Source organism: Lacrimispora xylanolytica, assembly GCF_026723765.1.
Taxonomy (GTDB): Bacteria; Bacillota; Clostridia; order Lachnospirales; family Lachnospiraceae; genus Lacrimispora; species Lacrimispora xylanolytica.
Genome location: NZ_CP113524.1, coordinates 3048841 through 3164183 on the forward strand (window position 1 = coordinate 3048841; position 115343 = coordinate 3164183).

Consider the following 115343-nt stretch of genomic DNA (forward strand, 5'->3'; position numbering starts at 1 on the left):
GTTTGGCCGGTTTAAGAACTGAAACACATTGGCCCGGCTTAAGTCACCAAGCCCACCCTTTATATAGGCCATAATGTTCTTACAGATCCAGTGGTCGTAAAGATTGGGAACGGAATCCCTCATGGAAAATGGTATATTGTATTCCATCAGCTTTTCTATCAGAAGTCCAGGTCCCATGTTGGTGCGGTAAAGGACAGCGATGTCAGACCAGGAAAAGCCTGCTTTTTTATAAGCCATGATTTCCTGGACAATTTCAGAGGTTTCCTCTTTTGGATCCTGCCACATTCTAGTGATGACTGGCTTTCCTGTCCCTTTTTTTGTCACAATATTCTTTGGAAACCGCATTTCGTTGTTGGAGATCAGTTTCCCTGCCGTGGTTACAATATCTTTGGTACTTCTGAAATTTATATTTAACAATACCTTTTTGGCATCCTTATAATCCTTCTCAAAGCCCAGCATAATTTCAGGCTTTGCTCCCCGAAACCGGTATATGGACTGGTCATCATCTCCTACGATAAAGAGATTATTTTCAGGAGCTGCTAACATCCGGATTATTTCATACTGTACCCGGTTGATATCCTGAAACTCATCGACTAATATGTACTGATATTTTTTCTGCCATGCCTCCAAAATATCCTTTCTCTGGGTAAATAATTCATAGCACATCACAAGCATATCATCAAAATCTATGAGTCCTGCCTTACGCAGCCGGTTCTCATACCCCAGATAGAGCTGCTTAAAATTTTCTTCCGAGCAGTTTTTGGAATAGTAATGATCAAGCCCGATCATCTCTCCCTTTACAGAGCTGATCTCTGTTAGGATGGAGGAGACAAATTCAGCTTCATCTTCTACCTCCATGCTGCACTGGTCCATTTCCTCTTTTATGTACTGAATTCTCTGCTCTTCCCTTACAATGCTTCTGGCATCGTAGCGGTAGGCGAATTTTAGAATCCGGAAGAAAATAGCATGAAAGGTTCCAAAGCTTACTGAGGTGGTTTCCCCTCCCATAAGGCTTTCAAAGCGATCCTTCATCTCTCCTGCTGCTGACTTGGTAAATGTGATTACCAGTATATTGGCTGGATTTACCCCCCGCTCTTTAATCAGATGGCAGATGCGGTGAGTGATGGTAAATGTTTTCCCTGACCCAGGCCCGGCAAGGACCAGCATAGGGCCGTTATAATGAAGGATGGCTTCTTTTTGTGCTCCTTCGTACATGACCTGTTCCTCCATGATATCCTCCCTTGTGATAAAAAAAGCAGGGGCCCGGACTTAACCGGAACCTCTGCTTCCCTTTATTATTTATAAAGCCTGATTGCTTAAAAGCTCTATTCCTTTGCGGATTCGGTTTAAGGATTCCTCTTTGCCAAGAACCTCCATAATCTCCGTCGCACCAGCAGGAGTCATCTGTTTTCCTGATACTGCGGTACGAATAGGCCACATAACAAAGCCGGTCTTATATTCCTTTTCTGCCACATGCTTAGAGAGAGCAGCATAAAGAGCGTCATTGCTGTAATCCTCCTGTGCTTCCAGGATTGGGAGCACCTCTTTCAGTAATGCAAGAGAATTTTCGCTGTTTGTCTTCATCTTTTTGTTGGTATACATGGAAAGGTCATATTCCGGTAAGGCTTCAAAGAAATCAATATGATCTGCAATGTCAGGGAATACTTCAATTCTTGTTTTCACCATAGAAGCAATCTTTTTTAAATTTAAATCCTTTTTAATCACTGCCTTTACATATGGCTCTGCCAGCTGATAGAACGCATCAAATTCCATGGATTTCATATATTCGCTGTTCATCCACTTAAGCTTTGTCATGTCGAACACAGCCGGAGATTTGCTTAAGTTATGGTAGTTGAATTCCTTAACAAGCTCTTCCAGAGAAAAGATCTCCTGATTGCTTTCCGGGGACCAGCCTAACAATGCCACGTAATTGACCACAGCCTCAGAGATAAAGCCCTGCTCAATTAAATCTTCGTAGGAAGAATGTCCGCTTCTCTTACTTAGCTTTTTATGCTCCTCATTGGTAATGAGAGGACAGTGAACGTATACTGGAACCTCCCAGCCAAAGGCTTCATAAAGGCGGTTATATTTCGGAGAAGAGGATAAGTATTCATTGCCTCTCACCACATGAGTGATACCCATCAAATGGTCATCTACTACATTCGCGAAATTATAAGTCGGATACCCATCAGATTTAATCAGTACCATATCGTCAAGCTCTGAGTTGTCTACGGAAATATCTCCGTAAATCTCATCGTGGAAGGTTGTTTTTCCTTCTGTTGGGTTATTCTGACGGATTACATAAGGAATTCCTGATGCAAGCTTTTCTTCTACCTCTTCCTTTGTGAGGTGTAGGCAGTGCTTGTCATAAGTCATGATTTCCTGTCCATCTACGGTTCGTTTTAAAGTCTCCAGTCTTTCCTGGTTACAGAAGCAGTAATACGCTTCCCCTTTTTCAATTAATTTTTTCGCATATTCCAGATAGATACCGGTTTCATGGCGTTCACTCTGGACATAGGGGCCCACGCCTCCGTCTTTATCCGGACCTTCATCATGAATCAAACCGGTCTCTTCCAGGGTTCTGTAAATGATCTCGACCGCGCCTTCTACAAAACGCTCCTGATCCGTATCTTCAATGCGGAGAAGGAAATCGCCGCCTTCGTGTTTTGCAATCAGGTAAGCATACATTGCAGTTCTTAAATTTCCTACGTGCATGCGGCCTGTAGGACTCGGTGCGTATCTTGTTCTTATTTTACTCATTGTGAACACACTCCTATATCTTCTTTCTTATGATGGCCGGTCCTGTTGACCGGCTATGAGGCAAACCTGGTTGCCGCATAGCCCATTATATACCCAACAACAGGAAAAAACAATGTTTTGAACCAATTATATTCGATTACATTCCAGGCTCCACCTGGATGGGACCGTAATCAGAGCCATCTGGACCCTGATCAGGTCCATCTCCTCCTCCCGGCTCCATATCTCCAGGAAATACAGGAGTTGTGGTTTCAGAAGGCCTTGTGACTCCAGGACCCACCTCCTGTGGCTTTGTCCCTGACTCTTCTTTTTTGGGCAGAGACATGACACGGTTAATGGCAGCCTCGAGCTGCGGGCTTAAACTATCGTAGTATTCTGTTCCTGCTAACTGGTCAAGGAGGCTGTGAGCCGTATTTATCTTTTCATCTGTTGTGCTGTCACGGTACTGGAGCCCATTAAATTCGTTAATAATGGTTTGAATGGCAGCCGCGGCCTGATCTGCAGCCATTTGTGATTGCTGAGCAGCTTCTGCGTTCTTTTGAGACTGAGATTCCAGCTTCTTACGTTCTTCTTCCTGCTGCCACCTTCCGGCATCCGCCCTTGCGGCTGCTTCTGCTACCGATGAAAACAGATCTTTTCTTCCTGTTTCTTTATCCGTTTTTTCTCCAATGGAGTCAACGTTTGAAAGTGAGACCGTTGCCGGCATATCCCAGTCAAGCGCAGGAAGGTCTTTGTTTATTTCAGCCATAAAATCATGCCAGATCCTTCCGGAATAAGTTTTTCCATAGACCCCAGGCATTGCTTTTGGAGTGTCATAGCCTACCCAAATGGCAGTGGTGTAATACTTGGTATATCCGCAGAACCAGGTATCTTTGTTGCTGTTGGTGGTTCCCGTCTTACCTGCGGCAGGAACAGTAAGGCCAAGGCCATATCCTGTTCCATAAGGCTTATCAAGAGTTCCCTTTAAAACATCGGTGATCATATATGCCGTATCTTCTGTAAAAATCCGTTCATCGGCCTGACTCTGGTTATAAATCTCACCATCATACTGGCTTTGAATGCTGGTGATACAGGATTTGCTGCTATACATTCCTTTGTTCGCTAAAACCGCGTAGCCTTTTGCCATATCAACGACTCTTGCGCCCTCTGTAAAACCACCGATACTCATACTGGTGTTGCCGTTATCCAGATAGCTTAAACCGTTAAAATGCATCTTTCCAAGATATCCGATTCCCTTATCCACACCGATGTCAGCAAGCACCTGCCAGGCTACCGTGTTTAAGCTTCGGTTCAGGGCTTCTCTTACAGAGATGGGACCAAAATACTTGCCCCCGCTGTTTTTAGGGCCTTTATCGAAAAGATTGTCATTGACCAGTCTGGAAGGGTAATAAAATCCGCTTTCAAAAGCCGGAGCATAATCAATTAACGGCTTAATGGTGGAACCAGGCTGGCGTCTGCTTAGAAAACCGCGGTTATATTCATCATCTGTTCCCCGGCCACCTACAATGGCTACCACGTAACCGGTTCTGTTATCCACACAAACAGCCGCGCCCTGAAGAGCAAGCTTCCCATTCTCCTGAACCTCTTTAAACTTCTTAAGCCTGTCATCAATCATGCCTTGAAGTAAATTCTGAATGTCCGTATTAAGGCTGGTATGTATTTCAAATCCGCCGTTTCTGATCATATCACTTTTCGTCTGGTAAACTTCCTGATATTGTTCCTTATAGGCATCATAGGATGCCTTATTATTAAATACGTACTTAAATACAAACCCATCATTCTTCATCAGCTCTAAGGTCGCCGCATGAATGGCGTAGCTGGTCTGATAATTCTCTTTCATTCCAGGTTCGTAGATCTTAGCAACAGTGATTGGCTGGGCCTTGGCATTTTCACTTTCCTCTTCTGTAATGAACTTACAGATAGCCATACTGTTGATAATCTGATTTCTCTTCTTCTGAGAAGCTTCAGGGTGAGCAACCGGATCATATTTTGACGGATTGTTGCTGATTCCTGCTAAGGTGGCTGCTTCCCAAATGGTTAAGTCTTTGGCTTCCTTATCAAAATAATAACGGCTTGCCTCTGATACACCGTAACACCGGTTGGCATAGAAGTTGGTGTTACAATAAAACTCCAGAATCTCCGGCTTTGTATACTTCTTCTCCATTTGAGGTGCCGCAAAGAACTCCGTAAGCTTTCTCTGGAAGGTCCTCTCCTGTGACAGGTATGTATTCTTAATTACCTGCTGGGTAATGGTACTGCCTCCCTGGGTAAAAACTCCCTTATTCTTTATAAACACCAGACCAGCTCTTAAAAGACCCTGGTAATCAATTCCGTGATGCTTATAGAACCGCCTGTCCTCCTGAGCGACATAAGCATTTTGAAGGTTCTCACTAATACCCGTAATCGGTACATACTCATAATGACCAGAGTTAATCGTTCCTATAAGAGTACCGGAAGAATCGTATACTCTCGTATCCGTTGGCTGAGAAAAATCCGTCTTGCTTGTCTTACTCATGATGGAATCTGCCTTCTCTTTGCAAGCCAGAATCTCATCCTGATATTTTAAAAATACGGCACCGCCGGCCAGGCACCCTAAGACCATAACCGCCAGAAACGTAAAAAGAATCACTTTTATGGGCTTTAAAAAGACGGACCATCTTGTTTTTTTCTTCTTACTTTGTTTCTTCATATCATGTGCCTCCTTCTTTTACTTTTTATATGACAAAAACGGGAAGTCTCTTAACTAAGACTTCCCGTTTGTTTTCAGAGCTGATGACGGGACTCGGACCCGTGACCTCCTCACTACCAATGAGGTGCGCTACCACCTGTGCCACATCAGCATCTTTATGGTTCTTACCTCGAACCTCGTATATCATAGCATGGGATAATATCTTTGTCAATAATATTTTTAATTTTTTACTTAAATACAAAAATATACAAAATTTTACATAGATAGGCAAGTGGAAAGAGGAGGGGAAAGGTAAGCCACTCCCTCCCTCTTTCTAAAAATGTCCCTATTTAAAAGATACCTTCAAAGCTTTCCCGAAGGGTATTACAGGAATTATCAAGCCGTTCCTTCTCATCCTCTGTAAGAGATAGAGTAAGAACCCGCTGAATTCCATTTTTATTGATGATACAGGGAACGCCTGCATATACCTCAGATTGTCCATATTCTCCGCGAAGCATGGCGGATACGGTAAACACGCTGTTCTCATCTCCTAAAATGGCTCTTGTGATTCTGGTAAGAGACATACCGATTCCATAATAGGTGGCCTGCTTTGCTTCTATAATCTTATATGCCGCTGTACGCACCTCTTCTTCAATGCGCTTTAATTCCTCTCGGTTTACCATATCTTCTTCTCCGCCAGATCCGCAAAGAGATAAAATTGGTTTTGTCGCAATCATAGCCTGGCTCCAGGGAACAAACTCACTGTCTCCATGCTCTCCGATTACATAAGCGTGTACATTTCGTGGGTCTACCCTTAAGGACTCCCCAAGAAGATACCGAAGTCTTGCGGTATCAAGCGTGGTTCCGCTTCCGATGACCCGCTTAGGATTAAAGCCGGATAAGGAATAGGTAATCCTCGTCATAATGTCCACTGGATTTGTGGCCACAAGGAAGATACCATTGAAGCCAGATTCTGTCACAGGCTCCACAATGGAACGGAATACCGCAGCATTGCGCTTTAAAAGATCAAGCCTTGTCTCTCCCGGCTTCTGAGCTACTCCCGCACAGATTACAACAATATCTGCATCGGAGCAGTCCCTGTATTCCCCTGCATAAATTTTCATATGAGAGGCAGAAAAAGCAAGTCCATGATTTAAATCCATGGCTTCACCCTCTGCACGTTTACGGTTAATATCAATTAATACCAATTCATCACAGACACCCTGGTTCAACATGGAATAAGCATAGCTCATTCCCACCATACCTGTGCCGACTAATGCAACTTTTCTTTTATCTGTTCTCATCATCTAACACGCTCCTGTCATTGTTATAGTTATTTTGTCGCTTGAACAGGAAAGTATACTCCTTACATTCCCCGATCAATCTTTTTCGCCATTAATTCACTGTTGCTGCTGTAAATAACTGCATGTTCCCTGGTGATCTTTCCTTCCCGGTACAAGTTTAAGAGACTGGCATCCATGGATACCATCCCTTCTGTCTGCCCGGTTGCTATGACAGAATCGATCTGATGGGTCTTTGACTCACGGATCATATTGCGAATTGCATTATTAAAAAACATGATTTCAAACGCCGGCTCAACACCTCCGTCTACAGTTGGAATTAGCTGCTGTGAGATAACGGCCTGAACCACCATGGAAAGCTGCATACGAATCTGCTGCTGCTGATTGGGCGGAAAGCTATCGATGATACGGTCAATGGTATTGGCGGCTCCCACCGTATGAAGGGTAGAAATCACCAAATGGCCCGTTTCCGCTGCCGTCATGGCAATTCGAATGGTCTCGTAATCTCTCATCTCTCCAACTAAAATGACGTCCGGTGCCTGCCTCAGTGCTGCCCGCAGGCCTGTCACATAACTGTCTGTATCCGTAGTGATTTCTCTCTGGGTCACCACACTCTGCTTATGACGGTGCAGATATTCAAGAGGATCTTCCAGGGTGATTACATGAGCGTTCCTGGTGTTGTTGATCTTATCAATGATACAGGCCAGAGTCGTGGTCTTACCACTTCCAGCCGGACCTGTCACCAGCACAAACCCCTTCGTCATTCTGGCAACATCCATAATGGTTTCAGGAATATGGAGTTCCTTATAATCCGGCAGATCAAAGGTGACAACACGGATTACAGCTGCCAGAGAACCCCTCTGGCGAAATACACTGGAGCGGAATCTGCAAATACCTGGCAGGGCAAAGGAAAAGTCATCATCTCCATGCTCCTTTACTTTATCCATGTTCCTGTTTCCAGCCAGCTGATACAGTTCCTCAATTAAAGTCTCCATCTGGGCCGGAAACAGTTTTTCTTCATTCTGATATACGATTCTGCTTCCTATCTTATAGGAAAAAGGCATACCTGGCACAAGAAAGATATCCGATGCATTCTTAGCCACAGCAGCATTCAATAAATCCACTACCTTCATTTTCCAGTCTCCTGATTATCTGATTCTCCCCCATGATAAACGGGCATGGATGTATCAACCGTATAATCCTCGGTCTGAATCACCTTCCATTTACGCACCCAAACCTGGCCTTCTCCCAAAAAGCTGGGTGAGAGTTCTATGGAGAGAGCCTGGGAATGAGCCATTGGAATCTGGGTCGTTACAATCCCTTCTTCCGGCAGATAATAATCTCCAAGCTCTTGTGCCAAAAGTTCCTCATAGTCCCCAGGCTCTGGAGCGCTTCGTTTTATCTCTTTCACTTCTTCCAAGACCATCTGGTAGAACTCTTCTCCCTCACTGTCTGTCAAATAATACTCTTTTACTGCTGAAGCATTACGCTCTGCAAGCTCACGTTGACTTTTGGCTGCACTTAAGGAGAGCATTCCAAACGTCACAAGGCACATCACAATAAAAATTAATATAAGGGAAGGGCCTCCGATGTTAGCTCTGTATCTGATTTCCTGTTTTGCCATGGTTCACCTCCATCAGCTGCCGTTTTCATGGCGATTCACAGTAAGGGTATATAGGATTTTCTCACCTTTTTTTATCGTCAGGACCATCTCATCTGTTTCCTGAAAATCTGCCTCAGCAGAAAATACAGCCTGACCACTGGTCATGGATTCTCCATTTTTATCAAATTCCATTCGGCTTGGTTCTTCATTGGAACCGCTTTCTTTCAGGGCAAATACTTCCTTTAGTCCCTCTTTCCCCTTTTCCTTAAACACCTCACAAGAGCTTTGGGCTATGATAACTGCCCGGTTTAAGTCAGAGGCTTCCCGGCTTATAAGATCAGCCTTTGTAAAGATCCGGGTACATATTCCGGCACAAAGGAGGAAGAAAAAAACGACGCCTATCATTTCCATAAGGAATACGCCAGAATGACTTTTTCTATTCATCTTGTGCTCCTTTGCTTCTTAAGGTAAACCAGAGGGAGCCGCCCTCTGTTCCCTCTGTTTTTATATGAAGAAGCCCGTCGTTCATCTCCATGGTGACCGGACTGCATGATAATATCTCGTTGCCGTCTCCAATGGAAAGGCCGCTTCCTTCCTGGGAAAACAGCTCCCACAGTTTTCCATCCTGATAGTAAATATCCGTCACATAGACAGAATCCTCAATGACCTGCTTGATTTCCAGAACTGTGGTGCCTGAAACCTCTTTCACAGACACACCGCCGGCTTCATCGCCTTGTCTTACCTTATTGGCAATGTAGCTTAACGCCACATCTTCCCGGTAAGCAGCTTCCATTCTGTGATTGATATTCTCATACACTTTTCCGCCCATAAGAACCAGAAACAGGGCGCTTAATACAAACACCAGAAACAGTATCAGAGTGAAAAGAGCGCCGGTCATCCGGCTTCTTTTATCCATGCTCCCGCTCATTTGCCACCTCCTGGTGCTGATTCATGAAGATTGACTGTAATATCTGGCATGAAGTTTGAGGCAAAGCCACTGTAAAAAACATCATATCTTTCTCTGTCAATCTGTATTCCGTAATGTTCTTCTAAATATTCCACACTAGGGGGGTATCTTCCTTCAATGGCATAGCATTGTACCGAGGCCCTCCGAATCGCGTCCCGGAGAGTATCTGCTCCCTCTGCATCTGCCCGTTTGGAGAAAAATAAAATCCCTATTATGAAGGCCCCGATCATACAAGGGAAAATCGCCAGGGTAAGAAGGCTGCCTGAAATTTCTTTCAGGGAATTTTTAAGCTTCAATAATCTCTCCTCCTAACCAATGGCAGATAATACACCCATAAGCGGCAGCATGACTGAAAGTAAAATGAGTCCCACGGATATGGCAAGCACAGCTACCACCGTTGGTTCAAAACGGTTAATCATCTGTTCCATGGCAGTATCTGCTTCTTCCTCGTACTTGTCCGAAATCTCCGCCATCACACTGTCAAGACGACCGCTTTTCGTTCCCACTTTAATCATCTGTACATAAAATCCTGTGAACAAACCTGTATTTTTCATGGCTGTATAGTATGTCGCCCCTGATTCCAGTTCAAAGGAACACTGATTGATTTTTTCTTCTACAATCTTATGATCCACCAATTGACCAGCCAGCTCCATGCCTTTTTCCAGATCCAGACCGCTTTTTAAGGTAAGGGATAACACAGAGGTAAAACGGCGCTTTGCCGTAGACAGAGCAATTTTATTATTCTTCTTGATCCACCAAATGAACTTTTCTGCTGCTGGGACTTTTTTTCCTTTTTTCCCAAGAAGCCATACGATGAAAACAGCCATTGCCAGCACACCGCCTAATAAAAGAGCCGCTCCGCTGAAGATTCCACCAAGCCTTGCAGCAGCAAGAGAAGCCGGCGGCATCTCTGCCCCCAGCTGCCGGTATACGCCTTCAAATATAGGCATGACCTTGGTAAATAAAACCAGCAATACAACAAGAAGCATGGTAATCATGATGATGGGATATGTAAGGGCATGTTTTATGTTTTTGTAGAGCACATCTTCTTTATCGTAATACTCGGCAAGGGATTCCATAATCTTATCCAGATTACCGGTTTCTTCGCCAACCCTGACCATACGGATTACATAAGGCGGATAGACTCCTGCCTGTTCCAGCACTTTTGAAAATGGAATGCCAAGCTCCGCTTCCTCTGCCATGGAAAGCAGGATCTTTTTCTCTTCTCCCCATACCGCATCCTCCGCCATAACAGACAATCCCTCGTCAAGAGGGATTGCAGCATGAAGAAGAAGGGATATTTGAAGGCAGAAAGCGGAAATTTCTCTGGAAGAATAAATGTTTCTCGCACTCTTTGCCATATACCGTTTCTCCTTTTTCTATATGGTTTCTTTAGTAAGTGTATTTTCCTTTATAATTGGAGCTATTGGTTATATATTGCTTTATCGCAGGATCGTTCCCGCCAGAGGAGGCAAAGGTAGGATCCATGAGCTTCCAGTCGTAACCGTCAAAGTAAATGACATTGTCCACCCAGCCCTGTCCCTCGATATAGACATTCACCCATGCATGGTAAAGACTTCCGGTATACCCTACGACTAGCTTGGTAGGAATATTCTGAGAGCGCAGCATGGAAGTCATAACAGCCGCATAATCAAAACAGATTCCCTTTTTCTTAGCCAAAGCCTGGTCAACATCAGGAAGGTATCCGGTCTGAACGGAATTAGCCAAGGCTGTATCGTAGGTAAAGCTTTTCACCACGTAGTTATAGACATTGGTCACAACTCCCAGAGAATCCGGTGCTGATGCTGCAAGTTCAGCTCCTTTTGATACCACTGCACTTCCAGCTGTAAAATTCACATACTGGTTTGGATATAGAAATGGTTCAAATTCATTGGAAAGACTGACCTGTAGCTGATTGCTGTATTTAATAGCGTACTGAGTCCCCTGTACCTGCTCCAGAACCCGCAGGGTATAGGTTCCATTACCCTCGGTTAAAGGAAATACCTCATAGGCGGATCTGGCATTTAGGTCATAGGTATAAGTCTCACCACCGCTTTTAATGACCTGTACCTTAATCTTTGCTGCACTGCCCGTATACTGGACCATAACATATCCATGGCTTGTATTGGATGCATCAACCGTTACCGAATTGCCGCTAAACGTAACCGTTCCAGATGCTGTAGGAACCTTCACGTTGCCACCAGCAGGCTTGGAAGCCAAAGGAACTGCTTCATCTTTAATACTGACAACTGTTTTCCATTCAATGCTTTCCTTTGTATTTTCTGATGCAGAGATAGACCCTTCCGGCCCAAAGCCAGCAATGTAGACCATAACGGCTGCAAATGCCGCTGCAAATACCGCACCACTTTTTTTCATCTTTATCATCTCCCCAGTGTTATCCCAGACGTTGTCTCACGATTTCATAGGCAAGGACCCCAGCCGCAACTGAGGCATTTAAAGAGTCAATATCCCCTTTCATGGGGATAGAAGCTATCATATCGCAGTTCTCTTTAACCAGCCTGCTGACACCGCTTCCTTCACTTCCTATCACAAGTCCGATCGGACCCTTTAAGTTCATACGGTACATGGTCTCTCCCTCCATATCGGCACAGACAAACCACATACCCTTTTCTTTTAATTCTTCCATGGTGGCTGTTAAGTTTGTAACCTTTGCCACTGGTGTATAGTTAAGTGCACCTGCTGAGGTCTTTGCAACCGTTGCTGTCAGACCTACCGCCCGGCGCTTTGGAATGATAACACCATGAGCTCCGGCTAAATTAGCAGTACGGATAATGGCACCCAGATTATGAGGATCTTCAATTCCGTCCAATAAGAATAAGAACGGCGGTTCTCCCTTTTCCTCTGCTGCCTTTAACATATCCTCCACTTCTGCATATTCATAAGCTGCTGCATGAGCGATTACGCCCTGGTGATGCCCTTCTTCTGACATCTGGTCCAGCCGTTCCCGCTCTACGAAATTAATGATGGTATCTTTCTTTTTTGCTTCCCGGATAATGGACTGGATGGGGCCATCCTGAACTCCCTTTTGCACGTACAGCTTATCAATTGTCTTCCCGGAGCGAAACGCCTCCAATACTGCGTTTCTTCCCTCTATGGTAAATTCCTCTATCATTCCAGTTCTCCTATTCGTTCAAGTCCTTTGCCCACTACGGCAATGAGCCGTTCTAAATCGCCGTTTAAATACAGATAGCCGCATAGCGCTTCAAATCCAGTCGCTGTCCGGTAGTCTGCCATGGTGGCATGCTTGGCCGTTGTGACTGACTTGGCATTACGCCCTCTTTTATAAACAGCAATCTCATCTTGTGTTAAATCTTCCGCCTCTATCAGCCGTCTTATGATCTCTGCCTGGGTCCCGGCATTGACCAGCTTGGCACTCTTTTTATGCATATTGTTAACCTGTGTGCTTCCATGATTCATTACCTTTGTTCGGATCATGACCTCATAGACAGCATCACCGATATATGCGAGAGCCAGAGGGGAATAGCTTTTGATATCTACTTTCTTTAGATGCAGTGATTCTTTAAAGAAATCAGAAAATCCGTTCAGGGTCATTATACTCTCTTCCATTTTACACCTTCCCTGGTGTCCTCCAGAACAATGCCCTGCTCCAGTAATTTTCCACGAATCTCATCTGCAAGAGCGAAGTCCTTGTCTTTTCTTGCCTGCTGCCTTGCTTCTATCATGGCTTCAATTTCTTCGTCAAGAATTTCTTCTTTCTTCTCTGCAATAATGCCGAGAACACCGCACAGCTTATCAATGGTTTCCTTTAAGTAGGTCACATATTCTCTTGAGCTGTTTTCATCGGTAGTGGAATTGCTTAGTTTCACCAGTTCGAAAATGGCTGAAATCGCATCTGCCGTGTTGAAATCATCATCCATGGCAGCTTCATATTTGACGATCAGCTCTTCTACCGGCTTTTTCTCTTCTCCCTCACGAAGGGAATCTGTCTTTGCTACAGCTTCCAGATCCTTAAGCTTATCTACAGCTGTCAGAATGCGGTCCAAACCGTTTTTGGATGATTCCATTAAATCAGCGCTGAAATTAAGAGGACTTCTGTAGTGAGCACTGAGCATAAAGAAACGAAGTACCTGTAAATCATACTTTTCACCAATTTCTCTTACGGTAAAGAAGTTTCCAAGAGACTTTGACATCTTCTTGTTATCAACATTTAAAAAGGCATTGTGCATCCAGTATTTTGCAAATTCTTTTCCGTTAGCCGCTTCACTCTGCGCAATCTCGTTCTCATGATGAGGGAAAATCAAATCTTCCCCACCTGCATGAATATCGATCTGGTCTCCAAGATACTTTTTAGACATCACAGAGCATTCAATATGCCAGCCAGGTCTTCCCTCGCTCCAGGGTGACTCCCAATAAGGCTCCCCTTCTTTTTTCGGCTTCCAGAGAACAAAGTCAGAGGATTCTTCTTTTCCGTCTTCTCCGGTCACTTTAATTTCACGGAATCCTGACTGTAAATCTTCCAGGTTCTTATGGGACAGCTTTCCGTACTCCTTAAAAGACTTTGTACGGAAATAAACAGTACCGTCTGCCGCCTGATATGCATGGCCTTTTTCAACCAGACCTTTTATCATGTCAAGCATTCCACAGATTTCTTCTGTTGCCAGAGGATTTTTAGTCGCCGGCTTCACATTCAAAGCTTCCATATCTTTTTTGCACTCTTCAATGTAACGCTTGGATATGACATCTGAATCCACACCTTCCTCGATTGCCTTTTTGATGATTTTATCATCTACATCGGTAAAGTTGGATACATAATTAACCTCATAACCTTTATATTCAAAATATCTTCGTACGGTGTCAAAGACTATGATAGGCCTTGCGTTACCAATGTGTATAAAATTGTATACGGTAGGACCGCACACATACATCTTGACCTTTAACGGCTCCAATGGTACGAATTCTTCTTTTTGTCTGGATAATGTATTAAAAACCTTCATAAATATCTCCCTCCTGTTAATTGGTCTCTATCTTCCGCAGCAGCCTCCGGAACAGCCTCCGCAGCCGGAACCCATGATTTTATCATCATAACAGTAATCTTCCACAGAAGTAAGAAGGGTAATGGCCTGAGCTGAAATTCCCTCGCCGTTTCCGGTAAATCCAAGTCCTTCTTCCGTAGTGGCTTTTACATTCACCTTTCCTACCGGCAGATTCAGCGCATCTGCAATGTTCTCCATCATCTGAGGGCGATAGGTAAGAAGCTTCGGTTTCTGTGCGATAATGGTGGCATCAATATTTTCAATAATATAGCCTCCCTCTTCCAAAAGCTTACCTGCCTGTTTTAAAAGCTCAATACTGGATACACCCTTATATGCAGGATCCTGATCCGGGAAATGCTCACCGATATCTCCCATGGCTGCCGCTCCAAAAAGAGCATCAATAACAGCATGAACCAGTACATCCGCGTCAGAATGACCTAAAAGTCCTTTCTCATATGGAATCGTTACTCCTCCAATGATAAGATCTCTTCCTTCTACTAATTTATGAACATCATATCCCTGTCCAATTCTCATAATATTTCCTTTCTTCTATATATATACATTCGCTGCTAAACAATCACCCGCAATTTTTTACTGATACACCGAATCTGCACATCCTTTTGACAAAAGCAGCTTTCCCCATCGGTATGAACTGCCATCGGCTGCTCCATGTGAATCGAGATTTCCTCACAAGTATAAAAACGGATCCCTGTATTTGGTATCTTTCTTCCTAATAAAGAGCAGGCCAGTACAGGAATAAGCTTACGCTTCTTTCTGTTATTCATAATACAGATCGTAAGCTTTCCATCCTCAAAACTTGCACCGGGGGCAAACTTGAATCCACCGCCCTCGTAAGGATGAATGTGGGCTGATATAAAATACACGTGATTAAATTCTACTTTTTGAACACCATTTATAAGAACATGACCCTTAGACGGCTTCGCCAGGGCAAGCTGCTTGATTCCGATTAAAAGATAAGCCAGCCTTCCTATATGAAGCTTGTGAAGCAGTCCTTTTGATTTTGAAAATAATATATTATGGCAAACAGCTGCATCCATACCGATTCCTGCACTTACAATGAATCGCCGGTGCGCCACTTCACCGTCCCCATAGGTTATAACCCCATAATCCATTAATTTGTAATATTTTGGATGAAGAATCCTGTCAAGACAACGGACCGGGTTCCTGGGCAGTTTTAAACTCCTTGCCAGATCATTACCCGATCCCGCAGGAATATACCCTAAGGTTATGGAACCACAAAAACAGAGTCCATCCAGAATCTCGTTCACTGTACCATCTCCGCCTACGGCAACAATCACATTGGATTCTTTACAGCCGTTTGTCAGTTTACTGGCATAAATCCTTGCATCTCCCGGCTTTTCCGTCAAATAAACTTCATACTCCACACCGGAAGCTTCTAAGGCTCCCTTCAGCTTATTCCAGGTATTTTGTCCACGTCCGCAGCGTGAGTTAGGGTTTACAATAAAATAGTACATGGGATCCCTCCACTTTTTGCTATTTGTTAGTATACCATAAAACAGAAGAATTGAATATAAAAAAAAGGAAAAAGGTCAGCGAACCTTGTCAAAGCAAGGAGATACGAATATTTTTCATTTTCTGTTTTTTCTTACTAACTTTATATTGCTCTTCTTTTTGACTTTTGATGAAAAAAATATAAATAATATGATACTACTTTTTTACAAAACAAAAAAACACATTGAACCCGACTTAACGTCAGACTTTCAATGTGTCGTTAATAGCGGAAGGGAGATTCGAACTCTCGACACCACGGGTATGAACCGTGTGCTCTGGCCAACTGAGCTATTCCGCCATATGAAATTGTTTGATAAACGCTTTGTTTATCAGTGGGACCTACAGGGCTCGAACCTGTGACCCTCTGCTTGTAAGGCAGATGCTCTCCCAGCTGAGCTAAGATCCCAGTGCTTGTCAGGAGCTTTGTTTTTCTCTCGTTCCCGACTGCTTCATTAGTATAATATGAATTGTATTAATTGTCAACACTTTTTTGTCAATTATTTTCTTTTTTTTCCATTTCTCTTAAAACCCTGATTCCTGCGAGGTTTTCTGCCCTTTTTCTTCTCCTGAAATAGACAAAGAACCACAAAAGCCGTCTTGGAGTACTCCTAAAACGGCTTTTATAATCCAATTATTCTTTTTTCAAAAATACCGCTTTGCTGTTGTTTTTATTCTCCCGCACTTCTAACATGGAAACGCTGTGGACAAATTTTGAAAATGTGGAATACCCGTAATCCTTTACCTTAAAGTCAGCAAACTTCCGGTGCATACCATTGCCCAAAGCCGCAAGCTCCATTCCGTTTTTACCAGAACCCTTTACAAGCTTCACTGCAAATTCTTCCAGCTCCTGGCGTTTGGTACGATTGTCCTTCATTCGAACCGTCACCACATTGTTGGATTTTCTCAGCTCAAAGGAATCCATCTCTTCCAAAAATTTAGACAGAGAACTGTAGCCATAATTTCTCACGTCGAAATCGGAATACTTCTTTACCAAACGGTTCCCAATTTCTCCAAGTCCGGTCGCCTTATTCTTATCATCATTTTCCAAAATGATGGAGGTAATATCCTGCTCAATAACTTCTTTTCCAATGGCTCCGCCGCCGGTTCCCTCTTCATCCTGATCCAAAAGAACTTCCAGATTCGTAAAAACCGTACAGGCAGCACGGAAGGATTTGGGTGTCTTTTCTTCTCCCATACCAATGACTTCTTTTCCTGATTCCCGAAGCCTGCTTGCCAGACGGGTAAAATCACTGTCACTGGAAACGATACAGAATCCATCCACATTGTCCGTATAAAGTAAGTCCATGGCATCAATAATAAGTGCGGAGTCTGTGGCATTCTTTCCAACGGTATTGGAAAACTGCTGAATCGGGGTAATAGAATTTTCCAAAAGCTCCAGCTTCCACTTTCCCATCTGGGCGCTTGTCCAATCTCCATAAATTCGTTTGTAGGTAATGACCCCGTATCGTGTCATCTCATCCAGAATGCATGTAATGTACTTTGCTGAAATATTATCTGAATCAATTAAAACTGCAAATTTTTTGTCACTCAAAACCCTGTTCTCCCGTCTTAATTTGTTTTCCCATATCCTGTCTTTGCTGTCATTTTTCTCTCGTCCTATTAATTATATTTCATTTTACCATTTATTACAATAACATGACAGTGGTTAAAATGGGAGAATTTTAGTCAAGTATTATCCTTTTATATGTTCATAATAAAAAAGAAGGTATTAAGACATCAATGAAAGGAGTGTTACTATGAATACGATTTCTTCTTCTGGATGTGACACATCAAAAAGACCCCCTGCAACACCATCGGAATCTGTTCACCTTGCAATTGCCACCGTTCCCATGCAGCCTTGGGAACAGCCTTATGACCCAGCAGCAGCTTTAAAACACGGAACTATTTTCCCTAGTCTTAATCTTCCATTTTACGTTACGGGAGGTGATTTGTAATGGCAGACCGAAACAATCTTCTGCAGCAGATCAACGAAATCAGTTTTACGGTCAATGATTTAAATTTATATCTGGACACTCATCCTCTGGATGAAAATGCGCTTGATGCTTTTAAAGAGGCCATGGAACAAAGAAAACAGCTTTTACAGACCTTTGCTGAAAACTTTGAACCTCTTACCATGAATTGCGTGTGCCCTGACACCAACAACAAAAGCCAGACAAAAACAAAATACCCGGATCAGAGACATTTTACCTGGTCGGATGGCCCGCTGCCGTGGGAAGGAGGAATGATATAATGTGGACCTATGAAAAAAGATTACAGTTTCCAGTAAACATCAAAAATACCTGCCCTAAAACAGCATCTCTTATCATCAGCCAGTTTGGCGGACCAGATGGAGAATTAGCTGCCTCTATGCGTTATCTTTCCCAAAGATATTCCATGCCATGCAAGGAAGTGGGAGGACTGTTAACCGATATCGGTACTGAGGAATTAGGACACTTGGAAATTATCTGTTCTATTATTTATCAGCTTACAAAGAATCTATCTGTGGAGCAGGCAAAGACAGCAGGCTTTGATGCCTACTATGTTGACCATACAACAGCTCTCTGGCCCACTGCCGCTGCCGGAGTGCCGTTTAATGCATGTGAATTCCAGTCTAAGGGCGATGCCATCACTGATTTGATCGAGGATCTGGCAGCCGAACAAAAAGCCAGAACCACTTATGATAACCTGATCCGTATCATCCCAGACCCTGATGTAAGAGAACCCCTTAAATTCTTAAGAGCAAGGGAAGTCGTTCATTTCCAGAGATTCGGAGAAGCACTGGAAAATATCAAAGGGGATCTTGATGCAAAGAACTTCTATTATTTTAACCCTGAATTTGATAAGCAGTTTGTAAAGAAACCAGTGGATTAAACCTAAGAAAAACCGGAAATGCAATGAGTGCAATTCCGGCTTTTCTTCTATATTAATGGTTTATTTATTTTTGTTCTTCGTAGCTGTACTTTAACAGCTCATATATTTCATCGGTAACCGGATCATCTTTATAATATCCGTCTAAAAGTGTTATGATCTTTTTAGCAAACTCCGACGGAACCGGAAGATCTTTTACCGCCGTATGAAAATCCTCTTTCATCTGACTTACCATCTCCCGCTTTTGTGGAATCGCAAGACCAAATATCTTATAGAGCATTCCCATGGCTGCACAGGCCTCATTTGGTGAGGTCAGTGGTGCATTTTCAAATCTGGTTTTAATTTCTACCGCCTGTTTGTTGATGTAAAATATCATAAAATCACAATTCCTTATACATTTTTTACCTGTGCAATATCAATGAGTGTCAATTCTTTAGCCTTGTTTTCCATACTGGTCACTAAGGCCTGTGCCGTATCCAATGAGGTCAGGACCGTAACGCCGGTCTCAATGGCATTTCTGCGGATAATGAAACCGTCCTTGCTTCTGTCAGCGCCCTGAGGCGGTGTATCAATGACAAGGTCAATTTCATGTCCCAGAATTAAATCCATGAGATTTGGAGATTCCTGTTCCAGCTTACGTACCATTAGTGCTTTTACCCCGTTGTCATTTAACACCTTAGCAGTGCCTGAGGTGGAGAAAATCTTATAGCCCTGAGCCTGAAATCTTCTGGCGATTTCGATGATTTCCTCTTTATCAGAATCTTTTACGGTAATGATCATGTTCTTGTACTTTGGAAGCTTAATGCCTGCACCTGCAAAGGCTTTGTATAGCGCTTCGTTAAAGGTCTTTGCAATTCCAAGACATTCACCTGTGGATTTCATCTCAGGTCCCAGGCTGATATCAGCGCCACGGATCTTTTCAAAGGAGAATACCGGCATTTTTACTGCGATGTAATCGGCTTCGGGCTGGAGACCTGGCTCATAGCCAAGTTCCTTAATGGAATGTCCGCAGATTACCTGAGTTGCAAGCGGTACAATTGGAATTCCAGTTACCTTACTGATGTACGGTACGGTACGGGAGGAACGTGGATTTACCTCAATGACGTAAACGTCGCTTCCGCAGACAATGAACTGAATGTTGATCATTCCTTTTACATGAAGGGCTCTTGCAAGCCTTCTGGTGTATTCTACCAGCTTTTCCTTTACTTCATGGTCAATGCTCTGGGCCGGATATACCGAGATACTGTCTCCGGAATGGACACCAGCACGCTCAATATGCTCCATGATTCCTGGTATCAGAATATCTTCCCCGTCGCAGACTGCGTCAACTTCAATCTCTTTTCCCATGATATATTTATCGACCAGAATCGGGTGTTCCTGAGCGATCTGGTTGATGATTCCGATAAATTCGTCTACATCCTGATCAGAGATTGCAATCTGCATTCCCTGGCCGCCTAATACATAGGAAGGTCTTACAAGGACCGGATAACCCAGCTTGTTCGCGGCTTCCTTTGCTTCTTCCGCTGTAAATACGGTATGTCCAGCTGGTCTTGGGATCTCACACTCTTCCAGTATCTTATCAAACAGCTCTCTGTCCTCTGCTGCGTCTACATCTTCTGCTGCCGTTCCAAGAATGGGAACGCCCATCTTCATAAGAGCTTCTGTCAGTTTAATGGCAGTCTGTCCGCCGAACTGTACCACTGCTCCGTCTGGCTTTTCCACATCAACAATGCTTTCCACGTCTTCCGGAGTCAGAGGCTCAAAATAAAGCTTATCTGCAATGTCAAAGTCCGTACTTACGGTTTCCGGATTGTTGTTTACGATGATTGTCTCATATCCTTCTTTGCTGAAGCTCCAGGTGCTGTGTACGGAACAGTAATCGAATTCAATTCCCTGGCCGATACGAATCGGGCCGGAACCAAGGACAAGAACCTTTTTTCTTCCGGAAGTCTGAATGGCTTCATTCTCACTTCCAAAGCAGGAGTAGTAATAAGGGGTTTCAGCCGCAAACTCAGCTGCACAGGTATCTACCATCTTAAAGGCCGCTGTGATTCCATTTTCTTTTCTTCTGTCATGAATTTCTTCCACAGAAACTCCTGTCAGTCTTGATATCACCGTATCCGGGAACTCCAGACGCTTTGCTTCTTTTAACAGCTCTGTGGTAAGAGGGCCTTTTTTCAGAGCCTCTTCCATCTCTATCAGAATGGCAAGCTTATCAATGAACCAGACATCAATTTTTGTAATGTCATGTATGCTCTCATAGGAGAAGCCTCTTCTCAGTGCTTCTGCAATGACCCAGATTCTTCTGTCATCTACAAGATGAAGGGTCTCTGTCAGTTCTTCATCGGTAAGACCTGTAAAATCATAAGACATAAGGCTGTCCACATGCTGCTCCAAGGAACGAATGGCCTTCATTAAGCCGCCTTCGAAGTTGGTACAGATACTCATGACCTCGCCGGTTGCCTTCATCTGAGTCCCCAGGGTTCTCTTTGCGCTTAAGAATTTGTCAAAAGGAAGTCTTGGCATCTTAACCACGCAGTAGTCAAGCATTGGCTCAAAGCTTGCGTAGGTTTTTTTCGTTACTGCATTCTTGATCTCGTCCAGAGTATAGCCTAATGCGATCTTTGCTGCTACCTTTGCAATGGGGTATCCAGTTGCCTTGGAAGCAAGAGCAGAGGAACGGCTCACACGAGGATTTACCTCAATCACGCAGTATTCAAAGCTGTCCGGGTGGAGGGCATACTGTACGTTACAGCCGCCTGTAATCCCCAGCTCGCTGATGATCTTTAAGGCAGAGGTACGAAGCATCTGGTATTCCTTATCTCCCAGGGTCTGGGAAGGAGCTACAACGATGCTGTCACCAGTATGAACGCCGACCGGATCAAGGTTTTCCATATTACATACGGTAATCACGTTTCCAGCGCCGTCACGCATTACTTCATATTCCACTTCTTTCCAGCCAGAGATACAGCGTTCTACAAGAACCTGACCAACTCGGCTCAAACGAAGTCCATTTTCTAAAATCTCACGGCACTGAGCCGGATTCTCGGCAATACCGCCGCCGGAACCGCCCAGAGTGTAGGCTGGTCGTAGTACGATGGGATATCCGATCTCTTTGGCAATTCTCAAACCGTCTTCTACGTTCTCAACGATATCAGAAGGAGCTACCGGTTCCCCGATCTTCTCCATGGTCTCTTTAAACATCTCACGATCTTCTGCCTTCTTAATGGTAAGGGCAGTCGTTCCAATGAGACGAACGTTGTGCTTTTTTAAAAATCCGCTGTCTTCTAACTCCATAGCAAGATTTAAACCAGCCTGTCCGCCAAGGGTTGGCAGAACGCTGTCTGGCTGTTCCTTTAAAATAAGCTGCTCCACCACTTCTACAGTAAGGGGTTCAATGTATACCTTGTCTGCAATGTCCTTATCCGTCATGATGGTTGCAGGGTTTGAGTTTAATAAAACTACTTCTACCCCTTCTTCTTTTAAGGAACGGCAGGCCTGTGTTCCTGCATAATCAAATTCTGCCGCCTGACCGATGATGATCGGACCGGATCCGAGAACGAGTACTTTTTTAATATCCTGAATCTTCGGCATTATTATCTCTCCTCCATCATCTTTAAGAACCGGTCAAATAAGTAGCTGGAATCCTGAGGTCCAGGACAGGCTTCCGGGTGATACTGAACTGTAAATATGTTTTTGTTGGTGTATTTCAGTCCTTCATTGGTTCCGTCATTGACATTGACAAAGGCTGGAACTGCTACCGATGGATCCATGGTATCCACATCTACCACATAGCCGTGGTTCTGGGAAGAAATATATACACGTCCTGTTTCCAGATCCTTGACCGGGTGGTTTCCGCCTCTGTGTCCGTACTTCAATTTATGTGTGTCCGCTCCAGTTGCAAGAGCCATAAGCTGATGTCCCAGGCAGATGGCAAAAATCGGAACATTGGAATCATAAAGCTTTTTGATCTCAGCAATGATTTCCGTACACTCTTTTGGATCGCCAGGGCCGTTAGACAGCATAATGCCGTCCGGGTTTGCGGCGAGTATCTCTTCTGCCTTTGTAAGGGCTGGATATACGGTTACTTCGCAGCCTCTCTCATGCAAGGAGTGAGCAATATTCTTTTTGGCACCAAGATCTAAAAGTGCAACTTTCTTTCCGTTTCCGGGAAGTACAAAGGTTTCCTTACAGGTAGCAGCTTTCACTACACCGGTAACCTCATAATTTTTCATACGCGAAATGACGTCATCGAGATTAAAACCTTCATTGGTTGTAATCATGCCGTTCATCGTACCTTTTTCTCTTAAGATTTTTGTTAGGGCTCTCGTATCGATACCACTGATACCTGGAATGTCGTTTTCTTTTAAGAAATGCTGAATGGTATCCTCGCTTCTAAAGTTGCTGGGGATTCTAGATAATTCTCTGACAATGTAGCCATCCGGCCACGGTTTTAATGATTCCATATCTTCCTGACAAATGCCGTAATTACCAATCAACGGATAAGTCATCACAACCGCTTGCCCCGCATAGGAAGGGTCGGTGAGGACTTCCAAATAACCTGTCATGGAAGTATTAAATACAATTTCGCTAATAATTTCCCGTGTTGAACCAATGCTCGTCCCTGTAAATACAGTACCGTCTTCCAGTATTAAAAAAGCTTTCATACGCAAAGTCCCAATCCTTTCTTAATGGTATGTTTTGAGCTTTCTGATATCAGCCCAAATTGAATAGATTATACATTATCTCGTGACATTTTTCAACTGTTTTTTTCGTATTTCTTTCATTAAATTTTATTCATATTTTTTGAATATTTGATGTTTTTCTATGTAACTAATGAATAATTATGCACTTCTAACCATGGAATATTATTCAAAAGTATACTTTAGGGCTTATTCGGGGAAAATAGTATTGAGGTGATAAATATGATAGATAACAGCGATCTGCCCATTGGTTTTACCATGGAATTGGCTCAGCACTCAGATATTTTAAACCGTTTTGCCGGACTTCCTGAAGCTCAGAGGAACTCGATAATTGACGGTGCAAGAAGCGTTGACAGCCGGGATGAGATGCGCAATTATGTGGAATCTATTTTTAAAGAGCCAAAAAATTCATTTTTCTAAAAAGCCACCCGCAGAATGGATTTTCCCCAATCTGCGGGGACTTTTGTAATGATTCCATTTCTACTGTAATATATTTATAACAATTATTGTTATAAGGGGCATTCTATGAATCCATATACGATTTACAGAGCGCAGGAAAACAATTCAACCGGTTCCCTTCAGGTGAATGTTGTCTCTGCAGAAAACAACTTTCCCATTCCAGATGCAGAAATTACCATTTCTTATACAGGAGATCCCACTAGTACTCTGGAGCAGGTAGTCACAGATGCTTCCGGTCAGACCGAACTCGTAAGTCTTGCTGCTCCTCCTGTGGACTTAAGCCTTTCTCCAAGCCTTGAACAGCCTTACTCCGAATACACGCTGATGATCCGTGCCCAAGGCTTTGAGCCGGTAGCCATCTCAGGTACCCAGATTCTTGCAGATACCATTGCTTTACAGCCTGCCCGGATGACTCCCATTCAAGATCAAGTATCTCCCGATGTCCCCATCGTTATCCCGGACCATACCCTGTACGGCGAATATCCTCCAAAAATTGCGGAATCAGAAGTGAAAAGTGTAGCGGAAACCGGTGAGATCGTTCTTAGCAGAGTGGTAGTTCCCCAGACAATCATTGTACATGACGGCGTTCCCACAGACCCCACCGCTCCTAACTATTATGTTCCTTACGGCGATTACATTAAAAATGTGGCTTCCAGTGAGATCTATGCAACATGGCCCAGAGAAACCATAATCGCTAATGTTCTGGCAATTATGAGTTTTACCCTAAACCGTGTGTACACGGAATGGTACCGGAACCAGGGATATGATTTTACCATAACCTCTTCCACCGCCTTTGATCATAAATGGATTCATGAGCGGAACATATATGAAAGCATCTCTCAGGTCGTTGATGAAATTTTCAACAGCTATCTGTCACGTCCTGGAATCAGGCAGCCTATCCTTACTCAGTACTGCGACGGGCAGCGGGTACGGTGTCCCAACTGGATGTCACAATGGGGCAGCTGTACGTTAGGAGAGCAGGGCTATACCGCGATTCAGATTCTTCGGAATTATTATGGAAGCGATATGTACATCAACACGGCAGAGCAGGTTTCCGGTGTTCCTTCTTCCTTCCCAGGTTTTAACTTAACCATAGGTGCCACCGGCGAAAAGGTTCAGCAGGTCCAGGATCAGCTTGCTGTCATAGCAGGTGTTTATACAGCAATTCCAAGAATTACGGCTGACGGGGTTTTTGGGGAACAGACGGCTGAGGCAGTTCGCCAGTTCCAGAGAATTTTTAATCTTCCTGTAACTGGAATCATAGATTTTGCCACCTGGTACCGGATTTCTCATATCTATGTAGGTATTACCAGGATTGCGGAATATTCTTAAAATTTTAAGGTCTGCATCAAAAGGGAAGGCATCTGAAATGCATTCGATTTATAATCAATGCATTTCAGACGCCTTCCCTTTCTATGTTGTAACGCTTTATAATCAGCCTTCTCCTCCTAAAAGATCTGCCGCTACATATCCAAGAAGTGCAAGGGAAATTCCGCCCATTAATTCATAGACCTTTACGCCCTGCCATGGGATATCCCATAAAATGACAAAGGGGGATGAAAACACAAGTCCGATGATAACCCGGTACATCTGGCATTCATGACGGATTAAGAGACCCTCCACGATTTTAGCAAAGAAGAACACCCCTAAAGCCATGCCGGTGAAATAAGGCAGTAATACCAGGATATAATAGAACAATCCCTGAAAATCCATGGCAGATAAAGCTCTGATACAGGCATTGTTCGTCTGTAAAATGGGTTCATAAAAACCCAGCATCATCATAATCATAGAACCACTGACACCTGGAACTATCATGGTGCCTGCCGCCAGAAGTCCCACAAGAAACAAGATCACCACCCAGTATTTACCGGAAGTAAGGTAAGAAGCCCCTGAAAGTGTGCTCATTCCCCCACTGTTTCTTCCAGATGCGATTACAGTCTCTGCAACAACAGTAATTAATATGACCACTCCGCAGGTTATTACTGCGGTCAAAATCCCCTTTTTCCTGTCCTTATGTTCCCTGGAAAAGGACTTTCGAAACAAGGTAGGAAGTCCACCTCCTATGAGCCCCAAAAATGCCAGCTTAGTCTGTAGGGGATATGTATGAAAAAGATATTCAAAAGCCAGAGATAGAAACACAATCCCCGCCACTGCCCCGATGCCGTATGGAAGCAACGTCCGTATACTCTTTACGGGCTCCTTAAACAGCTGGGTAACCGCATGAAGAATCGTGTCGTATACTCCCATGGTTATGGCAAGCATTCCGCCGCTGATTCCCGGAAGTATGTTAGCCACGCCTATGATAACGCCTTTTAACAGCTCACTGATATATTTCAAGCAATTCCTCCTGAAATTCTGTCGTTATCATATCCTATGCCTGTTTCACCACTTCTAATACATCTTTTACCCCGGAAAGCCTGTAATCTGCCAGACTCTGGTCAAAACCATACCTCTCGTCAATCATGGCTGCAATCTTCATTCCCGCTCTGTGAGCTGCTGTAATTCCAATGGTGGAATCCTCCACAGCCAGGCACTCTTCTGGCTTCACACCAAGACAGCTTGCCGTGTAGAGATAGATTTCCGGGTCCGGCTTGCTTTTTTTAAACTGATTGCCACTGACCACGGTTTCAAAAAGATTACGTATCCCATTTTCATTCAGCACCCGTTCCACCAGCTCTAAGTGAGTAGAGGATGCAAGGGCCAGCTTGAATCCCTCATCTTTTAGTGTGTTCAGGACTTCAGTGGCTTCCTTTCGATAAAGCTCTCTGTAATCGATTTCCTCATAAATGTCCTTTTTTCGAAACTCACTTCGAAGCTCTTCCCAGGTTTGTCCATTATTCACTGCCCGTTCCACCACTTCCCAGGAGTCCTTTTTTGTGGCACCCACCATGGGATAAAGCTGTTCCATTGTTACAGCAGGATTCTTTGCCCTTGCGAATGCAAGCTGGTAGTTTAAATACACGCCTTCGCTGTCAATCAAAACCCCATCCATATCAAATATAACTGCCTGAATCATGTTGTCTCTCCTTGTCTTTCTTTCTGATTCAGACAATACGGGAACCAGGAGGGTTTGTCAAGCTGAAATGCAAAAAAAGCCGCAGGGGCGGAGCCTTTCTTATAAAGCCTTCGTCCCGGCGACCCATTTTCATAATACAGCCGGCCTTTTAACCATAAATGTATTGTATCCGTACCGTCTTAAGGCCTGCTCCATTTGTACTGCGTTGTCAACATTATGGAATGCTCCCACCCGAACCTTATATAGTCCATCTTCTAAAACGATGAAAGCCGGAAATCCCTGGGCTTTTAAATCATTCATTTGCGTTTCCGCAAGAGAACGCACCCGGTACGCTCCAGTCTGAACCTGGTAATATTCTGTTTGAGATTCTGTCTGCTCCTGAATGGTCGCTACGATGCTGTTCCCAATGGACTGTGCGATCTCAGTAAAGTTCTGGTCAAACAGATAATTATCCGCCTCGTTGTCTATAAATCCAGCCTCTATCAGAACCGCCGGAATATTTGTTCTTCTAAGAACAACCAACCCCGGGCGTTCAATGACTCCTAAATCACTAAATCCGGTCTTACTTAAGGCTTCCATGATGTTGCTTGCCAGCATAGCCTGAGGGCCTTTATTTTCAAATAAAAGGACTTCAGCCCCGGAACCAGAACCAGGAACAGGCATTGCATTGCGGTGTAAGGAAACAAAAAAGTTTGCTTCTGCATCGTTTCCCATCATGGTTTTCTCAAGAGGTGTATTGTAGGTATCGTCAGTTCTTGTATATCTGACATCAAGTCCGCTGTCTGCAAGAACTTTACCTACTGCCAACGCAAGCTTTAAGTTATCATCCTTTTCCTGCCGTCCGTTATAGGTTGCACCCGGATCCGCACCGCCGTGGCCGGCATCTATCACTACGATCTGTCTCTCAGCCAAAAGAAAAACTCCTTTCACATACCTCTATTCTATAACGTATGTGAGAGAAGCTTCTCAAGTACCACATTTTTTATAAATTTTAATCTTTTTCTGCTAATTCCGCCATCACATCCACGCCTCTTGGTCCTACCGGAGTGGAAAATACGATCTGAGTGTTGGTTTTTCCGTATTTTTGAAGCTGGCCGATGAAAACATCCAGTTCCATGGTACTTTGGAATGCCACCTTTATCAGCATGGAATAATCTCCTGTCACGCAATTGCATTCAAGCACATTTGGTATGGACTCCATATAGGAATAAAACTGAAGCTTGTCAATTGGTGATACATCCAGGTTTACGAATGCAGTGATGTGGTAACCAAGCTTCATCGGATCTACGGAAGCATGGTACCCTGTAATAATTTTTTCCCGCTCCAGCTTCTCGATTCTGGAGGAAACTGCAGGTGAGGATAAAAAAGTATTTTCTGCTATGTTCTTTAAGGATGCCCGGGCATTCTTCTGCAGGGTCTGCACTATTTTCTTATCGATATCGTCCATATCTTCCTCCTTGAAATAAAAAAAGCGCCAGTACTTCCTGAGTACTGAACGCTTTTGTTCTTATAAATTAAGCCGTTATCTTATAAATCTTTCATACACTTAATAATATCTAATTATCAAATACTTGTCAACATTTATTTTCTTAAGGAGGGCATTTTTTTAAGCCGTTCCATGGCTTCTACTGTATTTTCATAAGTACCGAATGCAGTGAGACGGAAATATCCTTCGCCGCTTGGTCCAAACCCACTTCCCGGAGTTCCTACCACACTGGCTTCTTCTAAAAGCAGATCGAAAAATTCCCAGGAGGTCATTCCTTCCGGCACTCTCAGCCAGATGTAAGGAGCATTGACTCCGCCGTAGACTTCACAGCCAACTTCCTTTAACCCGTCATAGATGACTCTGGCATTTCTCATATAGTATGCCACCTGTTCCTTTAGCTGTGCCTTACCTGCTTCGGAATACACGGCTTCACCAGCCTTCTGGATGATGTAAGGAGCTCCGTTAAATTTGGTTCCATGACGTCTTGCCCAAAGAGCGTGAAGAGCCACTCCGCCACGGATCAATTCCTTTGGAATTACGGTAAATCCAAGACGCACTCCGGTAAATCCGGCGTTCTTAGAAAAAGAACGGAACTCAATGGCACAAGTTTTCGCACCCTCAATCTCATAAATGGAGTGAGGAACGTTATCTTCAGCAATGTACGCTTCATAAGCAGCGTCATAAAGAATCACTGCACCTGTTTCATTGGCATAGTCCACCCATACCTTTAACTGGTCTCTGGTTAAGGTAGTACCTGTTGGATTGTTTGGAACGCATAAGTATATAAGGTCTGCCGCCTCTTTTGGAAGCTCAGGAACGAAGCCGTTTTCTGCTGTACAAGGCATATAGACCACCTTGCTCCATTTTCCGGTTACCTCATCATAGGTTCCGGTTCTTCCTGCCATTACATTGGAGTCTACGTATACAGGATACACAGGATCACAGACTGCAATGATACAGCTTTCATCAAAGATTTCCTGAATATTGCCGCAGTCGCTTTTGGCACCGTCAGAAACAAAGATCTCGTCTGCCTCGATTTGACAGCCTCTTTTAATATAATCTTCTTTTGCAATGGTTTCCCTTAAAAAGCTATACCCAAGATCCGGTGCATAGCCGTGAAATGTCTCTGCATTCCCCATCTCCTCTACTGCCCCGTGAAGAGCGTCAACGATAGACGGAGCCAGAGGCATGGTCACATCGCCGATTCCAAGACGGATTACTTTTTTATCAGGATTTGCTTCGATGTAAGCTTTCACTTTTTTTGCAATTGTGGAAAACAGATAGCTTCCCGGAAACTTTAAATAATTTTCATTTACCTTAACCATAGGTTCCTCCTGCTTTATCTTATAGATTGTTAATGTCAAACTCTCCCTCAAACACTTCTATCGCAGGCCCTGTCATAAACACATGACCGCTGCCATCTCTGTCCCAGTGAATGGTCAGATTGCCGCCCTTTAATTCTACCTCAACCGTGTTTAAAGTCCGTCCGCTCAGTGCTGAAGCTACTGCACTGGCAGTTGCACCAGTTCCACAAGCCCAGGTCTCACCGCTGCCTCTTTCCCATACTCTCATACGGATATAGTCCTTGCTTATTACCTCAATGTACTCAGAATTGGTCCGCTCCGGGAAACGCTCATGGGTTTCAAAGGCTGGACCTATGGATTCAAGGTCCAGATCATCGATGCCTTCCATATAGTAGATTGCATGGGGATTTCCCACTGAAATACCGATAAATTCATACTCCTTACCGTCAATTACAATGGGCTCTGGCACTGTACTGGTCAGCTCCGGAATTCCCATATCAACAGTAATCTTAACTGCTTTGCCATTTTCTTCCGTGATCTTTAAATGCTTGATCCCTGCCTTTGTCTCTACATCAAATTCTGTTTTATCCACCAGCTTGTGATCAAAGACGTACTTACCCACACAGCGGATTCCATTCCCGCACATTTCGCTTTCTGAGCCATCTGCATTATACATCTGCATCCGGCAGTCTGCTGTCTTAGAGGGGCAGATAAGTATCAGTCCATCGGAGCCGATTCCAAAATGGCGGTCACTTACCTTTTTAGAAAGCTCAGCCGGATTTTCTACCGTTTCCTCAAAACAATTGATGTATACGTAATCATTACCAATTCCCTGCATTTTTGTAAATTTCATAACTGTTTCCTCAACTTCTATTGATTAATCAAACTCACGATCATCTGAGCCGTTTCAACCATATTGGTTCCGCTGTCCATACTGCACTTTTGAATGTAACGGTGGGCTTCTGATTCAGACATATGGTTTCGCTCCATTAATAGCTCTTTTGCCTGCTGAATCGTCTCGATCTCTTCTCTGCTTCGTTCCTTGGGTTGGCTCTTTAATTTCTTCCGCTTTCTTGCAATGGTCTCCATCATCATACCAAGAGTGCTTACAAGATCCTGAACCTTTAAAGGAAGCCCGAGGCAGACCACATCATCCGGCGCCCTTCCACTCCACTGGCTTGGGGATGCCACCAAAAGCATCTCAACTCCCGGAGGCAGGCATTCGTAAATTTCCTGATAAACCATATCTGCAAATCTGCTGCCGCATACCACGACTCCGCTTCCAAGTTCATCTGCGCTGTTGACTGCCTGCGCGCCAGAGGTGCAGACCGCGGAGACGAAAAAGCCGTTTTTCATTAGTATATTCTTTATATTTTTCGCATCCTCCGCCTTGGAAAATGCCACAATTACATTGGTCAAGCACTCTCACCTCCAGATAACCGTATCAGGGATACAATAGTTAATACTTATACAGGTATTCTTCTACTTCCCAGTCAGTTACCTGGGCACGGAACATGTGCCACTCAGCTTCCTTTGCTTCCAGATATTTGGTGAAAATATGCTCACCTAACACTTTTTTCATAAATTCATCTTTCCGGAACGCTTCAATGGCTTCTCCCAGAGTTTCCGGAAGCTGCTCAATACCCCTGCTTAAAATCTCTTCCTCGGGCATGGCAAATACATTGCTGTCCACGCTCTCCGGCGGTGTCATTCCTTTTTCAATGCCATCAAGTCCGGCTGCCAGGCAGGCTGCCAGTGCCAGATAAGGATTGACTGCAGAATCCGGGCAGCGAAGCTCAATTCTTGTGCTGGAACCTCTGGAGGAAGGTATGCGGATTAGTGGGCTTCTGTTTGCCTTTGCGGACCATGCAATGTAGACCGGTGCATCATAGCCCGGAACAAGGCGCTTATAGGAATTGACTAAAGGATTGGTCAAAATGGTCATTCCCTTCATGTGGTGGAGAATGCCTGCGATAAATGAATACGCTGTTTTGCTTAATCCCTGCTCATCTTCATCGTCCTTAAACATATTGTTGCCGTTTAAATCGGAAAGTGACATATTAATATGCATTCCGGAACCATTGACTCCTGCCTTTGGCTTTGGCATAAACGTAGCATGAAGACCATGACGCTTTGCGATGGACTTAACAGCCAGTCTGAATGTCATAATGTTATCGGCTGTTACAATGCCTTCTGCATATTGAAAATCAATCTCATGCTGACCCGGTGAGATTTCATGATGAGAAGCTTCAATCATAAAGCCCATCTCTTCCAGTGAAATCACCATATCACGGCGAACATTCTCCGCCTGGTCAATGGGTGCCACATCAAAATAGCTGGCAGTCTCGTGAGTATGGGTCGTCGGACGCCCCTCTTCATCGGTATGGAAAAGAAAGAATTCACACTCCGGGCCGGCCTGAAATACAAATCCCATATCATGTGCTTTCTTAAGCACCTTTTTTAACACGAATCTGGGATCGCCTTCAAATGGGGCCTGATCCGGGTTGTATACATCACAAATCAGCCTCGCTACCTTGCCCTGCTGCGGCCGCCATGGGAATATCTCAAAGGTATCCAGATCCGGATAGAGATACATATCAGACTCTTCGCTTCGGATAAAGCCCTCAATAGAAGAACCATCAAACATACAGCGGTTGTCTAAGGCTTTTGGAAGCATGTTCTTTGTAATTGCCACATTCTTCATCATACCGAAAATATCCGTAAACTGAAGGCGGATAAACTCCACATCCTCTTCTTCCACAATACGGAATATATCTTCCTTGCTATATTTGCTCATTATACATCTCCCTTTCTTAATCCTTGAATAGAGAGTCCTAAAAAGGGACTCTCTGTCACAGTGCGTTTCCATACCTGCATAATTGCCTTATGGGAAACGAAATATCCTAATAGGAAGTATTTCCAAAAAAAGGGTGGGCAAACACAGCCTTTTCATGGACCGTCTTCGCACCACCTCATATGTGTAAAATATAACAGCTGTCAAAAAATTTGTCAACGTGTTTTTAATCTTTGGTTTTATACTTTAAGGCACGGACTGCATTTAAAATAGCCAGTACAGAAACGCCTACATCACCAAATACAGCCGCCCACATGGTTGCAATTCCCATGGCTGACAGAATAAGAATTACAACCTTCACTCCGATGGCAAAGGCAATGTTCTGCTTCACAATTTTCATGGTTTTTCTGGCAATCAGTATGATATCTGTAAGCTTTGACGGCTCATCGGTCATGATGACAATATCAGCCGCTTCCACCGCAGCGTCAGAGCCGATTCCGCCCATGGCAATTCCAACGTCAGCTCTTGCAAGAACAGGAGCATCGTTGATTCCATCACCCACAAATGCCAGCATGGTTCCTTCCGGCTGATTCTTAAGGAGTTCTTCTACCTTATGAACTTTATCCCCTGGCAGCAGCCCTCCATGAACCTCGTCAAGCCCCAGGGCTTTTCCAACTGCCTGACCAACCTCTGGTTTGTCACCAGTCAGCATGACCAGCTTTTTCACACCTGCTCTTTTCAGACCCTTTAAGGCTATGGGCACATCTTCCCGGACTGTATCAGATATGGTAATGGAACCTAAGTATGTGGTTCCTTCAGAAACGTATAGAGTGGTTCCTATGACAGATTGATTCTCAGGAACAGAAATAGAAAGCTGTTCCATAAGCCTCATATTACCAACGGAAATTTCCCTTGTTTCTCCATCTAAAAACAGCTCAGACCGAATACCAAAGCCTGCCGTCTCTTCTACATGTCCAATCATGGTCTTGTCAAGAGACTCTCCATATGCCTCTTTTACAGAAAGGGCAATCGGATGATTGGAATGATATTCTCCGTAAGCTGCCAGCTTTAAAAGCTCCTCCTTAGAGCCCGTTACTACTTCTATGTCAGTCACCTTAAATTTTCCCGTGGTAAGGGTACCTGTCTTGTCAAAGACTACGGTACTTAAGGAAGCCATAGACTCCAGATAATTGCTTCCTTTTAAAAGAATCCCGTGACTGGAAGCCGCTCCCAAACCTCCAAAAAAGCTTAATGGAACTGAAATCACAAGAGCACAGGGACAGGAAACAACGAGAAAGCTTAAGGCACGGTAAATCCAGGTGCTCCAGTTTCCGTCAAATAACAACGGAGGGATTACGGCAAGAAGAAGGGCAAGAACCACGACCGCAGGCGTATAGACCCTTGCAAACCGGGTGATAAATGTCTCTGCCTTTGCTTTTCTGGAGCTTGCATTCTCCACTAATTCCAAAATTTTTGCTACCGTGGAATCATCAAACAGCTTAGTGACCTGAATCTCTAAAACGCCATTTAAGTTAATGGAACCGCTGATAATATCATTACCCTCTTTGACTTCAGCAGGCATGGATTCTCCTGTAAGGGCTTTGGTATCAAGCTCGCTGGCACCTTTTATCACCACTCCATCAAGAGGTACTTTTTCTCCAGGCTTTACAACAATGGTATCTCCTACTTCCACTTCATAAGGATCAACCTTTTCTTCCTTCCCGTCTCTTAAAAGATTGGCATATTCCGGGTTAATATCCATCAGTTCTGTAATGGATTTTCTCGATTTATTGACTGCATAGTCATTGAAAAGCTCCCCGATCTGGTAAAACAGCATGACCCCTACAGCTTCTTCCATGGCGCCGATGGCTATGGCTCCAAAGGTGGCTATGGACATAAGAAAATTTTCATCAAAAAGCTGGCCGTTTTTCATGCTGCGGACAGCTCTCAAAGGCACATCATAGCCTGCTGCAAGATAGGAAATAATAAATGGAACCAGATACCAGGATGTCCTACCTTCAAAAAGCATCCCAATTGCAAAGAACAGAGCGCTTATGAGAAGTCTGATTACCATCTTTTTTTGTTTTTTAGTCATAAAAGCTCCTTTAGTCCTACCGTACTACCTTAAATTCTGCTTCTGGCTCAATCTTGTTTGCAAGTTTTCTGGCAGCTTCCAAAACCTCATCGGTCTTATCTTCCTGAACTTCCATGGTCAGTCTCTGAGTCATAAAGCTTAAAGAAGCACTTTCCACTCCGGATAATTTCTTAACCCCTTCTTCAATCTTAGCTGCACAATTAGCACAGCATAACCCTTCTAATTTAACAATCTTTTTCATATTATCACTCTCTCCTTATTTTTTATTCTTTTTATTCCCTACTCGCTGATATGCTCCATTCCCTGAGCCAGAATGGTCTCGATATGACCGTCAGCCAGAGAATAAAATACAGTCTTTCCTTCTCTGCGGAACTTCACCAGACGCATCTGCTTTAATACTCTTAACTGATGGGAAATGGCTGACTGTCCCATCTGTAACAGATTTGCCAGGTCGCAGACGCACATCTCCGATTGGCTGAGTACATATAGAATCTTAATTCGTGTAGCATCACCAAATACTTTATAGAATTCAGCCAGATCAAGAAGCTCCTGTTCTTTCGGCATAACATTCAAAACCTGGTTCACTACACTCTCATGGACACAGATAAAATCACACTGATCGAATTCAGTTTCTGCTCTGCTTTTTTTAAGATCCAGCTCCATAACATACCTCCTTGTAGTTAATATTATTATATGAATAACTGTTCATATGTTTATATTATCACATCTCATCTATTTGTCAAGACATTACGTTCACTGACTTGACACTGGTTTTTAAGGGTGGTACACTAAAGTTCCTTTTCCATTCTATAATCACATCTAAACATCAGGAAAAGAGAATATTTATACCACGGTAGAGTCCCTGGAAATTTACAATTTCCAGAGAGAAGCGCTATGGTCCATGGACCGGCTGTGCTCACCGCTTGGCAAGATATTAGAACGCTCCCACCAGTTATGACAGCTTTCCACTGTCCGCTGCTGGAAGGATGATGTTCCCAAATATTACTACCAGGAGGAATTAACATGATTCAAGTGGAACACATGAACAAGACTTTTAAAGTCGCAAGAAGAAGCGCCGGCTTTTCCCAGGCCATAAAGGCACTTTTTCACCGAGAGACGGAAACCATCCGCGCTCTTTCTGACATCTCCTTTTCCATTGGAGACGGAGAAATGGTAGGCTATATCGGCCCGAACGGAGCCGGAAAAAGCTCTACCATCAAAATCTTAAGCGGAATCCTCACCCCGGATGACGGTACCTGTATCATAAATGGCCGCATTCCCTGGAAGGAACGAAAAGAGCATGTAAAGGATATTGGCGTGGTGTTTGGCCAGCGGACCCAGTTATGGTGGGACGTCCCAATCATTGACTCTTATGAGCTTCTGCGAGACATCTACGAAATCCCAACACAAACCTATGAAGAAAATTTAGAAGAACTGACGGAGCTTCTATCTCTTAAGGAGCTTTTAAAAACTCCTGCCAGACAGCTATCTCTGGGCCAAAGAATGCGCTGTGAAATTGCCGCATCTTTATTACATAGTCCAAAGACCTTGTTCTTAGATGAGCCTACCATCGGCCTTGATGCCGTTTCCAAGCTGGCGGTACGGGATTTTATTCGAAAACAGAACAAAAAGCACAACACCACCGTCCTAATTACCACCCATGATATGCAGGACATTGAAGCCCTGGCGGACCGGGTCTTATTAATTGGAAAAGGTACGCTTCTTTTTGATGGGTCCCTTCCAGATTTAATGACTCACCAGCCAAGAGAAGATGCAACTCTGGACGAAATCATCGCTGCCCTTTACCGGGACTATGATATTTAGGAGGCGGAACATGAAAAAATACGCTTCGTTTTTCCGTATCCGTTTCATCCATGGTCTTCAATACCGGACTGCGGCTGTTTCTGGTATGATCACTCAGTTCATCTGGGGCATCATGGAAATTTTATTATTCCGCGCCTTCTACCAGGCATCTCCGGAAAGCTTCCCCATGACCTTTCAGGCACTCTCCAATTATGTGTGGCTCCAGCAGGCGTTTTTGGCACTCTATTTGATCTGGTTCTGGGAATCCCAGCTGTTTGATTCCATTACAAACGGGGATGTGGCTTATGAGCTATGCCGGCCAGTCCGTCTCTATAATATGTGGTTTGTCCGGGGCATGGCTGTTCGTTTATCCAAGGCAGTGCTTCGATGTATTCCAGTCTTATTATTTGCCTGGCTTCTCCCAGCCCCCTATGGACTAACATTGCCACCGGACTTTAGAACATGGTTTTTTACCCTCCTCTCCATGACACTGGCATTTCTCCTTGTGATCGCCTTTGGAATGATCGTTTATATGTCCGTTTTTTATACCATCTCTTCCCAGGGTATTAAGCTCCTGGCCTCTTCCGTCTCAGAATTTCTGGGGGGAGCGGTGATTCCTTTGCCCTTTCTGCCAGATGGTATCCGGGAAATTGTAAATATCCTTCCCTTTGCTTCTGCACAAAATGTTCCTTTCCGTATCTTCGGGGGAGATTTGACTGGCAGGGAGATGTATATAAGCCTTCTCTTACAGTGTTTCTGGTTTATCACCTTTTTACTCATCGGACGAGCCATGGAGCAAAGGGCTTTGAAACGTGTTGTGATTCAGGGAGGCTGAAAGGAGGGATTATATGAAATCAATTGATTTGTACAAAAAATATTGTATCATCCACTTAAAGTGCATCATGCAGCATAAGGTCTCTTTTCTTTTAAACACCATGGGATTATTCCTGATGTCCTTTAACCTGTTTTTAGGAGTCTACTTCATGATGGACCGTTTTCAACAGGTAAAAGGCTTCTCTTATGAGGAAGTGCTGCTCTGCTTTTCCATCACACTTATGGCCTTTACCATTGCAGAGCTTTTCTTTCGGAGTCTGGATACCTTTGATTCCATTATAAGAAGCGGCGAGTTTGACCGGATTCTTCTTCGTCCGAGAAACTGCCTTTTCACTGTGTTATGCAGCAAGATTGAATTTACCCGTATCGGGCGGCTTTTACAGACCCTTCTTATGTTCGCATACGGAATTTCATTCAGTGATATAGACTGGAATCCCTTCCGCATCATGGTCATAGCGCTTATGATTCTGGGTGGAGTTGTGGTGTTTGCTTCTATTTACCTTATATTTGCCTCCATCTGCTTTTTTACTCTGGAAGGACTGGAATTTATGAATGTATTTACAGACGGTGCCAGAGAGTACGGAAAATATCCCATTGGAGTTTATGGAAAGACCGTTGTTACGATCTGTACTTACATCGTGCCCTTTTCCTTATTTCAGTACTATCCATTTCTTTATTTAACAGGTAAAGCAGAGCATGCATGGTATGGACTTCTTCCAATTGCCGGGTGTCTCTTTCTGATTCCTGCCATACTGCTTTGGAGATTTGGAGTATCCAGATATCAATCCTCCGGTTCTTGACAAGGAAATAACAAAAGGTATATAATGGGTGAAATATAGTTAGTTTAAACTAATCGTCTTGTTCACTCAAATAAGGAGGAGCATTATGTCTACAGAGCTTGGCGGAGTTATGGAAACACTTTTTATTACTCTTTACGTTAGGGCAAAGGATGCCACCAGCAATAATCCCGTCCTCAATGACAGGAAGGCAGTGGAAATCGTAAAGAAAATCGATTACGATTTCAGGAAATTCCAACATGGCATCATGTCCTATTACGGTGTACTGGCACGGGCAAAGATCATGGATGAAAGGGCAAAGGCATTTATTAAAAAGCATCCTGACTGTGTGGTCGTCTCCGTGGGCTGCGGCCTGGATACCAGATTTTCACGTGTGGATAATGGGAAAATACAGTGGTACAATCTGGACTTTCCAGAGGTCATTGCTAAACGGGAGCAATACGTTGTACCCAACGAACGAGAGACAAACATCCCTAAATCAGCTTTGGATTCCTCCTGGCCAGAGGATGTTAAAACGGATGGAAAAAAGCTTTTGATTCTTTCCGAAGGCATGATGATGTATCTAAAGGAAGAGGAAGTCAAAAAGCTTCTACATATTCTTACCAATGGATTTGACCAGTTTGAAGCCCAGTTTGATCTGCTGTATAAAGGTATGGCCAACAAAGGCAAATTCCATGACACTGTTAAAAAGACAAAGGCGGAGTTTAATTGGGGCGTGAAAGACGGCAGCGAGGTGGTGAAACTCTGCCCAGCTCTCAAGCAGACTGGACTTATTAATTTTACCGATGAGCTAAAGCACCTCCTCCCAGGCTTTATGAAGATATTCACTCCCATTCTATACCTAACAAATGACAGGCTTGGAATTTATCAATATAAAAAGGTACAATAACTGAATATGGATCGATTGCCAGATGCAAGGAACCATTTATAATTCAATGTAGTATTACAGCGGACAGAAAAAGCAAACTACAAAAAAACGTCTTGATCGGAAACTTCAATGAGATTTCCATTCAAGACGTTTTTTATAGATTAAAAATTAAGAAACATTCTTTTACGACTTGCCTTTCGTCGTTCCATCGGACTCAAAGTGATAGGAGGTTCCATCAACCACCATATCGGTATCGTGAACCATAACACCATTCTGGTCTAAGTAATACCACGCTCCGTCCAGAGAAAGCCAGCCAGTCTGCTTATTGAAATTCTTCATGTAATACCGGTTTCCGTCTATGATCTTCCAGCCGTCTGCCGGAATGAGGCCATGATAGTCCTTAAATGAAAACTCAATGGTCACATCTCCCTCAATTCCAGCCACTCTTCCCTGGTCGGTACACTGCCATATGGTTCGGTTCGTACAGTCATTGACGGTGCCATACCTTGCGTACCAGACATCGTATGGAATCCTGCTCATATCAATGTGGTAATTGAGCCATTTGTTATTGGCATATACAATGGGACGATATCCTGCATCCTCTATGATTTTACAGAAGGCATTGATGTTATCTGTAATCTGTTGTCTGGTCATGCGGTTGTCTAAAAGATACTGAGATTCCACGTCATAGGCCACCGGATAGGAAATGGGATAATCCTTAATTTCTCGGAGCACATATCTCGCTTCTTCCTCAGCGGTGGCAACATCAAGAGCCTGTGTGTAAAAGAAGATACCTGTCTTGATCCCGCTTTTTGCTGCATTCTTCATATTAACGGAATAGTAAGGATCTTTATCATTTAAATAGCCAAGGCGAATCATGGCAAAAGAAACACCGGACTCCTTCACCTTATCCCAGTTGATTCCACCGCCTTCTTCATTCTGGCGGTTCTGGTATTTAGAGACCGTGATTCCTTTTTCCAATGCCCCGGTAATTGGCTTTCCCGATGCATCTACATACTGACCATTTTCCTGGCTCCAGGCTTCCCCGGAAAAACCATTCATTGGCGTAGCTATTATGATAGAGGTAACTAAACCAGCAATAATGCCTGCTGTGACCCTCATTCTTATGTTCATGTTATCATTTCCCCCAAATATAACTTATTAATTCTATTAATCCGGCTCTTTCCGAAACACATTGATATCATGAATCAATGTTCTCACACTGTAAAAAAACAGATCAAAAGCCCCAAATTCATATAAGCTAAGAAACAGCATTCCAATCGGCACTGCTAAAATCATTCCTGCAATTCCGCTTATTTTAAATCCCAAGTATAAAAACAGCAGCGTCATAAGAGGGTCAAGTCCCATGGTATCTCCCACAATCTTTGGCTGTATAATCTGTCTCAACACAAGAGTCAGCACATAAATAGCTACCAGGCCAAGCCCAAAGGCATAATCACCGGATACGATCCGCACCAAAGCCCATGGGATTAAAATAGTACCCGTACCCAGAATAGGCAGAAAATCCAGAAATGCAATCAGCACTGCCAGTAAAAGCGCGTAGTCTACACCAAGCACTAGAAATCCCACGGCCAGTACTGCACCGATGATAAACATTATCTTAAACTGGGCGAGAAAATAACCGCTTACCAGATGCTTGACATCCTTTTTAAAATAGCTGTAATATCTGGTTCCTCCTCTTGGGACATAACGGTGGATGATATCCATAATTTTATCCCTGTCTACAATGAAGAGATAGGAAGAAAAAATGGTCACCACAGTATAAACAAGAGCCGCCGGTATACTTTTTACCAAGCTGCCGGCTACCATGACCGTAGGAGAAGCTATCTTTTGAACTGCAACATTCATATATTGTTCGATATGAGCAATAAACTGATTCACGGAATCCTGCATTCCCTGAGGCAGGAACTTTAAAATTCCCTGTACGTTAATCAGAATCTTCTGGATCTCTACCCACGCCGCCTCGTAATACTGGGGAATGTGCTCCACAAAACCAATGGTCTCATAAATAAGCTTGGAAATCAGGAAATAAAGGGCCACGATAATGAGTGTAAGCACACCTACCACAATCAAAACGGAGCTGTGCTTTCTAACGATCTTTAAACGCTTTTCCAAAAAGCGCACCAAAGGATTGGCTATCACCGCAATGACCCAGCCAATCACAAAAGGCAGAAAAAATTTCATCACCCTTGGTCCCCATACGCAGACCAGGTACAGGAACAGAATGGGGATGATAATATTAAGTATCAATTTCAAATATTTCTTCACAGAATCCATTTCCATCACCTGTCTCTATTATACTATCCCAGGGAACTTCTGGCAAATAAATTAATTCGAAAGAAAAGCCTCTAAAAAATCAAATAATTGCTTCATCTCCTCTTCTGTACCAATGGTAATACGCAGATAATTGTCAAGTCTTGGCAAATTAAAATAACGAACAAAGATGTGGGCTTCACGAAGAGCCTTATAGATATCTTCCGCCTTTATCTCCTTGTGAGCTGCAAAAATAAAATTTGCTTTGGAATCCGGGAAGGAAAATCCAAGGTCTTTTAACCGTTTCTTTGCTTCTTCTCTCGTTTTTATAATTTTATCAAGACATTCTTTAAAATAATTATCATCCTTTACTGCCTCTCGCCCGAGGATGAGGGAAGGCATGTTCATGGTATAGGAATTATAGGAATACTTCACATCATGGATCGAACGGATTAAGTCCGGATGTCCTATGGCATATCCAATTCTCATACCTGCTAAGGAGCGGGATTTGCTGAAGGTCTGTACCACCAGAAGATTTTCATACTTTCTGGTGAGCTTCACTGCGCTTTCACCACCAAAATCAATGTATGCTTCATCGATAATTACCACAGAATTCTGGTTATGTGCAATGATTGCCTCTACTTCATCAAGGGGCAGTAAAACACCGGTGGGCGCATTGGGATTCGAAAATATTATGCCTCCATTTGCTTTATAATAATCTTCTTTCCTTATAGTAAAATCCTCTTGAAGCACTGGGGTCTTATAAGGAATTCCAAAAAGCTCCGCCCAAACTTTATAAAAGGAGTAGCTTACATCAGGAAAAAGGATGGGAAGTTCTGAGTTAAAAAATGTCATAAATGCCATGGCAATTACATCATCAGAGCCTACGCCAACAAAAACCTCATCATTGCCCACTCCATAATATTCTGAAAGCACATGGACAAGGTCCGAAGCTTTGGGATCTGGATATTTCCGGAACTGGTCGTAATCCAACTCTTTTAATGCCTTCTCTACAGAGGGCGACGGAGGATATGGATTCTCATTGGTATTTAATTTGATCAGATCCGCTCCCTTTGGCTGTTCTCCCGGCACGTAAGGTTCCACATTTCTTATATTTGCTTCCCAGGTTCTCATGCATCTCCCTCCTTATTTCCTCCAAGTCCATACGCCTTTGCAATGGCCTCAAACGCCGGCAGGGAACGAAGAATCTGGTCATACGAGACACAGTATGCGATGCGGACGTATCCTGGGCAGGCAAAAGAGCTGCCTGGGACGAGAAGCACCAGGTGTTCTTTGCAAAACTGACAGAATTCCTTATCATCCACAGGCGCTTTCATAAATAAATAAAAGGCTCCCTGAGGCTTGATGCAGGTAAATCCATATTCTTTCAAACGGCCGTAGAGGAGTTCCCTGTTTTGATTGTATGCATCTACATTGACCTGTTCGTCCACACAGCGCATAATGACCCTCTGCATGAGTGAGGGAGCATTGACACAGCCAAGCACCCGGTTAGCTATGGCTGCCGCCGCTGCCACAGCTTGAAAGTCATCGACTTCATCCGGAATGACCAGGTAACCAATTCTCTCTCCCGGAAGGGACAGGGATTTACTGTAGGAGTAGCAGACCATTGTGTTATGGTAAAATGGAGTCACATATGGTACCTCTGCCCCATCATAAGCCAGTTCTCTGTATGGCTCGTCAGAAATAAGAACGATAGACTTCCCGTATTCCTTTTCCTTCCCCCTCATGATCTCTGATAACTTCTCTAACGTCTCGGAGGAATAAATCACACCCGTAGGATTATTGGGGGTATTGATAATGACCGCCTTTGTTTTCTCCGTGATCCGCCGTTCAAATTCAGTTAAATCTGGCTGAAAGGTCTCCGTATCAGGAGGCACCACAGACAGTACCCCATCGTAATTTCTTACATAGGAGCCATATTCCATGAAATACGGGGCAAATACAATCACCTCATCGCCTGGATTCAGTATGGTCTTTAATATCACGTTCATGCCGCTGGCTGCGCCAACGGTCATCAATATATTTTCCAATCGAAAATGAGTCCCAAACCGTCTGTTTAAAGACTGGGCAATGGCATCCCGCACATCCTCGTATCCCGCATTGCTCATATAGCCATGGACCATGGTCGTCTCTTCTTCGGTGACGATGTCAAGAATGGCTTTATTCACCGCTGAAGGTGCCGGTACATTGGGATTTCCCAGACTAAAATCGTATACGTTCTCCCGTCCGTATAAAGCTGCCAGTTTCTTTCCTTCCTCAAACATGGCACGGATTGCGGAATTGTTTTCTACAAGAGGTCTCATTTTCTCTGATATCATAATTGTTACCTTCCTTTATCCTGAAATGGTTATATGGAATTATATCACAAGTCCTTAAAAGGGTCTATGTATTTTAACACTTTAATTCACTAAATTATATGATCTTCCAGGGCGTTTCTTGCCTGCTTAAAGCTATTGGCAAACTCCTTTTCCCTTATTCCGATCATGGCGAAGGTTCCCCTTACCGGAAGAAAGTTCCGTCTTTCGTCTCCTGACATCTCGTGATTTAAGTTCTTAATGATTCCGCTCAGCTTCGCCTCCATATCACTTTCCCGGATGTTTTTACACAGTACAACAACCTCATATCCACCATTTAAGCAAAGAAGATCTTCCTGACGGAAAAAGCCTTTCAAACGACTGACCTGCTTTAAAAACAAGGTCTTTCCATCTTTTCCTGCCTGCCCGTTTATGACCTTTGGGCGGCTCATTTCAAAGACAGCCAGAGAGCACGTCTGAAATCTGTCACGTTCCAGATATATTTTTAGACTTTCCTGAAATCTCCTGCGGTCCAGAAATCCGCTTACCTCCGATGGCAGCCAGATTTCCTGAGAATTAAGCTTAAGAACATTTTCTTTGCTTTCGTTCCAGATCTGAGGGTTTGCCACCATTTCTTCCAAGTTCACCATGACGCCGTATAACGTGCTATTATCCCTGGCAGAGATTCTGAAATTGGATAGAGCCGTCATATAACCTGTCTTTATTTTAATCCGGTACTTAAAATCCCATAAGGTTTTTCCAGGGCTTAATTCCTCTGACATCTTAAGGAGCATTTCCCTGTCATTGGGATGAATCATCTCAAGTAAGCTTCCCTTAAAACAGGATGCCAGTTCTTCTCTTTCAAAGCCGGTTAATTCATGAAAACGGGAGCTTGTGTATTGAAACGTCATATCATTGTTCTTGATGCATCTGAAGTATCCGCCTGGTATACCAGAGCTTAGGAAATCAAGCTCGTCCTCCTTTTTTTCCAAAACTTCAACCGTATGCTTGATCTGCTGCTCTGCAAGCACTGTATTTGTTATATCCATACAAGCGCTTACCACTGCCAGACGCCCATCCTCTGCCTGAACCGTACGTCCCTTTGTCATGATCCACAGATAGCTTCCGTCCTGTTTTCTGATCCTGTGCCGGAGATCGTACTCCATGCCCGGGGTATCGCAGCAAAGAATCACTTCCCGAATAAGAATCCTGTCATCCGGGTGAATGATATCCACCATCATTCCTCCAATATCCCTTGTAAAGCGTTCATAGGAATCGTAACCCAGCATACTTAGCATCTCGTTATTGGCAAAATAAAGCGGCAGTTCCTTTTCGCAATAAATTCCAACCAGACCTCCCGGAGCCGCCTGAGCGAAGATAACGCTTGCCGCCCATTGATTTTCCTGAGCCATGTTATCAAAGGAGAGATTACGTCCGGCAAGCTTCATTACTTCACTGAGCATCTTTTGAGAATCCTCAAGTTTTTTTCTCTGTTCCATCTGCTCCGTGGCATCCTGCACGGTTCCATAATAAAGTCTCCGGTCATCCTGCTCTCGTAAGAAGAATACCCTAAGATGCACCCACATAAGCTCTCCGCTTAACCGGTAACGCCGGAAAATCCCTTCTGCCCCGTGTACCGGATTCTTATACGCATTCTCAAAAATCCTAAGGACCCAGTCAATGTCATCCTTATAAACCTTGTGAAGCATAAATCGTCTTCGTTCTCCCGCATCCACGGGATTATCTCCAGTGATACGGTAATACTCTTCATTAACCCTTAAAACCTCACAGCGGTCCTCATAAACCTCATACAGGGCAATGGCTCCCAGCATATTATTTAACATAGCCTCACTGGTGATATCTTCGTTAAACAGATCCTCCAGCTTTAATTCCTTCATCTGACGGGCCTGAATGCCTCTGTAATCCAGATTGTTGTCATTTCTTAAAAGCGCCTCCACCTCTGTTACGGTCATGGGCTTATAGTAATAATATCCTTGTCCATAAATGCAGCCAATGTTAATGAGGAAATCAGCCTGTTCCTTCTCCTCAATTCCTTCTGCAACCACCTTAAACTGCATGACCCTGGCCATTCTTACAATGGTCTCAAGAATACCCATTCCTCGCTTAATACTGCTTTCGTTCATATCCAGGAACTTGGTATCGATCTTGATTACGTCCACGTTCACATCTTTTAGCATGTTAAGGGAGGAATAACCGCTGCCAAAGTCATCCATGAATACAGGAAATCCTGCCCTCCTTAAGTCTTCAACTACCTTTCGGATCAAATCGTAATCCTCGGCGTAGGCACTTTCCGTTATCTCAATTTCAAGGTATTTGGGGTCAATTTCATATTCTTCTATCAGCCCCTTAAATGTCTCAACTACGTTAATGCCGTAAAGATCCATACGGGACATGTTAACGGAAATAGGAATCGGTTTAATTCCTGCCTTTATCCACTTACTAAGCTGTTTGCAGACCATCTCCCAGATATAGACATCAAGATGGGTGATAAAGCCGTTCTGCTCCAGTAAAGGAATGAATTCTCCGGGAGATATCATTCCTCGGGTAGGATGCTCCCACCGTACCAGAGATTCCATACCGATGATTTTTCCGGTCAGCATATTACACTGAGGCTGCGCATAAAAAATAAACTCTTTGTTCTCCAGGGCTCTTTGTATCTCGGACAGCAGGACCTGGTCATTTTCCATCTTACGTTTCATACCAGGATCATACCAGCCCACCCGTTTTGCATAATTGCCCTTAACGGAATTCAGAGCGATAATTGCCCGGTCGTACATGGTGCTTACCGTCAAATGACGATCCTCGATGCAGTATATTCCAAAAGCCGGCAGAAAACCGGCGTTTCCGCCGAATTGTCTGGCATAGCCGTTAATCTCCTGCTCCAGCTGATGCAAAAGCTCTGAATCCTGGGGCTGAATAATGACGAAATCATCGCCTCCCATATAGCCTGCGATGGTATCCCGGGTGGCCTCCATCATCCTTAAATACTCGCTGATCTTAATTAAGAATCGGTCCCCCTCATCTTCCCCATACCATTCATTATAGAGCTTGAAATGCTCAATATCGATGGCAATCATGAAAAAAGGTTCCTGGGGCCGCTGCTCCAAAAATAGTCTGGCTTTTTCAAAGAATGGACCATATCTTAAAAGTCCTGTCAGAGAATCTGTTTCATCTCTTCTCTCCTGCTGCTGTTTCTGCTCCTCTTCCTTCTTCTTTAAGCTGTCTATGTCCTTCACATAACACATGACCAGAGATTCATCCCGTAATTCGTCAAGAAATAATACAACGGTCAGGCTGACCCAATGGTAGCTTCCATCCAAAAGCTGTCTGCGAAACTCTGCTTTTATAATTCTTTCACTTTCATTCAGACGATCCAGTAAGGTGGGACGATCCCAGAATTTTAAAAACTCTTCCCTGTCACTGGGGTGAATCATGGTTCTTAGCACCTCTGTATACATAGGAACCAGCTGCCCCTCTTCGGCAGGGAGCTTAAATTTATTTTTCTCACAGAAGATGATCTTATATGAATTTGAATTCAGATTCAGTTCAAATAATTCTTCATATGCTGTGTTATTCGTAAGACTATAAAACAGGTTTCTATTCTGTTCCCCAACAGGGCGGAACATAACCAACCTGCTTCCCTCATATCCCGGCCAGTCAATCAGGCCAGAGGATAGATTCAGCCACAGCTTGGAGGCAGCATCATAAAATATCACTTGTCCGGTATCATTTACAGCTCCCGGACAGACCTTACAGGGAACAGAATTCTTTCCCAATTCTTCATAACAGTACATACCTGCTTTCAGATCGGGATAATACGATTTTGCCATATCATTCATGTAAATGATCCTGTATTCCTGGTCAATGATGTAGATACCGGCCTCTCCGTTATCAGCCGACATTTGATTCATACATTCCCGCCTCTCCTGCATCTCATTAACTACGCACCTACTAAATTATTGTATATTATAGTATGAAAATGATGGTTACGTCAACAGAATCCACAAGGGATTGATGAGTATTTTTATGCAATATTTTCGTGTTTTATACACCTTTATACACACTTATAAGAAAAATACAAATAAAACTATACGAAAATCTACTAAAGCATCCAGCAGATAATGTATATCATGCGAAGGAAAATAAAAAGATTTTTTCTGATTGGGAGCACACAAAAACCAGCCATGGGTTTTTACAGAGTTTTCTCCGATTTTCCCATGGCTGGTTTAATTTTTCCTATCCTATTAAATGAGCTGCTTTACTGGAGAGCCTTAAGCTGCTCTGCCATCTCATGGGATAGTGTAAATCTGCCCACATATCCCACTTCACCGGTCATTAATACATTTTCATCTTCCTCAATTTCCACTTCAAGAACACCGCCTGGCATATGAACATACATCTTCCTCTCCGTAAGTCCCATGCGGTACGCTGCTCCGGCGGCGGCGCAGCCACTGGTCCCGGAAGCAAGGGTATATCCAGCCCCGCGCTCATAAATTTCAATTTCTATATTGGTACGGTCTAAGACCTTTAACAGCTGGGTATTGATCTTTTCCGGGAAACACTCGGCGGATTCGGAATGCTTTCCAATCCGGCATACCAGTTCCTTGGAAATATCATTTAACCAGATCACACAATGTGGATTCCCTATGTTTACACAAGTGACGCGGTAGGGAATGCTGCCAAACATCATAGTCTCATTCAGAACTTCTCTTCTCGGTCCTGTAACAGGAATCTCATCGCTGTAAAAGCTTAATTTCCCCATGGAAACCTTTATCCTGGTTCCTTCTTCATTTAAGTACTGTATAGTCTGCTGTCCGCTTAATGTATTGATCGTAAAACGATTTTTTTGTACGTATCCAGCATCTTTTAAGTATTTACCAAAAATTCTGACTCCGTTTCCACTGATTTCTGCTTCGCTTCCATCGGGATTTAAAATCTTTACCTCCAGCTTGTCATTGCCAAGGATAGGACCCACCAAAAGACCGTCTGATCCAACTCCAAAATTTCGGTTGCAGATCAAGCGGATATTTTCCTCTGTCAACTCCAGCTCGTTTTTATTAGGATCAAAAATCAGATAATCGTTCCCCAGTCCATGGTATTTTTCTAACGTTATATTCATGATAAAACTCCTTTCCCGTGTTTCGCGATCTCGTTGCATAAATCAGCATATGTGATTCCGGCTGCCAAAGCTTCCTGAGGAAGGAGACTAAATGGCGTCATGCCAGGCAGAGTATTTGCTTCCAGACAATATAGACTTCCATCCTCTTTCATTAAAAAATCAACTCTGGAATAATAACCCAGGTAAAGAGTCTCATGAACCAAAAGCGCAAGCTGCTTCATCTCTTCTGCCTTTTCCTCCGTTATCTGGGCCGGGCAGATCTCTTCTGTCTTACCAGGCTGATATTTATTTTCATAATCATAAAACCCTTCGTTAGGAATGATCTCTATGACTGGCAATGCCTCTTTGCCCATAATTCCTACTGAAAATTCTCTTCCTGTTATCTTTGCTTCTGCCATGATCCGCTCCTCATACTGAAAAGCAACATGGAGCGCGTCTTCCCACTGGCTTAAATTCTCTACCATGACAACGCCCACACTGGATCCACAGCCACAAGGCTTTACCACACAGGGAAGTGTATATGGCTCTATTCTTTTTCCTTTTGTATACACCTTCCAATCGGGAGTAAGTATCCCAGCTTCCCGCATCATAAGCTTTGCTATATGCTTATCCATGGCATTTAAAGACCCTTCATATCCGGTACCTGTATAGGAAATACCATAGGCATCAAGAACTGCCTGTATCTGACCATTCTCTCCGGCTCCTCCATGAAGGGCCAGAAAAACAATATCTGCAAGACTGCAGGCTTCTATCACCCGGTTTCCCATAAAGCCACGTCTATGAAAAGCATCTGTCAATTGCTCCAGATCAGGGGCATCCTTCCCAATCTCATAATAATGGTTCCCGCCATCGTTCAGGCTTTGAAACCGTATCTCTTCTCCATCGGCAATTCCTAAGTAAGAATCTAGGAGACAAACATCATGGCCTTTCTCCATCAGGGCATTGGTTATCATGGCTCCTGAAGATAATGATACGTCCCGTTCCGGGCTGTAACCACCTGCCAGCACTACAATTTTCAATATAATCTACCTTCTTCTTGTTGTGATCATTGGTTTTATATTCTAATTATATACAGCACTATTCATCATTTCTACTAAAATAATGCTTTTTATATTGCAGATTGTGTTGTAAAATAAAAGAAACGAAGGGAGGCGGTTTTTATCCATGGACAATTACAAAAAACGGGGATATTTAAACAGTGACTTTAAGCTGTTCCATCTCATCGATACGAAGAAACAGGACTTTGAATACCACTACCATGATTTTGATAAAATCATTATCTTCATACAGGGAAATGTGACCTATCGAATTGAAGCCTGTACCTATAAGCTGGAGCCTTACGACGTTTTGCTGGTAAGCCACAACGACATTCACAAGCCGGATATTGACCCCACGGTTCCCTATGAGAGAATTATCGTATACTTATCTCCTGGTTTTTTACAGGCCTACAAATCAGAAAGCTATGATCTAAGTGCCTGCTTTCAGAAATCCAAAGAACTTCATTCTCATGTTTTACGGCTTCATTCCATGGATAAAAGCAGTTTATATCGTTCCGTGACAGAATTAGAGTACGCTTGTACCCATGATGGCTATGCCAGAGACCTATATTGTCAGGTGGTCTTTCTGGAGTTTATGATCCAGCTTAACAGAGCCTCCTTAACCAACCTGGTAAAGTACCTCCCTCCCGCTACGGCAGATAAGAGAATCTTAACCATAATGGATTACATTAACAGCCACTTAATAGATGATATGACCGTAGATTCCATTGCAGAATCCTGTTTTATCAGCCGATATCATTTGATGCACTTGTTTAAGGAGGAGACGGGATACACTCTGTTTGATTATATTGCAGAAAAGCGGCTTCTACTGGCCAGAGATCTGTTAAAAACAGGAGTTTCTGTAACAGAGGCCTGTTTTAACAGCGGCTTTAAGAATTACTCCACCTTTTCCAGAGCCTACAAAAAACAGTTTCACGCCTCGCCTTCTGAAACCATAAAAGAACAGTCCTTTTTTTGAGGAATTGTTACAGATAAAAATAGCCCCGAATGGCTTGACCACTCGAGGCTATTTTTATATTTATATTTTATTAACATATATTCTGCTTATCCATGTCTTCCATCGTTTCTCCAGGAGCAAAACACATACAATACGCCAGTAAATCCAAAGTAAAACCAGGTTGCCGGATTGCTGAACCAGGTGGTGAAAAAGGACAGTATCATATACATGGCAAACTGAGCATAAAACAGATAACCAATGGGATTGCGCACTCTTTTCGCCATACGCATAAGGAAAAATGCTGCGATTCCAAGAATACATCCAAGGAGCAGAACTCCAAAGATTCCAAAATCATAAAAGGAATCATAAAAAAGTGTCACGGTCGTCAATTCTTCCTTGGTCACATAGATGGGGAAATCCACAAGTGCGGGGACAAGGAACTTAAGTCCGGTGAGCGCCCATAAAGGAAACAGCATGCGAAGGCCGAAGGTGTGAGAAGGCAGCCATTCCACCATGCAGTTAAAGTTATCATAATTGTTTGCAATGTACATATAAGGCTGAGTAATAAAAATAGGCATTCCACTGTTCTTCATCTGGAATATCCCATTTAAATAAGATACATCATGCCCTCTTGCAATGGTCAGTACCACATAAATAGGAATCATTCCAAGCATCAGTCCGGCTGCATAAGCAATTTTCAGTCTGTGCTCCATAGCAATATAGGTGAGGACCGCAAGCCCCACTGCCAGGATCAGCTGAAACCGGGATACGCATAAAACAGGAATTGCACAGGCAATGATATCCATAATTACCGCGATCACAAGCCGGATTCCATTTCTCCCCTGTTCAATGCAGAAATAGAGCACGGACAAGGCCGGAGTGAGAACACATAGGACGGTAAAATAATGGATGCCAGTGATATGAAACGTGGAATAGGCATGAGGCACTCCCTTTACAAAGAACGGGATAAATCCCAGTAATACTGCTTCTGCAATGAATGCGAAAAGGGATAACACAGTAACCAGTACCATAGAATAAAACAATGGCTTTTCATAGCCTTTAAAACTAAACCAGCTGGGACGATGGCCACCTGATACGCCCTGCATTCGTGCAAAAAATTCAAAGGATACCCAGAAGCCCAGAAACGCTACCAAAAAGCAAAGCCAGGTAATAATACTCCAGTCGCTGGAAAGCTCAGAAAGCTTCAAACAAGCAATGCCCTGACCGCCGACCCAAAACAGGGAAAACAGTCCTCTCAGATGAACAATATTCTCGGTTCTCCGATAATCATACCAATACAGAAAAAGAGCAGTCAGTACTAAAACCAGGCCTGACAACCAATAAAATCCTGCCCTTGCAAACAAATAAGACGCTGCATAACCGATTAGATATACACTCATTACGTAATCCCCTTTGGTAAAAAATAACAAAGCTTTCTTTCTATGGAAAGGGCAGCCAACGCCCTGGCGACAGCTGCCCATCCATTTATAAATCTATTAAGAACGGCTGATAAATTCTTTCATAAAATCTTCTACTTCCTTTGCAGTCGCAAAGGACATCGCCTGATTCGCCACTTCCTGTAATTCCTTTGTGCTGTAACCGGTAATCAGTTTTCTCGCATTTAAAATAGCAGAAGCACTCATACTGAATTCATTTAGACCAAAGGCAAGAAGCAGAGGAATCATAGTGGGATCACTGGCTGCTTCTCCGCACATGCCTACCATGATGCCCTCTTTCCGGCCGCACTCAATGACATGGCGAATGCTTCTTAATACTGCCGGATTTAATGGAGAGTAGAGATAGGATACCTTATCATTCCCACGGTCTACGGACATGGTATACTGAGTAAGGTCATTGGTTCCTATACTGAAGAAATCAACCTCTTTTGCAAATACATCTGCCATGAGAGAAGCTGCCGCTGTTTCCACCATGATACCAATCTCGATATCTTTCTTGTAAGCAATCCCCTTCTCATCCAGTTCCTTTTTCATCTCTTCTACAAGCGCCTTTGCTTCCCGGATTTCTTCCAGGCAGGTAACCATCGGCACCATAATGCGGATATTTCCGAATGCGCTGGCTCTTAAGAGGGCACGGAGCTGAGGCTTATAAACATCTTCCTTCCGGTCCAGACAGAAACGAATGGCACGGTAGCCTAAAAATGGATTTTCATCCTTACTAAGGCCCATGTACGGAATCTCTTTGTCCCCACCGATATCCAGAGTACGAATAATAACCGGCTTACCGTTTAAGGCAGATGCCACTCTCTTATATGCCTCAAACTGTTCATCCTCTGTAGGCATAGCGGTACGATCCATGAATAAGAACTCAGTACGGAAAAGGCCCACGCCCTCTCCATCATACTGAAGCACCTTTTCCACGTCTTCCGGCTTTCCAATATTGGCAACCAGCTCTACGGTCACGCCGTCCTTTGTGATGGTAGGCTTTCCGATGTACTGCTCCAGCTCTTTCTTCTCTTTTAAGAAAGCTTCTCTTTTAGCCGCATATTCTGCCTTAACGGATTCATCCGGATTTATGAATACGGTTCCATCGGAACCATCTAATACCAGATCTGCGCCCTCAGTCACTTTCCCCAAAAAGCCTTCCAATGCCACAACAGCAGGAATCTCCAAAGCTCTTGCTAAAATGGCGCTGTGAGAAGTCTTACCTCCAAGCTCTGTTACAATACCAGTAACATTGGCCGGATTGATTCCAGCCGTCATAGAAGGTGTTAAATCCTTTGCAACAATAACACTTCCCATAGGAAGTGCAGCGATATCGACAGAGCTGACACCCAGAAGAATCTTCTGAATGCGTGTCTTAATGTCACGCATATCCGTTGCTCTCTGCTGCATAAGCTCGTCTCCCATAGATGCAAACATATCTGCATATGTGTTGCATACAGCCTCCACCGCATATTCACTTACAACATTCTCCCCAGATATTGTACTTTCAATCTCTCCTACCAGCATCGGATCGGAAAGGAGCAGAATATGTCCATTTAAAATTTCAGCTTCCTTTTCCCCTACTCTTGTTGCCAGATCCTTTGCCAAAGCTTCTGTCTGTTCCATAGCCAGCTTGACCGCTGACTGAAAACGGCTTTTTTCTGCTTCTGCATCCTCTACTGGAGTTTTACTAATAATAAGTTCTGTTTCTTCTACGATAACGGCTTTCCCAATGCCGATTCCCGCAGATGCGCTTGTTCCTTTCAACATTACACTTCCTCCTTATTAATTAATGTAGCTTGATCTATTCGCCAAGGCCCTCTAAAACGGCCTTGACCATGGCAGCCAGAGCTTCCTCTTCATCTTCCCCCTCGCAGACAAAGGTTATCTCATCCCCGCTTTTTACACAGGCGCCCAACACACTAAGCACGCTTTTTGCATTGGCAGTCGTATTCTTAAAACGAAAACTGACTGTTGAGTTAAAGTTCATGGCTTCCCTACAAAGAATTCCTGCCGGCCTCAAGTGCAGACCAGTAGGATTCTTAATAGCAACTTTAGCACTGACCATACTGAATTCCTCCCTTTAATTATCACACTGCTCCCTGGAAAGAGGAACAGCCTATCTATTGCGGCCCGGCCGCTTCTGTCGTTGCTGCTGTGGTAGTGGTAGTGGTGGTCGTTGTCGTAGGCGTTGTGGCTGCTGTGGTACTTTCAACAGTACTGTTTGCCGGCTCCTTATGAGTAAGCACTACAACAAACGGTGTATAACCAACCATCTCAAATCCACCTGGAATCTGGAATTTTAAAACTCCCTGATTCTGCCCAGAGTGGAAATTCGTCACATCAAGAATGGCATTAAGCTTCTTGATATCAAGAGAATCCAAATCCTCCTTAAGGCCCCTTAGAGTTACATCAGAGGTTTCCTTATCAAAGGTATAATTATAATCTGCATCCATTCCCTTTTTATCCAGTGTATCCAGATCCAGGCTGAATGCCCTGGTGATGAGCGGCTCCACTTTTAATTTCACTGTGACGTTCTTATATGCATTTCCAACCACAGAAGTATTGGGTGGAAGATATTGGCTTAAATCAAGTTCAATGACTTTATCCCCTGTAGCACCGTCAACATTCAGCTTATCTGAGGTGATAGACAGTGTGCTTAAGGAGGCAAGCACTGATTTTGTTCCTACGACCGGTACGCTCTTTATACTGCTCTCCACACCGGTATATCGGTATCCATTGGCTACATTTCCAGATACCTCAAAATTCAAGGCAATGTTCTTGGCCTTGAGCACAGATATATGACATTCAATCTCGTGAGGACTGACGGTAACTTTATTTCCCAAATCCAGTATGTTGCCGTTGGCATCATAAAAAACAGGAGCCGTGGTTACATTTAAATCCGCGTTGGCATTCTCCACGTTCACTTCCACTCCCATTCGGCTGATCTGCCCAATCAAAGATTCCGGTCCCTCTACAGTCACAAAGCTGGGTGTCGGATTGCTGATTCCAAGGGCATACCCTTCTTCCGGAGTTCCCTTTGTATTGACCTGAAGATCAAATTGCTTGCGCTGTAAGGCCTCTGTTTTAATCCGGATTACCATGGGCTTTGCAGTGATTGCATCACTTTTTACCAGGTTTTCCTTGTCTTTATTGATTTCTACCGTGATAGGAACGGCACCTGTAACATTGTAATCATTTAAATCCACATAAGCATGAAAGTCCGAAGCTTTCACAAGAGAACGATCCCTTGTTCTTACCTGGTAGCTGACGGTAACTACATCCTTACCTAAAATCTCATAGGTCAAGTCTCTGGATGCCAGAGTTTCAGCATTACGCACCTCCACGGTAACAAGCTGGGAATCGTCGATAATGGGATTTGAGATATTGACAATCGCCATCCATACGGCAAAAGCAAGTACCAGGGATGCGACTTTCAGTCCAAGATTATTTAGTAGCTTTTCCTTCATTCTTCCGCCTTCCCTTCAATAATCTGAATCTGCTTCCTTCCTCCTCTGACTGCTTTACACCTGCTAATACAGAACGCAGTCCATCTGCGTCAAGAATCCGCTTCAAGCCGCCCTCAAGGGCCACTGTCACACGACCGGTCTCCTCAGAAACTACGATGGTAACACTGTCACTGACCTCACTGACGCCAAGAGCTGCCCTGTGTCTTGTTCCCAGGTCCTTACTTATGGTCATGTTGTCAGATAAAGGAAGGTAACAGGTGGCAGCCGCTACCCGGTTCCCCCGGATTACCACCGCTCCATCGTGAAGGGGTGTATTATGCTCAAAGATATTAATGAGAAGCTGGCTGCTGACAATAGCGCCCACTTCAATTCCTGTCCGTTCGATCTCCTTTAAGGAATCCCCGCGTTCAATGACCATAAGAGCGCCTGTCTTAACCTTAGCCATCTCAAAGGTAGCCTTCACTACCTCATTGATGGTCTTTTCGGTAAATGCAGAATTGTCTCTTCCGTCATCAAAGGTCAGGATGCCTGTAAATGGATTCTTGCTGCCTAACTGCTCCAGAGCCTTACGAAGCTCCGGCTGAAAGATAACAATTGCCATCGTAACGGCAGGAGTTGCAATTTTATTTAAAATCCAAAAAATATTATCCAACCGGAACACATAGGCAAAGACATAGAAAAGAAGAATTACTACGATTCCCTTTAGCAGTGTCCATGCTCTCGTATTCATAATCCAGGTCAGGACCTCATACAGCAGCACAGCTATAATCACAATCTCAACCAGGTTTGTCTTTGAAATTCTGGGAATAAATGATACCCAGGAATACATCCCTTCTAGAAAATTTGCCATCCAAACCACCTCCCTTTTATTCCTTCACTACCTTTGCGGTCTTTGGAGTTTTGTGGCGTTTATTTTCTGAACTTTTACATCCGGCGTGCTGACAGTCAGCTTGGGAACCGCCTTGACGTAATAATAATAATCATCATCTTCAAATTGTACGTATTCTGTGCGGGAATAATCCACCGCAAATACAAAAAATGTATAAATAACTGAAATTAATATGGAGGCAAGCATTCCCAGCAGCAGACCGATAACAGAAACCGATACATCAAGTGCAATATCTCCAATAAATATAACACCAAGCTGAGTAATGGTTCCGGCGATGATCGCTATCATCCAGGAATAATCCACGGAAAGATTCTTTACAATCACTACAACCACCAGAGCAAGGGCAAAGGCCCCTACCATGAGAAGCATCTGCTTATTCCCCAAAAGACTGTTCATGATCTGCATGAACTTCTGAACCTCATCCACTGACATATCATTGGTCAAAACACCTGCATTCTGCTTCACATATAAAAGTGTATAGTAGATAAATACACCACAGCTCACAGGAATGACCGAAATCACACTACCGGAAAGCCCTACAATCAAGGGAATGGCATACGGAATCTTAAGCAGGAAAAATATCGGCGTTAAGACCAGAAGATAGCTGTCTCCCGGCTGAAATCCATAATAAAGAAGTCCCACTACTACAATAAAGATAGCCATTACCAAAGTGATTTCAATGGATATTCCCGACAGATGAATGAGCATAAAGCCCGATGCCAGAAATGAGATCGCTCCATAAGGCAAAAAAGAGCATAACAAAGCCAGAACCAGTGGTACAAAAGGCTCTGTAAGCTTTGATGAAAAACCGATATTACCGTTCATCAGAAAAAATGCCATGCAGCTGAATATAAATTTGATTAAAGGATTTACATAGATATCGAACCTGGCATAAAATCCTTTCAGCCGCTCTTTTAACACAAGAAGGCCCATCATGATGTCCGCCCTCCTTTAGTTCGTTTTAAAGGTCTGGTATTTCCTTCATATCGCTTGTCCAGCCGTTTTAACTTAGAAAGATACACTTTTCCTCCCCGGACGGCATATTCATACCGTTTCCTGTAAATAAGAAAGCTGATTCCCAAGTAGATGGCCAGGCCAATGCCATAAATAATACCAATCCTTATGCCGGCGCCGGTCAGCCGAGTCACATCCATGGTGCTGAGCCACCGCTCCATATAATACAGTCCCCATAAAAAAAGGCATAAAACAAAGCTCAGAGTGTAGTTAAAAAAGGACTGAAACAGCCTGCTTCCGATGTAATCACCTTTAAAATAGCGGTTCACAGGAAATATCCTCTTAGCTTCATGCTTTTCAAACATGGCAAGACTTGTCATTATTTTTATTTTCTCTTCACTAAGCATATGGTTTCCTCACTATACCATAAGATATCAACTTATTATAGCATAGAACTTTTGACATTGCGAGCCAAATAAGGAATTTTTATTTATTTTGTAATGAATCGGATATTTCCATACAGGGATAAAATCATTTGGGTAAAAACAAGCGCAGCGAGTCCGCTGCGCTGTTTTATTCATATCTTAATGCGTCGATTGGATCTGCATTTGCAGCCTTAGAAGCCGGATATATTCCAAAAAACACTCCTACCAGTGCGGAGAAACTTACCGCGACTAATATGACGGATGGCTTTACGACAACGTGCATCCCAAGAAGAGCTCCTCCTAAATATACCAGTCCTGCGCCCACTGCGATTCCAAGAATTCCTCCAAATGCGGAAAGAATGGCTGACTCCGTAAGAAACTGAATGAGAACGTCTTGTGTCTTTGCCCCCAGGGCTTTCCGAATGCCGATTTCTCTCGTTCTCTCTGTAACAGATACCAGCATGATGTTCATGATACCGATACCGCCAACTAACAGAGAGATGGCCGCAATGCCGCCTACCGCAGCTGATAATCCACCCATGATCGTATCCACGCTCTTCATCTCACTGGCGATGGAATTAAAGTATATGTCCTCTTTGTCCCGGTTTTTCGTCCTTGCCAGATAGGAGGTGATTTTATCAGAAAGGGCATCCATATCCACGCCTTCTTTTGCATACAGGCGAAGGGAATATAAATTATCATTGGGCCAGACAATTAGTGAGTACGGAAGATACCCTTCTTTTGTAGTACTGGCTCCCTTCAGCATTTTCTCTATCGTAGTCAGATCCAGCCGGTAAACTCCAACCACATTATAATAGCTGGTCTCACCGTTTATGGTAGTCCTGAAGGTCTTTCCCACTGCATTTTCAGTTCCAAATAAATCCTTGGCTCCGCTTGCCTCTAAAACAACATTGTTTTTTCTGGCCTTAATGTCACTTTCATTGATATTGCGTCCATAGATCATATTGATTTTCTTTACCGTGGAATAACTTTCTTTTATTCCTTCAAAATTATACTTGATTTTATTGCGTCCATGGACAGCTTCACCCGAAACAGTTGGTTCACTATCCAGATATATGATGTCGTCCTTAAAAGCCTCTTCGATTCGATCAAACTCATCCAGCTTAAAGTAATCCCCATCTCTCATATCGTCCCCATCCTTTGGCCATACATAAATATAAGCCATGTTGGTTCCTACATTCTTATAGAGATCTGATACCATATAGCGCATGGTATCTCCGATGGAGACAATGGCAATGACTGCGCCGATACCTATAATGATTCCAAGCATTGTCAGTAAGGAACGCATCTTGTTGGCCTTAATTGCATGAACGGCCATTGACATATTTTCAAACAACATGATGCTTCCTCCTTCTATTCAAATCGCAGTGCTTCAATGGGATCTGCTTTGGCTGCTTTGGATGCCGGATAAAGTCCAAAGAAAATACCCACCAGCGCGGAAAAGCCTACAGCAAGAATTACAACACCAGGATTCACCACGACTGTCATCTGCAAAAGGATTCCTCCCACTTTTACCAGGGATAATCCGAGAATGACTCCAATGATACCTCCGCAGGCAGACATGAGGGCTGATTCCGTTAAAAACTGGATCATAATATCCTTTGTTCTGGCTCCAAGAGCCTTTCGTATTCCAATCTCTCTGGTACGCTCTGTTACCGATACCATCATAATATTCATGATACCGATGCCGCCTACCAGCAGGGAAATGGCTGCAATTCCTCCAACCGCTGCTGACATGGCACCCAGCTGAGCATCCATGGTTCCCATCTGCTCCACTGCGGACTGAGCCATAATTTCAGATTCCGGACGGCCTTTCAGCTTAGCTACGTACTGTTTCATATCGATCATAAGCTGTCTCATGTTGGTACCGGGACGGGAATAGAGATTGACGGCCTGAAAGGTATCGTTGGATTTTGTCAAAACGGTATCCGGGATAAAACCAGACTGGGTCTGCCCCTTTCCCATCATCATGGCCACCATAGGAGACAGATCCTTGTGATAGACTCCAACCACTTTATATTCCTGTGTACTCTTTTTTATGGTCATTCGAAAGGTTCTTCCAACACAATCTGCTGTGCCAAATAATTTTATGGCTCCTTTGTCTTCCAGAACAACGTGATTGGCAGCCCCTTTTACATCCGCTTCATTTAGAAATCTGCCATAAATAATATTCGTAGGCTGCACATCGGTGTAATTGTAATCCACTCCCTGAAACTCGTAAGAGACTTTTCTGCGGCCATTGATCGCCTCGGTCCTCTCAGTCGCATTGGAATCAATATACTCAATCCGGTCACTGTAAATATCCTTGATCCGGTCCATCTCAGCTCTTGTAAACTGATCCGACATACGGAAAGTATCTACCTGCCAGGAAACCATAACAACAGCCCGGTTAAGGCCTACATCTTTATAAGCATCAGTAAACATATTTCTCATGCTGTCACCAACGGCTGCAATGGCAATGACTGCTCCAATTCCAATGATGATACCAAGCATGGTAAGAAAGGATCTCATCTTATTGGCCCGTATGGCGTGGAATGCCATACTCATATTTTCAATCAGCATGGCGCCCCTCTTTCTGCATTCTAACAGCTTCTTCCACGGTCAGGTTCTGAGGTTCATTTCGCGTATCGCTGACCATTTCCCCATCCCTGAATCGTATGACCCTCTCTGTAAATGCTGCAATATCCTCTTCATGAGTGACCACAACCACCGTTGCCCCTTCTTTGTGGAGCTGGGAAAACAGCTCCATGATTTCTATGGAAGAAGCCGTATCCAAGTTTCCCGTCGGCTCATCGGCAAGGATTAGGGGAGGCTCATTGGCAAGCGCTCTTGCAATTGCCACCCTCTGCCGCTGTCCGCCTGAAAGCTCATTAGGCATGTGCTCATGCCGGCTTCCAAGTCCTACCCTGTCTAAAAGCTCCATAGCCCTTTTCTCTCTCACCTTTTGAGAAACATGGGCATAGGTCATGGGAAGCTCCACATTCTTTAAGGATGAGGTACGTGATATTAAGTTAAACGACTGGAACACGAATCCAATCTTACGATTACGAACGGCTGATAGCTCGTCGGGGGAAAGATTGGCTGTATCAATGCCATCTAAATAGTAATGGCCCATGGTAGGACGGTCAAGGCAGCCTAATACATTCATAAGAGTAGACTTTCCAGATCCGGACTGTCCCATGATTGCTACGAACTCTCCCCGCTTAATCGTTAAATTTACCCTTTTTAGTCCTAATACTTTAATGGTTCCGGTATCATAAACCTTTACCATATCCACAAGCTTTATTAAGTCCTCTCCCATGTACTCTGTTCCATGAGGAGGAGTGTTCTTTTTCCATTTCCACATGCTGCCTCCCCCTTTACTGACCGGACGGAGCCACTACCACCGTCGTACCATCCTCTAAGAGTTCGGTTGGTGCATCAATTACCTGCATCCCTTCCTTAAGGGCACCTTCTTCTTCCGGAATGATCTCAGTCTGGATATCACTTTCCACTCCGTTCTTAACAGGTATCATCTTTACAACATTATTCTCCACGGTTGCAATTGCCATGGTTCCGTCCGGGTTCTGAATCACAGAAGCAAATGGAACGGTCCATACATTTTCCGCTTTATTCAGTTCAATCTTTGCCTTAGCGGTGATTCCGGCGATCAGACGGCTGTTCTGGTCAATGATTCGGATTGTGGTAGGAATCACTCGCTCTGTGGAACCATTGCCCTTTTCCTCTCCGGTTGGAGAGATAGAGCTTACTTCCCCTTTTACGGATTCAGTGCCTAAGATATCAGCGGTGATTTCTACCGGCTGTCCTATGGACACTTTACCAATGGAATACTCGCTGACATTGATCTTCATCTCCAGAACATCCAGATTGTTGATGATGAACATTGGCTTATCGTCGTCTGTTTTATCAGCGAACCGGCCTACCTTACAATTGACACGAACCACGGTTCCTGCAATAGGACTGGTGACCTTTGTATTGTTTAAGGCTTCCGTTTTCTGCTCCACCTCAAAGGCTGCTTTTTCTATTTGAAGTGTGTAAGATTCGTTGGCTATTGGCTTGCCGTTTTTTAAGGTGAATTTACTTAGCTGGCGTTTGGCGTCATTCATGGTATTAGAGGCTGTTTCCATCTCTACCTGGGACGCGCTTCCTGCCTGATACAGAGTCAGAGTTCTGTCATAATTGATTTTAGCGGTATCATAGTCCTGCTTTGCTTTCGCATAGCCATTCTCCGCCTCTGTCTGCTGATCCTGATATGTACTGACAGCCAGATCATACGCATTCTTTGCGATATCCAGCTCTTTTTTGGCATCCTTATCATCGAGAACCGCCAGTACCTGGCCTTTCTCAACCTTTTCCCCTTCCTTTACCGGAAGCTCCAGAATCTCAGCATGAAGATTAGACACAACTTCTACGCTGTCTGTTCCCTGAACAGGACCACTAATCGATAATTCCTCTACTACTTCCCCTTTTACCAAGGGAAACGTATGAACAATCATTGCCTGCTTTTTCCCACCAAAGATAGAAAACAGGAGAAACAGACCAAAAAATGCACCTGCTCCAATGGTGATGATCTTTCGTTTCTTACTCCATTTTTTTCTCACCTTTTTCTTTTTGTGGTTTCCCTCGCTGTCTTCCTTCAACAGGTTCTGCAGCTCATGTTCAAATACTTCATCTGGCATTGGCTCCTTTAAGGATTCCATTTCCAGAGTATCATCTTTATTTTCTTTGCCTTTTCGCTTAAAAACGTTCATTCTTTCTTCCCTCCTGCTTTATTCCATTTCCTTTGTTTCATTATAGCGGTTTAAGAGAGGTTTTTTAAGTATAAATTTCTTATAATTTTCTAAATTTTTATACTTTTTATGGATTAGCAAAAAAAACTGCTTTGATCCCCAGGTTTTTGGGACATCAAAACAGTCTTTTTTTCTTATATTTTAAATTTGTTTGCAAGTTCCTTCAAAAGTCCTGCCTGAGCGGAAAGCTCTTCACTGGCTGCTGAACTTTCCTGCGCTGTGGCAGAATTTGACTGAACCACTGAATTTACCTGCTCTAATCCCATAAGGGCATGGCTTAAGGACTCCGCCTGTTCCGAGGAAGCCTGGGATACCTCCTTGATTCTGGCTACGGTATCGCCAACTCCCAGAAGTACTTCTCCAAGAATTCGGCTTGTCTCTTCGGCTATTTTTGTACCATGATCCACAGATAGTATGGAGCTGTCAATTAATTGTGCTGTATTTTTAGCTGCCTGAGCTGATTTATTTGCCAGGTTCCGCACCTCATCTGCAACCACTGCAAAGCCTTTTCCTGCCTCTCCTGCCCTCGCTGCCTCTACCGCAGCATTCAGTGCAAGTATGTTCGTCTGGAAAGCAATGTCCTCAATGGTCTTTATTATTTTACCAATTTCAGACGACTTTTCATTGATATCTTCAATGGCAGTCAGAAGCATCTTCATATGTAGACTGCTTTCATCTGCCGCTTCCCCTGCTGCAATGGCCCGTGTTTCTGCCTGAGCGGAGTTTTCAGCCGTCTTTGTAATATTTACAGAAATCTTCTCCATGGTCAAGGACAATTCATCCATAACACCTGCCTGCTCCATGGTTCCCTGAGCCAGAGCCTGGGAGCCGTTAGCCACCTCACCGGAACCACTTGATACCTGCTGGGATACTAAAGCAATCTCTCCGATGGTGGATCTCAGTACATCTGAGGTTCTCATAAGAGACTCCTTTACCGCTGAAAATTCTCCCTCATAGCTATGAGCCAGGTTTAATACAAAATTTCCTCTTCCAAATTCATCAAGGGTATGGGATATCTCGTCAATGTATGCAATGTACGTCACCAGGCGTTTTGTCAGATTCTTTAACGACTCCGCAAGCTGCCCCACCTCGTCTTTGCTGTTTACGGATATTTCCACGGAAAGATTGCCTGCTGCAAGCTGGTCTGTAACCTTAGTCAGATTCTTTAAAGGTCTGGCGACGCTTCTTGCCACAATATACATGGTAACTATCAAAACAACACCAATAAGAAGAAAGAGAACTGTCATGCTTACGCCTGCCGCGGAAGCCACCCGGGTAAAATCCGCCTGGTCCACAGTAACGATTGCTTTCCAGTCCGCACTGTCGATCATTCGTGTAATGCCACAGGCCACATTCCCTTTATTATGATATGTAATGACACGTTTGCCCGGATTTTCATAGTCTGCCATCATTTCCCCAGGGAGTCCGATTTCTTTGATATTTTTTAAGACCTCATTCTCGTCAGGGCTTACCAGTATGATACCAGACGTACTGATGAGGCGTACCTGGCCGCTTTCATGAGATAACTTATAACTTTGTATCTGCTTGGTAAGGTTTGTGAGCTTTACATCAAGAGCCGCAACTCCTAACATTTTGTTACCAGAAGTATCATAAACAGGTGCCGAGAAGGTGATTACCTGTTCTCCGGTATCCAGATCCACATATGGCTCCGTAATTATGTATCCTTTTTTCAGCTGGTCATCTGTTTTAAATACATAATCCCTTTCATTTAAACGGAAGTCCGGATCTGCTACCCAGTCTCCTCCGTCAAAGGCGATATTGGTATCTGCATCTGCATAATATGCGGATAAAATCTCATCGTCAGACTCCATCGTCTTCTTCAGCATGCCATAGGTCGACGGCCAGTACTGAGAGCTTTTTAACTCTTCTCTGGAACTGGTGGTCATAAGAAGATTCATACCGCTGTAATCTTTTGCCATCTGCTGGGCTACGGAAATATACCTTTTAAAATAGCTGTCTGCCTCTACCGTCATCTTGTCTGCAGAAAGCGCTGCTATGCTGCTCTCCGAAGAAATAACTGTCTTTCTGGTAAAGGATATCATTAAAATACCCGTACATATCATGAAGAAGATAACAACCCCTCCAATGATTAATAGGATTCTTGTTTCAATTTTTTTCATACGACTTTCCTCTCTGCGATCATAGCATAAATCAATGTCTAGTATTATGTCATCTGAAAAAGAAAAAGTCAACTTGGTTATAGACAATTTTTTCCATTAAGATACAATTTATGACAATTCGTTGCACTTGTCCTAATTTTCTTAAAAGTTTGATTTGTTTTCAAAAGTTCTTATGGGGGTTAAAGATGAAAAATAGAGATAATATCCTGATTTAATTTTTTTGATTTGATTTGTATGAGCAATTCCTCTACAGCAGAAATGGTTGCTGTCATGCAAAGAAAGACCGCTGCCTTTTCCACTCCAAGGAACATAAATAGCAGAGGAAAGCAAAAAAGCAGAAATCCTGTTGCCTTATTTCCATAGGTGTGAAGAAACACAAAGGTTTTGTATTTAAGTAAAGAAACAATACCCGAGGCAATCCGGATGCCTCCGATTGCTCCTATCCACAGTATAATAGTTAAAGTTAGATCAAGGTACGGAAACATCATATAAAGTACGATAAGGATCATGATAAAATCACCCAGGCTGTCAAGGGCCGCACCAAACTTACTGGAAGCTCCAAATCTTCTGGCAAAATACCCGTCAAGCATATCACTCAGCCCGCACATAAAATAAATTGCAAAAAAACCGGTCGAGAGAGGCCGGGTCAAGAGAAGGAGGAGAGATAACAGGATTCTCATTGCAGATAAGGTATTCGGAATATATTTCATCTTTGTTTCCTTTTTGCCTCCTGCTGCCAGGAGGAATCTATACTTCCCTTTCTATTATACGTTCATATAACAGAAATAGGAAGTAAAGTTTCTCTCTGACTGGCACTTAAATCATCCAGTAATTATCGTTACATACCACACTTCTATAAGTCTCGAATTTAGACCATTTATTTACAAATGCTACTCTGTTATCCTTTTCCAGCAAATTATACTCCTTAAAGAAACGGTCCACATCTTTTTTGGAGGTCACTAAAAGGGCAAAACCTCTTTCATCCAGAACGGGAAGACCGGAATATTCATATTCCGTCAGGCTTATGATGTCCTTTATAAAAGCACCGCGGATGAGAATTGCTGCAGAACGCTCAACATCAATGATATCAAAGTATTCCGGATAGTGAAAGCTATCACCCTTTATTGGAACGGCATCCCCCACATGGTAGGTCGTATCTGCGGAATTTGGCTTTGAGAGGAATGCATGCTCCAGATTAAAGTAAAATTCTTCAAATATGTAGCCCTCTGCCCAGATCGAATCCTTTTCAAAATACGGCTTTTTCGTTTGGCATTCCACATGCTCAACCACTCCGCAGGCAGATGTCATGTGGCTTAAACGGTCAATGAGAATCAGCTCACCAAGAGTCTTATGATTTTTAAATAAATCTGCCACAACATTCTCGGAACATTCGATTTCACAAAACAGGATTTCATTTTTAACTCCTCTGTCCGTTTTTATATGTTCACCGGTGTTGACATCAACCTTATATTCAATCTTTTTAATAATGGCGGGAAGCCGCTTCGTCCCAAGCTTAATGAGATAATTCTTGGCCGCACTTAAAGGCTCATCATCCATCCAAAGCAGAGAAGCCTTTATATTCTTTCCAATCGGAAGGGACTCATTGTCCGTGAGAACACAGCCTCTGCTCACATCCACTTCCCGGTCCAGCTGAATGGTAACCGCCTGCCCGTAAAATGCCTCCGAAACCTCCTTATCCCCAACAAGAATCCGCTCTACTCTGGCGCTTTCACTGCCTGGCAGTGAGTAAAGCTTTTGACCGGTTTTCACCTTGCCCGACTCGATCTGTCCCTGAAATCCTCTGAATTCATGATTCGGGCGGCATACTCTTTGCACCGGCAGATAGAAATCATCAAGATTTTCGCTCTCAGATATATCCACGGTTTCTAAATGCTCCATCAGAGTCTCACCCTGGTACCAGTCCATACGGTCTGATCTTTTTGTTACATTATCTCCTTCCGTTGCACTGACCGGTATGATCTTGATGTTTTTCAGGGACAGCTCTTTAGAAAGCGCAAGGATTTCCTTCTTTATCTCGTTGAATCTTTCTTCCTGGTAATCAGCTAAATCCATCTTATTGACCGCAAAGACAAAATGATGGATTCCCATTAAGGCACAAATCCGTGAATGGCGCCTTGTCTGTACCAGGACGCCTTGCTTGGCATCTACTAAAATTACTGCCAGATTGGCAAAGGAAGCTCCTACTGCCATATTTCTCGTATATTCCTCATGGCCTGGAGTATCGGCTACGATAAAGCTCCTGCGTTCCGTCGTAAAATAACGATAAGCAACATCAATGGTAATTCCCTGCTCCCTTTCTGCCATCAAGCCATCTAATAAGAGGGAATAATCTATTTCTCCACCTCTGGAACCAACCTTACTATCAAGAAGCAGTGCCTTTTCCTGGTCTGCATAAAGCAGCTTGGAATCATATAAAATATGCCCGATCAGTGTTGATTTCCCATCATCTACACTGCCGCATGTAATAAATTTTAGCAATCCACTCATTTAGAAATACCCTTCTCTCTTCCTTTTTTCCATACTCGCCCCGCCACCGTCTTTGTCGATGACACGGCTGGTTCTTTCTGATTCTACGGAGCTTAATGTCTCTTCTATGATTTCATCTAAGGTAGAGGCCTGAGACAAGACGCCACCGGAAAGGGGATAACAGCCCAATGTCCGGAAACGGACCGGCTTTAACTGAGGAACCTCCCCCGGCTCTAACCGCATACGGTCATCATCTACCATGATAAGGTTTCCATCCCGTTCCACCACAGGCCTCTCGGCGGCAAAATAAAGGGGAACGATAGGGATTTCTTCCTGTTTTATGTACTGCCAGATGTCCGTTTCCGTCCAGTTGGATATAGGGAATACACGAATGCTTTCTCCCTTGTTTATTTCCGTATTATAAAGCTTCCACATCTCCGGCCTTTGATTTTTAGGATCCCAGGCGTGAGAGGCATTCCGAAAGGAGAAGATTCTCTCTTTGGCACGGCTTTTTTCCTCATCCCGTCTTCCGCCTCCAAAGGCGGCGGTGAATCCATATTTATTTAACGCCTGTTTAAGAGCCTGGGTTTTCATAATATCCGTATAGGAGGAACCATGATCAAAGGGATTTATGCCATTATTTACCCCTTCCTCGTTGATGTATTCAAGCATTTCAATTCCAAGCTCTTTGGCGGTCCTGTCCCTGAACTCTATCATTTCCTTAAACTTCCAGGTGGTATTTACATGCAGAAAGGGAAAGGGGGGCTTTTCGGGATAAAATGCTTTCATGGCAAGCCGAAGCATGACCGAACTGTCCTTACCTATGGAATAAAGCATTACCGGCTTCTCACATTCTGCCGCAACCTCCCTGATGATATAGATGGCCTCTGCTTCCAGCTCATCCAGATGTGATAATCTGCTCATTTTCATCTCTCCTAATATTTATTTGAATCCTTGCTGTTTACTTGGATTTCAGTTATAGTTCCGTCCTTTTTCCTGATGATCCAATGAAGGATATCTCCCTCTATGGATACATTCATGGTGCTTCCGTTTCCTCCGATATCTGCTCCCAGATAAAAATCAATGGCTGAAAATCTGCATTCCTTAACACAGGAGACACAGCCCCAGCAGTCTTTGGGGTATCTCATATGAGCCTTATGATCCTTTTCAACAATCAGACTTCCAGGGCAGACATCAATGCATTTCATACAGCCCACGCATTTGTTTTTATCAATCCTTATGCTCATACTCAGCCTCCTCTACGATATCTCTGTAAATCATCTGCAGATTCCCTTCTGTCAGTCTGGAGTTAACATACTTTTCATAAGCTTTGTCTGTTTCCTTATAGTCCAGATTTTCATTAAAGGAATGCCATCTCGTTTCTTTTCTGTGAAGCAGATGGGCAATGACCGACTTGCAGACAATGAGACGTTCTCTTAATTCATAAATCTCCATCAGTTCCCGCATATCGCAGGCGGTTAAGTCTTCCCAAAGTCCTAATATCCGATTGATTTTTTCCTCTGCAAGGCTTAAATTTGACTCGTTGTACTGGTAATAGGTAGAAATGCCTCCTGCATATTCATCCATTGCCTTTTGCATGGCCTCTTCCAGCTCCTGAACGGTAAATAATCCAGGCTTATCTTTAAGCTTCCCTTCATATTCTTCTATTTTAGAAGCAGCAAATGCCAAATCCCCGGACAGCTCTTTTTCCCCTTGTATCTTTTCAATGATATCAAGGGCTGCAATCTCTCCTTCTGCAAGAGCCCCGGTCACATATTTTTGAGGACAGCCACCGGAAACGTCTCCGGCTGCATACAGGCCCCTGATTGTTGTCTCCCGCTTTGTATTCACCCAGTAGCCGCTGGCCGTATGGCCTCCCACAATATAAGGTTCCGTTCCTGAAATCTCTACATCCTGTTCGCTGGGATTTTTGCCGCTCTCCAGCCACTTTAAGGTCTGACTGGGCGCCATATTAAGATACGCCTTTAACAGCTCCTCGTCCTTACCGGTGTCCATATTGCTGGTCTTAAGATAGCAGGGACCTCTGCCCTCTAAATTCTCCCTGATGGTACCGTATACCCGTTCGCTTGTGGTGATTCCATACTTATCCTCATAAACTTCCCCAGAGGAATTGATCTGTCTTGCACCAGCTCCCTGGGCAATGGTTCCTGTAGGCGCTATAGTGTCCTTGCACCGTAAGGCAATAAAACGCATTTCAAAGGAGGTCATCTCTGCCCCGGATAAAATTCCCATGGCGTATCCCGCTCCTGTATTAAAGGGGGGATACCACATTTTGTGACGGGAAAATCCAGGGTTATTCGGCCGGTAGAGGCCAGCCGCCCCTCCCGTTGCCATTAATACCTTACGGGCACGGATTTCATAAACAATATCCTCCAGAATATGAAAGCCAATGGCTCCCTTTACTTCATTCTCTTCCACAATCAGGTCTGTCACATTGACCCGGTTCAGCACGGTGACATTGGAAGCTTCCTTAACTGCCTTTGCCAGAAGAGGTTTAAAATTCTCTCCGTTAATTTTAATATTCCGATTGCCTCTTGCCGCATAATTGCCTTCCTCATCCTTTAAAATGACAAGACCAAGCTCTTCCATGGCAGCTGTCACGGAATTGAAGCGCTCTGCCGCAGTCAAAAGCAAATCCTTTCGTACAATGCCCTTGGCATCCTCTGTAGCATAATTTACGTAATCCTCGGGTGTTCTGCCCTTTACAATATAGGCATTGATGGCATTGACCCCTGCCGCAAGACACCCGCTTCGTTTTATATTAGCCTTTTCTGCAATGACTACGGAAAGGTTTGAATTTTGACTGATTGTAACTGCCCCATAACACCCGGCAGTTCCTCCGCCTATAATCAGTACATCCGTATGAATTACTTTATGGTCCAGCTTCTTACTCATGTTATCTCCTATCTTTACCTGATCCGGGAACTTAAAAGGTGACCATTTCCTTTCCGATCAGTTCTTTATTTTCCAGTAAATAAGACTTTTCATCGTCATAGGCATACATGCGGTATACGATAACGTGCATCCGCTCTCCGATGGCTACAGGCCTTCGTTCCAGGGAACGGTGCGTGGTCAGCAAAATATCCCCCACTCTCAGCTTAACCTCAAGGCAATTCCCCCGAAAGGAGATATCTTCAATGGTTCCTTCCTCTGAATGATTGATGATATCCTTAAATTTCGTGTTGTCACTTTTAAAGCTCTCTACGAATTCAGGCCTGATAATCGCCCCTTTATAACTTCCCTTTTCAAAGCCCTTTAACTGATGATACCCATCTATTTTAGAGGACTCACCGATGAATTCCGCCACAAATGGTGTTTCAGGGTTTTTATAAATATCAAGGGGAGAACCCGCCTGTTCGATCCGGCCTTTGTTGGTAATGATGATTTCATCCGCCGCCTCAACTGCCTCATCCTGGTCATGGGTAACAAAGATACTGGTGATGCCCACCTTATGTATCATGTCTCGAAGCCAGCTTCTAAGCTCTCCTCTGATTTTGGCATCGATGGCTGCAAATGGCTCATCAAGGAGGAGAAGGCTGGGGTTTGGTGCAAGAGCTCTTGCGAAAGCCACACGCTGTCTCTGGCCTCCGGAAAGCTGATTGGGATATCTTTTTTCCAGCCCCTGAAGCCCCGTAAGCTCCATAAGCTCTGAAATCCGTTCCTTTATTTCTTTCTTTGGAAGCTTTTTAATCTCCAGGCCAAAAGCCAGATTTTCATAAACTGTCATATAGCGGAATAAGGCGTAGTTCTGAAAAACAAAGCCGATTCCTCTCTCCGCAGGAGAAATGTCATTGACTCTTCTCCCATCAATGATGATATCACCCGAATCAGGAGTCTCCAGTCCTGCGATCATGCGCAGTATGGTGGTCTTTCCGCTTCCGCTTGGGCCTAACAGTGCAGCCAGCCTTCCCTTTTGAATCCCGATATTAATATCCTCTGACGCTTTGTAGCTTCCATAGGTTTTATGTATATGTTTCAGTTCAACGTACATCTCTTCCTCCTTTCCTGTTCTAAACTCTTTTTTCCTTCTTTCCTGCCTGATACTCCAAAACGTTTCTCACTGCGATTACAGCTACCGCCATAATGACAAGCAGGGAAGAAACTGCAAATGCCGCCGTAATGGAATCACTGGAACCTGACAGGTATAAAGCATCTATTTCAAGAGGCAGAGTAAAGGTCTTTCCTCTTGCCTTTGAAAGCGCGTTGACCGCACCAAACTCTCCAAGTGCTCTTGCCGTACATAAAATCACGCCATAGACCAAAGCCCATTTGATATGGGGAAATGTGATCTTTCGGAAGATATAAAATCCGCTGGCTCCCATAAGGGCAGCCGCTTCCTCCTCATCCGTTCCCTGTGCATGAAGGACTGGTATGATTTCTCTTGATACAAAGGGGAACGTAACAAATATGGTGGCAAGAATGACTCCCGGCAGAGCAAAGACAATCTTGATATCCGTCCCCAGCCATTCGTTTAGCTGTGTAATAGGGGAATTGGCCCAACCAAGACGTCCAAAGGTCATTAGAAACGCCAGACCTGCAATCACAGGAGAAATGGAAAACGGGATATCAATGAGAGCCGCCAGTACCTGCTTTCCTTTAAAGGAAAATTTAGTGATTACCCAGGCGGCTCCTATGCCAAAAAAGGTATTTACCGAAACGGCTATTACGGCAGCCAAAAGAGTGACTTTAAGAGCCGATCTGGTAAACTCTGCCTGCAAAGAACGTACATAGAACGGAATCCCAAGACTGAAAGAATTGACAATAACAGAAACTAAGGGTAATACCAGCATAACTGCCATAAAAAGAACACTGATTCCAATCAAAAGCCATTTGACTCCCTGACTCTCTCTTCTCTTATCCTTTTTCATTCTATACCTCCTAAATGAAATTCGTACGCCTTGACTGGCAAATCTGAATCATATTGATGACAAGCAATATGAGGAAGGAAATAATAAGCATAACCAGCGCAATTGCAGTAGCTCCCGCATAATCCACATAATTAAGCTTCTGCATGATTACATATGAAATCACCTGGGTTTTTTCTCTGGCGCTGTTTCCAGAGATATAAATGACGCTTCCATACTCTCCCATGCCTCTTGCAAATGCCAGGCCAAAGCCGGTCCAAAGGGCAGGACGAAGCTCCGGCAATATTACCTTTAGAAATGTTTTTATCTTTCCTGCTCCCAGTATGTAGGCCGCCTCCTCATATTGCGGATCCAGCTTCTCAAGCACCGGCTGAATGGCACGGACGACAAAAGGCAGGCCAATAAATACAAGGGCAATTAAAAGTCCGGCTTTTGTATAGGAAACCTTGAATCCCAGCTGGGCAAGGGGCTTTCCAAGAATTCCTGTATCCGAGTAAAGTTTGGAAAGGGTAATGCCTGCCACTGCGGTTGGAAGGGCAAAGGGCAGCTCAATAAGACCATCCATGATTCGCTTTCCGGGGAAGTCATACCTTACCAGAACCCAGGCAAGGATGATTCCAAAGAAGCAATTCACTACTGCAGCAAGGAACGAACAAAGGATACTTGTTTGAAATGAATTTATTACGTTATCTTTGGTAATCAACGTTATAAATTCATAAGGGGTAAGCTTTAAGGAAAAGACCATAACTGATAAAAGGGGAAGTAATATAAGGAAAGAAAGCATGAACAGCGTAATCCCCATGGTCAGACCGAATCCGGGGATCACCCGGTCTTTCTTTATGTACTTTTTCACCATATTAAACTCCTGTCAGAATTTCTAATTTTCATAGATTTCATCAAAAATACCACCATCAGCAAAAAATTTCTCATATGCTGCATCCCAGCCTCCAAAATCATCAATGGTACATAATTTCATATTCAAATCGAATTTACTGGAAAATTCTTTTAATACCGACTGATTGGATGGTCTGTAGCCATATTCACCGATGATTTTCTGGGCTTCATCGGTATAAAGATAATCCAGATATTCCTTGGCTGCTTCCTGAGTATTATTTTTATTCGCATTTTCGTCTACAATGGCTACATTGGGCTGAGCCAAGATGCTCATACTTGGTGATACGATTTCAAATTCATTTGGATATTCTTCTGTTGCCATGATTGCTTCATTTTCCCAGGCAATCAGCACATCTCCCTGGCCGTTTTCCACAAAGGTGGTAGTGGCTCCTCTTGCCCCCGGGTCCATAACAGTAACATTGGAATAAAGCTTAGACATAAAATTCTTCATTTCAGACTCATCGCCGTTAAACTGTTTTCCGGCATAATACCAGGCACCTAGAAAGTTCCAGCATGCCCCTCCACTGCTTTTGGGATCCGGAGTGATAACAGATACTCCTTCCCGAATGAGATCATCCCAGTCTTTGATTCCTTTTTCATTTCCTTTTCTCACCAGAAAGACAATGGTTGAAGTATAGGGAGCAGAATTATCCTTAAACTCCTTGATCCAGCCAGGTTCAATCAGTCCTGCTTTTTCAATCAGGGTAATATCATGGGCCAGGGCCAGGGTCACCACATCGGCTCCGGCTCCCTCAATGACGGATCTGGCCTGACTGCCTGAACCTCCATGAGATTGTATTACCTCAATCTCCTTACCTGTTTTGTTTTTATAATAGGCCTCAAATTTTTCATTGTAGGCCATATAAAATTCTCTGGTGGGGTCGTAGGAAGCGTTGGTGATAGTCAATTTGCCATCGGCTGCTGCAGTCGTTGTCTTAGCGCACCCTGACAGCAATAGAGCCGTGCCATAGAGCAGAAATGTAAGCCTTACGTTTTTTGTCTTTTTCATAATCCCTCCTTATTCATATAAAAATGTGGTTTTCAAATCAGCTTCATGAATCAACCAGAATGATGATGATTGGCTCATAGAAAAGATATATGATTAGCCCTAAACATATATACATATTAATTATATATGTTTATTGGGTATAAAAATATGCCTCATAAGGCATTTTTTCATTACTCTATTCATTATTTATGATTATTATGTATTTCTATAAGCAATTATAGAATCTGATTGTTACTATTATGCGGATTCTATGCATATAAGTCAAGACATTTAACAAAAAAAATAATATTTTTTTATCTAATATCTTATTTTTACTCCATTTTTATTATTTTTCTTTATTTTATGTTGTGCATTCCACACATCCCCATGTTCCTGGAATATGATATAGCAAAAATAATAACAGGTTTTTTTATGAACGAGCATTATCCTTTTGTAAATCCTCCGCTTCCCTACGCCTATGATGCGCTGGAGCCATTTATCGATACAAAAACCATGTGCCTGCATCATGACAGACATTTACAGACCTATGTGAACAATTTAAACGAGACGTTAAAGGGCTGGTGTGACCTTCATGACTGGTCACTGGAAAAGCTGATTTGTAACGCAGACTGCCTGCCGGAAGTGATTCGGCAATCCATTAAAAATAATGGAGGCGGCGTTTACAACCACATATTTTACTTTAATGGAATGTCAGATCTGGAATCACGGAGCAATGCCGGGATGCTTTTTTCTGCAATCCTGGAAGACTTTGGTTCTATTGACTCCTTTTTTCAGGAATTTAAGAACAAAGCTCTGTCAGTATTCGGCTCCGGTTATGCCTGGCTTGTCTTAGAACGGGGCAGCGGACTTAAGCTTGTAACTTCTGCCAACCAGGATACCCCTATTGTTAAAAATCTCTGCCCTATTGCGACCATTGATGTATGGGAGCATGCCTATTATCTGAAACATTATAACCAGAGAGCCGCCTATATTGATGACTGGTTTCAGGTGGTGGACTGGTGCTATGCCAATGAGCTGTATATGAAATACAAATCCAGTTCCTCATAGGATATTAGTAATAGTATATCTTGGCTTATCCCATTAAAAAAGAGGAGCCTTACAAGGAATGGCTCCTCTTATCCATGCAGCCAGGCTTACTCTTCGCTGTCTACATCCATAAGTATCTCTAAAATTTTAATTGCTTTCTCATAGCTGATCTGTTTTACATTATGCATCTTATTCATGACCATCTGAGTGACATTATCTTTAGACCCGGTGATATCATTTTGGGTCGACATTACATGAACTGATTTATCATTCAAATCAATGGTCTCATTGATAAAGTAGCATGCATCATTGGTCAGCTTTACATAGTCTTCTGTTGCTTCTGCAACATGATAGCACTTTTCTTTATTTTCTTCATATATCATAATTTTATCTCCAGAACACAATATCATATCGACCTCCGTAAATATTATACAAGTAATAATTACTATTATTAATATATCACAAATTTTTTAAAAATCAAAGTTTTTTTTCAAAAAATGATGTTTTTTAGATACATAATTCTGCCATAGAAGTAATGTTTTTCCCCAAATATATCCATAAATATATTAGCAATAAAATAGAAATAACACAATAAAAACATATATATATTTGTAAAAAAACAGGTCTCTATTGTTTTCATCCTGGAATTGATTATCGGTCAGAAAATCCAGAAACAAGTGTATCATTCACTCATTTCTGGATTTTATCTATTATCCATATGGAATATCTTGCATCACTTAATTGTTACGTTCTCTAAGCCGGTTCATGGTATTGAGGGTGAACTGAATGATGGGACCATAAAGCAGCATGGAGATTAAAGTGCCCAGTCCTATACTTCCACCTAACAATGCCCCGATGACGATCAAAAAGCCATCCATGGCGATTCTCACAAACCGGACCTCTTTTTTTAGCTTATCCGAAACAAACATCATCCAGGCGTCTACTCCGCCCTCTCCCAGACCTGCAGAAACGTAGACTCCGATTCCAACACTTACCAGAAGTATACCTATGATCAATGCCAATACCTTTAGCAGGGTGTTATCATCTAGCTGGCTCACCAAGGGCATAAAAAAATTGGCGGAAGCCCCAACTAAAACTCCATTGACAACAGAACCAATACCAACTCTTTTTCTATCAATAAAAAACAGTATCACGATGATAGTTACAACGAAAATCTGGGATGCCGTCCCCAAGGGAACGCCAAAAAGCTTCCCCATCCCTTCATTAAACAATGATAGTGCATCTAGTCCAAAATTTGACTTTGCTTCAAAGGCGATTCCACAGCCCATAATGATTGATCCCGCAACAACCAGCAGGAAATCCCACATTCGTTTTGTCATCTTGCTCTCCTCTTTACGTATTCTTTCCAGCAATCCTAATATGATTCAATGACGTATTTTATATCATACTATAAAGAGGAAAGAAAGAAAAGAAGAATTAACGCAAATAAGAAGCGGCTTTAGAATGATAAATTATTCTTTAGCATGATACTTAATTCATCATTATTATTTAATAACTCCTCATACCTTCCGCTATCGGTGACAGTTCCATGTTTTAATATAATGACCTGATCTACTTTACTGAGTATTTCTTGCCTGTGAGTAATGATAACTACTGTTTTGTCTTTTAACCTGGTATGCAGTAACCCGTTGATCTGGTGTTCTGAATAAACATCAGTATTGGAAGTGACTTCATCAAATAAAATAATAGGTCTGTCATGAATAAGGGCTCTGGCAAGGGCTATCTTCTGCTTCTGCCCGCCAGAAAGCATTGAGCCATTTTGTCCCACCATATAATCGAGAGATACCTCTTTTAGAAAATCATCTAACCCGCTGTCTCTACACGCAATTTCCACTTCTTCATCGCTGACTGTTTTATAAAGGCATATATTATTTTTGATGGTATCGTTAAAAAGATAAATCTGCTGGCTTACTATGGATACCATGCTTCTATATTCCTGCAATGATATTTTAAAAATATCTGTTCCATTCAATAGGATTTTGCCGTCCGCCGGATCGTATAGCCTGGTAAGCAGATTTATAATGGTTGATTTTCCTGAACCATTTCTGCCGATTAAGGCAGTTTTACTTCCCTTTGGAAATTTCATATTAACGTCTTTTAGAAGAGGCTTTTCTGTTTCATAGGAAAATGTTATATTTTCTAATTCCAAATCCCCATATGCTGCTTCTGCCAATGACCCATGATCACTCTCTTCCTTCAAATCCATAAACTCATAGAACCTTTTTGTAGACGGTATAATTCCTGAAAGTAAATACCCGATGTTTAATATAGCCGTTATAGGCCCTGTTACGTAAGAGCTGTATGTAATAAAGGCGAAAACACTTCCAACCGTCAACTGCAGATCAAACACCAGGTTAGCCCCTACGACATAGATTACCGTCGATAACAAATGAACCATGATAGAATCCGTTATGATATTCCATCGGCTGAGCATATTCAATTGTCTTTGTTTCTCTATAATGCGTCTCTGGCGAACGGAAAATTCATCATACTTTTCATTGTAAATGTTAAATAACTTAACTTCATTAATCCCGCCTACGGTATCACCAAACCAATTCGCATAAATCTGGTTGCTTATTATAAATTCCTCCACAATCGATTTTTGCTTTTTAGCAAAATTCTTCATAACAATAAATTTAACAGGTATAAATATAAGTACCAGAATGGTCATTCTATCATCTATGATGAAAAGACCAACGATACCTCCCAACATATTAAATGCTTGTGTAACAACAAAAAAGACACTTTCATCTGCAATCATGACCATTTTATTGATATCTGCATAAATATTATTTAATAACTCCGCGTAGTTGGTCCGATTAAAACAGCCTGCTTCCATTTTCATCAAATGAGAAAATGACTGTTCCGAAAGGGAATACTGTAATTTAGCGGATATATGAATCCTTTTTCTTTCTTTTATGATATCAATCACAGAAATTACTCCGTAGATTGCCATTAACATAATAGATAATTGAATCAATAAACTTTTATTTCCACCAATAAAACCAGCATCCATAATCTGCCTGTTGATTAATGGGATGCATAAACTGAGTCCGGTAGAAATCAACAGGCAGCCGATAATCACTGCTATGGTTTTATTATACTTCTTTAAAAGATGAAGCAATTTTCTTACTGCCTCGCGGTTACTCATTGTTTTTAACCAATCAACCTTTCTTCTATTTCCTTTACAAATCCATTGAATGTACAAAAATCCGGATTCATCAATGTCTTTTCGTCAAAAACAATATTCTTTTCTCCTTCAATCTCATAGATCAAATCGATAAAATTCCTTGCAAATAAACCTACACCAGGGCTGAAAAAGTTTGTATCGTATTGGCTTTCTGTTAAGTGCACTGAAAATTTTTCAGCTAGTTTGTTTAACACACTCTCTTTAATCCCGTTCATATAATAGACCTCCATCTAATTTGACAAATAGTTGATTATTTCATCAATTGCACTCGTAAAAGCTTCCTCATTATTCAGATTAAATACATCCTTTTTATCTAAGCTTTGTATTTTTTCCTCTACCTTGTTATGATTGATATAAACTAATCGTTCTTTATCAAATGTTTCACCTCCATATATATCATGAAAAATATTTGATAAATGAAAGCTTTGTACAGGATACTCATATCTGAATTTCAGATAATTTTTAGTAAAATCCCAGAATGATTCATCATAATCATTATAGGATAAGGAAAGCAGTGTAACATCCACAATGATAGAATTTGATACCAAATAATTGATAATACCAAATCCATTGGGATGATCCGCATCATATTGCATGGCTCCTCCCGGGACACCAATGATGATTATTTCCGGCTCCTCTGTGTTTTCAATTTGTTTTATATAGGAATTGAAACGGTATATTTTTTCAATATCCGGTATATTATCAAACATAAACTCTGGAAAATTATGCATACCAAAAAAGCTGCTGTATTCCTTACTTCCTATTTGAGAAACACAATACCCTCTATTTAAAAATTCCTTCCTCGCCTTAAGCTGTAATTCAAACTTATTTGTATATTCTGCTATTCCACAAACAAGAAGTATGGGCGCATTAATTTTATGTAAACGATTTTCCTTTAATTCAGGATATATTTCATGAGAAATGCAGTAGTTTTTATAAGTAGTCCCCTTTTCCTTACATTTTTGAATCAATGGTTCCTCCACTTCACTTTCCATTTCACATAAACAAATGATGTTTTTCGCTTGTTCTATGGAGTATATCATTTTCTCATACACAGCTTCAGAAAATTCTGTAAAAATAATATCAGTTGCCGATTTTATACTCTCATTAATATTTGCCGTTACCTCAATCCCCAGTGGATTCTCCTTTATTAATTCCCCAACATCCCTGTCTTCGATTCCTTGTCCTGCCAATGCCACCGGAATAATCGTTTCATAATCGTTTAACATATCTCTATATTTTATTATTTCCACATACTCCTTTTTTATTGGATAAATAACAGCTATTTTACCATTCTCTTTCATTAAATGTCCTCCTCGAAATGATAGCCACTTTTTGCTAATACGCAAATATTCTTAAAGGTATCTATAATCGTATCTTGTAAATTACCGCAATGGTCTAACCTGTTCTTTGCACAAAGCTCTCCTCCATTATCCGCTTGAACAAAACATAACTTGCAATGAGCAATCGCCCAACAGCTCTTACATTTTTCTTCCGTTATCTTTCCAACATTTAAAAGCTTTTTGCATTGATCTAATGATAAGCCTTCCTCTATATTACCAATCACAGAACATGGAGAGGTCTCATCAATCCTCTCACAAGGATAAAAATTCCCGTCTATATTCATAAACAGTTTTTTCCTGCCAGGAACGCAAGGACCTGATGGGTGAAAAACCTTAGGTATCCCCGTAAAATCTTGCAGCTGCTTTGCGGTCCTAATCACTTCATTAAAACTATTTAACTGTATCCTTGTTGGAAGAGCTTTTACTCTCTTCATCTTATGTAAAAAGCACTTATATTTTTCAAATTCCATATGCTGCCTGAACTTGTCAGCCTGTTTATCAAACGCTTTTTCATCACTTAAATAATTTGTACTGTAAAAGGTAGTATTTACTTTGCTGAACTCAAACAGAGGGTCTTCTGTAAAAAACAAATCGATATCGATTACCCCATCATCTTGGGCACTTACGGAATTAAACGAGACATTTTGATTAAAATACTCTAGATACTTTTCTTTAAAATAACACAGTTTTTCGTATATGAGTTCAAAACTACCTGTACCATTGGCAGTAACACGGGATTTATCATGAATATTTTTAGGTCCATCTAAACTTATTGTTAACAAAATCTCATTATCTGAAAAGAATTTCATTATTTCATCTGTGAGCAACACACCATTTGTTGTCAAATTAAATACTACTTTTTTTGATATAAATTTTTCCCTTGCATATTTAACACATCTTTTTATTAATTCAAACTCCAATAATGGCTCACCTCCATAAAAAGCAACATTTACTACATCACAATTCATGGAATGATTGTAAAGGAAGTCTATTCCCTTTTTTGCCAATTCAAAACTCATTCTTTTATTAGAGTGCTTCCTGTTATTATAGTAATTTCCTGTATAGGGGCAATAATCACATCTTAGATTACAATTTTGAGTCACTTGTAAGTTAATACTCTCTATGTTCGCATCCAGTACATCTTCCAAAAGTTCAGTCATAGGATGTTGAAGCTTTTCAATACTGAACTTTTTAAAAAGACCTTGTTTCAAACTCTCTTTATAAAATTCTTTGAATTCAATATCATCTACGCTTTCTGCTTTTTCAAAAAAATTTGTCGTTTCTTTGCTGAATTTATATAAATATTCAAAGCAATTTTTACTTATTCTTTTAATCTTATTTGCATATGTATCAAACATAAAAAAATCTTGGTTGCTTATTTGGAACAGTTGATACATAGGTTTTATCTGCTCATTCATGATTCTGCCCCCTCTTATAATCGATCATAATATATCCACATTTATTTTATAGAATCCTCGGAAGTTTCAAATTGCATACTATTTTAGATTTATACGTTCACTTTTTACCTATTAGGGGTAAATAGATAACATACTCATATGATAAGCAGGGAGCTAACCTTATGATCAGCCCCCACTTTTTTGGTGATAATGAAAACATCTTTAATTTTCTCATAAGCCAAAGCCTAGAGGATAAAGATATAATGTACTACCTGGTATGATGTACCGTATTCGTAAGCAACGCTACAGCTACATGGGCATGAACAATTTCCCATTACATAACCTCTGGTTCCGGTTGAAGCTTTTTTCATAAGCGGTTTTTTCATATTTACACCTCCTATCTTCATTTATATTTATAAGTAATACTAATACTTTGAACACTCTATATGTATTAGCTGCTTATACGCATTCACCTATTTCCTTTTTGGTCTTTTCGGTTGATGATAGATGCCCATACAATGGGGCGGCCAGCTATAGAGATTTTCAGTAATCTCTTTTCGGGCGATCTTCTCCACTACGTTTAAAACCTTCTTTTCCAATGTTTCCTTTTTCTTCATATTGTTCTTACCTCCTGTTTTATCATTTTTGCCAGGCATAATAAAAATGCACATAAGATAATAGCTATTGACATATAACCTATATACACACTTTCAATCCTTAGGAATATAAATGATACAATGACCATGGCTTCTAACAAGACCACTAATCTGGCTGCTTTTTTAGACTCCTGCAGCTCATGAACATCCATATCCATATTAGGATGATTCACCGTTCCAATTACCTCAATTAAAATAACAGAGCAGAGCAATAGTCCATACATTATGATTGGTTTTTCAGAAAGCATTTTTGTAATTTCTATCACAGCAATGAACGTTACAGCCGTGCCAAGGTAGCACTTCCAGAACTTATCTGCATGATATCCTCCTGTCCGTTTTCTCAGCGACAAGAAGAAACATAAAAAACAAACGGTAGGAAGAATTTGACCATAAGCCATACCTAAAAGCAACAATGTAATAACAGTTATGTAACGCTCTATTATGGTGATGACTGCATACTCATAATATTCTTCGTCAGTAGCATTTATAAGACATTCTTCTTTCAATCGTCCAACGATCCTGATTGCTATTTTTTCAACCATATCAAATGTACCTCCTAATTCTGCATTATAAAATAATTCATAGTTTAAACAAGTAGGTTTGCAGATACCGGACACTGGAAAGCAGAAAATGGACAAAAAGAGGGGCATCCTATTATACGACTTATAGAATGCCCCTCTTTTGCCCTAATGGTATTACAATGGAAAAGAGAAACTCTCTTTCCAATTCTTGTATCACATAAGAACCTCCATATTTTTCTATGGTCCTTACAATATTTATAATTCCTACCCCATGTTCCCCTTCCTCTGATATTTTTGTGGATTTTATTTCACCATCTTTATAATGAATGATATGATTAAATGTATTCTTTACTGCAATAATAATGTGATCACTCTCTTTTATAAATTTAAGTCTAATAATTCTCTTCCCACTACATTTATTGCATGCTTCAATTGCATTATTTAAAAGATTGGATAAAATAATCACGATATCTTCATCTCTGATGCCTACTTCTGCAAGGTTGTTTACCCGGAACACAAAAACAATTTTCTTTTCAGTCATTTCCTGATATTTGGTATTTAATACAGCGTTTATAATGACATGATTGGTGTTAATCAGATCAAGCTCTTTATTCAGATCACCATTAATATTTTTCACATACTTTTTCAATTCATCGTATTGCTTTTTCGCTAACAGCGATTCAATACACATAATTTGATTCTTAAATTCATGTGTTTTCCTTTTTTGACTTTCAAATTTTTCGGAGATAGAGCGATACATATTAACCTGGTTTTTCACCTGCATTTGATTGATCCTGTTATCATTGATCTTGATTTCCCTGTCAACAATATCATTGATCAAATAAAAAACAACCATATTCATGCCAGCTGTACCAACCGCATGAACAAATAAAACATTTGCCTGCCTTTTTGTCTCCACATAATTAAAAGAGGATAACAGGGATGAAATTATTATAATAGTAAATACTGGAAAAAATAAAAATCTTAGCCATTCTGTATCTTTCAGCATATCTGTATCCTTATGGCTGAATTTCTTTCTAATAATTAGAATACATAAAAATAGTATTACTTTTCCAAGCAAAGTTACCAGATAACCTTCTAATCCATGATATTCCATTATCTCATGATTACTGGAAAAAAATCGGCTATTTACAGAAAATGCAATAAAATCTGACATTAACATGAGCCCATCATATAAAATTGCCAATACGAAAGACTTATTATAACTTATGTTTGTATGCCAATACATGACTCCTGAAATTACAATGATATTTATGAGTTGCCTGACGATAAAATGATTGGCTAGCAGCTCTGCAAAGCAAAATCCACATAGACATAAAAAAAGCAATTGTATGCAGTTTAGACATTTTTTATCCTTGTACCTTTTCCTTCCAAAGGATTCATAAAAAACATTGCAGCAAAATACCTCGAAAATAATGATTAGTAAATTATCAAGATAAGAATTCATCTATATCTCTCCCTGATACGCAATAAATGAATCTTTCACTTGTTTATAACGTGCCTTTGGTATGATTAACTCAATCCCATTGCTCAATATGGTCTTATATCGAAATACTTCATTCATGTATTTTAAATTCACAAGAAAGCTTTGATGAATTCTTAAAAAATTGTACCCCCTTAGCTCCCGTTCCAAATCATTCAATGTTTCATACATCGTGTAAATTTTCAATTTTTGTTCCATAATGTGAAATTCCAGCTTATGTAATTTACTTTCTATGTATAAAAGCCGGTCTAAGGAAATTTCCCTTTTCGACTCATTAAAATCAAAAACCTTTTTTATAACTGTATAGTTCATCTTATCGATAACAGCTTCCATGCATTCACTTATGGTGCTTTTAAAATTATTACTATCCTTTAATAAATAACGTATGGCATCTACTTTATATCCTTCCAGCGTGTAGTCTACATAGGCTGTCACAAAAACAATAAATATCTCTTTACTTATGGTTCGTATTGCCTTAGCTGCTGTAACGCCATCCATCTTATTCATATTAACATCAAGGAATACAATGGTATACTTGACCATTTCAATTCCAAGCGCGATAAAATCTTCGCCAGAAGCAAAGGTATCTATTTGAAAAATCAATCCTTTGTTCCTCATATAATCTGATATAATCTCTTTTAATTCCTGTCTGAAATAATATTCATCATCACATATAGCAATTCGAAACATACGTTTACCCCCCTAAAGTTCACATATTTTTCTTTTGACCGACTAATCTTTATATATTCGAGCCTTCTTAATTGCAATATAAAGGCCCTAATTTCATAGATCCAAATCAGAGCCTTTTGATATAATATTATCATAACATTATTTAATTAGCAAACATTACCTATGACTATCTAACCATTAAAACGGGGGCTGGAAAACACCTCTTCTTAGTTCTTCTTTCTCAGCTTTAGTCCATCGCGGTAAGCATCACCTACCTTCTCACCAACGGACAAGTATGACTTATTCATCCAATCGAAAGTGATCGGATGGAATTTTTCAAATGATACCTTGCCATCGTCTCCAAGAATTCGTTCATCCAGACTTACATTGACGATTTCGCCAACCAGTCTCCAGGTATCCTCATCATAGCTCTTCACTCTGCATTCAACGGCAAAAGGAAGCTCATCGATAATCGGTGCATCTACGAATTCGGACTTTGTTGTATGAAATCCGGACTTTTCAAATTTATCTCCCACTTTATTCCCTGGTGTTATACCAAGGTAATCACAGGCAGCTTCATTTTCCACATCCGCCATACTTACAACAAAGGAACCTCTGGAAAGAATTCCCTTTAACGTATTTCTCTGGGAGGCTACGGTAATCGTAATTTCTGTCTCATTGGTGATTCCGCCCCATACCGCTAACATGGCGGTGGGCTTTTCAACCCCATCATAAGATGAAATTATTAAAACCGGCATCGGTGTGATGTATGGCTTTGCTCCGATATTTATTCTAGACATATTTATTCTCCTTAAATTTTGTAATAAATCACAGTTATCCAATGCATTATGCTCTTACTTCCTTATTGCTTCCAATTTAAACTTTCTTGTTACTAACCCATCATATAGATTTTCACCCTCCAAATCAGCGCTAAATATTAACTTGAATTATGGCTTATTTTAACCTATAATCGGATTTAAGCATGTCTATTTGAAGAAAGGAACGTTGTTATGTCTTGGAATTGCGATACCGAAATCGATCAAGCGTTAGAAAAATTAGGTCAGGACTTTCCGCACCTCAATTGGGACTTTAGCCCTGATCCGTCCTCAGGAAATAACGAACTGATTTCTCATTGGTTGGGAGAGAAATCCGAGGAAGTTATGGTGTGTGCATTTAAAGGAAAGAAAATTAAGGAGCGTTTTCATCGCCAGGACTTCTTTTTCATTCATTTTGCTTACCACGGAGATTATGATGCATTAAGCGCCAACTGTAACAATCGGATCACGGTAAAAGAAGGAGACTGCTACATCGGTCAGCCCTACAGCGGCTATGCGGCCCAACGGGATTCTGATCACGAATGTATTATTCTCGGAGTACTGATTCGTAAAGAAACCTTTTTCAGGGAATACTTAAGTGCGCTCGCAGCAGATAGCTCCATGCTCGATTTTTTTCTGAAACCACAGAAAAACAAATATGCAGAAGAGTTCATTCATCTGGAAATTCCAGATTCTTCGCCAATCTGGCTGCTGCTGAATGTCATGATTCTTGAATATGCTCATAAAACAGAGGACACACAGAAAATATTAAAGCCTATGGTCATGTCCCTTGCAATGTATCTTTCCTATGAGTACAAGCGCCAGCATCTACCTACTGGCACGACATTAATTGACCGTATCATGGAATATATCGAATTACACTCTGACTCTGTAACATTGAAAGAGATTGCATCCCATTTCGGATATCATCCCGTCTATATTTCCCGTCTTTTGCCGGAAAAGACAGGGAAGACCTTTTCTGCTCTGGTAACTGAATCACTTATGCGAAGAGCCAAGCTATTATTGGATCATACGGATCTTTCCATTGAAAAAATTGCTGATATGCTGGGATACAGCAATAGCAGCAATTTCTATAAGACCTTTAAACAGTATTATGGTACTTCTCCTCGCCAGCTTTAATGGTCAATGTTACGGCCTTTGTAGTTAAACACGTTCTTTCCTTCTGTTCTCTATAACATCAAAAAGAGCACTTTTCTATATTTCTTTAGAAAAGTGCCTTTAATAGTGCATTCTTATTAAATTTGATGTACTTTTGATGTACTTTAGTTCTCAAAATGTCTGTGAATCCCATAAACTCTGGATTTATTTATCCAAGCTCTTCATCGTCGGGAACAGTAACACATCCCTGATAGCATAAGAATCTGTAAGCAGCATAACAAAACGGTCGATACCAATACCAATACCGCCAGTTGGTGGCATACCAATCATCAGCGCATTAATAAAGTCATCATCCATAGAGTTCGCCTCATCATCACCAGCAGCAAGAAGTGCTTCCTGTGCCTTGAAACGCTCGATCTGATCCAAAGGATCGTTTAACTCGGAATAAGCATTAGCCATCTCACGCTTTGTGATGAACAGCTCGAAACGCTCGGTGTACTCTGGGTCTTCTGGCTTTTTCTTGGTCAGCGGGGAGATTTCCACCGGATGATCAATGATAAAGGTAGGCTGAACCAGGTGCTCTTCTACGAACTCTTCAAATAGAAGGCTTAAGATATCACCTTTCTTATGACGTGCTTCGTAGGATACGTGGTATTTGTCAGCCAGCGCCTTCGCTTCCTCGTCTGTATGAACCTCTGTAAAATCAATGTCCTTATACTTCTTAAGAGCATCAACCATGGAGATTCTTTCAAAAGGCTTCGATAAGTCGATTTCCACACCATCGTAAGTAACAACAGCAGTACCAAGTACCTTTAAGGCAACGGAACGGAAGAGATTCTCAACCAGATCCATCATGCCGTGGTAATCAGTATAGGCCTGATATAATTCCATCAGGGTAAATTCCGGATTGTGTCGGGTATCAACTCCCTCATTACGGAAAACACGTCCGATTTCATAGACACGCTCTAAACCGCCTACGATCAGACGCTTTAAATAAAGTTCAAGAGAAATACGGAGCTTTACATCCTCATCAAGTGCATTATAGTGGGTTTCAAATGGTCTTGCAGCAGCACCGCCGGCATTGGCTACCAGCATAGGTGTTTCCACTTCCATAAAGCCCTGGCCATCCAAATGGTCACGAATTGCTTTGATGATCTGGGATCTCTTTACAAAGGTATCTCTTACCTCCGGATTCATGATCAGATCCACATATCTCTGTCTGTAACGGATATCTGTATTGGTAAGTCCATGGAACTTTTCAGGAAGAATCTGAAGGCTCTTAGTCAGCAGATCTACGCTTTCTGCGTGGATAGAGACCTCGCCTGTTTTCGTGGTAAATGCAGTACCCTTAATTCCAACGATATCACCGATATCCAGCTTTTTGAATTCTTTATACTCTTCTTCTCCAATGCTGTCTCTGGCTACATAGGACTGGATATTGCCCTTTAAATCCTGAACATTACAAAAGGCAGCCTTTCCCATAACTCTCTTGGACATCAAACGCCCTGCAATCGTTACTTCCTTGCCTTCCCACTGATCGTAATGCTCCTTAATGTCGCTGCTGTGTACAGTGACATCATATTTTGTTACCTGAAACGGATCCTTTCCCGCTTCCTGAAGCTCTGCCAGCTTCTCACGGCGAACCTTTAATAAATGGTTTAAATCCTCTTCCACAACCTGATTCTGGTTTTGATTCTGCTGTTCTGCCACCTGTTTGCACTCCTTTGTGAACTATAAAATAAGGAAGTTCGATTCGCCTTGCAGCTCCTCGAACAGTTAATTTCCAAAGCTCAGCCTGCCTCTGATTTAAGTTCGCTAAGCATATATTACTTATGATACTCTCTGGATCTCCAGTACCTTATACTGAATCACACCAGACTGGGTTTCCACCTCTACAACGTCTCCCACCTTTTTGCCCATTAACGCCTGGCCAACCGGGGATTCGTTGGAAATCTTATTCTGAAGGCTGTTCGCTTCTGTTGAGCCTACAATCTTGAATTCCATCTCTTCGTCTTCATCAACATCGTAAACTTTTACCTTACAGCCAATGTTAATCTTATCAAGGTCTATTTCATCTTCCACAACGACTTCTGCATTTTTGAGTAATTTTTCCAGTTCTTCTATACGCAGCTCGATGTCTCTTTGTTCATCCTTAGCGGCATCATACTCAGCATTCTCGGATAAGTCGCCTTGTTCTCTGGCTTCCTTGATCTTCTGGGCAACTTCTTTTCTTTTAACTACCTTTAAGTTCTGAAGCTCATCTTCGTATCTTTTAAGACCTTCGTAGGTTAAAATATTTTTCTTATCTACCATGGTTTTCGATTCCTCCTGGTTTCTTACTCGCTCATTCGCATTCCAGATATTATAGCGTAAACATCTGAAAATGTCAAGATTCTGCTTGGTTTTACTGGTTACAATACTAAGATTCTTTCTTCCACAAATCGCCTTAATTCGTCCATGGTTTCTACCTGATTGATATCATTTCTCAATTTGGCAGAATGAGGAAGTCCTGCGGTATACCATGCCATATGCTTTCGCATCTCACGCATGGCTACATTTTCTCCTTTTTGCTCCATCTGCATACTGCCATGACGCAGGATCATTTGGCTGATCTCTCCTGCATTCGGCTCCGGGAGCAAGGTTCCTGTTTCCAGATAGTGAAGGGTTCTGGAAAAGATCCAGGGATTTCCTTTTGCGCCTCTGGCAATCATGATGCCGTCACATCCAGTCTCCTCTAAAAGTGCCTTGGCATCTTCCGGCTTAAAGACATCGCCGTTGCCAATGACCGGAAGGGAGATGGCTTCCTTTACTTTACGGATGATATCCCAGTCCGCGGTTCCGGAATAATACTGTTCCCTGGTCCGTCCATGAACAGCTACTGCCGCCACTCCGGAGCTCTCTGCCATTTTTGCAAACTCAACCGCATTAATATCATCCTCGGCAAAGCCTTTTCTAAACTTAACCGTTACAGGCTTTTTTACTGCTTTTACCATGGAAGATAAAATGCGCTCCGCCAGCTTTATGTCCTTCATAAGTGCAGAACCTTCTCCATTGTTGACGATTTTGGGAACCGGACAGCCCATATTTACATCTATAAAGGCAAAAGGACCAGATTCAATCTGGGCCGCCATATCTGCCATAATGGAAGGATCTGACCCAAAAAGCTGAACGCTCACCGGGCCTTCGCCGTCTGCAACTTCCATTAATTCTTTTGTGTTTCTGTTTTTATATAAAATCGCTTTGGCGCTGACCATCTCCGTTACTGCCATACCGCAGCCCTGCTCCCTGCATAAAAATCGAAATGGCAGGTCTGTAACTCCTGCCATCGGCGCAAGTATCAGGTTATTATCAAGCGTCACATTTCCAATTCTAAGTTTCACTTGTCCATTGCTCCATTTTCTAATTCTTCTCCAAGATAAAACACCCGGTAATACATCTCTAAGGCTTCCAGGAGTTCCCTTTTTTCCTTCCGGTACTGCTTTATCTTTAACACGCTTCCAATTTCATCAAACAGATAATCGCTCTCTTCTGCCGTCACTTTAAACTCCAGTGTGCCATCCTCCGTAAATTCCAGAAGGAGAATACCGCCTACGTCTTCCGTATAAAGCACGCACATCACTTTTAAATCCTGTTTGATGCTCTCCGGAAGGCTTTGGAATTGCTGGTTAAAATAGAATCTCTGCTCATAGGAATTGGCACCACACAGCACCACATTGTCTCCATCATGTTCCATCTTTATTCCTGCCACCGCACTTTCTATCTAAAATTCCCTGCATTTTTTCATAAAAAAAGCCAGCAGGGCGTTTCATTTGCTTTACTGGCTTTATATTGTAGCATAACGGATATAAAAAGACAAGGTTAAAAATCAGTGGTACAGCGTTTAATCAGCTTACAGGGAATCTTGCTGTCACGGGGGACTTCCTCAACATTTCCGTGTAGGATTTTCATCATATTGCTGATGGTAAGATTGCACAGCTCTTCTACCTTATTATCAACAGAGGATAGCTCAGGATCGCTGCAGATGGAAAGGGCGGAATTATTAAATCCGGTTATACAAAGATCCTCTGGTATCTTTAGCAGCTTTGAATTTGCATATTTAATCGCCCCGACTGCCAGACCATCGTCAGTCGCCACCACACTGTCAAAGTTTAAATCTCTCCGTTCCAGAAGAATATCCCGCACGGAATGGATCTTGTTCTTTACATAAAGCTTTAAATCGCCAAGCACGGGAAGTCCATGGCTTTTTAAAGCCGCCTCATATCCTTCCAGCTTCTGGGTCGCACTGTAGGAATGAGAATCGCAGAGAAATAGAATCCGTTTTCTTCCTCTTTCAATCATCTGACTGGTTACATCAAAAGTAGCTTTATAGTCATCTCCGTAGGCGCAGTAAACATTTTCATTATCCAGATAACCATTGATGAGAAAAACAGGAACCGTCTTAGCAGCGTCACGAACATACTGAATCAGGCTGTCACTGTCACCGGAACCTGCATAGACAGAGCCTACCATTATAAGTGCATCTATTCTTTTGGCTAAAAGAAGGCTTACATACTTTTCTTTTACAGATTGTTCATATCCAGTACAGCATAAGATGCAGTCATATCCATGCTCATGCATGCGGCTTTCTAAATGAGCCACTGCCGTGGCCATATAAGCATCTGAAACATCAGGACACATAATTCCAATGGTCTTCATGGAATCCAGTCCAAGACCTCTGGCAAACACATTGGGAGTATAGCCATTTTCATCCATTATAGCTCTTACTTTATTCTTCGTTTTCTCGCTTACTCGGGGGCTGTCATTCACCACCCGGGATACCGTAGCAATGGAAACTCCTGCAAGCTGTGCGATATCATAAATATTCATTGTAGTCCCTCTTAGTATCATAAATTTCAATGCGGGTAAGACAGCTTTTGCCGTTTTTGAAAGCCAGCGTAAGCGCTTACACTATTCTCGGTCAATTATACAGGATTATTTCATAGAAAGCAACTGTTATTCGGCATTAATATAGGAAATAATTGATATTTTATTTTAAAAAATCGGCTTATCTAAAAGAAAAAATCTTTCTTTCACTCTTTCCCTATTGACTATAAGATTAAAATGGTGTATGTTTTATGTAAGTACTTACATTGCATGTATTTATTATAAAACCCGTACTAAGAAAGGAAAGGAAGCTTATGCAGGATTTTATCAAAATTCATTCCGAAGATAACGTAGCCGTTGCCTTAAAGCCGCTTGCAGCTGGTACTTTCATTGAGACAGGCGATACGGCGGTGACCCTTCTGGAAGATATCCCTCAGGGTCACAAATTTGCCCTTACCGATATACCTGCCGGCTCATCCGTCATGAAATACGGCTGTGCCATCGGCGCAGCAAAGGAGAATATTGCGGCAGGGGCCTGGATTCACACACACAATTTAAAAACAGGGTTAGGGGATTTACTTACTTACAGTTACGACAAACAGGATATCAGTCTTGCAAAGACAGAGGACCGCACCTTTATGGGATACAGACGGCCTGACGGAAAAGTAGGCGTGCGAAACGAAATCTGGATTATCCCAACGGTTGGTTGTGTCAATAAGATTGCATCTGCCATTGAACGTGCATCTCAAAAATATATTACCGGATCCATTGACGAAGTAGCGGCATTCCCACACCCATACGGCTGTTCCCAGATGGGCGATGATCAGGAATACACCAGAACCATTTTAGCAGATTTAATCAACCATCCCAATGCAGGAGGCGTTCTTGTCCTTGGACTTGGCTGTGAAAACAGCAATGTTCAGGAGTTAAAGCGCTACATCGGGGAATATGATGAGCGCAGGGTCAAATTCCTGGTGGCTCAGGAATCTGAGGATGAGATGGAGGATTCCATGGCTCTCATCGAAGAATTAGCAGAGTATGCAGGTACGTTCCACAGAGAACCAATCAGCTGCAGCGAGCTGATCATCGGCATGAAGTGCGGCGGCTCTGACGGTTTATCTGGCATTACTGCCAATCCAACGGTAGGCGCTTTCTCAGATATGCTGGTATCCAAGGGCGGCACCACCATTCTTACTGAGGTTCCCGAGATGTTCGGAGCGGAAACACTCTTGATGAACCGTTGTAAAGATGAGGAAACCTTTGAAAAAACAGTAGAGCTCATCAACGACTTTAAAAACTACTTTACCAGCCACAACCAGACCATTTACGAAAATCCGTCACCTGGTAATAAAAAAGGCGGTATTTCTACCCTGGAGGACAAATCCTTAGGATGTGTCCAGAAATCAGGCAGTGCTCAAGTGGTGGATGTATTAAAATACGGAGAACCAGTACAGACAAAGGGCTTAAACTTATTAAGCGCTCCTGGCAATGACCTGGTTGCTTCTACGGCTCTTGCTGCTTCCGGAGCTCATATCGTTCTCTTTACCACAGGCCGTGGAACTCCATTTGCATGTCCGGTACCTACGATGAAGATTGCCACCAACACAGCCCTGAGCGAGAAGAAGAATAACTGGATCGATTTCAACTGCGGTGTTTTAGTAGAAGGCACCGATATGGATACCCTTAAGAACCAGTTTTTTGATTTTGTAATTGAAGTTGCTTCCGGCAAGAAGGTAAAATCCGAGGAAGCAGGCTTCCACGATATGGCCATCTTCAAACGGGGCGTGACTTTATAATACTTCATGGATACAGGAAAAGGAGATTAATTCAAATGGAAAAGTTATGTTATGCAACACTGGAAAAGCAGGGTTATGACGGTTATCTGTTAAAGGATGCGCCAGAGCGTGTTCTGCAGTTTGGCGAAGGAAACTTTTTAAGAGCTTTCGTGGACTATTTTATTGATATGCTCAACGAGAGAACTGGCTTTAATTCCAAAGTCGTTTTATGTCAGCCTATCGCCCCAGGTCTTGCAGATATGATTAACGAGCAGGAGGGACTTTATACCCTCTTCCTCCGTGGATTTGAAAACGGAAAGAAAGTAAATGACAAAAGAGTCATTTCCTGCGTCAGCAGATGTTTAAACCCTTATAAGGAATATGATGAGGTTCTTGCCTGTGCAGAAAACCCGGATCTTCGTTACATTGCCTGCAACACAACAGAAGCAGGAATCGCATACGATCCTTCCTGCCAGTTTACCGATGTACCTGCTGACAGCTATCCTGGAAAACTGACTCAGTTCTTATATAAAAGATTTGAGAAGTTTGGTAAGGAAGCCGGCAAAGGTTTCGTTATTCTCTCCTGTGAGCTGATTGACAACAACGGAAAAGAGCTGGAAAAATGCGTATTGCAGTATGCAAAGCAGTGGAACCTGGGAGAAGAATTTATCAGCTGGATCAAGGCTGAAAACATCTTCTGCTCTACTCTGGTTGACCGTATCGTAACCGGATATCCAAGAAATGAAGCTGCCTCCATCTGTGAGGAATTAGGCTATCAGGATAATCTGATCAATACAGGGGAAGTCTTTGGCTTCTGGGTCATTGAAGGACCTGAGTCTTTAAAGAAAGAGCTTCCTTTTGAAGAAGCCGGCCTTCCGGTTATTATCTGCGATGACCACAAGCCATACAAACAGAGAAAGGTACGTATCTTAAACGGTGCTCATACTTCCTTTGTATTAGGTGCTTACCTGGCTGGTCAGGATATTGTCCGTGACTGTATGGATGACGAAGTGATCTGCGGATTTATGAACAAGACCATCTATGATGAAATCATTCCTACTCTCACACTGCCGAAGGAAGAATTATTAAGCTTTGCTGCTTCCGTCACAGAGCGTTTTAAGAATCCATTCATCGATCATGCTCTGCTTGCCATTTCCTTAAACTCCACTTCCAAGTGGAAAGCAAGAGTTATGCCTTCCTTTAAAGGATATGTAGAGAAAACAGGAGAACTGCCAAAATGTATCACAGCTTCCTTTGCATTCTACATCGCCTTCTATCACGGCATGAACTTAACCGAGGATGGCCTGGTCGCTTCCCGTCCGGCAGGGGACGAATATACAGTAAAAGACGATAAGCCGGTCCTTCAGTTCTTCTATGATCACAAAGATGATGATGCAGAAACTCTGGCTCATGCCGTTTGCAGCAATACTGATTTCTGGGATGAGGATTTAAGCAAGATCCCTGGCTTTGAATCAGCTGTAACAGGTTACTTAAAAGCCATTGAAGAAAAAGGTGCTTATGCAGTCATGAAAGACTGTCAGTAAATAAACCTTAAAGGCCTGTGTATGTTTCATACATGGGCCTTATTTTTCTATCTTAAATCAATTTTTCATATAGTTTAAACCAATCAAGTCCAGATTCTTCTAATCCCAGGCTTACCGTATCAATATACTCAAAACCACACTTTTCATAAAGATGAATGGCTGGAACATTCTCTGTGTAAACATCAAGCCGTAAGGATTCAGTTCCCTCTTCTATTCCCAGTTCTTCTGCATACTTTAACAGTTTAAATCCAATTCCCTGATTGAAATAACCTGGATGAACGGTAAACGTATAAACAACTAAAACTTTATCATAGGATAAATCTTTTTTCCACCTGACGCTTAAATAAGCTTCTTCCGGTTTGTGTCTTAAGATCATGGAGCCAACGATAACGTCTTCTTTTATGGCAACGTATAGATTGCCCTCTTCGATTCCCCGTATGGCATCATTACGCGTGGGATAGACTCCTTTTTTCCAACCGCAATAATTAATCCCCTTTTCCATATGGTCATTGATTGTATCATATAGAATTTCCAGATCATCCGCATCACTCTTTATTCCTTTTCGAATGCTTATGCTCATTGTTTCCTCCTGTTGTACTTGATTTGCCTTATTATACCAAAGGATTCTATATGAGACAATATTTCTTAACAGGTATCTTGTATATTCCTTCCCATGCTAATATACTGTTTATAAAATAACTTAACGGCTCATAAAGGAGAATACGAAATGAATTTCTTTAAAAATGCCCCTGAGAAAGGGAAAGGTATCCAGGATCATTATTCTGCCATGGCTCCATTTCTAATCCGTATGAGCATCCTGTTTTCATTTTTACTGGGAGCCTCTTTAATCGGATATAGTTTTAAAGCGCTCCAATTACAGGAAACTAATATAGCCATTGTTTATCTGCTGGCTGTACTTTTAACGGCACGGTATACGGGAGGATACCTTTTTGGCTTCTGGGTCTCTCTCTTTGCAGCCTTTATCTTTAATTTTTTATTTATGGAGCCTTATTACACGTTTTCCGTTAATACACCAAATTATATTATAACCTTTACCATTATGGCAATCACTGCCTTTATTACCAGTACCTTAACGACCCATGCCAAGCAAAATGCCATTCAGGCCAGAGAACGGGAAGAGGAAGCGAAGGCTCTCTATTCCCTTACCAACCGTTTGACCGATGCAGCGGACATTCCTGAAATCGCAGACATTGCAGCAAGTGCAGTCTGTGAGATGTTAAACTGCAGGGTCGGCTGTGTCTGCTTTGATGAGTCCGGGAAACCGGATGAGGCCTTTACCCGGCAGTTTTCTCCAAAGAATGGGACGACGAAAGAGGTAACCTCACAGAAATCCTTTTTTGACTGGCTCATATCCGGAAGGGATTCCACCTTAGGCGTCATAAGAATTCCCATGGATGATGCAAAGCGCATGACTTCTACCCAGACACGGCTGCTTCAGGGTATGATTGAAAATACAGCACTTGCCATGGACCGTTTTCATGCCGCCGAGCAGCGGCGTAAAACAAATGAGGCCATCGTCCAGGAGCGTTACCGGGGCAATCTGCTTCAGGCTATCTCTCACGATCTTCGGACTCCTCTTACAGGCATTATGGGAACAGCAGAAATGCTTCTTACCATGACAGGGAAGGACGACAACCGGTATGAACTGATTAAGGAAATATACGGAGACGCGGACTGGCTCCATTCTCTGGTGGAAAACATCCTAAGTCTCACCCGCCTGCAGGAAGGAAAATTAGTTCTTCATAAGCAGGAGGAAGCCGGGGAGGAAGTCATAGGTGCTGCGGTACACCATGTCCTGCACCTTCATCCGGAGCACGACATATGGGTTACTGCCCCTGAGGAACTGCTTCTCATTCCCATGGACGCCAAATTAATCCGACAGGTTCTGATCAATCTTTTGGACAATGCCATCAAGCATACAAAGCCGGAACAGGAAATCCAGGTCTCCTTAAAAAAGGAGAACAGCGGTAATTATGCTGTTTTCTCTGTCTGTGACCATGGGGAAGGCATTGATGCATCAGACATTTCTAATATCTTTCAAATGTTTTATACCTCTGCTTCCAGGCGAAACGACGTTAAGCTGGGGGTTGGACTGGGGCTGACCTTATGCGAAGCCATTGTGAAAGCTCACGGTGGGGAAATTAAAGCAAGGAACAGGGAGAATGGACCGGGCGCAGAATTTATTTTCACCCTTCCTTTCAAGGAGAATTTTCATGAATCTAAATAACAGAAAAATCCTGATTGTTGAAGACGACAAGCAAATAAGAAATTTCATCAGCTATTCCCTTGATCAGGAAGGGTTTGCCTATGTCACATCAGGCACCGGTCAGGGGGCTCTCTCTATCCTTTTGTCGGATCAGATTGATATTATGCTCCTGGATCTTGGACTGCCGGATCTTGACGGCATGGAGGTGATTAAGAAGGTGAGGGAATGGTCAGAGCTCCCCATCATCGTGGTTTCTGCCAGAGATCAGGACAAGGAAAAGGCAGCGGCACTTGACTTAGGGGCAGACGATTATCTCACAAAGCCATTTTCCGCCACAGAGCTTCTTGCCCGAATCCGGGTGGCACTGCGGCACTTAAATCAGCACAATGGACCGGAAAGGGCCCAGAACCACCTTCAGGCAGGTGACCTACAAATTGATTTTGAAAAAAGGCTGGTCTATCTGGAAAATCAGGAAGTACATGTAACTCCTATGGAATACAGCCTCTTGACCCTGTTCTTTAAAAACATGGGAAAGGTACTGACCACAAAGCAGATACTGACTGAGATCTGGGGGATTCACTACGGCAATGACACCCAGGCCCTCCGGGCTCTTATGGCCGGCCTCAGGCGGAAAATCGAAAAAAATCCAGCCAAACCTCGTTATATTATAACGGAAATAGGGGTTGGGTACCGGCTGGTTGACGAGTAGACAGGCAGCAACAATCTAACCATCATCGATAAAAGAAAAACCGGGATAAGAAGTTCTTTATGACTTCTTATCCCGGTTTTTCTTTCTCACATCGTTCCAATACCGTTCTCACACCATTCTCACACCCCCTCTTCCATTCTCACACCCCACTCACAAAATAAGAGCTATGATAGAAATTACCAAATCGATCTGGCAAAGCAATGAAAAAGCAGACGGCTTTTTCCCAGGCTGTCAATCTACGAAAAAGGATAGGAAGATAGATCGCTATGAGTAAAACATTAAAGCAAGCATTTTCTCCCGATGTGTTATCCGATTTACAAAAACTGCCCGTAAAAGAGGTGTATTCTGCTTTAAACACCGGAGAAAAAGGGCTGTCAAAATCAGAGGTCGCCACGCGCATCCACCAGTTTGGAAAAAATGCGCTCCAGGAGAAGAAGGACCAGCCCCTTATCTTTAAATTTCTCTCTAACTTTACCCACTTTATGGCCATTCTCCTCTGGTGCGCAGGCTTAGTGGGCTTCATTGCCCAGCTGCCTGAACTTGGAATTGCAATCTGGATGGTAAATATCATAAACGGTGCGTTCAGTTTTTGGCAGGAATTCCGGGCTGGCAAAGCAACTGAGGCTTTAAAGAAGCTCCTTCCAGATTATGCCCGTGTGGTCCGGGACGGGGAAGAGCAAAAAATACTGGCAGAGGATCTGGTCCCTGGTGATCTCATCCTCCTTGGAGAAGGGGACCGCATTTCAGCCGATGCCCGTCTGGTGGAGGACAATGATTTAAGCGTGAATCAATCCACCCTGACCGGAGAATCCCATCCAGTCCACAAATCTAAGGATGAGGTAATACGAGATGACCTCTCACGTTCCGAACAGCCTGATATGATTTTCGCCGGAACCAACGTAGCGGCAGGAACCTGTAAGGCAATTGTCTATGCGACCGGTATGAATACGGAGTTTGGAAAAATTGCAGGCCTTACCCAGACGCTGAAAGAAGAATTAAGTCCTCTTCAAAAAGAGATGAATAAGCTGACCAGGACTGTTTCCATTCTTGCCATCAGCATTGGTGTCGTATTTTTCCTGCTGTCCATTCTGCTGGTTGGTACAGAATTAGCCGTGGCATTTATTTTCGCCATGGGTATGATCGTAGCGTTTATCCCGGAGGGACTCCTTCCCACCGTTACCTTATCCCTTGCCATGGGCGTTCAGCGGATGGCCAAAAGAAATGCCCTCATCAAACGTCTTTCTGCTGTGGAGACACTGGGCTGTACCACTGTTATTTGTACGGATAAAACAGGAACTCTGACCCAAAATGAGATGACCGTAAGCAATATCTTTATCGGGGGAAAATCCCTTGATGTAACCGGAGTAGGTTATGACCCTTCGGAAGGCAGAATTCTAGAAAATGGACACCCTGTGGCTCCCGGAACACCAGATTTAAGCAGGCTCTTAAGTGCAGCGGCCCTTTGCTGCAACGCTCATCTCGTACCCCCAGGCCCGGAATCCTCCCGTTTTACTGTACTTGGAGACCCCACTGAGGCCGCTCTGCTGGTGGCTGCCCAAAAGTACGGCCTAGCACCAGAGGATTTAAATAAGAAAGAACTCCGCCTTCGTGAGCTGCCATTTGATTCTGTAAGAAAACGGATGACCACGATTCACCAGGTCTCAAACGACCGGATCGCCTTTACAAAAGGCGCTCCAAAGGAAGTTCTTGAGCTATGCACCCACATAAGGGTTAATGGAACCTCCATGGAAATGGACGGAAAGACCCGTGCCGAAATCATGGAAATCAATGACCGTTATGCAAGAAACGGCCTCAGAGTCCTTGCCGTTGCATCCAGAAACCTAAAAGGCATTACCGGAATTCCTCAAAGCTTAAGCCAATATACCCCGGAACTTATTGAGCAGGAGCTTACCTTTTTAGGTCTCATTGCCATGGTTGATCCTCCCCGTCCGGAAGTATCCGAAGCGGTTAAGAAATGTCACAGGGCAGGCATACGGATTATCATGATCACCGGTGACTATGGTCTCACGGCAGAAAGCATTGCCCGCCGAATCGGAATTATAAAAGGGGAACATCCAAGAATTATTACAGGAATCGAACTTGGGAAAATGCAGCCGGAAGAACTTAAGAAAGCCCTGGAGGGTGAAGTACTCTTTGCCAGAGTGGCGCCGGAACAAAAGCTGCAGGTGGTAAGTGCACTTCAGGAGATGAAGCATATCGTTGCGGTTACAGGCGACGGAGTCAACGATTCTCCAGCTTTAAAAAAGGCAGACATCGGTGTTGCCATGGGACTTTCCGGCACTGATGTGGCAAAAGAGGCTGCTGACATGATCCTGACCGATGATAACTTCGCTTCCATTGTCAATGCAGTGGAGGAAGGGCGTGCAGTCTACAATAATATTCGTAAATTTGCAGTGTACATTTTTAACAGCAATATGGCTGAGGCAGTGCCTATGATTTTCTATCTCTTCTCCAGAGGTACGATTCCACTTCCCCTGACCATTATGCAGGTACTTTGTATTGACCTTGGAACCGATATGGTACCGGCCATGGGTCTGGGTGCAGAATCACCGGAGCCTGGCATCATGGATATTCCACCCCGTTCACAAAAAGAGTCTCTGCTGACTAAAAAACTGCTTTCACGTGCCCTCTTATGGTACGGCTCCATGGAAGCAATCGCCTGTATGGCTGCTTTCTTTTACCTAAACTGGCTGAACGGCTGGCCTGGTACTCCCCTTCCCGGTACAGGGACCATTTACCGGATGGCGACCACCATGACATTTGCAGCCATTATACTGGCACAGGTAGGTGCTGTATTTGCCTGCCGGACCGAGCGGGTATCCATCTTTAAAACAGGCTTTCATACCAACAAGCTGATTCTTGTGGGAATCTTGGTAGAGCTGATTCTTTTAAGCCTCATCACCTACTTACCGTTCCTCCACAATCTTTTTAATACGGCTCCACTGGGCTTAAAGGAATGGGTATTCTTAATCTGGATTCCATTTGCGGTTCTGCTCATTGATGAAATCAGGAAATTCTTCCTGCGAAATCTTAGACCCAGAAAGAATAAAGGAAATTATGAGAAGAAGGAGATGTATAATTCATGAGAATGATCATCGTAGGCTGCGGACGAAATGGTTCCGGCCTGGCACTGGCATTAAGTAAAATGGGCCACAACGTGACCGTCATAGATTCCAACCCAGGATCATTTAAAGAACTTGGCCCTAATTTTCGGGGAGAGACCATAGAGGGAATTGGGTTTGACCAGGAGGTCCTCTTAAAGGCACAGATCAAAAAGACCGATGCACTGGCTGCCTTTACCTCCAGTGATGAATCCAATGCGGTAATTGCACGAATCTCCAGAGAAATCTATCACGTACCAAAGGTAGTCGCCCGTCTTCATGACAGGGAAAAGGCCGAGATTTATAAACGGCTGGGCGTACAGACCTTATCCTCTACAGCCTGGGGAATACAAAGGGCTGTGGATCTGCTTTGCTACTCACCGCTTCATACCATATTCAGCATGGGGAACGGAGATGTGGAGCTTGTGGAAATTGAGACCACACCTCTCATGGAAGGCCATAAGGCTAGTGAACTTTCCATCCCAGGAGAAGTAAACATTGTATCCATTACCAGGGGAAACAAGACCATACTGCCCACAACAGGTACTGCACTGCAAAAAGGGGATATTCTCTATGTTGCTGCCGCCATATCTTCCTTTGACCGGTTAAAACGCTTATTTGGAATTTCCAATGGAAAGGGGATATAAAGATGAAGGTCATAATTATTGGCGGTGGCCAAGTTGGTGCATATTTAGCTTCCCTTCTATTGGAACGGGGGCATGAAATTAAAATCATTGATGTGAGAGAAACCAGGATCCCGGTCTTAAAGCGTGACCTTCCTGAGGAATGTGTTATCTGCGGGAATGGAGCCGAGCCAAGGGTCCTGGAAGCCGCTGGGATCAATCAGACCGATGTGGTGGCCGCCGTGACCGGCTCTGATGAAACAAACCTGGTGGTAGCCACCCTATCCCGCATGGAGTACGGGGTACGCCGTGTGGTAGGAAGGGTAAATAATCCTAAAAATGCATGGCTCTTTCAGGGAATCATGGGAGTCGATGCCGCTCTTAACCAGGCCGATTTAATGGCTCGACTGGTGGCAGAGGAAATGACAATGGGCGATATGATGACCCTTTTAAAGCTACACGGCGGTCAATACTCTCTGGTAGAGCGTATAGTGGACCCGGCATCTCCGGCCGCTGGGAAAACGGTAAAGGAGATTAATCTGCCCCTGGAATGCGTTCTTGTTGCTATCCTTCGAAAAGACCAGCTTCTTCTTCCCAGAGGAAACACCCATCTGATTGCTGGTGACAAGGTAGTTGCAATTGCCCATAACTCTTATTTGGACCATCTGGCTGAGACACTGGGATCAGAAAAATAGCATTCTGCCAGGGAATGGAGGTGCTTTACAGTATGATATTTAAAGAGTTTGGGACCATCAGTGCACCGACCATAGTCCTTCTTCATGAAGGCGGCCTTTCCTGGTGGTCTCTGATGGAAACCATTGAACTGCTGAAGAAGGATTACCACATCGTAGCTCCCATTATAGACGGACACGGAGAAGATGCACAAACCACCTTTTTAAGTATCCAGGATTCTGCCCGTAAACTGATCCAGTATATTGATGAAAATAACAACGGTTCTGTCTTTGCCATGGGCGGTTCCACCCTGGGGGCACAGATAGTCGTTGAGGCACTGTCTCAAAGGACTGATATTGCCAGGTATGCCATCATAGAAAGTCCTTGGGTGATACCATCTAAGTCTCTGACATTTTTAACGGTTTTGGCAGGCAGACTTGCGTACAGACTTTATCACTGGAAATGGTTTGCCAGGATCAGAGCCAGAGAATTATCTATAAAGAAACAACATTTTATTGAGTACTTCAGCGACACCAGCTCCATGACAAAAGATTCCCTGATAAACATCGCAGTGAATCACTCTTCTTATGCGGTCTCTGACTCATTAAAAAACACCAGAGCCAATGTAATGATTATCATAGGTTCCAGAGAAATTAAGCGTATGGACCCTTCCATCCATAAGCTGATTGACATGATACCAGAGACCAAGGTATTTATTGTCCCCGGCATGAAGCCCGGGGAATTCAGCATGATACACAGTACAGAGTATTATTATCTGCTCAAACGCATCACCGGATAACGATAGAACCAAAACGAGCTTTGAAAACCTGACATACAGGAATTCAAAGCTCGTTTCTGCTTTATTTAAAATCCTCAAGAAATTTCCTGGACCATTCCGCATTGTCTGGTGTGCTGTCTTCTATGGTCATCTGGACAAATGGTTTGTCCTTCTTAATAAAATTAAGAATGGTATCATACTTCATGGTGCCAGTTCCTGGTGCGCCGGATACTACCTTGTCACCTTCAATGACAAAATCCTTCATATGAACCACGTCCGTATACTCTCCCAGATCCTTAATGGCTTCCCCAATCACTTCATCATAACGAACACTGTTTTCTACCGAAAGGAGGTTAACCGGATCCAGAATGATTCTTAAATTAGGGGAATCAATTTCCTTAAGCACCTTTAACGCCTGTTTGGAGTCATATACAATGTGGCTCCACACTGGTTCTATGGCCATGATAACACCAAATTTTTCCGCGCATTCTACCACGGGACGAAAATTCTTAATGAAAGTCTGTAAGGATTCCTCTGTATGGCTTTCCGGTACAAAGCGGTATTCTGCATTAGGTGCCCCGGTTTCCGTACCCACTACGCTGCATCCTAACATGGAGGCAAAACGAAGATGTGCAAAATAACGTTCCTGAATCTTTTTAAGCTCAACCGGATCAGGATGTGCCAGATTCAGATAACAGCCTAACACTGCAATATCCACATCATACTTGGCAAACAGCTTACGAAGATAGGTAGCATAGCCTGGAGTCAATGCAGAGTCGTCTACGGAATGCTCCTTCACCGTTTTGGTTAATGCCAGATGAGCACAGCAAAATCCCTGTTCCTGTGCAATCTTTAATCGTTCTTCTATTGTGCCTGGTGCTACATCGTGTAACCGGATTCCAATCTGCATAATTAACTTCTCCTTTATTTTACATCATAGTGATCCACATTGGTCACATCAAACGCTTTCCCAACTTGTCCGGAAATCGAAACCTGATCAAGAATCAACGTTTCAACGTTATTGATTAAGAAGCCTTTCTTTGAGCATTCCTCGATTCCGCTTAACATGGCTGGTGCACCTTTGTTTGCTTCCTCTGCAAAAGAAACCTCAACATTCTTAAGTTCAATACGCTCAATCTTCTGTTCTGGAAGTCCGTAAAAGAAGGAAGCAGCCACATGACAATTCTCTGCTTTTATGTTTGTGAAATACAGCCCTTTGATGCTGGGAGTCCTCTCATCAACAGGCAAGGCCTCGCGAGACTGTACATAATCGGATTTCCCATCTGGATCGCAGAAATAAAAGCTGTTTACCACAAAAGGTGTCATAACATGATCCATGTGGATATGGTCAAAATATATTTCGGAAAGCACAGAATCTTTTCCCCGACCTCTTCTCGTCTTAATTCTCAACCCTCTGTCGGTATGGCGGAACAGACAGTATTCCACCCGAATGTTTTTAACCCCGGCTCCTACTTCACTTCCTACGGTAACCGCACCGTGGCCGTTTTCCATCAGACACTGACGGATCATAATATTCTCAGAAGGTGTTTTATACTTTCTTCCCATATAAATCTTTCCGGACTTAATGGCAATACAGTCATCTCCTAAAGAGAAATGAACCCCCAGGATCTCAACATCTTTACAGGATTCCGGATCCAATCCGTCTGTATTATGGGAATTGGCAGGATTATTGATGGTTAAATCAATGAACTTCAAATCTTGGCTAAAGTAAGGGTGAAGCACCCATGCCGGACTGTCCTTCAAAGAAAATCCCTGTAAGCTTACATTTTTACATCTCTCTAAAAATACCATACGGGGGCGGAAGGCAATCTTCATCTGCCGAACATCGTGCCACCAGTTATCAAAATCAGCCTGACCATTGATCAAACCTCTTCCGTAGATCACAACATCCTCTACATCGATACCAGTAATAATTCCAGCAAACATCGGTAAGGGGTTGCCCTCCCATGTTCCCAGATTATAATCTTCCTTTTCGTCATAGCTTTCTATGACACCCGGAAATCTTGGGAATTTGTTACGGTCTGTATCTGCCTGAAGCTCGGCACCTTCGGCAAGCTCTATCTTAATATGGCTCTTTAAAAACAGGCTGGTAATGTGGTAGGTACCTTTTGGAATAAGTACTCTTCCATCTTTAGGACAAGCCATAATAGCCGCCTGGATAAAGGGAGTATCATCCTGAATGCCATCCCCCTTTGCCCCGATTTCACGAACATTTAAGGTGACAAACTCATAATCGGTACGAAAAACTACTTCTGCCTTTTTTCCATCTCTTTCCAAGCAGATATTATAATCCATATCCGGTTTTAAGTCAAATAAAGTAAATACGGTCTTTTTTGTCTCTCCATGGCTTTCTCCATTTACATAGATCGTCCCAGGAGTATCATATTCATAGATCTGCTCTGTTATGGTTTCAATGGTTGCAGAACGTGCTGTCTTTAAAGCAACTCTAAGTTTCATACTGACTTAACCTCGCATTTTCTTTTCGTATATTCAAAAAGGCGCAGCAACTTAATACTACGCCCAATCTAATTCAATTAACCTTTTACGCCTCCGGCTGCGATACCATCAATAAAGGCATCCTGTGCACAGAAGAATACAATCAGGGAAGGAATGATAGAGATTAAAGACATCGCTAAAATTCGGTTCCACTGGAATCCAACATCACCATCCATTGACATACGTAAGTAAATGGAGTTTGTGTATTTGGGCATATCGGAAACGTAAATGAGGGGTCCCATAAAGTCATTGGTGGTCCACATGAACTGGAACAGTGCAACGGAAACCAGAGATGGCTTTAACATAGGAACGATAACATACCATAAGGTTTTAATGGAGTTACATCCATCAATCTTAGCTGCTTCCTCAAGCTCCTTTGGCACACCCCTTAAGAACTGTACCAGCATGAACAGGAAGTAAGTATCTCCTGCAAACAGAGAAGGAATCACTAATGGAAGATAGGAGTTTGTCCATCCCCACTGATTGAACATGATGTACTGTGGTGCATTTAAAACTACCTGTGGAAGGAATAAAGTGGAGATCATTAAGGAGAAAAGGATTGCTTTTCCCTTAAATTCAAACCGTCCGAAACCGTAAGCAGTAATGGTTGCAGAGAAAACAGTGAAAATTACTTTAGGTACTACGATTTTATAAGTGTTGAGCATGGACTTGATTAAGTTAATCTTGCCGCCGTAATCAACAAATGCATTGTCATATCCGTCCATAACAGGATTCTTTGGCCAGAACCATGCGCTGGTAAAAATCTCAGAGTTTGTTTTAAAGGTAGCTCCCACCATCCAGATCAGGGGGTATACCATAATGAAACCTACAGCAATAAGAAGCGTATAACGAATCACTGTACTGATTTGTCTTCTAGTCTCTTTCGTCATGTTATCTACCTCCCGTCCTCATCTGAATAGTAAACCCACTTCTTCTGGCTTACGAACGCCACAGCCGTAAAGGTCATAACGATAAGGAACAGAATCCATGCCTGTGCACTTGCCATACCCATCTTGTGACGTAAGAATGCGTTGTTGTAAATCAAGATGGAAATAAGTGTTGTCGCTCCGTTTGGTCCTCCCTTTGTTACAAGGAATGGTCCGTTGAACTCCTGGAATGCCTGACATAACTGGGTAATCAGATTGTAGAAAATAACTGGTGTGATAAGCGGAACTGTGATCTTAAAAAACTGTGTCCACTTTCCTGCTCCATCAATAGATGCTGCTTCATAGAGATCTTCTGATACCCCCTTTAGAGCGGCAAGGAAGATAACCATGGCAGATCCAAACTGCCATACTCTTAAAAGAATGATAACTGCAAGAGCGCCGTTGGCAGATGCCATCCAGTTGATTTTTTCAGCTCCGAAAGCGCCAATTACGGTATTGATCAGACCGTCTGTATTAAATACCGCTCTCCAAAGAATTGCTATGGCAATGGAACCACCAAGAATGGAGGGAATGTAATATGCAGTTCTAAAGAAGTTTACACCCTTTAATTTAAAATTTAGAATATATGCAATGAATAATGCAAATGTCAGCTTTACAGGAACATCAATAATTGCATATTTGAATGTAACCATGAAAGCTCTTCTGATGTCAGAATCTGTAAAAATCTTATTATAGTTCATCAAACCTGTCTTTGTTACACCACTGAACAGGTCATAATTTGTAAAGCTATAGTACAGTGAAGATGCGAACGGATAAACTTTAAAAAGTATAAATCCAATCAGCCACGGTAGCACAAAGAAAAATCCTGCATTCTCTGCCAGGAACTTATGAATACCCTTAGACTTCATACTGCTTATACCTCCTGTTTTTTAAGTATTGTGTATTGCGCACGAATCATATTTTCTAAACCTACGCAAGTTTGATTATCGTTCCCCGCAATATTATTCCATACAAGTTCCCCGAAATTGCTGTATTTATCCCTCTGAAGTACACCAATGTTGCACGCCTTAAGGATGGAATAACCGATTTCCAAAATTTCAGGAGAATCCGGGAGGTCTTTCATCTTTTCCTTGACTATAACCTTGAACAAATCCCTTAATTCTCTATAATATTCGTAGATCTCTTCTGACATCTGACTGATGGTTTCGATCAGGGCTACTAAATCATTCCCTGTAAAGGCTTCCTTATTCCGAAACATTGCAGCAATTTCATTATAATGTTCTTTCCTATTATAACTCGTTTCATACGCTGTAACAAATGGCATGAATTCCAAAGTCCATTCATTTGATATCATTGCTGTATCAATCTTCTGTCTGTATTCCTCATTGTCTGTTTGCCCATAAGCAAAAAAATATGCTAAATAGTCCTGCATCGGCAGGCTGCCTGCCGTCCCCTCCAGGGCCTTAAGCCCGCCTAAATGATTCAGTACAAATTCCTTATAAGACTCTTCCCCTAAAGCCTCATACATCTGTACTGCACCAGTCAGCTGGTATGGTTTCAATGTCTCATATCTGCATTCCATGACTTTTGTCTGCCCTTTTCTTTATGGGAGCCGCCATAACGTTATGGCGGCTCGTATGAAATGTATGTTTCTTTTCTATAATGCTAATTAGTTCTCCAGAGTATCTGTAACACCCTTGATTAAGTCAGTTGCAGCCTGCTTGGAGTCAACTTCACCAGCACTTAATTTACCAAATACTTTGTAGTAAACACCGTCTGGGTTAGCCTTTAAGTCGTTGTGCTCAAATTTGCTGTCCAGAGTGAACTTGCTGTAGCTCATAACCTTTGTGTTTGCTTCAATTGTTAAAGCATCGCCAAGCTTGTTATCCTGAAGAACCTTTAAGCCTGCTGCGGAGCAAGGAATTCCTCTCTCAGTAGAACCGATCTTAACGCCTTCTTCATCATTTAACAGGAAGTTAATTAACATAGCTGCTTCTTTTGGATGCTTGGAGCTTGAAGGAACTGCAAACGCCATGGAAATCTTTGTAAATCCACCGTTGTTGTTGCCCATCTTAATGAAATCACCAAGAACGAATTCCTGACCTGGCTTGTTTACGCTGCCTTCAAGAGCTTTTTTGAACTTGGAAGCGGAGGAATCCCACTCGAAGATACCTGCATACTTGCCATCGATCCATTTTGCATTCTTGTCAAGAGAGTCAGCCATATCGCCATTGATGGTAGCTAATGTTGGGATAACGTGCTTCTCTTCTAAGCCAGTAATGAAATCCATACCGTCTTTTACTTCATCTTCTGTGTAGTTGATCTGGCCTTCTTCTACCCAGTTCTTACCATATTTGGACTCAAGATAGTAAACCATTAAGATCATACGATCATACTCACCAACTGCTAATGGATACATATCAGGATCTTTTGCTTTGAAAGCTTCTCCTGCTTTATACAGAGAATCAAGGTCTGTAGGAATTGCTACACCAACCTCATCAAAAGCTGACTTATTCCAGTAGAACAGACGACCTGTTAAAGAAATCGGAACTGCCATTAACTTCTTATCTAATTTACAAAGCTCAAGGCTTTCCGGTGAAAACTGCTTTAAATCAAGAACATCGGAGTAATCCTCAAGGTTAGCGAATGACTTTCCGCCCTGGCCGTAAGATTCAATCCAGTTCCAGTTGATCTGCATAACATCTGCTGCGTTGCCGCCTAAGATGTTTAAGGACTGCTTCTCTTCCCAGCCTGTCCATGCGCCGTACTCAGGAGTAACTGTTATGTTAGGATACTTTGCCATAAAGGCTTTGATTGCTTCTTCTGTTGCAGCATGTCTGCTGTCTCCACCCCACCAGGAAAACTTGAGTTCTACTGGCTCTCCGGAAGTTGTGTCTGAAGCTGCTGCCGAAGTTGTCTCTGCTGCCTTTGTTGTCTCAGCCGCACCGGTTGTCTCAGTCGTGCCCTTGCCGCCTGCACATGCAGATAAAGACATAGCCATAACAGTCGCTAACCCCATCGCTGTCCACTGTTTGATTTTTCTCATTTTTCTCTCTCCTTTTTTCTTTCCCTCAAATGAGTTCTTTAAAAGCCTTTGGAAGCATTTACAATTTTCAACAATTTTTTCAACCGTTGCGTAAGCGCTTACACTGTGCTTTTTCTATATTATAGCATCCATCATCTTATAATTCATTTCAAATACGGCACAAAACATTGAATATATTGACATCCTATGATATAATTTTAGTAATATTAGCTAAGGAGAATCCAATTTATGAAAGTACTTACCTCATATTCAGACGGAATTGACCATTGCATGGCTTCCAAATACTTCTCAATTGCTCATCTTCATAAAGAATCCGGTGTATTAAGTATGCACAGCCACCGCTGTTATGAGTTCAATTATTCCATCAGCGGGGAACGTACTTTTTTGATCGAAGACAATAATTACCGCGTAGAACCAGGGAATTTGTTTATGATCAACAATCACGAAAAGCATCAGGTGATACAAATGGATTCAACCATACCACACGAAAGATACACCATTTTTATAGATCCTTCTTATTTAAAAAGCATTTCCACTCCACTGACAGATTTAACCTATTGCTTCACGCACAGACCTGACAAATTTTCCCATCGAATTGCTCTGAACCAGGGCCAGCAACGACGATTTACTTACTATATCAACAAATTATCCGCCGAGGAAGGCTTTGGGCAGGACGTGGAAGAACGGTCTGTTTTCGCCGAATTTATGGTTTTTGTGACAAAACTGGCCATGGATGCCTCCGCAGGTGACGAAACTGAGGACCAGAGACAGTATTTTAACAGTAAAGTGGCCGATATCATCACTTACATCCATCATAACATTGATTCCCCCCTTAGCATTGGAGAGATAGCAGCTCATTTTTACTTAAGCACCTCTTATCTTTGCAGGTTATTTAAAAAGGGGACTGGCACCACCATTAATTCCTATATTACCAACCGCAGGATCGAGCTGGCTCAGACTTTATTGTCCGGGGGCTACAGCGTCAACGAGGTCTATCTCATGTGTGGATTTAATGATTACAGCAATTTCTTCAAAGCCTTTACAAAAAAGACAGGAATCTCACCAAAGAAGTATGCACAGAACAGCTTAAGTTAATCTAAGAGAGGACCAGAACTCCATGTGAGCTCTGATCCTCCTTTTATGTTATGACTGGTATTCCCAGCCAGTCCTCTTCATCTCTGTATAGGCAAGAAGGAATGGTCCCACTCCTTTTGCATCATCCTTAACAATGGGCTCTGACATATAGTAATCAAAGGTTCCATTTCTTCTGTCCTTACCGCCAAGTCCTGCTACAAGACAAATTCCGCCAAGGCTCATATTGCCTTTTTCCAGATTTAAGTACTTGTCACAGATACCAAGAAAGGCTTTCTTTCCGTACTGGGCGTAATCTGCTGGAAGGTATCCAAGACGTACCCCTTTTAAAATAGCATAGGAGAAAATAGCACTTCCGCTGGTCTCCAGATAATTCTTATCCATGCCGCCTAAATTTACCACCTGATACCACATGCCGCTTTCATCCTGATATTTCAGCATAGCATCAATCAGGCTTACAAATGCCTCTTTCATCCCATTCACTTCTTGAGTGTCTTGTGGGTCCGCCTTATCCATGGTATCAAGAAGTGCCATGGAATACCAGCCTAGAGCCCTCAGCCAGAAATTCTGAGAGAGACCAGTGACCTTATCACACCAGAACATCTCACGCTCTGAATCATAGGCATGGTAATAAAGACCGGTTTCTGTATCCTTCATAAATTGCTTCACATTGGAAAACTGGCTGTAAATATCATTGCAATTCTTCTTATCATGAAATCTAGTTTCATATTCCATGTAAAATGGCTGGCACATATAAAGACCGTCAAGCCATACCTGGTTTGGATAAATGTTTTTATGCCAGAAGTTCCCCTCTTTTGTTCTTGGCATCATTCCAATCTGGCTGTAAATTAAATCGATTGCTTTTCTGTATTTCTCTTTACCGGTCAAATCGTAAAGCTCAAACAAAGTTTTTCCGGCATTGATATTGTCGATGTTTAATTCCTCCACATCGTAGCCGTCAATGGTTCCGTCTTCTCTTACCCGGTGATCAATAAAAGCATCCGCGAACTCAAAATATCTGGAATTCTTTGTTATGGCATACATTTCTAAAATAGCCTTAATCATGCAGCCGTCAATGTAATTCCAACCTGACTTTTCTCCGGAAAGGAGTTTTTCAATGTTCCAGGCCGGACAGTCCGGCGTACTTTTTTCCATCAGCTCATTGATGTACATCTCAATTGCATCCACGCTCGTATTCCTCACTTTGCTATTTGTCTTGTTGGTTTAGATTCTTTTACAAGCTATTTCGGTTTCTTACCGTCTTTCTTTTTATCAGGCGGTTTTCCAGCCATACATCCTCCGGCCGTATTCCCTCTTCCATATAGGCAAGGAGCATTCTTGCCCCTTCGGTCGCTATCTGGATGGAATTGCGTTCCACCGTAGTCAGCCTTATATCAGCATAACCGGAAATATCCAAGTTGTCAAACCCTGTTAAAGAAATATCATCCGGCACCTTTAATCCCCGTTCTGAGATTGCGGTCGCTGCTCCCATAGCCATTTCATCATTAAAACATAGAATGGCTGTCAGATCATCATAAGTATCCAAAAGCCTTCCTGCCGCGAGCCTTCCGCTGTTATACCTGTAATTTCCGTACTCGACCGGAATGGATCTGGCATTGATTCCCCACCGGCCTGCCACCTGAAGAAAGCCTTCCTGTCTGAGTATGGTAGCCTCTAAATCAGGATTGCCTTCAATAACACCGATTCTTCTATGACCTTGTTCCAGAAGGTGCTCCATGGCTTTTTCCATCCCTCCCTTTTCATCCGTAACAACGGAAGGTACATCCGGGTGGACTCTTCGGCTAATAGCGACCATTGGTATTCGCTTACTACGCGCCTCTTCCACAAACTCTTCATCCCAATCCCCCTGAGACATGATTAAAAGTCCGGCAAAATTGCTTTTGTTTAGTGTTCCAGGCTCATGCATATCAATTGCTTTTACAATTACATGATAGCCGCTGCCAATGACACTATATACTCCAATTAACACATCGTGAAGGATATAAGGCGATGTAGACTTACTGATGGTGGAAAAACACAAGCCTATGTTGCGGGATGTTGATTTTTTCAACATAACAGCCGCCTGATTGGGTACATATCCCATGGATCGGGCAATCTCAAGTATTCTCTCTCTCTTTGACTCTTCCACAGCCCCACCGCCGCTTAAGGCTCTGGAAACCGTGGAGTAAGAAACGCCAGCATAAGCGGCAATATCTTTTATGGTAACTGCCATAGCTTCCCCTCCCTTTACAAATTATCATATCATTCTTTTTTACCTTTGTCATCTTCCAGAAGAATCATTTTGCAAAGGTTTGCAATCAGTAATACATTTTTATATATTATATATATTATTATTCTATTTTTTATTTTTTATATGTGCAATACTTACTATATTTAAAATAAATAAGTTTTTTACCTTTATATTATTTGCTTTTTTTAGGTAATATTCATAATATTTTTTTTCTTTTTTATTTATTTTTCATCTTTTATCTTTCCTTTGATGTGATAAGATAAGTGGAGTGTGTAAGTGCTTACACTACATATGGAATCGGTGGTACCGGTTCCCACGACTCAATGAGACGACAGAAAGAAAGTGAGGAAGTATCTATGAAAAAGAAGTTGGCTAAAGTGACAGCAATTGCTTTATCCGCAGCTATGGGCCTGTCTCTGACAGCCTGTGGTGGTTCTCAGGGCAAAGCTGATTCTAAAACAGGAACAACAGCACAGACAGAATCCAAGGCGGGAAGTGATTCCGCATCAACGGAACCCGTTGAGCTTCGCATGTCCTGGTGGGGTGGTGATGAAAGACATACTGCTACGGAAGAAGCAATTAAAAAGTTCATGGAAAAATACCCGAATATTAAGGTAACAGCAGAATACGGAGCATGGACCGGGTGGGAAGAAAAACAGTCTCTTGGAATTTTAAGCGGAGAATGTGCGGATGTCATTCAGATCGGCTCCAACTGGGTAAAGGATTACAGCAAGGGTGGAGAAACCTATTTAGACTTAAACCAGTATACTGATGTTCTTGACTTAACTCAGTTTCCTGAGGACAAATTAAAATCAAATGAGATAAACGGAAAACTTATGGCAGTTCCTATCTCCTTAACTGGACGCCTCTTCTACTGGAATAAAACAACCTTTGACGAAATTGGAGTAGCAGTTCCAACGGATGAAGCTTCTCTTTTGGCTGCAGGCGCTGCATTTAAAGCTCATGACAATGACCATTATCCTCTGGCTCTTGGAGAATATGACCGCGCTATTTTCCTCGTTTATTATCTGGAAGCAAAGTATGGCAAAGAGTGGATTGTAGACGGCAAATTAAATTACACAGAGGCTGAACTGAAAGAAGGCATGGATTTCATAAAGAAACTGGAAGACGAACATGTTATTCCTACGATTGCAACCATTAACGGTGATATGGCGGACTCCCTGGATAAGAATGCAAAATGGATTGACGGAAAATATGCTGGTCTTATGGAATGGGATTCCGGTGTTTCCAAGGTTAAAGCTGCACTTGAAGGCAGCGTCAACAAGCCAGGACAGGAATTTGTTATCGGTGAGTTCCTTAAGTTTGGTGATTTCAATGGTGGATCTACAAAGATTTCCATGGATTTTGCAGTAAAAGCATCTACCAAGCATCCAAAGGAAGCCGCTATGTTAGTAAACTTCCTGTTAAATGAGCCGGAAGGTGTTGAGACCTTATCCACTACTCGTGGTGTTCCCTGTTCAGCTGCAGCTCTTAAGGTTCTGGAAGAAAAAGGAATCGGAGATGCAATGACAAAAGAAGCAAATACAAAAGTACTGGATTATTGCAAGTTCCTTCAGGATCCTCAGTTTGACAACAGTGAATTAAAGGCTAATCCAGATGGCTTATATTACAAGGTATTTGGAAAATTAAGTGCAAAGGATATTACTCCAGAGGAAGCTGCAAAAACCTTATACGAAGGAGTGGTAACGGTTCTGGAAGAGAATTAATCTGGTATAATGATATGGAAAGGAATGGCGAACAATCATGAAGCAGTTTACAAAAAATATAGTTATTTCACAGGAGCAGGCAGGTCTAAAAAAATCTGCCGCCCCAGCAAGCCTGTACGCTTATATTCTTGATTCCATTTCTGTATGTATGGATCGTAAGCGTCCGGCAGTAATTATCTGCCCCGGCGGTGGTTACGGCCATTTATCAGACCGTGAGGGAGAGCCTGTGGCCATGCAGTTTTTAGCTATGGGATACCATGCATTTGTTCTTCATTACAGTCTGGCTCCAGACGGCTTTCCTTATCCCCAGATGGAGCTGGCTGCGGCTGTAGCCATGGTCCGTTCCCTTGCCCCGGAGTACCAGATCGACACAGAAAAAGTTGTGGTTATCGGTTTTTCTGCCGGTGGACACCTCGCTTGCAGTCTGGGAGCATTCTGGAATCAGTCATTTTTATACAGCCCTCTTGGATTAAATCCAGAGGATATTCGCCCAGATGGCCTTATTCTGGCTTATCCGGTCATATCCTCGGGCCCCTGCTGTCATTCCGGCTCTTTCCTGAATCTGTTAGGTGAAAGAGCAGAGGATGAAACCATCAGACGGCTGGTATCTTTAGAACATCAGGTAGGCCCACACACACCAAAGACATTTATCTGGCATACTTCTTCTGATGATGCGGTACCTGTAAAAAACAGTTATCTGCTGGCAGACGCTTTGACAGATCACGGGGTAAATGTGGAAATGCACATCTATCCCACCGGCTGCCATGGCTTATCCCTTGCAAATCAGGAGGTCTCAGGAGAGGATGGCAAACACATCGTACCTCAGTGTCAAAACTGGATTTCTCTGGCTCATACTTGGATGGAACATCTATAACGGTTCGAAGAGTATGTCACAAAAATGATGCAGATATAGCAAAAATACGCCTTAAATCGGATCATGATACCACAACCGATTCAAGGCGTATTTCTATTCTGATGTAAAAGTCCTTTTTCATCAGTTCTTTTATGTTTAACTTTGTTATATTCTTGACAGAAAACACCTTGAAAGCATTTAAGCCTTCTGTATTTTCTTATGTTCTCCTTATCTCACCAGCATCTTACTGATCTGATACTGATCTTCCGGAATATCCTTTGTCATAGCAAGCGCTTCCTGGATATCAAAGTCAACATATTCTCCATGCTTATAGCCTACCACACGGTTGCTCTTTCCTTCACAAAGAAGCTCTACCGCTCTGGCTCCCATGAT

General features: G+C 42.6%; 107 protein-coding genes, 3 tRNA genes and 1 pseudogene (2 of these 111 only partly in view). 23 read left to right on the plus strand and 88 right to left on the minus strand.

The features are described 5' to 3' along the window. The 20 genes from OW255_RS14250 to OW255_RS14345 all read right to left on the minus strand — a co-directional run. Positions 1-1230: the 5' portion of an ATP-dependent helicase gene (locus OW255_RS14250; RefSeq protein ID WP_268114447.1), read on the minus strand. It extends 615 nt beyond the left edge of the window; only the first 1230 of its 1845 coding nucleotides appear in the window; the start codon lies at positions 1228-1230; its stop codon lies beyond the left edge, outside the window. A gap of 69 nt (positions 1231-1299) precedes the next feature. Continuing rightward, entirely contained in the window at positions 1300-2760 is a 1461-nt protein-coding gene (gene gltX / locus OW255_RS14255) for a glutamate--tRNA ligase (RefSeq protein WP_268114448.1), read from the minus strand. Positions 2761-2896: 136 nt separating this feature from the next. Then, a complete protein-coding gene (locus OW255_RS14260; protein WP_268114449.1) occupies positions 2897-5446 on the minus strand; it encodes a transglycosylase domain-containing protein in 2550 nt (849 codons plus the stop codon). 78 nt (positions 5447-5524) lie between these two features. Continuing rightward, positions 5525-5597 (minus strand) — tRNA-Thr (locus OW255_RS14265). Between the two features lie 178 nt (positions 5598-5775). Next, entirely contained in the window at positions 5776-6729 is a 954-nt protein-coding gene (locus OW255_RS14270) for an L-lactate dehydrogenase (protein WP_024838320.1), read from the minus strand. 62 nt (positions 6730-6791) lie between these two features. Continuing rightward, entirely contained in the window at positions 6792-7859 is a 1068-nt protein-coding gene (locus OW255_RS14275) for a type IV pilus twitching motility protein PilT (RefSeq protein WP_024838321.1), read from the minus strand. Continuing rightward, complete coding sequence (locus OW255_RS14280) at positions 7856-8350, minus strand: hypothetical protein (RefSeq protein WP_024838322.1); 495 nt, start codon at positions 8348-8350, stop codon at positions 7856-7858. Before OW255_RS14280 ends, OW255_RS14275 begins: the two co-directional genes overlap by 4 nt. Positions 8351-8362: 12 nt before the next feature. Continuing rightward, entirely contained in the window at positions 8363-8773 is a 411-nt protein-coding gene (locus tag OW255_RS14285; protein WP_024838323.1) for a hypothetical protein, read from the minus strand. Continuing rightward, positions 8766-9257 carry a DUF4860 domain-containing protein gene (locus OW255_RS14290; protein ID WP_024838324.1) on the minus strand — a complete coding sequence of 164 codons (492 nt, stop codon included), beginning with the start codon at positions 9255-9257 and terminating at the stop codon, positions 8766-8768. Before OW255_RS14290 ends, OW255_RS14285 begins: the two co-directional genes overlap by 8 nt. After that, the gene (locus tag OW255_RS14295; RefSeq protein ID WP_024838325.1) at positions 9254-9592 is read right to left on the minus strand and encodes a hypothetical protein; all 339 of its coding nucleotides are present in this window, start codon (positions 9590-9592) and stop codon (positions 9254-9256) included. Before OW255_RS14295 ends, OW255_RS14290 begins: the two co-directional genes overlap by 4 nt. Positions 9593-9604: 12 nt before the next feature. Continuing rightward, complete coding sequence (locus OW255_RS14300) at positions 9605-10657, minus strand: type II secretion system F family protein (protein WP_268114450.1); 1053 nt, start codon at positions 10655-10657, stop codon at positions 9605-9607. A 31-nt stretch (positions 10658-10688) separates the two neighbouring features. Next, positions 10689-11672, minus strand: coding sequence for a transglutaminase-like domain-containing protein (locus OW255_RS14305; RefSeq protein ID WP_024838327.1), 984 nt, complete (start codon positions 11670-11672; stop codon positions 10689-10691). A gap of 19 nt (positions 11673-11691) precedes the next feature. Beyond that, positions 11692-12429: a 23S rRNA (guanosine(2251)-2'-O)-methyltransferase RlmB gene (rlmB, locus tag OW255_RS14310; protein ID WP_024838328.1), complete on the minus strand. Its 738-nt coding sequence runs from the start codon at positions 12427-12429 to the stop codon at positions 11692-11694. Then, positions 12426-12884 carry a Mini-ribonuclease 3 gene (locus OW255_RS14315; protein ID WP_024838329.1) on the minus strand — a complete coding sequence of 153 codons (459 nt, stop codon included), beginning with the start codon at positions 12882-12884 and terminating at the stop codon, positions 12426-12428. Before OW255_RS14315 ends, rlmB begins: the two co-directional genes overlap by 4 nt. After that, the gene (gene cysS, locus OW255_RS14320) at positions 12869-14272 is read right to left on the minus strand and encodes a cysteine--tRNA ligase (RefSeq protein ID WP_024838330.1); all 1404 of its coding nucleotides are present in this window, start codon (positions 14270-14272) and stop codon (positions 12869-12871) included. Before cysS ends, OW255_RS14315 begins: the two co-directional genes overlap by 16 nt. Before the next feature lie 27 nt (positions 14273-14299). Continuing rightward, positions 14300-14845, minus strand: coding sequence for a 2-C-methyl-D-erythritol 2,4-cyclodiphosphate synthase (gene ispF, locus OW255_RS14325; RefSeq protein WP_024838331.1), 546 nt, complete (start codon positions 14843-14845; stop codon positions 14300-14302). A 35-nt stretch (positions 14846-14880) separates the two neighbouring features. Beyond that, positions 14881-15807, minus strand: a complete 927-nt coding sequence (locus OW255_RS14330; protein ID WP_268114451.1) for a diacylglycerol/lipid kinase family protein — start codon at positions 15805-15807, stop codon at positions 14881-14883. A 261-nt stretch (positions 15808-16068) separates the two neighbouring features. Then, a tRNA-Met gene (locus tag OW255_RS14335) sits at positions 16069-16142 on the minus strand. A gap of 35 nt (positions 16143-16177) precedes the next feature. After that, positions 16178-16250: transfer RNA gene (locus OW255_RS14340), tRNA-Val, on the minus strand. Positions 16251-16475: 225 nt separating this feature from the next. After that, positions 16476-17396 (minus strand): NYN domain-containing protein, encoded by a 921-nt coding sequence (locus OW255_RS14345; RefSeq protein WP_024838333.1) that lies wholly within the window; start codon positions 17394-17396, stop codon positions 16476-16478. 205 nt (positions 17397-17601) lie between these two features. On the opposite strand from OW255_RS14345, the gene OW255_RS14350 reads away from it, so the two are divergent. From OW255_RS14350 to OW255_RS14360, 3 genes are read left to right on the plus strand one after another with little or no spacing between them, the layout of a single operon-like run. After that, on the plus strand, positions 17602-17799 hold the full coding sequence (locus OW255_RS14350) for a spore coat associated protein CotJA (RefSeq protein ID WP_024838334.1): 198 nt from the start codon (positions 17602-17604) through the stop codon (positions 17797-17799). After that, positions 17799-18095, plus strand: a complete 297-nt coding sequence (locus OW255_RS14355) for a spore coat protein CotJB (RefSeq protein ID WP_024838335.1) — start codon at positions 17799-17801, stop codon at positions 18093-18095. The genes OW255_RS14350 and OW255_RS14355 overlap by 1 nt, the downstream gene beginning before the upstream one ends. Next, positions 18095-18715, plus strand: a complete 621-nt coding sequence (locus OW255_RS14360; RefSeq protein WP_024838336.1) for a manganese catalase family protein — start codon at positions 18095-18097, stop codon at positions 18713-18715. Before OW255_RS14355 ends, OW255_RS14360 begins: the two co-directional genes overlap by 1 nt. 64 nt (positions 18716-18779) lie before the next feature. Here OW255_RS14360 and OW255_RS14365 read toward each other — a convergent pair whose 3' ends face one another. Genes OW255_RS14365 through OW255_RS14375 form a run of 3 tightly spaced genes read right to left on the minus strand, consistent with a single transcriptional unit; the run spans position 18780 to position 23379 of the window. Beyond that, positions 18780-19088 (minus strand): DUF3837 family protein, encoded by a 309-nt coding sequence (locus OW255_RS14365; RefSeq protein ID WP_024838337.1) that lies wholly within the window; start codon positions 19086-19088, stop codon positions 18780-18782. Positions 19089-19102: 14 nt separating this feature from the next. Then, the gene (carB, locus tag OW255_RS14370) at positions 19103-22306 is read right to left on the minus strand and encodes a carbamoyl-phosphate synthase large subunit (RefSeq protein WP_024838338.1); all 3204 of its coding nucleotides are present in this window, start codon (positions 22304-22306) and stop codon (positions 19103-19105) included. 2 nt (positions 22307-22308) lie between these two features. Further along, entirely contained in the window at positions 22309-23379 is a 1071-nt protein-coding gene (locus OW255_RS14375; RefSeq protein ID WP_024838339.1) for a carbamoyl phosphate synthase small subunit, read from the minus strand. Between the two features lie 258 nt (positions 23380-23637). Between OW255_RS14375 and OW255_RS14380 the strand changes: the two genes are divergently transcribed. Together OW255_RS14380 and OW255_RS14385 are read left to right on the plus strand one after the other, a co-directional pair. Beyond that, positions 23638-23835 (plus strand): hypothetical protein, encoded by a 198-nt coding sequence (locus OW255_RS14380; protein WP_024838340.1) that lies wholly within the window; start codon positions 23638-23640, stop codon positions 23833-23835. Between the two features lie 105 nt (positions 23836-23940). Then, positions 23941-25206, plus strand: coding sequence for a peptidoglycan-binding protein (locus tag OW255_RS14385; protein ID WP_024838341.1), 1266 nt, complete (start codon positions 23941-23943; stop codon positions 25204-25206). Between the two features lie 102 nt (positions 25207-25308). On the opposite strand, the gene OW255_RS14390 is transcribed toward OW255_RS14385, so the two are convergent. The 11 genes from OW255_RS14390 to OW255_RS14440 form a co-directional block, all read right to left on the minus strand. Then, on the minus strand, positions 25309-26211 hold the full coding sequence (locus OW255_RS14390) for a DUF368 domain-containing protein (RefSeq protein ID WP_024838342.1): 903 nt from the start codon (positions 26209-26211) through the stop codon (positions 25309-25311). A 34-nt stretch (positions 26212-26245) separates the two neighbouring features. Next, positions 26246-26890 (minus strand): HAD family hydrolase, encoded by a 645-nt coding sequence (locus OW255_RS14395; protein WP_024838343.1) that lies wholly within the window; start codon positions 26888-26890, stop codon positions 26246-26248. A gap of 129 nt (positions 26891-27019) precedes the next feature. Further along, complete coding sequence (locus OW255_RS14400) at positions 27020-27802, minus strand: N-acetylmuramoyl-L-alanine amidase (protein ID WP_024838344.1); 783 nt, start codon at positions 27800-27802, stop codon at positions 27020-27022. A 79-nt stretch (positions 27803-27881) separates the two neighbouring features. Further along, the gene (locus OW255_RS14405; RefSeq protein WP_024838345.1) at positions 27882-28337 is read right to left on the minus strand and encodes an Lrp/AsnC family transcriptional regulator; all 456 of its coding nucleotides are present in this window, start codon (positions 28335-28337) and stop codon (positions 27882-27884) included. A gap of 134 nt (positions 28338-28471) precedes the next feature. Continuing rightward, entirely contained in the window at positions 28472-29701 is a 1230-nt protein-coding gene (locus tag OW255_RS14410) for an LL-diaminopimelate aminotransferase (protein WP_268114452.1), read from the minus strand. A 19-nt stretch (positions 29702-29720) separates the two neighbouring features. Beyond that, positions 29721-30533 carry a diaminopimelate epimerase gene (gene dapF, locus OW255_RS14415; protein WP_268114453.1) on the minus strand — a complete coding sequence of 271 codons (813 nt, stop codon included), beginning with the start codon at positions 30531-30533 and terminating at the stop codon, positions 29721-29723. A 17-nt stretch (positions 30534-30550) separates the two neighbouring features. Continuing rightward, positions 30551-31099: an ANTAR domain-containing response regulator gene (locus OW255_RS14420; protein WP_024838348.1), complete on the minus strand. Its 549-nt coding sequence runs from the start codon at positions 31097-31099 to the stop codon at positions 30551-30553. A 40-nt stretch (positions 31100-31139) separates the two neighbouring features. Beyond that, entirely contained in the window at positions 31140-32477 is a 1338-nt protein-coding gene (gene glnA, locus OW255_RS14425) for a type I glutamate--ammonia ligase (RefSeq protein WP_024838349.1), read from the minus strand. Positions 32478-32700: 223 nt separating this feature from the next. Further along, positions 32701-34569 carry a heavy metal translocating P-type ATPase gene (locus OW255_RS14430; RefSeq protein WP_268114454.1) on the minus strand — a complete coding sequence of 623 codons (1869 nt, stop codon included), beginning with the start codon at positions 34567-34569 and terminating at the stop codon, positions 32701-32703. Positions 34570-34585: 16 nt separating this feature from the next. Continuing rightward, positions 34586-34810, minus strand: a complete 225-nt coding sequence (locus tag OW255_RS14435) for a cation transporter (protein WP_024838351.1) — start codon at positions 34808-34810, stop codon at positions 34586-34588. Between the two features lie 38 nt (positions 34811-34848). Then, positions 34849-35232, minus strand: a complete 384-nt coding sequence (locus tag OW255_RS14440) for an ArsR/SmtB family transcription factor (protein ID WP_024838352.1) — start codon at positions 35230-35232, stop codon at positions 34849-34851. A 360-nt stretch (positions 35233-35592) separates the two neighbouring features. On the opposite strand from OW255_RS14440, the gene OW255_RS14445 reads away from it, so the two are divergent. The 4 genes from OW255_RS14445 (at position 35593) to OW255_RS14460 (ending at position 38892) form a co-directional block, all read left to right on the plus strand. Beyond that, the gene (locus OW255_RS14445) at positions 35593-36393 is read left to right on the plus strand and encodes an ABC transporter ATP-binding protein (RefSeq protein ID WP_024838353.1); all 801 of its coding nucleotides are present in this window, start codon (positions 35593-35595) and stop codon (positions 36391-36393) included. Positions 36394-36403: 10 nt separating this feature from the next. Continuing rightward, positions 36404-37207, plus strand: coding sequence for an ABC transporter permease (locus OW255_RS14450; RefSeq protein WP_268114455.1), 804 nt, complete (start codon positions 36404-36406; stop codon positions 37205-37207). 13 nt (positions 37208-37220) lie between these two features. Continuing rightward, positions 37221-38006, plus strand: coding sequence for an ABC transporter permease (locus OW255_RS14455; protein ID WP_268114456.1), 786 nt, complete (start codon positions 37221-37223; stop codon positions 38004-38006). Positions 38007-38091: 85 nt separating this feature from the next. Next, positions 38092-38892: a class I SAM-dependent methyltransferase gene (locus OW255_RS14460; protein ID WP_268114457.1), complete on the plus strand. Its 801-nt coding sequence runs from the start codon at positions 38092-38094 to the stop codon at positions 38890-38892. Positions 38893-39054: 162 nt separating this feature from the next. Here the strand turns inward: OW255_RS14460 and OW255_RS14465 are convergent, their stop codons facing one another. From OW255_RS14465 to OW255_RS14495, 7 genes are all read right to left on the minus strand, one after another. Continuing rightward, positions 39055-40005 carry a glycoside hydrolase family 25 protein gene (locus tag OW255_RS14465; RefSeq protein ID WP_268114458.1) on the minus strand — a complete coding sequence of 317 codons (951 nt, stop codon included), beginning with the start codon at positions 40003-40005 and terminating at the stop codon, positions 39055-39057. A gap of 36 nt (positions 40006-40041) precedes the next feature. Continuing rightward, a complete protein-coding gene (gene ytvI, locus OW255_RS14470) occupies positions 40042-41175 on the minus strand; it encodes a sporulation integral membrane protein YtvI (RefSeq protein WP_331485641.1) in 1134 nt (377 codons plus the stop codon). Between the two features lie 45 nt (positions 41176-41220). Then, complete coding sequence (hisC, locus tag OW255_RS14475) at positions 41221-42279, minus strand: histidinol-phosphate transaminase (protein ID WP_268114460.1); 1059 nt, start codon at positions 42277-42279, stop codon at positions 41221-41223. After that, the gene (locus tag OW255_RS14480; RefSeq protein ID WP_268114461.1) at positions 42276-43484 is read right to left on the minus strand and encodes a pyridoxal phosphate-dependent aminotransferase; all 1209 of its coding nucleotides are present in this window, start codon (positions 43482-43484) and stop codon (positions 42276-42278) included. The genes hisC and OW255_RS14480 overlap by 4 nt, the downstream gene beginning before the upstream one ends. 89 nt (positions 43485-43573) lie before the next feature. Then, positions 43574-47392, minus strand: a complete 3819-nt coding sequence (locus OW255_RS14485; protein WP_268114462.1) for an EAL domain-containing protein — start codon at positions 47390-47392, stop codon at positions 43574-43576. Positions 47393-47739: 347 nt separating this feature from the next. Beyond that, complete coding sequence (gene dapF / locus OW255_RS14490; protein WP_024838363.1) at positions 47740-48600, minus strand: diaminopimelate epimerase; 861 nt, start codon at positions 48598-48600, stop codon at positions 47740-47742. Further along, the gene (locus OW255_RS14495; RefSeq protein WP_268114463.1) at positions 48597-49619 is read right to left on the minus strand and encodes a D-alanine--D-alanine ligase family protein; all 1023 of its coding nucleotides are present in this window, start codon (positions 49617-49619) and stop codon (positions 48597-48599) included. Before OW255_RS14495 ends, dapF (OW255_RS14490) begins: the two co-directional genes overlap by 4 nt. Before the next feature lie 145 nt (positions 49620-49764). On the opposite strand from OW255_RS14495, the gene OW255_RS14500 reads away from it, so the two are divergent. Then, positions 49765-50616, plus strand: a complete 852-nt coding sequence (locus OW255_RS14500; RefSeq protein WP_268114464.1) for an AraC family transcriptional regulator — start codon at positions 49765-49767, stop codon at positions 50614-50616. 86 nt (positions 50617-50702) lie between these two features. Here the strand turns inward: OW255_RS14500 and OW255_RS14505 are convergent, their stop codons facing one another. The 21 genes from OW255_RS14505 to OW255_RS14605 all read right to left on the minus strand — a co-directional run bounded on the left by OW255_RS14505 (position 50703) and on the right by OW255_RS14605 (position 74003). After that, positions 50703-51995 (minus strand): O-antigen polymerase, encoded by a 1293-nt coding sequence (locus OW255_RS14505; RefSeq protein ID WP_024838366.1) that lies wholly within the window; start codon positions 51993-51995, stop codon positions 50703-50705. A 96-nt stretch (positions 51996-52091) separates the two neighbouring features. Beyond that, complete coding sequence (gene ptsP, locus OW255_RS14510) at positions 52092-53807, minus strand: phosphoenolpyruvate--protein phosphotransferase (protein WP_268114465.1); 1716 nt, start codon at positions 53805-53807, stop codon at positions 52092-52094. Between the two features lie 34 nt (positions 53808-53841). Then, positions 53842-54105 carry an HPr family phosphocarrier protein gene (locus OW255_RS14515; RefSeq protein ID WP_024838368.1) on the minus strand — a complete coding sequence of 88 codons (264 nt, stop codon included), beginning with the start codon at positions 54103-54105 and terminating at the stop codon, positions 53842-53844. 55 nt (positions 54106-54160) lie between these two features. Then, positions 54161-55507 carry a CdaR family protein gene (locus OW255_RS14520; protein WP_268114466.1) on the minus strand — a complete coding sequence of 449 codons (1347 nt, stop codon included), beginning with the start codon at positions 55505-55507 and terminating at the stop codon, positions 54161-54163. Beyond that, complete coding sequence (gene cdaA / locus OW255_RS14525) at positions 55485-56357, minus strand: diadenylate cyclase CdaA (RefSeq protein ID WP_024838370.1); 873 nt, start codon at positions 56355-56357, stop codon at positions 55485-55487. The genes OW255_RS14520 and cdaA overlap by 23 nt, the downstream gene beginning before the upstream one ends. 27 nt (positions 56358-56384) lie before the next feature. Then, positions 56385-57332 (minus strand): hypothetical protein, encoded by a 948-nt coding sequence (locus OW255_RS14530; protein WP_024838371.1) that lies wholly within the window; start codon positions 57330-57332, stop codon positions 56385-56387. Then, positions 57329-57757, minus strand: coding sequence for a hypothetical protein (locus tag OW255_RS14535; protein ID WP_024838372.1), 429 nt, complete (start codon positions 57755-57757; stop codon positions 57329-57331). Before OW255_RS14535 ends, OW255_RS14530 begins: the two co-directional genes overlap by 4 nt. A 166-nt stretch (positions 57758-57923) precedes the next feature. Next, entirely contained in the window at positions 57924-59135 is a 1212-nt protein-coding gene (locus tag OW255_RS14540) for an ABC transporter permease (RefSeq protein ID WP_268114467.1), read from the minus strand. A gap of 14 nt (positions 59136-59149) precedes the next feature. Next, the gene (locus OW255_RS14545) at positions 59150-60358 is read right to left on the minus strand and encodes an ABC transporter permease (protein ID WP_024838374.1); all 1209 of its coding nucleotides are present in this window, start codon (positions 60356-60358) and stop codon (positions 59150-59152) included. Beyond that, complete coding sequence (locus OW255_RS14550; RefSeq protein ID WP_081752418.1) at positions 60348-61142, minus strand: ABC transporter ATP-binding protein; 795 nt, start codon at positions 61140-61142, stop codon at positions 60348-60350. The genes OW255_RS14545 and OW255_RS14550 overlap by 11 nt, the downstream gene beginning before the upstream one ends. 13 nt (positions 61143-61155) lie before the next feature. Next, positions 61156-62547 carry an efflux RND transporter periplasmic adaptor subunit gene (locus tag OW255_RS14555; protein ID WP_268114468.1) on the minus strand — a complete coding sequence of 464 codons (1392 nt, stop codon included), beginning with the start codon at positions 62545-62547 and terminating at the stop codon, positions 61156-61158. 173 nt (positions 62548-62720) lie between these two features. Next, a complete protein-coding gene (locus tag OW255_RS14560) occupies positions 62721-64727 on the minus strand; it encodes a methyl-accepting chemotaxis protein (protein WP_268114469.1) in 2007 nt (668 codons plus the stop codon). A gap of 179 nt (positions 64728-64906) precedes the next feature. Beyond that, complete coding sequence (locus tag OW255_RS14565) at positions 64907-65437, minus strand: CDP-alcohol phosphatidyltransferase family protein (protein WP_268114470.1); 531 nt, start codon at positions 65435-65437, stop codon at positions 64907-64909. 106 nt (positions 65438-65543) lie between these two features. Beyond that, the gene (locus OW255_RS14570; RefSeq protein ID WP_024838379.1) at positions 65544-67235 is read right to left on the minus strand and encodes a sulfate adenylyltransferase subunit 1; all 1692 of its coding nucleotides are present in this window, start codon (positions 67233-67235) and stop codon (positions 65544-65546) included. Next, positions 67236-68138 carry a sulfate adenylyltransferase subunit CysD gene (cysD, locus tag OW255_RS14575; protein WP_024838380.1) on the minus strand — a complete coding sequence of 301 codons (903 nt, stop codon included), beginning with the start codon at positions 68136-68138 and terminating at the stop codon, positions 67236-67238. It abuts the gene before it with no gap. 11 nt (positions 68139-68149) lie between these two features. Continuing rightward, on the minus strand, positions 68150-68461 hold the full coding sequence (locus OW255_RS14580; RefSeq protein ID WP_024838381.1) for a 4Fe-4S dicluster domain-containing protein: 312 nt from the start codon (positions 68459-68461) through the stop codon (positions 68150-68152). Further along, positions 68445-70130, minus strand: a complete 1686-nt coding sequence (locus OW255_RS14585) for an adenylyl-sulfate reductase subunit alpha (protein ID WP_268114471.1) — start codon at positions 70128-70130, stop codon at positions 68445-68447. Before OW255_RS14585 ends, OW255_RS14580 begins: the two co-directional genes overlap by 17 nt. 31 nt (positions 70131-70161) lie before the next feature. Continuing rightward, the gene (locus OW255_RS14590; RefSeq protein ID WP_024838383.1) at positions 70162-71226 is read right to left on the minus strand and encodes an ABC transporter ATP-binding protein; all 1065 of its coding nucleotides are present in this window, start codon (positions 71224-71226) and stop codon (positions 70162-70164) included. 19 nt (positions 71227-71245) lie between these two features. Beyond that, a complete protein-coding gene (locus OW255_RS14595) occupies positions 71246-72103 on the minus strand; it encodes a sulfate ABC transporter permease (protein WP_268114472.1) in 858 nt (285 codons plus the stop codon). A 10-nt stretch (positions 72104-72113) separates the two neighbouring features. Next, positions 72114-72956 carry a sulfate ABC transporter permease subunit CysT gene (gene cysT / locus OW255_RS14600; protein WP_268114473.1) on the minus strand — a complete coding sequence of 281 codons (843 nt, stop codon included), beginning with the start codon at positions 72954-72956 and terminating at the stop codon, positions 72114-72116. A gap of 21 nt (positions 72957-72977) precedes the next feature. Further along, complete coding sequence (locus tag OW255_RS14605) at positions 72978-74003, minus strand: sulfate ABC transporter substrate-binding protein (protein WP_268114474.1); 1026 nt, start codon at positions 74001-74003, stop codon at positions 72978-72980. 411 nt (positions 74004-74414) lie between these two features. On the opposite strand from OW255_RS14605, the gene OW255_RS14610 reads away from it, so the two are divergent. Further along, positions 74415-75050 carry a superoxide dismutase gene (locus tag OW255_RS14610; protein WP_035318545.1) on the plus strand — a complete coding sequence of 212 codons (636 nt, stop codon included), beginning with the start codon at positions 74415-74417 and terminating at the stop codon, positions 75048-75050. Positions 75051-75136: 86 nt separating this feature from the next. On the opposite strand, the gene OW255_RS14615 is transcribed toward OW255_RS14610, so the two are convergent. From OW255_RS14615 to OW255_RS14665, 11 genes are all read right to left on the minus strand, one after another. Then, complete coding sequence (locus OW255_RS14615; RefSeq protein WP_035318547.1) at positions 75137-75412, minus strand: hypothetical protein; 276 nt, start codon at positions 75410-75412, stop codon at positions 75137-75139. 354 nt (positions 75413-75766) lie between these two features. Beyond that, positions 75767-76369, minus strand: coding sequence for a YczE/YyaS/YitT family protein (locus OW255_RS14620; protein ID WP_035318549.1), 603 nt, complete (start codon positions 76367-76369; stop codon positions 75767-75769). Between the two features lie 119 nt (positions 76370-76488). Then, entirely contained in the window at positions 76489-78201 is a 1713-nt protein-coding gene (locus OW255_RS14625; RefSeq protein WP_268114475.1) for an ABC transporter ATP-binding protein, read from the minus strand. A gap of 5 nt (positions 78202-78206) precedes the next feature. After that, positions 78207-78455 (minus strand): hypothetical protein, encoded by a 249-nt coding sequence (locus OW255_RS14630; RefSeq protein WP_268114476.1) that lies wholly within the window; start codon positions 78453-78455, stop codon positions 78207-78209. 15 nt (positions 78456-78470) lie between these two features. Next, entirely contained in the window at positions 78471-79544 is a 1074-nt protein-coding gene (locus tag OW255_RS14635) for a TIGR04066 family peptide maturation system protein (RefSeq protein WP_268114477.1), read from the minus strand. After that, a complete protein-coding gene (locus OW255_RS14640) occupies positions 79544-81001 on the minus strand; it encodes a radical SAM protein (RefSeq protein WP_268114478.1) in 1458 nt (485 codons plus the stop codon). Before OW255_RS14640 ends, OW255_RS14635 begins: the two co-directional genes overlap by 1 nt. A gap of 452 nt (positions 81002-81453) precedes the next feature. Next, positions 81454-81597, minus strand: a complete 144-nt coding sequence (locus OW255_RS14645) for a cyclic lactone autoinducer peptide (RefSeq protein ID WP_081752419.1) — start codon at positions 81595-81597, stop codon at positions 81454-81456. Beyond that, the gene (locus tag OW255_RS14650; protein WP_024838393.1) at positions 81594-82178 is read right to left on the minus strand and encodes an accessory gene regulator B family protein; all 585 of its coding nucleotides are present in this window, start codon (positions 82176-82178) and stop codon (positions 81594-81596) included. Before OW255_RS14650 ends, OW255_RS14645 begins: the two co-directional genes overlap by 4 nt. 121 nt (positions 82179-82299) lie before the next feature. Further along, a complete protein-coding gene (locus tag OW255_RS14655; protein WP_268114479.1) occupies positions 82300-83625 on the minus strand; it encodes a sensor histidine kinase in 1326 nt (441 codons plus the stop codon). Beyond that, a complete protein-coding gene (locus tag OW255_RS14660) occupies positions 83626-84351 on the minus strand; it encodes a LytR/AlgR family response regulator transcription factor (RefSeq protein ID WP_268114480.1) in 726 nt (241 codons plus the stop codon). Positions 84352-84557: 206 nt separating this feature from the next. Beyond that, positions 84558-85130: a flavin reductase family protein gene (locus OW255_RS14665; protein ID WP_268114481.1), complete on the minus strand. Its 573-nt coding sequence runs from the start codon at positions 85128-85130 to the stop codon at positions 84558-84560. Between the two features lie 210 nt (positions 85131-85340). On the opposite strand from OW255_RS14665, the gene OW255_RS14670 reads away from it, so the two are divergent. Then, entirely contained in the window at positions 85341-86285 is a 945-nt protein-coding gene (locus OW255_RS14670) for a helix-turn-helix transcriptional regulator (protein WP_268114482.1), read from the plus strand. 192 nt (positions 86286-86477) lie between these two features. Here OW255_RS14670 and lysS read toward each other — a convergent pair. From lysS to OW255_RS14695, 5 genes and pseudogenes are all read right to left on the minus strand, one after another. Continuing rightward, positions 86478-87974: pseudogene (lysS, locus tag OW255_RS14675) on the minus strand (lysine--tRNA ligase); the annotation flags it as partial. 120 nt (positions 87975-88094) lie between these two features. Then, the gene (greA, locus tag OW255_RS14680) at positions 88095-88577 is read right to left on the minus strand and encodes a transcription elongation factor GreA (RefSeq protein ID WP_024838399.1); all 483 of its coding nucleotides are present in this window, start codon (positions 88575-88577) and stop codon (positions 88095-88097) included. Between the two features lie 98 nt (positions 88578-88675). Next, positions 88676-89644 carry a tRNA dihydrouridine synthase DusB gene (dusB, locus tag OW255_RS14685; RefSeq protein ID WP_024838400.1) on the minus strand — a complete coding sequence of 323 codons (969 nt, stop codon included), beginning with the start codon at positions 89642-89644 and terminating at the stop codon, positions 88676-88678. Next, the gene (locus tag OW255_RS14690) at positions 89641-89997 is read right to left on the minus strand and encodes a DUF6145 family protein (RefSeq protein ID WP_024838401.1); all 357 of its coding nucleotides are present in this window, start codon (positions 89995-89997) and stop codon (positions 89641-89643) included. The genes dusB and OW255_RS14690 overlap by 4 nt, the downstream gene beginning before the upstream one ends. Before the next feature lie 125 nt (positions 89998-90122). Further along, on the minus strand, positions 90123-91130 hold the full coding sequence (locus OW255_RS14695) for a LacI family DNA-binding transcriptional regulator (protein ID WP_024838402.1): 1008 nt from the start codon (positions 91128-91130) through the stop codon (positions 90123-90125). A 311-nt stretch (positions 91131-91441) separates the two neighbouring features. Between OW255_RS14695 and OW255_RS14700 the strand changes: the two genes are divergently transcribed. Together OW255_RS14700 and OW255_RS14705 are read left to right on the plus strand one after the other, a co-directional pair. Beyond that, the gene (locus tag OW255_RS14700) at positions 91442-92923 is read left to right on the plus strand and encodes a UxaA family hydrolase (RefSeq protein WP_268114484.1); all 1482 of its coding nucleotides are present in this window, start codon (positions 91442-91444) and stop codon (positions 92921-92923) included. Between the two features lie 35 nt (positions 92924-92958). Then, complete coding sequence (locus OW255_RS14705) at positions 92959-94446, plus strand: tagaturonate reductase (protein ID WP_024838404.1); 1488 nt, start codon at positions 92959-92961, stop codon at positions 94444-94446. 52 nt (positions 94447-94498) lie between these two features. Here the strand turns inward: OW255_RS14705 and OW255_RS14710 are convergent, their stop codons facing one another. Continuing rightward, positions 94499-95026, minus strand: coding sequence for a GNAT family N-acetyltransferase (locus OW255_RS14710; RefSeq protein ID WP_268114485.1), 528 nt, complete (start codon positions 95024-95026; stop codon positions 94499-94501). A 147-nt stretch (positions 95027-95173) separates the two neighbouring features. Here OW255_RS14710 and OW255_RS14715 point away from each other — a divergent pair, with 147 nt between their 5' ends. The 6 genes from OW255_RS14715 to OW255_RS14740 all read left to right on the plus strand — a co-directional run bounded on the left by OW255_RS14715 (position 95174) and on the right by OW255_RS14740 (position 102598). Further along, positions 95174-96694 carry a sensor histidine kinase gene (locus tag OW255_RS14715; protein WP_268114486.1) on the plus strand — a complete coding sequence of 507 codons (1521 nt, stop codon included), beginning with the start codon at positions 95174-95176 and terminating at the stop codon, positions 96692-96694. After that, positions 96681-97382: a response regulator gene (locus OW255_RS14720; protein ID WP_024838407.1), complete on the plus strand. Its 702-nt coding sequence runs from the start codon at positions 96681-96683 to the stop codon at positions 97380-97382. The genes OW255_RS14715 and OW255_RS14720 overlap by 14 nt, the downstream gene beginning before the upstream one ends. A 266-nt stretch (positions 97383-97648) precedes the next feature. Beyond that, complete coding sequence (locus tag OW255_RS14725; RefSeq protein WP_268114487.1) at positions 97649-100489, plus strand: cation-translocating P-type ATPase; 2841 nt, start codon at positions 97649-97651, stop codon at positions 100487-100489. Beyond that, on the plus strand, positions 100486-101151 hold the full coding sequence (locus OW255_RS14730) for a potassium channel family protein (protein WP_024838409.1): 666 nt from the start codon (positions 100486-100488) through the stop codon (positions 101149-101151). The genes OW255_RS14725 and OW255_RS14730 overlap by 4 nt, the downstream gene beginning before the upstream one ends. A gap of 2 nt (positions 101152-101153) precedes the next feature. Next, positions 101154-101822 carry a potassium channel family protein gene (locus OW255_RS14735; protein WP_024838410.1) on the plus strand — a complete coding sequence of 223 codons (669 nt, stop codon included), beginning with the start codon at positions 101154-101156 and terminating at the stop codon, positions 101820-101822. Between the two features lie 32 nt (positions 101823-101854). Then, positions 101855-102598 (plus strand): alpha/beta fold hydrolase, encoded by a 744-nt coding sequence (locus tag OW255_RS14740; RefSeq protein WP_024838411.1) that lies wholly within the window; start codon positions 101855-101857, stop codon positions 102596-102598. A 61-nt stretch (positions 102599-102659) separates the two neighbouring features. On the opposite strand, the gene OW255_RS14745 is transcribed toward OW255_RS14740, so the two are convergent. The 6 genes from OW255_RS14745 to OW255_RS14770 all read right to left on the minus strand — a co-directional run bounded on the left by OW255_RS14745 (position 102660) and on the right by OW255_RS14770 (position 109027). Further along, positions 102660-103487, minus strand: coding sequence for a sugar phosphate isomerase/epimerase family protein (locus tag OW255_RS14745; protein WP_268114488.1), 828 nt, complete (start codon positions 103485-103487; stop codon positions 102660-102662). 14 nt (positions 103488-103501) lie between these two features. Beyond that, complete coding sequence (locus OW255_RS14750) at positions 103502-105055, minus strand: glycoside hydrolase family 28 protein (RefSeq protein WP_268114489.1); 1554 nt, start codon at positions 105053-105055, stop codon at positions 103502-103504. 77 nt (positions 105056-105132) lie between these two features. Beyond that, positions 105133-105984: a carbohydrate ABC transporter permease gene (locus tag OW255_RS14755; RefSeq protein ID WP_024838414.1), complete on the minus strand. Its 852-nt coding sequence runs from the start codon at positions 105982-105984 to the stop codon at positions 105133-105135. 5 nt (positions 105985-105989) lie between these two features. Further along, positions 105990-106889, minus strand: a complete 900-nt coding sequence (locus OW255_RS14760; protein ID WP_024838415.1) for a carbohydrate ABC transporter permease — start codon at positions 106887-106889, stop codon at positions 105990-105992. Positions 106890-106894: 5 nt separating this feature from the next. Next, entirely contained in the window at positions 106895-107563 is a 669-nt protein-coding gene (locus OW255_RS14765; protein WP_024838416.1) for a hypothetical protein, read from the minus strand. 87 nt (positions 107564-107650) lie between these two features. After that, positions 107651-109027 carry an ABC transporter substrate-binding protein gene (locus OW255_RS14770; protein WP_024838417.1) on the minus strand — a complete coding sequence of 459 codons (1377 nt, stop codon included), beginning with the start codon at positions 109025-109027 and terminating at the stop codon, positions 107651-107653. A 228-nt stretch (positions 109028-109255) separates the two neighbouring features. Between OW255_RS14770 and OW255_RS14775 the strand changes: the two genes are divergently transcribed. Further along, on the plus strand, positions 109256-110122 hold the full coding sequence (locus OW255_RS14775) for a helix-turn-helix domain-containing protein (protein WP_024838418.1): 867 nt from the start codon (positions 109256-109258) through the stop codon (positions 110120-110122). 48 nt (positions 110123-110170) lie between these two features. On the opposite strand, the gene OW255_RS14780 is transcribed toward OW255_RS14775, so the two are convergent. Then, entirely contained in the window at positions 110171-111307 is a 1137-nt protein-coding gene (locus OW255_RS14780; RefSeq protein ID WP_024838419.1) for a glycoside hydrolase family 88/105 protein, read from the minus strand. A 46-nt stretch (positions 111308-111353) separates the two neighbouring features. Next, positions 111354-112352, minus strand: a complete 999-nt coding sequence (locus OW255_RS14785; RefSeq protein ID WP_268114490.1) for a LacI family DNA-binding transcriptional regulator — start codon at positions 112350-112352, stop codon at positions 111354-111356. A gap of 374 nt (positions 112353-112726) precedes the next feature. On the opposite strand from OW255_RS14785, the gene OW255_RS14790 reads away from it, so the two are divergent. Beyond that, the gene (locus OW255_RS14790) at positions 112727-114097 is read left to right on the plus strand and encodes an ABC transporter substrate-binding protein (RefSeq protein ID WP_024838421.1); all 1371 of its coding nucleotides are present in this window, start codon (positions 112727-112729) and stop codon (positions 114095-114097) included. A 37-nt stretch (positions 114098-114134) separates the two neighbouring features. Then, positions 114135-114971, plus strand: a complete 837-nt coding sequence (locus tag OW255_RS14795) for an alpha/beta hydrolase (RefSeq protein ID WP_268114491.1) — start codon at positions 114135-114137, stop codon at positions 114969-114971. 207 nt (positions 114972-115178) lie between these two features. Here OW255_RS14795 and pfkA read toward each other — a convergent pair whose 3' ends face one another. Further along, positions 115179-115343, minus strand: the 3' end of a protein-coding gene (pfkA, locus tag OW255_RS14800) for a 6-phosphofructokinase (RefSeq protein ID WP_024838423.1). Its footprint extends 810 nt past the window's final position; only the last 165 of its 975 coding nucleotides appear in the window; its start codon lies beyond the right edge, outside the window; the stop codon is at positions 115179-115181.

Excerpts from the sequence above, each read along its gene's own strand:
- OW255_RS14315 (WP_024838329.1), bottom strand. The coding sequence starts at position 12,884 with ATGGAAGAGAGTATAATGACCCTGAACGGATTTTCTGATTTCTTTAAA.
- OW255_RS14620 (WP_035318549.1), bottom strand. The coding sequence starts at position 76,369 with ATGACAAAACGAATGTGGGATTTCCTGCTGGTTGTTGCGGGATCAATC.
- OW255_RS14520 (WP_268114466.1), bottom strand. The coding sequence starts at position 55,507 with ATGAAGGAAAAGCTACTAAATAATCTTGGACTGAAAGTCGCATCCCTG.
- OW255_RS14405 (WP_024838345.1), bottom strand. The coding sequence starts at position 28,337 with ATGGACGATATCGATAAGAAAATAGTGCAGACCCTGCAGAAGAATGCC.
- OW255_RS14360 (WP_024838336.1), top strand. The coding sequence starts at position 18,095 with ATGTGGACCTATGAAAAAAGATTACAGTTTCCAGTAAACATCAAAAAT.
- OW255_RS14745 (WP_268114488.1), bottom strand. The coding sequence starts at position 103,487 with ATGCAGATTGGAATCCGGTTACACGATGTAGCACCAGGCACAATAGAA.
- OW255_RS14595 (WP_268114472.1), bottom strand. The coding sequence starts at position 72,103 with ATGAAAAAGGATAAGAGAAGAGAGAGTCAGGGAGTCAAATGGCTTTTG.
- OW255_RS14330 (WP_268114451.1), bottom strand. The coding sequence starts at position 15,807 with ATGTACTATTTTATTGTAAACCCTAACTCACGCTGCGGACGTGGACAA.
- OW255_RS14645 (WP_081752419.1), bottom strand. The coding sequence starts at position 81,597 with ATGAAGAAAAAGGAAACATTGGAAAAGAAGGTTTTAAACGTAGTGGAG.
- ispF (WP_024838331.1), bottom strand. The coding sequence starts at position 14,845 with ATGAGAATTGGACAGGGATATGATGTTCATAAATTAGTAGAAGGAAGA.
- cysT (WP_268114473.1), bottom strand. The coding sequence starts at position 72,956 with ATGGTGAAAAAGTACATAAAGAAAGACCGGGTGATCCCCGGATTCGGT.
- OW255_RS14460 (WP_268114457.1), top strand. The coding sequence starts at position 38,092 with ATGTCTACAGAGCTTGGCGGAGTTATGGAAACACTTTTTATTACTCTT.
- OW255_RS14280 (WP_024838322.1), bottom strand. The coding sequence starts at position 8,350 with ATGGCAAAACAGGAAATCAGATACAGAGCTAACATCGGAGGCCCTTCC.
- OW255_RS14755 (WP_024838414.1), bottom strand. The coding sequence starts at position 105,984 with ATGACGAAAGAGACTAGAAGACAAATCAGTACAGTGATTCGTTATACG.
- OW255_RS14725 (WP_268114487.1), top strand. The coding sequence starts at position 97,649 with ATGAGTAAAACATTAAAGCAAGCATTTTCTCCCGATGTGTTATCCGAT.
- rlmB (WP_024838328.1), bottom strand. The coding sequence starts at position 12,429 with ATGATAGAGGAATTTACCATAGAGGGAAGAAACGCAGTATTGGAGGCG.
- OW255_RS14630 (WP_268114476.1), bottom strand. The coding sequence starts at position 78,455 with ATGAACGGGATTAAAGAGAGTGTGTTAAACAAACTAGCTGAAAAATTT.
- OW255_RS14710 (WP_268114485.1), bottom strand. The coding sequence starts at position 95,026 with ATGAGCATAAGCATTCGAAAAGGAATAAAGAGTGATGCGGATGATCTG.
- ptsP (WP_268114465.1), bottom strand. The coding sequence starts at position 53,807 with ATGTTGAAAGGAACAAGCGCATCTGCGGGAATCGGCATTGGGAAAGCC.
- OW255_RS14440 (WP_024838352.1), bottom strand. The coding sequence starts at position 35,232 with ATGGAGCTGGATCTTAAAAAAAGCAGAGCAGAAACTGAATTCGATCAG.
- dapF (WP_024838363.1), bottom strand. The coding sequence starts at position 48,600 with ATGAATATAACGTTAGAAAAATACCATGGACTGGGGAACGATTATCTG.
- OW255_RS14760 (WP_024838415.1), bottom strand. The coding sequence starts at position 106,889 with ATGAAGTCTAAGGGTATTCATAAGTTCCTGGCAGAGAATGCAGGATTT.
- OW255_RS14365 (WP_024838337.1), bottom strand. The coding sequence starts at position 19,088 with ATGATATTTTACATCAACAAACAGGCGGTAGAAATTAAAACCAGATTT.
- OW255_RS14505 (WP_024838366.1), bottom strand. The coding sequence starts at position 51,995 with ATGAGTGTATATCTAATCGGTTATGCAGCGTCTTATTTGTTTGCAAGG.
- OW255_RS14350 (WP_024838334.1), top strand. The coding sequence starts at position 17,602 with ATGAATACGATTTCTTCTTCTGGATGTGACACATCAAAAAGACCCCCT.
- OW255_RS14590 (WP_024838383.1), bottom strand. The coding sequence starts at position 71,226 with ATGTACGTTGAACTGAAACATATACATAAAACCTATGGAAGCTACAAA.
- OW255_RS14395 (WP_024838343.1), bottom strand. The coding sequence starts at position 26,890 with ATGATTCAGGCAGTTATATTTGATATGGATGGGGTTTTGATTGACAGC.
- OW255_RS14610 (WP_035318545.1), top strand. The coding sequence starts at position 74,415 with ATGAACGAGCATTATCCTTTTGTAAATCCTCCGCTTCCCTACGCCTAT.
- OW255_RS14640 (WP_268114478.1), bottom strand. The coding sequence starts at position 81,001 with ATGAATGAGCAGATAAAACCTATGTATCAACTGTTCCAAATAAGCAAC.
- OW255_RS14605 (WP_268114474.1), bottom strand. The coding sequence starts at position 74,003 with ATGAAAAAGACAAAAAACGTAAGGCTTACATTTCTGCTCTATGGCACG.
- glnA (WP_024838349.1), bottom strand. The coding sequence starts at position 32,477 with ATGAGCAAATATAGCAAGGAAGATATATTCCGTATTGTGGAAGAAGAG.
- OW255_RS14615 (WP_035318547.1), bottom strand. The coding sequence starts at position 75,412 with ATGATATATGAAGAAAATAAAGAAAAGTGCTATCATGTTGCAGAAGCA.
- OW255_RS14535 (WP_024838372.1), bottom strand. The coding sequence starts at position 57,757 with ATGCTTAGTGAAGAGAAAATAAAAATAATGACAAGTCTTGCCATGTTT.
- OW255_RS14720 (WP_024838407.1), top strand. The coding sequence starts at position 96,681 with ATGAATCTAAATAACAGAAAAATCCTGATTGTTGAAGACGACAAGCAA.
- OW255_RS14355 (WP_024838335.1), top strand. The coding sequence starts at position 17,799 with ATGGCAGACCGAAACAATCTTCTGCAGCAGATCAACGAAATCAGTTTT.
- OW255_RS14570 (WP_024838379.1), bottom strand. The coding sequence starts at position 67,235 with ATGAGTGGATTGCTAAAATTTATTACATGCGGCAGTGTAGATGATGGG.
- OW255_RS14430 (WP_268114454.1), bottom strand. The coding sequence starts at position 34,569 with ATGACTAAAAAACAAAAAAAGATGGTAATCAGACTTCTCATAAGCGCT.
- OW255_RS14715 (WP_268114486.1), top strand. The coding sequence starts at position 95,174 with ATGAATTTCTTTAAAAATGCCCCTGAGAAAGGGAAAGGTATCCAGGAT.
- OW255_RS14775 (WP_024838418.1), top strand. The coding sequence starts at position 109,256 with ATGAAAGTACTTACCTCATATTCAGACGGAATTGACCATTGCATGGCT.
- cysD (WP_024838380.1), bottom strand. The coding sequence starts at position 68,138 with ATGAGCAGATTATCACATCTGGATGAGCTGGAAGCAGAGGCCATCTAT.
- OW255_RS14285 (WP_024838323.1), bottom strand. The coding sequence starts at position 8,773 with ATGAATAGAAAAAGTCATTCTGGCGTATTCCTTATGGAAATGATAGGC.
- OW255_RS14785 (WP_268114490.1), bottom strand. The coding sequence starts at position 112,352 with ATGGCAGTTACCATAAAAGATATTGCCGCTTATGCTGGCGTTTCTTAC.
- cysS (WP_024838330.1), bottom strand. The coding sequence starts at position 14,272 with ATGAAGGTTTTTAATACATTATCCAGACAAAAAGAAGAATTCGTACCA.
- OW255_RS14670 (WP_268114482.1), top strand. The coding sequence starts at position 85,341 with ATGTCTTGGAATTGCGATACCGAAATCGATCAAGCGTTAGAAAAATTA.
- OW255_RS14435 (WP_024838351.1), bottom strand. The coding sequence starts at position 34,810 with ATGAAAAAGATTGTTAAATTAGAAGGGTTATGCTGTGCTAATTGTGCA.
- carB (WP_024838338.1), bottom strand. The coding sequence starts at position 22,306 with ATGCCGAAGATTCAGGATATTAAAAAAGTACTCGTTCTCGGATCCGGT.
- OW255_RS14530 (WP_024838371.1), bottom strand. The coding sequence starts at position 57,332 with ATGATGGGCCTTCTTGTGTTAAAAGAGCGGCTGAAAGGATTTTATGCC.
- OW255_RS14770 (WP_024838417.1), bottom strand. The coding sequence starts at position 109,027 with ATGAGAAAAATCAAACAGTGGACAGCGATGGGGTTAGCGACTGTTATG.
- OW255_RS14765 (WP_024838416.1), bottom strand. The coding sequence starts at position 107,563 with ATGGAATGCAGATATGAGACATTGAAACCATACCAGCTGACTGGTGCA.
- OW255_RS14625 (WP_268114475.1), bottom strand. The coding sequence starts at position 78,201 with ATGAGTAACCGCGAGGCAGTAAGAAAATTGCTTCATCTTTTAAAGAAG.
- OW255_RS14305 (WP_024838327.1), bottom strand. The coding sequence starts at position 11,672 with ATGAAAAAAAGTGGTGCGGTATTTGCAGCGGCATTTGCAGCCGTTATG.
- OW255_RS14700 (WP_268114484.1), top strand. The coding sequence starts at position 91,442 with ATGCAGGATTTTATCAAAATTCATTCCGAAGATAACGTAGCCGTTGCC.
- OW255_RS14580 (WP_024838381.1), bottom strand. The coding sequence starts at position 68,461 with ATGAGCATAAGGATTGATAAAAACAAATGCGTGGGCTGTATGAAATGC.
- OW255_RS14300 (WP_268114450.1), bottom strand. The coding sequence starts at position 10,657 with ATGGCAAAGAGTGCGAGAAACATTTATTCTTCCAGAGAAATTTCCGCT.
- gltX (WP_268114448.1), bottom strand. The coding sequence starts at position 2,760 with ATGAGTAAAATAAGAACAAGATACGCACCGAGTCCTACAGGCCGCATG.
- OW255_RS14375 (WP_024838339.1), bottom strand. The coding sequence starts at position 23,379 with ATGAAAGCTTTTTTAATACTGGAAGACGGTACTGTATTTACAGGGACG.
- OW255_RS14445 (WP_024838353.1), top strand. The coding sequence starts at position 35,593 with ATGATTCAAGTGGAACACATGAACAAGACTTTTAAAGTCGCAAGAAGA.
- OW255_RS14550 (WP_081752418.1), bottom strand. The coding sequence starts at position 61,142 with ATGTGGAAATGGAAAAAGAACACTCCTCCTCATGGAACAGAGTACATG.
- OW255_RS14380 (WP_024838340.1), top strand. The coding sequence starts at position 23,638 with ATGATAGATAACAGCGATCTGCCCATTGGTTTTACCATGGAATTGGCT.
- hisC (WP_268114460.1), bottom strand. The coding sequence starts at position 42,279 with ATGAGAACCTGGGAAGCAAATATAAGAAATGTGGAACCTTACGTGCCG.
- OW255_RS14385 (WP_024838341.1), top strand. The coding sequence starts at position 23,941 with ATGAATCCATATACGATTTACAGAGCGCAGGAAAACAATTCAACCGGT.
- OW255_RS14635 (WP_268114477.1), bottom strand. The coding sequence starts at position 79,544 with ATGAAAGAGAATGGTAAAATAGCTGTTATTTATCCAATAAAAAAGGAG.
- OW255_RS14795 (WP_268114491.1), top strand. The coding sequence starts at position 114,135 with ATGAAGCAGTTTACAAAAAATATAGTTATTTCACAGGAGCAGGCAGGT.
- OW255_RS14565 (WP_268114470.1), bottom strand. The coding sequence starts at position 65,437 with ATGAAATATATTCCGAATACCTTATCTGCAATGAGAATCCTGTTATCT.
- OW255_RS14705 (WP_024838404.1), top strand. The coding sequence starts at position 92,959 with ATGGAAAAGTTATGTTATGCAACACTGGAAAAGCAGGGTTATGACGGT.
- OW255_RS14545 (WP_024838374.1), bottom strand. The coding sequence starts at position 60,358 with ATGCTGATTGAAAATATGAGTATGGCATTCCACGCCATACGGGCCAAT.
- OW255_RS14480 (WP_268114461.1), bottom strand. The coding sequence starts at position 43,484 with ATGATATCAGAGAAAATGAGACCTCTTGTAGAAAACAATTCCGCAATC.
- greA (WP_024838399.1), bottom strand. The coding sequence starts at position 88,577 with ATGGTAGATAAGAAAAATATTTTAACCTACGAAGGTCTTAAAAGATAC.
- OW255_RS14270 (WP_024838320.1), bottom strand. The coding sequence starts at position 6,729 with ATGAGAACAGATAAAAGAAAAGTTGCATTAGTCGGCACAGGTATGGTG.
- OW255_RS14690 (WP_024838401.1), bottom strand. The coding sequence starts at position 89,997 with ATGGAACATGATGGAGACAATGTGGTGCTGTGTGGTGCCAATTCCTAT.
- cdaA (WP_024838370.1), bottom strand. The coding sequence starts at position 56,357 with ATGGCAAATTTTCTAGAAGGGATGTATTCCTGGGTATCATTTATTCCC.
- OW255_RS14695 (WP_024838402.1), bottom strand. The coding sequence starts at position 91,130 with ATGAATATTTATGATATCGCACAGCTTGCAGGAGTTTCCATTGCTACG.
- OW255_RS14540 (WP_268114467.1), bottom strand. The coding sequence starts at position 59,135 with ATGTTGTTTGAAAATATGTCAATGGCCGTTCATGCAATTAAGGCCAAC.
- OW255_RS14730 (WP_024838409.1), top strand. The coding sequence starts at position 100,486 with ATGAGAATGATCATCGTAGGCTGCGGACGAAATGGTTCCGGCCTGGCA.
- ytvI (WP_331485641.1), bottom strand. The coding sequence starts at position 41,175 with ATGGAAATGGATTCTGTGAAGAAATATTTGAAATTGATACTTAATATT.
- OW255_RS14655 (WP_268114479.1), bottom strand. The coding sequence starts at position 83,625 with ATGAATTCTTATCTTGATAATTTACTAATCATTATTTTCGAGGTATTT.
- OW255_RS14790 (WP_024838421.1), top strand. The coding sequence starts at position 112,727 with ATGAAAAAGAAGTTGGCTAAAGTGACAGCAATTGCTTTATCCGCAGCT.
- OW255_RS14260 (WP_268114449.1), bottom strand. The coding sequence starts at position 5,446 with ATGAAGAAACAAAGTAAGAAGAAAAAAACAAGATGGTCCGTCTTTTTA.
- OW255_RS14290 (WP_024838324.1), bottom strand. The coding sequence starts at position 9,257 with ATGAGCGGGAGCATGGATAAAAGAAGCCGGATGACCGGCGCTCTTTTC.
- OW255_RS14740 (WP_024838411.1), top strand. The coding sequence starts at position 101,855 with ATGATATTTAAAGAGTTTGGGACCATCAGTGCACCGACCATAGTCCTT.
- OW255_RS14735 (WP_024838410.1), top strand. The coding sequence starts at position 101,154 with ATGAAGGTCATAATTATTGGCGGTGGCCAAGTTGGTGCATATTTAGCT.
- OW255_RS14500 (WP_268114464.1), top strand. The coding sequence starts at position 49,765 with ATGGACAATTACAAAAAACGGGGATATTTAAACAGTGACTTTAAGCTG.
- OW255_RS14560 (WP_268114469.1), bottom strand. The coding sequence starts at position 64,727 with ATGAAAAAAATTGAAACAAGAATCCTATTAATCATTGGAGGGGTTGTT.
- OW255_RS14515 (WP_024838368.1), bottom strand. The coding sequence starts at position 54,105 with ATGGTCAGTGCTAAAGTTGCTATTAAGAATCCTACTGGTCTGCACTTG.
- OW255_RS14275 (WP_024838321.1), bottom strand. The coding sequence starts at position 7,859 with ATGAAGGTAGTGGATTTATTGAATGCTGCTGTGGCTAAGAATGCATCG.
- OW255_RS14410 (WP_268114452.1), bottom strand. The coding sequence starts at position 29,701 with ATGGTTAAGGTAAATGAAAATTATTTAAAGTTTCCGGGAAGCTATCTG.
- OW255_RS14585 (WP_268114471.1), bottom strand. The coding sequence starts at position 70,130 with ATGAGTAAGAAGCTGGACCATAAAGTAATTCATACGGATGTACTGATT.
- OW255_RS14665 (WP_268114481.1), bottom strand. The coding sequence starts at position 85,130 with ATGTCTAGAATAAATATCGGAGCAAAGCCATACATCACACCGATGCCG.
- OW255_RS14450 (WP_268114455.1), top strand. The coding sequence starts at position 36,404 with ATGAAAAAATACGCTTCGTTTTTCCGTATCCGTTTCATCCATGGTCTT.
- OW255_RS14485 (WP_268114462.1), bottom strand. The coding sequence starts at position 47,392 with ATGAATCAAATGTCGGCTGATAACGGAGAGGCCGGTATCTACATCATT.
- OW255_RS14455 (WP_268114456.1), top strand. The coding sequence starts at position 37,221 with ATGAAATCAATTGATTTGTACAAAAAATATTGTATCATCCACTTAAAG.
- OW255_RS14660 (WP_268114480.1), bottom strand. The coding sequence starts at position 84,351 with ATGTTTCGAATTGCTATATGTGATGATGAATATTATTTCAGACAGGAA.
- OW255_RS14750 (WP_268114489.1), bottom strand. The coding sequence starts at position 105,055 with ATGAAACTTAGAGTTGCTTTAAAGACAGCACGTTCTGCAACCATTGAA.
- OW255_RS14650 (WP_024838393.1), bottom strand. The coding sequence starts at position 82,178 with ATGGTTGAAAAAATAGCAATCAGGATCGTTGGACGATTGAAAGAAGAA.
- OW255_RS14555 (WP_268114468.1), bottom strand. The coding sequence starts at position 62,547 with ATGAACGTTTTTAAGCGAAAAGGCAAAGAAAATAAAGATGATACTCTG.
- dapF (WP_268114453.1), bottom strand. The coding sequence starts at position 30,533 with ATGAAATTTACAAAAATGCAGGGAATTGGTAATGATTACGTATACATC.
- OW255_RS14465 (WP_268114458.1), bottom strand. The coding sequence starts at position 40,005 with ATGAACATAAGAATGAGGGTCACAGCAGGCATTATTGCTGGTTTAGTT.